Source organism: Novosphingobium sp. Chol11 (assembly GCF_900218065.1).
GTDB lineage: Bacteria > Pseudomonadota > Alphaproteobacteria > Sphingomonadales > Sphingomonadaceae > Sphingobium > Sphingobium agri.
The window spans coordinates 1-112,502 of sequence record NZ_OBMU01000005.1; the positions used below are offsets into that span (position 1 = coordinate 1).

The 112,502-nt window shown below is 64.6% G+C and carries 108 protein-coding genes and 1 pseudogene; 54 read left to right on the forward strand and 55 right to left on the reverse strand.

Annotated features, from left to right (window positions below):
* The 5 genes from NCHOL11_RS17075 to NCHOL11_RS17095 all read left to right on the forward strand — a co-directional run.
* On the forward strand, positions 1–704 hold a 704-nt coding region (locus NCHOL11_RS17075), incomplete at its 5' end, for a TolC family protein (RefSeq protein ID WP_141397912.1).
* Complete coding sequence (locus NCHOL11_RS17080; RefSeq protein ID WP_007406384.1) at positions 701–2,191, forward strand: efflux RND transporter periplasmic adaptor subunit; 1,491 nt, start codon at positions 701–703, stop codon at positions 2,189–2,191. The genes NCHOL11_RS17075 and NCHOL11_RS17080, both read left to right, overlap by 4 nt.
* Entirely contained in the window at positions 2,188–5,331 is a 3,144-nt protein-coding gene (locus NCHOL11_RS17085; protein ID WP_007406408.1) for an efflux RND transporter permease subunit, read from the forward strand. The genes NCHOL11_RS17080 and NCHOL11_RS17085 overlap by 4 nt, the downstream gene beginning before the upstream one ends.
* Entirely contained in the window at positions 5,328–5,732 is a 405-nt protein-coding gene (locus tag NCHOL11_RS17090) for a copper-binding protein (RefSeq protein ID WP_007406376.1), read from the forward strand. Before NCHOL11_RS17085 ends, NCHOL11_RS17090 begins: the two co-directional genes overlap by 4 nt.
* Positions 5,733–5,980: 248 nt before the next feature.
* Positions 5,981–7,276, forward strand: coding sequence for a hypothetical protein (locus NCHOL11_RS17095; RefSeq protein WP_013039108.1), 1,296 nt, complete (start codon positions 5,981–5,983; stop codon positions 7,274–7,276).
* Between the two features lie 66 nt (positions 7,277–7,342).
* Here NCHOL11_RS17095 and NCHOL11_RS17100 read toward each other — a convergent pair whose 3' ends face one another.
* The gene (locus tag NCHOL11_RS17100; protein WP_007686150.1) at positions 7,343–7,873 is read right to left on the reverse strand and encodes a GNAT family N-acetyltransferase; all 531 of its coding nucleotides are present in this window, start codon (positions 7,871–7,873) and stop codon (positions 7,343–7,345) included.
* Positions 7,870–8,490 carry a recombinase family protein gene (locus tag NCHOL11_RS17105; RefSeq protein ID WP_008832583.1) on the reverse strand — a complete coding sequence of 207 codons (621 nt, stop codon included), beginning with the start codon at positions 8,488–8,490 and terminating at the stop codon, positions 7,870–7,872. The genes NCHOL11_RS17100 and NCHOL11_RS17105 overlap by 4 nt, the downstream gene beginning before the upstream one ends.
* Before the next feature lie 125 nt (positions 8,491–8,615).
* On the opposite strand from NCHOL11_RS17105, the gene NCHOL11_RS17110 reads away from it, so the two are divergent.
* Positions 8,616–11,507, forward strand: a complete 2,892-nt coding sequence (locus NCHOL11_RS17110) for a Tn3 family transposase (protein WP_097093800.1) — start codon at positions 8,616–8,618, stop codon at positions 11,505–11,507.
* Between the two features lie 196 nt (positions 11,508–11,703).
* Here NCHOL11_RS17110 and NCHOL11_RS17115 read toward each other — a convergent pair whose 3' ends face one another.
* From NCHOL11_RS17115 to NCHOL11_RS17175, 13 genes are all read right to left on the reverse strand, one after another.
* Positions 11,704–12,453 (reverse strand): HAD-IIB family hydrolase, encoded by a 750-nt coding sequence (locus tag NCHOL11_RS17115; RefSeq protein WP_004212890.1) that lies wholly within the window; start codon positions 12,451–12,453, stop codon positions 11,704–11,706.
* Positions 12,450–14,951 (reverse strand): heavy metal translocating P-type ATPase, encoded by a 2,502-nt coding sequence (locus NCHOL11_RS17120; protein ID WP_004212886.1) that lies wholly within the window; start codon positions 14,949–14,951, stop codon positions 12,450–12,452. Before NCHOL11_RS17120 ends, NCHOL11_RS17115 begins: the two co-directional genes overlap by 4 nt.
* A complete protein-coding gene (locus tag NCHOL11_RS17125) occupies positions 14,948–15,556 on the reverse strand; it encodes a cation transporter (protein ID WP_004212885.1) in 609 nt (202 codons plus the stop codon). Before NCHOL11_RS17125 ends, NCHOL11_RS17120 begins: the two co-directional genes overlap by 4 nt.
* The gene (locus tag NCHOL11_RS17130; RefSeq protein WP_004212882.1) at positions 15,553–16,239 is read right to left on the reverse strand and encodes a ZIP family metal transporter; all 687 of its coding nucleotides are present in this window, start codon (positions 16,237–16,239) and stop codon (positions 15,553–15,555) included. Before NCHOL11_RS17130 ends, NCHOL11_RS17125 begins: the two co-directional genes overlap by 4 nt.
* A gap of 3 nt (positions 16,240–16,242) precedes the next feature.
* On the reverse strand, positions 16,243–16,656 hold the full coding sequence (locus NCHOL11_RS17135; RefSeq protein ID WP_004212881.1) for a hypothetical protein: 414 nt from the start codon (positions 16,654–16,656) through the stop codon (positions 16,243–16,245).
* Positions 16,657–16,703: 47 nt separating this feature from the next.
* Positions 16,704–17,081 carry a hypothetical protein gene (locus tag NCHOL11_RS17140; protein WP_009824022.1) on the reverse strand — a complete coding sequence of 126 codons (378 nt, stop codon included), beginning with the start codon at positions 17,079–17,081 and terminating at the stop codon, positions 16,704–16,706.
* The gene (locus NCHOL11_RS17145; protein WP_013849881.1) at positions 17,078–17,566 is read right to left on the reverse strand and encodes an SRPBCC domain-containing protein; all 489 of its coding nucleotides are present in this window, start codon (positions 17,564–17,566) and stop codon (positions 17,078–17,080) included. Before NCHOL11_RS17145 ends, NCHOL11_RS17140 begins: the two co-directional genes overlap by 4 nt.
* Before the next feature lie 53 nt (positions 17,567–17,619).
* Entirely contained in the window at positions 17,620–20,865 is a 3,246-nt protein-coding gene (locus tag NCHOL11_RS17150; RefSeq protein WP_004212878.1) for an efflux RND transporter permease subunit, read from the reverse strand.
* A 3-nt stretch (positions 20,866–20,868) separates the two neighbouring features.
* On the reverse strand, positions 20,869–22,047 hold the full coding sequence (locus tag NCHOL11_RS17155; RefSeq protein WP_004212877.1) for an efflux RND transporter periplasmic adaptor subunit: 1,179 nt from the start codon (positions 22,045–22,047) through the stop codon (positions 20,869–20,871).
* The gene (locus NCHOL11_RS17160) at positions 22,047–23,324 is read right to left on the reverse strand and encodes a TolC family protein (protein WP_097093801.1); all 1,278 of its coding nucleotides are present in this window, start codon (positions 23,322–23,324) and stop codon (positions 22,047–22,049) included. The genes NCHOL11_RS17155 and NCHOL11_RS17160 overlap by 1 nt, the downstream gene beginning before the upstream one ends.
* Positions 23,325–23,384: 60 nt before the next feature.
* The gene (locus NCHOL11_RS17165) at positions 23,385–23,681 is read right to left on the reverse strand and encodes a hypothetical protein (protein WP_007406840.1); all 297 of its coding nucleotides are present in this window, start codon (positions 23,679–23,681) and stop codon (positions 23,385–23,387) included.
* A 73-nt stretch (positions 23,682–23,754) separates the two neighbouring features.
* Positions 23,755–25,722 (reverse strand): cytochrome c/FTR1 family iron permease, encoded by a 1,968-nt coding sequence (locus NCHOL11_RS17170; protein WP_097093802.1) that lies wholly within the window; start codon positions 25,720–25,722, stop codon positions 23,755–23,757.
* Entirely contained in the window at positions 25,722–26,348 is a 627-nt protein-coding gene (locus tag NCHOL11_RS17175; RefSeq protein WP_004212870.1) for a cation transporter, read from the reverse strand. The genes NCHOL11_RS17170 and NCHOL11_RS17175 overlap by 1 nt, the downstream gene beginning before the upstream one ends.
* Before the next feature lie 78 nt (positions 26,349–26,426).
* Here NCHOL11_RS17175 and NCHOL11_RS17180 point away from each other — a divergent pair, with 78 nt between their 5' ends.
* Positions 26,427–26,843 (forward strand): MerR family transcriptional regulator, encoded by a 417-nt coding sequence (locus NCHOL11_RS17180; protein ID WP_004212867.1) that lies wholly within the window; start codon positions 26,427–26,429, stop codon positions 26,841–26,843.
* On the opposite strand, the gene NCHOL11_RS17185 is transcribed toward NCHOL11_RS17180, so the two are convergent.
* Together NCHOL11_RS17185 and NCHOL11_RS17190 are read right to left on the reverse strand one after the other, a co-directional pair.
* Entirely contained in the window at positions 26,837–28,039 is a 1,203-nt protein-coding gene (locus tag NCHOL11_RS17185) for an aspartyl protease family protein (protein WP_013039112.1), read from the reverse strand. The genes NCHOL11_RS17180 and NCHOL11_RS17185 overlap by 7 nt on opposite strands.
* A gap of 289 nt (positions 28,040–28,328) precedes the next feature.
* Positions 28,329–28,901, reverse strand: a complete 573-nt coding sequence (locus NCHOL11_RS17190) for a recombinase family protein (RefSeq protein ID WP_009824027.1) — start codon at positions 28,899–28,901, stop codon at positions 28,329–28,331.
* Between the two features lie 191 nt (positions 28,902–29,092).
* Between NCHOL11_RS17190 and NCHOL11_RS17195 the strand changes: the two genes are divergently transcribed.
* Together NCHOL11_RS17195 and NCHOL11_RS17200 are read left to right on the forward strand one after the other, a co-directional pair.
* Positions 29,093–30,493 (forward strand): Mu transposase C-terminal domain-containing protein, encoded by a 1,401-nt coding sequence (locus tag NCHOL11_RS17195; protein ID WP_004212864.1) that lies wholly within the window; start codon positions 29,093–29,095, stop codon positions 30,491–30,493.
* The gene (locus NCHOL11_RS17200; RefSeq protein ID WP_009824028.1) at positions 30,420–31,298 is read left to right on the forward strand and encodes an AAA family ATPase; all 879 of its coding nucleotides are present in this window, start codon (positions 30,420–30,422) and stop codon (positions 31,296–31,298) included. Before NCHOL11_RS17195 ends, NCHOL11_RS17200 begins: the two co-directional genes overlap by 74 nt.
* Before the next feature lie 314 nt (positions 31,299–31,612).
* On the opposite strand, the gene NCHOL11_RS17205 is transcribed toward NCHOL11_RS17200, so the two are convergent.
* Entirely contained in the window at positions 31,613–32,851 is a 1,239-nt protein-coding gene (locus NCHOL11_RS17205) for a site-specific integrase (protein WP_013039113.1), read from the reverse strand.
* Positions 32,852–32,997: 146 nt separating this feature from the next.
* Between NCHOL11_RS17205 and NCHOL11_RS17210 the strand changes: the two genes are divergently transcribed.
* The 3 genes from NCHOL11_RS17210 (at position 32,998) to NCHOL11_RS17220 (ending at position 35,342) form a co-directional block, all read left to right on the forward strand.
* Positions 32,998–34,164 carry a hypothetical protein gene (locus NCHOL11_RS17210; RefSeq protein ID WP_007686500.1) on the forward strand — a complete coding sequence of 389 codons (1,167 nt, stop codon included), beginning with the start codon at positions 32,998–33,000 and terminating at the stop codon, positions 34,162–34,164.
* A gap of 96 nt (positions 34,165–34,260) precedes the next feature.
* Positions 34,261–34,659 (forward strand): MbcA/ParS/Xre antitoxin family protein, encoded by a 399-nt coding sequence (locus tag NCHOL11_RS17215; RefSeq protein ID WP_007686501.1) that lies wholly within the window; start codon positions 34,261–34,263, stop codon positions 34,657–34,659.
* Positions 34,659–35,342: an RES family NAD+ phosphorylase gene (locus NCHOL11_RS17220; RefSeq protein WP_013041559.1), complete on the forward strand. Its 684-nt coding sequence runs from the start codon at positions 34,659–34,661 to the stop codon at positions 35,340–35,342. The genes NCHOL11_RS17215 and NCHOL11_RS17220 overlap by 1 nt, the downstream gene beginning before the upstream one ends.
* A gap of 44 nt (positions 35,343–35,386) precedes the next feature.
* Here the strand turns inward: NCHOL11_RS17220 and NCHOL11_RS17225 are convergent, their stop codons facing one another.
* The 5 genes from NCHOL11_RS17225 to NCHOL11_RS18110 form a co-directional block, all read right to left on the reverse strand.
* On the reverse strand, positions 35,387–35,737 hold the full coding sequence (locus NCHOL11_RS17225; protein WP_007688086.1) for a hypothetical protein: 351 nt from the start codon (positions 35,735–35,737) through the stop codon (positions 35,387–35,389).
* Between the two features lie 64 nt (positions 35,738–35,801).
* Complete coding sequence (locus NCHOL11_RS17230) at positions 35,802–36,815, reverse strand: ParB/RepB/Spo0J family partition protein (RefSeq protein ID WP_013849890.1); 1,014 nt, start codon at positions 36,813–36,815, stop codon at positions 35,802–35,804.
* A 47-nt stretch (positions 36,816–36,862) separates the two neighbouring features.
* The gene (locus NCHOL11_RS17235; protein WP_007688084.1) at positions 36,863–38,065 is read right to left on the reverse strand and encodes an AAA family ATPase; all 1,203 of its coding nucleotides are present in this window, start codon (positions 38,063–38,065) and stop codon (positions 36,863–36,865) included.
* Between the two features lie 195 nt (positions 38,066–38,260).
* A complete protein-coding gene (locus NCHOL11_RS17240) occupies positions 38,261–39,349 on the reverse strand; it encodes a replication initiation protein (RefSeq protein ID WP_007688083.1) in 1,089 nt (362 codons plus the stop codon).
* A gap of 386 nt (positions 39,350–39,735) precedes the next feature.
* Positions 39,736–39,936: a hypothetical protein gene (locus NCHOL11_RS18110; RefSeq protein WP_013041755.1), complete on the reverse strand. Its 201-nt coding sequence runs from the start codon at positions 39,934–39,936 to the stop codon at positions 39,736–39,738.
* Positions 39,937–40,015: 79 nt separating this feature from the next.
* Here NCHOL11_RS18110 and NCHOL11_RS17250 point away from each other — a divergent pair, with 79 nt between their 5' ends.
* From NCHOL11_RS17250 to NCHOL11_RS17315, 14 genes are all read left to right on the forward strand, one after another.
* Complete coding sequence (locus NCHOL11_RS17250) at positions 40,016–40,342, forward strand: single-stranded DNA-binding protein (protein ID WP_007688082.1); 327 nt, start codon at positions 40,016–40,018, stop codon at positions 40,340–40,342.
* Between the two features lie 61 nt (positions 40,343–40,403).
* Positions 40,404–41,270, forward strand: a complete 867-nt coding sequence (locus tag NCHOL11_RS17255; protein WP_097093803.1) for a DUF7146 domain-containing protein — start codon at positions 40,404–40,406, stop codon at positions 41,268–41,270.
* Between the two features lie 66 nt (positions 41,271–41,336).
* On the forward strand, positions 41,337–45,536 hold the full coding sequence (locus NCHOL11_RS17260; RefSeq protein ID WP_013041753.1) for a strawberry notch-like NTP hydrolase domain-containing protein: 4,200 nt from the start codon (positions 41,337–41,339) through the stop codon (positions 45,534–45,536).
* A 111-nt stretch (positions 45,537–45,647) separates the two neighbouring features.
* Positions 45,648–47,660 (forward strand): ParB/RepB/Spo0J family partition protein, encoded by a 2,013-nt coding sequence (locus tag NCHOL11_RS17265; protein WP_007688079.1) that lies wholly within the window; start codon positions 45,648–45,650, stop codon positions 47,658–47,660.
* Positions 47,661–47,752: 92 nt separating this feature from the next.
* Positions 47,753–48,676 carry an ArdC family protein gene (locus NCHOL11_RS17270; protein ID WP_007688077.1) on the forward strand — a complete coding sequence of 308 codons (924 nt, stop codon included), beginning with the start codon at positions 47,753–47,755 and terminating at the stop codon, positions 48,674–48,676.
* 52 nt (positions 48,677–48,728) lie between these two features.
* The gene (locus NCHOL11_RS17275) at positions 48,729–49,067 is read left to right on the forward strand and encodes an ArsR/SmtB family transcription factor (RefSeq protein ID WP_013849891.1); all 339 of its coding nucleotides are present in this window, start codon (positions 48,729–48,731) and stop codon (positions 49,065–49,067) included.
* Positions 49,068–49,079: 12 nt separating this feature from the next.
* On the forward strand, positions 49,080–49,616 hold the full coding sequence (locus NCHOL11_RS17280) for an arsenate reductase ArsC (protein ID WP_007688074.1): 537 nt from the start codon (positions 49,080–49,082) through the stop codon (positions 49,614–49,616).
* The gene (gene arsC / locus NCHOL11_RS17285) at positions 49,613–50,053 is read left to right on the forward strand and encodes an arsenate reductase (glutaredoxin) (RefSeq protein WP_007688073.1); all 441 of its coding nucleotides are present in this window, start codon (positions 49,613–49,615) and stop codon (positions 50,051–50,053) included. The genes NCHOL11_RS17280 and arsC overlap by 4 nt, the downstream gene beginning before the upstream one ends.
* Positions 50,050–51,117, forward strand: coding sequence for an ACR3 family arsenite efflux transporter (gene arsB / locus NCHOL11_RS17290; protein ID WP_007688072.1), 1,068 nt, complete (start codon positions 50,050–50,052; stop codon positions 51,115–51,117). Before arsC ends, arsB begins: the two co-directional genes overlap by 4 nt.
* Positions 51,114–51,545, forward strand: coding sequence for an arsenic resistance N-acetyltransferase ArsN2 (gene arsN2, locus NCHOL11_RS17295; RefSeq protein WP_007688071.1), 432 nt, complete (start codon positions 51,114–51,116; stop codon positions 51,543–51,545). Before arsB ends, arsN2 begins: the two co-directional genes overlap by 4 nt.
* On the forward strand, positions 51,545–52,285 hold the full coding sequence (gene arsH / locus NCHOL11_RS17300) for an arsenical resistance protein ArsH (protein ID WP_007688070.1): 741 nt from the start codon (positions 51,545–51,547) through the stop codon (positions 52,283–52,285). Before arsN2 ends, arsH begins: the two co-directional genes overlap by 1 nt.
* A 347-nt stretch (positions 52,286–52,632) precedes the next feature.
* Positions 52,633–53,574, forward strand: a complete 942-nt coding sequence (locus NCHOL11_RS17305) for a DUF2493 domain-containing protein (protein WP_007688069.1) — start codon at positions 52,633–52,635, stop codon at positions 53,572–53,574.
* 112 nt (positions 53,575–53,686) lie between these two features.
* Positions 53,687–54,355, forward strand: a complete 669-nt coding sequence (locus NCHOL11_RS17310) for a hypothetical protein (protein WP_007688068.1) — start codon at positions 53,687–53,689, stop codon at positions 54,353–54,355.
* 407 nt (positions 54,356–54,762) lie between these two features.
* On the forward strand, positions 54,763–55,170 hold the full coding sequence (locus NCHOL11_RS17315) for a single-stranded DNA-binding protein (RefSeq protein ID WP_007688067.1): 408 nt from the start codon (positions 54,763–54,765) through the stop codon (positions 55,168–55,170).
* Between the two features lie 75 nt (positions 55,171–55,245).
* On the opposite strand, the gene NCHOL11_RS17320 is transcribed toward NCHOL11_RS17315, so the two are convergent.
* Positions 55,246–55,680, reverse strand: coding sequence for a thermonuclease family protein (locus NCHOL11_RS17320; protein WP_007688066.1), 435 nt, complete (start codon positions 55,678–55,680; stop codon positions 55,246–55,248).
* A 305-nt stretch (positions 55,681–55,985) separates the two neighbouring features.
* Between NCHOL11_RS17320 and NCHOL11_RS17325 the strand changes: the two genes are divergently transcribed.
* Both NCHOL11_RS17325 and NCHOL11_RS17330 read left to right on the forward strand, forming a co-directional pair.
* On the forward strand, positions 55,986–56,150 hold the full coding sequence (locus tag NCHOL11_RS17325; protein ID WP_007688065.1) for a hypothetical protein: 165 nt from the start codon (positions 55,986–55,988) through the stop codon (positions 56,148–56,150).
* 107 nt (positions 56,151–56,257) lie between these two features.
* Positions 56,258–56,779 (forward strand): hypothetical protein, encoded by a 522-nt coding sequence (locus tag NCHOL11_RS17330; RefSeq protein WP_031295760.1) that lies wholly within the window; start codon positions 56,258–56,260, stop codon positions 56,777–56,779.
* Positions 56,780–56,917: 138 nt separating this feature from the next.
* Here NCHOL11_RS17330 and NCHOL11_RS18290 read toward each other — a convergent pair whose 3' ends face one another.
* Positions 56,918–57,268: a hypothetical protein gene (locus NCHOL11_RS18290; RefSeq protein ID WP_066564291.1), complete on the reverse strand. Its 351-nt coding sequence runs from the start codon at positions 57,266–57,268 to the stop codon at positions 56,918–56,920.
* 259 nt (positions 57,269–57,527) lie between these two features.
* Between NCHOL11_RS18290 and NCHOL11_RS17340 the strand changes: the two genes are divergently transcribed.
* The 10 genes from NCHOL11_RS17340 (at position 57,528) to NCHOL11_RS17375 (ending at position 64,178) form a co-directional block, all read left to right on the forward strand.
* On the forward strand, positions 57,528–57,920 hold the full coding sequence (locus tag NCHOL11_RS17340) for a DUF3768 domain-containing protein (RefSeq protein ID WP_007688057.1): 393 nt from the start codon (positions 57,528–57,530) through the stop codon (positions 57,918–57,920).
* 191 nt (positions 57,921–58,111) lie between these two features.
* Positions 58,112–58,288: a hypothetical protein gene (locus tag NCHOL11_RS18295; protein ID WP_007688055.1), complete on the forward strand. Its 177-nt coding sequence runs from the start codon at positions 58,112–58,114 to the stop codon at positions 58,286–58,288.
* A gap of 12 nt (positions 58,289–58,300) precedes the next feature.
* A complete protein-coding gene (locus tag NCHOL11_RS17345) occupies positions 58,301–59,065 on the forward strand; it encodes a ParA family protein (protein WP_007688046.1) in 765 nt (254 codons plus the stop codon).
* Positions 59,065–60,012, forward strand: coding sequence for a ParB/RepB/Spo0J family partition protein (locus tag NCHOL11_RS17350; protein WP_007688045.1), 948 nt, complete (start codon positions 59,065–59,067; stop codon positions 60,010–60,012). Before NCHOL11_RS17345 ends, NCHOL11_RS17350 begins: the two co-directional genes overlap by 1 nt.
* A gap of 206 nt (positions 60,013–60,218) precedes the next feature.
* Positions 60,219–60,779, forward strand: coding sequence for a plasmid mobilization protein (locus tag NCHOL11_RS17355; protein ID WP_007688044.1), 561 nt, complete (start codon positions 60,219–60,221; stop codon positions 60,777–60,779).
* The gene (locus tag NCHOL11_RS17360) at positions 60,772–61,893 is read left to right on the forward strand and encodes a relaxase/mobilization nuclease domain-containing protein (RefSeq protein WP_007688043.1); all 1,122 of its coding nucleotides are present in this window, start codon (positions 60,772–60,774) and stop codon (positions 61,891–61,893) included. Before NCHOL11_RS17355 ends, NCHOL11_RS17360 begins: the two co-directional genes overlap by 8 nt.
* 168 nt (positions 61,894–62,061) lie before the next feature.
* Positions 62,062–62,670, forward strand: a complete 609-nt coding sequence (locus tag NCHOL11_RS17365; RefSeq protein ID WP_007688042.1) for a DUF6088 family protein — start codon at positions 62,062–62,064, stop codon at positions 62,668–62,670.
* Positions 62,663–63,316 carry a nucleotidyl transferase AbiEii/AbiGii toxin family protein gene (locus NCHOL11_RS18710; protein ID WP_255254901.1) on the forward strand — a complete coding sequence of 218 codons (654 nt, stop codon included), beginning with the start codon at positions 62,663–62,665 and terminating at the stop codon, positions 63,314–63,316. The genes NCHOL11_RS17365 and NCHOL11_RS18710 overlap by 8 nt, the downstream gene beginning before the upstream one ends.
* A complete protein-coding gene (locus NCHOL11_RS18715; protein WP_009823951.1) occupies positions 63,313–63,711 on the forward strand; it encodes a nucleotidyl transferase AbiEii/AbiGii toxin family protein in 399 nt (132 codons plus the stop codon). Before NCHOL11_RS18710 ends, NCHOL11_RS18715 begins: the two co-directional genes overlap by 4 nt.
* A gap of 263 nt (positions 63,712–63,974) precedes the next feature.
* A complete protein-coding gene (locus tag NCHOL11_RS17375) occupies positions 63,975–64,178 on the forward strand; it encodes a hypothetical protein (protein WP_007683427.1) in 204 nt (67 codons plus the stop codon).
* 48 nt (positions 64,179–64,226) lie between these two features.
* Here the strand turns inward: NCHOL11_RS17375 and NCHOL11_RS18115 are convergent, their stop codons facing one another.
* From NCHOL11_RS18115 to NCHOL11_RS17400, 6 genes are all read right to left on the reverse strand, one after another.
* A complete protein-coding gene (locus tag NCHOL11_RS18115; RefSeq protein WP_129965683.1) occupies positions 64,227–64,439 on the reverse strand; it encodes a hypothetical protein in 213 nt (70 codons plus the stop codon).
* 70 nt (positions 64,440–64,509) lie between these two features.
* Positions 64,510–66,282 (reverse strand): UvrD-helicase domain-containing protein, encoded by a 1,773-nt coding sequence (locus NCHOL11_RS17380; RefSeq protein ID WP_014072624.1) that lies wholly within the window; start codon positions 66,280–66,282, stop codon positions 64,510–64,512.
* Positions 66,275–68,341, reverse strand: a complete 2,067-nt coding sequence (locus NCHOL11_RS17385; RefSeq protein ID WP_007683423.1) for an ATP-dependent nuclease — start codon at positions 68,339–68,341, stop codon at positions 66,275–66,277. The genes NCHOL11_RS17380 and NCHOL11_RS17385 overlap by 8 nt, the downstream gene beginning before the upstream one ends.
* Positions 68,342–68,500: 159 nt before the next feature.
* On the reverse strand, positions 68,501–71,941 hold the full coding sequence (locus NCHOL11_RS17390) for an ATP-binding protein (RefSeq protein ID WP_097093804.1): 3,441 nt from the start codon (positions 71,939–71,941) through the stop codon (positions 68,501–68,503).
* A gap of 2 nt (positions 71,942–71,943) precedes the next feature.
* Complete coding sequence (locus NCHOL11_RS17395; RefSeq protein WP_007683419.1) at positions 71,944–73,197, reverse strand: metallophosphoesterase family protein; 1,254 nt, start codon at positions 73,195–73,197, stop codon at positions 71,944–71,946.
* Between the two features lie 91 nt (positions 73,198–73,288).
* Positions 73,289–76,759, reverse strand: coding sequence for a class I SAM-dependent DNA methyltransferase (locus NCHOL11_RS17400; protein ID WP_007683417.1), 3,471 nt, complete (start codon positions 76,757–76,759; stop codon positions 73,289–73,291).
* A 196-nt stretch (positions 76,760–76,955) separates the two neighbouring features.
* Here NCHOL11_RS17400 and NCHOL11_RS18720 point away from each other — a divergent pair, with 196 nt between their 5' ends.
* Entirely contained in the window at positions 76,956–77,147 is a 192-nt protein-coding gene (locus tag NCHOL11_RS18720) for a hypothetical protein (RefSeq protein ID WP_156405541.1), read from the forward strand.
* A gap of 132 nt (positions 77,148–77,279) precedes the next feature.
* Here NCHOL11_RS18720 and NCHOL11_RS18725 read toward each other — a convergent pair.
* The 18 genes and pseudogenes from NCHOL11_RS18725 to NCHOL11_RS17490 form a co-directional block, all read right to left on the reverse strand.
* Positions 77,280–77,723, reverse strand: a pseudogene (locus NCHOL11_RS18725) (LPD7 domain-containing protein); the annotation flags it as partial.
* Complete coding sequence (locus tag NCHOL11_RS17410) at positions 77,713–79,677, reverse strand: type IV secretory system conjugative DNA transfer family protein (RefSeq protein ID WP_007683415.1); 1,965 nt, start codon at positions 79,675–79,677, stop codon at positions 77,713–77,715. The gene NCHOL11_RS17410 and the pseudogene NCHOL11_RS18725, both read right to left, overlap by 11 nt.
* On the reverse strand, positions 79,661–80,665 hold the full coding sequence (gene virB11, locus NCHOL11_RS17415) for a P-type DNA transfer ATPase VirB11 (RefSeq protein ID WP_007683413.1): 1,005 nt from the start codon (positions 80,663–80,665) through the stop codon (positions 79,661–79,663). The genes NCHOL11_RS17410 and virB11 overlap by 17 nt, the downstream gene beginning before the upstream one ends.
* Positions 80,666–80,668: 3 nt before the next feature.
* A complete protein-coding gene (gene virB10, locus NCHOL11_RS17420) occupies positions 80,669–81,886 on the reverse strand; it encodes a type IV secretion system protein VirB10 (RefSeq protein WP_014072617.1) in 1,218 nt (405 codons plus the stop codon).
* 3 nt (positions 81,887–81,889) lie between these two features.
* The gene (gene virB9, locus NCHOL11_RS17425; protein WP_007683410.1) at positions 81,890–82,747 is read right to left on the reverse strand and encodes a P-type conjugative transfer protein VirB9; all 858 of its coding nucleotides are present in this window, start codon (positions 82,745–82,747) and stop codon (positions 81,890–81,892) included.
* Complete coding sequence (locus NCHOL11_RS17430) at positions 82,744–83,442, reverse strand: virB8 family protein (protein ID WP_007683408.1); 699 nt, start codon at positions 83,440–83,442, stop codon at positions 82,744–82,746. The genes virB9 and NCHOL11_RS17430 overlap by 4 nt, the downstream gene beginning before the upstream one ends.
* Positions 83,443–83,778: 336 nt before the next feature.
* The gene (locus NCHOL11_RS17440) at positions 83,779–84,723 is read right to left on the reverse strand and encodes a type IV secretion system protein (protein WP_007683405.1); all 945 of its coding nucleotides are present in this window, start codon (positions 84,721–84,723) and stop codon (positions 83,779–83,781) included.
* 21 nt (positions 84,724–84,744) lie between these two features.
* Positions 84,745–84,963 (reverse strand): EexN family lipoprotein, encoded by a 219-nt coding sequence (locus NCHOL11_RS18855; RefSeq protein WP_150132838.1) that lies wholly within the window; start codon positions 84,961–84,963, stop codon positions 84,745–84,747.
* Positions 84,960–85,673: a type IV secretion system protein gene (locus NCHOL11_RS17445; protein WP_007683402.1), complete on the reverse strand. Its 714-nt coding sequence runs from the start codon at positions 85,671–85,673 to the stop codon at positions 84,960–84,962. Before NCHOL11_RS17445 ends, NCHOL11_RS18855 begins: the two co-directional genes overlap by 4 nt.
* A gap of 3 nt (positions 85,674–85,676) precedes the next feature.
* The gene (locus tag NCHOL11_RS17450) at positions 85,677–88,088 is read right to left on the reverse strand and encodes a VirB4 family type IV secretion/conjugal transfer ATPase (RefSeq protein ID WP_009823961.1); all 2,412 of its coding nucleotides are present in this window, start codon (positions 88,086–88,088) and stop codon (positions 85,677–85,679) included.
* Positions 88,081–88,431 carry a type IV secretion system protein VirB3 gene (locus NCHOL11_RS17455; RefSeq protein WP_009823962.1) on the reverse strand — a complete coding sequence of 117 codons (351 nt, stop codon included), beginning with the start codon at positions 88,429–88,431 and terminating at the stop codon, positions 88,081–88,083. The genes NCHOL11_RS17450 and NCHOL11_RS17455 overlap by 8 nt, the downstream gene beginning before the upstream one ends.
* A complete protein-coding gene (locus NCHOL11_RS17460; RefSeq protein WP_009823963.1) occupies positions 88,428–88,766 on the reverse strand; it encodes a TrbC/VirB2 family protein in 339 nt (112 codons plus the stop codon). The genes NCHOL11_RS17455 and NCHOL11_RS17460 overlap by 4 nt, the downstream gene beginning before the upstream one ends.
* Complete coding sequence (locus tag NCHOL11_RS17465; RefSeq protein WP_056383899.1) at positions 88,763–89,428, reverse strand: lytic transglycosylase domain-containing protein; 666 nt, start codon at positions 89,426–89,428, stop codon at positions 88,763–88,765. Before NCHOL11_RS17465 ends, NCHOL11_RS17460 begins: the two co-directional genes overlap by 4 nt.
* Complete coding sequence (locus NCHOL11_RS17470) at positions 89,425–89,763, reverse strand: hypothetical protein (RefSeq protein WP_097093805.1); 339 nt, start codon at positions 89,761–89,763, stop codon at positions 89,425–89,427. Before NCHOL11_RS17470 ends, NCHOL11_RS17465 begins: the two co-directional genes overlap by 4 nt.
* A gap of 63 nt (positions 89,764–89,826) precedes the next feature.
* The gene (locus NCHOL11_RS17475) at positions 89,827–90,759 is read right to left on the reverse strand and encodes a phytanoyl-CoA dioxygenase family protein (protein WP_007683389.1); all 933 of its coding nucleotides are present in this window, start codon (positions 90,757–90,759) and stop codon (positions 89,827–89,829) included.
* 11 nt (positions 90,760–90,770) lie between these two features.
* The gene (locus NCHOL11_RS17480) at positions 90,771–91,382 is read right to left on the reverse strand and encodes an acyl-homoserine-lactone synthase (protein WP_007683387.1); all 612 of its coding nucleotides are present in this window, start codon (positions 91,380–91,382) and stop codon (positions 90,771–90,773) included.
* A 74-nt stretch (positions 91,383–91,456) separates the two neighbouring features.
* On the reverse strand, positions 91,457–92,203 hold the full coding sequence (locus NCHOL11_RS17485) for a LuxR family transcriptional regulator (protein WP_007683385.1): 747 nt from the start codon (positions 92,201–92,203) through the stop codon (positions 91,457–91,459).
* Between the two features lie 13 nt (positions 92,204–92,216).
* On the reverse strand, positions 92,217–92,978 hold the full coding sequence (locus NCHOL11_RS17490) for a LuxR family transcriptional regulator (protein WP_097093806.1): 762 nt from the start codon (positions 92,976–92,978) through the stop codon (positions 92,217–92,219).
* 221 nt (positions 92,979–93,199) lie between these two features.
* Between NCHOL11_RS17490 and NCHOL11_RS17495 the strand changes: the two genes are divergently transcribed.
* Complete coding sequence (locus NCHOL11_RS17495; protein WP_013039076.1) at positions 93,200–93,769, forward strand: hypothetical protein; 570 nt, start codon at positions 93,200–93,202, stop codon at positions 93,767–93,769.
* Here the strand turns inward: NCHOL11_RS17495 and NCHOL11_RS17500 are convergent.
* Complete coding sequence (locus tag NCHOL11_RS17500; protein ID WP_007683381.1) at positions 93,704–94,558, reverse strand: methyltransferase family protein; 855 nt, start codon at positions 94,556–94,558, stop codon at positions 93,704–93,706. The genes NCHOL11_RS17495 and NCHOL11_RS17500 overlap by 66 nt on opposite strands.
* The gene (locus NCHOL11_RS17505) at positions 94,555–94,818 is read right to left on the reverse strand and encodes a DUF2933 domain-containing protein (RefSeq protein WP_007683380.1); all 264 of its coding nucleotides are present in this window, start codon (positions 94,816–94,818) and stop codon (positions 94,555–94,557) included. Before NCHOL11_RS17505 ends, NCHOL11_RS17500 begins: the two co-directional genes overlap by 4 nt.
* 252 nt (positions 94,819–95,070) lie before the next feature.
* Between NCHOL11_RS17505 and NCHOL11_RS17510 the strand changes: the two genes are divergently transcribed.
* The 5 genes from NCHOL11_RS17510 to NCHOL11_RS17530 all read left to right on the forward strand — a co-directional run bounded on the left by NCHOL11_RS17510 (position 95,071) and on the right by NCHOL11_RS17530 (position 100,157).
* Positions 95,071–96,519: an MBL fold/beta-CASP domain-containing RNA metallo-hydrolase gene (locus tag NCHOL11_RS17510; RefSeq protein WP_013849921.1), complete on the forward strand. Its 1,449-nt coding sequence runs from the start codon at positions 95,071–95,073 to the stop codon at positions 96,517–96,519.
* A complete protein-coding gene (locus NCHOL11_RS17515) occupies positions 96,516–98,054 on the forward strand; it encodes a thymidine phosphorylase family protein (protein WP_007683378.1) in 1,539 nt (512 codons plus the stop codon). Before NCHOL11_RS17510 ends, NCHOL11_RS17515 begins: the two co-directional genes overlap by 4 nt.
* Positions 98,051–98,959: a ribose-phosphate pyrophosphokinase gene (locus NCHOL11_RS17520; RefSeq protein WP_009823969.1), complete on the forward strand. Its 909-nt coding sequence runs from the start codon at positions 98,051–98,053 to the stop codon at positions 98,957–98,959. The genes NCHOL11_RS17515 and NCHOL11_RS17520 overlap by 4 nt, the downstream gene beginning before the upstream one ends.
* A gap of 122 nt (positions 98,960–99,081) precedes the next feature.
* A complete protein-coding gene (locus NCHOL11_RS17525; RefSeq protein WP_313443268.1) occupies positions 99,082–99,258 on the forward strand; it encodes a hypothetical protein in 177 nt (58 codons plus the stop codon).
* A gap of 263 nt (positions 99,259–99,521) precedes the next feature.
* On the forward strand, positions 99,522–100,157 hold the full coding sequence (locus tag NCHOL11_RS17530) for a response regulator transcription factor (RefSeq protein ID WP_007683376.1): 636 nt from the start codon (positions 99,522–99,524) through the stop codon (positions 100,155–100,157).
* A gap of 26 nt (positions 100,158–100,183) precedes the next feature.
* Here the strand turns inward: NCHOL11_RS17530 and cueR are convergent, their stop codons facing one another.
* From cueR to copC, 4 genes are all read right to left on the reverse strand, one after another.
* On the reverse strand, positions 100,184–100,582 hold the full coding sequence (gene cueR, locus NCHOL11_RS17535) for a Cu(I)-responsive transcriptional regulator (RefSeq protein WP_004212744.1): 399 nt from the start codon (positions 100,580–100,582) through the stop codon (positions 100,184–100,186).
* Positions 100,579–102,936, reverse strand: coding sequence for a heavy metal translocating P-type ATPase (locus NCHOL11_RS17540; protein WP_007683374.1), 2,358 nt, complete (start codon positions 102,934–102,936; stop codon positions 100,579–100,581). The genes cueR and NCHOL11_RS17540 overlap by 4 nt, the downstream gene beginning before the upstream one ends.
* 394 nt (positions 102,937–103,330) lie before the next feature.
* Complete coding sequence (gene copD, locus NCHOL11_RS17550; protein WP_007683373.1) at positions 103,331–104,275, reverse strand: copper homeostasis membrane protein CopD; 945 nt, start codon at positions 104,273–104,275, stop codon at positions 103,331–103,333.
* A gap of 4 nt (positions 104,276–104,279) precedes the next feature.
* The gene (copC, locus tag NCHOL11_RS17555; RefSeq protein ID WP_007683372.1) at positions 104,280–104,657 is read right to left on the reverse strand and encodes a copper homeostasis periplasmic binding protein CopC; all 378 of its coding nucleotides are present in this window, start codon (positions 104,655–104,657) and stop codon (positions 104,280–104,282) included.
* Between the two features lie 133 nt (positions 104,658–104,790).
* Between copC and NCHOL11_RS17560 the strand changes: the two genes are divergently transcribed.
* The 9 genes from NCHOL11_RS17560 to NCHOL11_RS17600 all read left to right on the forward strand — a co-directional run bounded on the left by NCHOL11_RS17560 (position 104,791) and on the right by NCHOL11_RS17600 (position 112,466).
* The gene (locus NCHOL11_RS17560) at positions 104,791–105,063 is read left to right on the forward strand and encodes a hypothetical protein (protein ID WP_007683370.1); all 273 of its coding nucleotides are present in this window, start codon (positions 104,791–104,793) and stop codon (positions 105,061–105,063) included.
* On the forward strand, positions 105,063–105,503 hold the full coding sequence (locus tag NCHOL11_RS17565; RefSeq protein WP_007683368.1) for a periplasmic heavy metal sensor: 441 nt from the start codon (positions 105,063–105,065) through the stop codon (positions 105,501–105,503). The genes NCHOL11_RS17560 and NCHOL11_RS17565 overlap by 1 nt, the downstream gene beginning before the upstream one ends.
* Positions 105,500–106,066 (forward strand): RNA polymerase sigma factor, encoded by a 567-nt coding sequence (locus NCHOL11_RS17570; RefSeq protein WP_007683367.1) that lies wholly within the window; start codon positions 105,500–105,502, stop codon positions 106,064–106,066. The genes NCHOL11_RS17565 and NCHOL11_RS17570 overlap by 4 nt, the downstream gene beginning before the upstream one ends.
* A gap of 66 nt (positions 106,067–106,132) precedes the next feature.
* Positions 106,133–108,058 (forward strand): copper resistance system multicopper oxidase, encoded by a 1,926-nt coding sequence (locus NCHOL11_RS17575; RefSeq protein WP_007683365.1) that lies wholly within the window; start codon positions 106,133–106,135, stop codon positions 108,056–108,058.
* Positions 108,058–109,206: a copper resistance protein B gene (locus NCHOL11_RS17580; RefSeq protein ID WP_007683363.1), complete on the forward strand. Its 1,149-nt coding sequence runs from the start codon at positions 108,058–108,060 to the stop codon at positions 109,204–109,206. Before NCHOL11_RS17575 ends, NCHOL11_RS17580 begins: the two co-directional genes overlap by 1 nt.
* A gap of 90 nt (positions 109,207–109,296) precedes the next feature.
* On the forward strand, positions 109,297–109,770 hold the full coding sequence (locus tag NCHOL11_RS17585) for a DUF305 domain-containing protein (protein WP_007683361.1): 474 nt from the start codon (positions 109,297–109,299) through the stop codon (positions 109,768–109,770).
* A 58-nt stretch (positions 109,771–109,828) separates the two neighbouring features.
* Positions 109,829–111,364, forward strand: coding sequence for a two-component system sensor histidine kinase NtrB (locus tag NCHOL11_RS17590; RefSeq protein ID WP_007683359.1), 1,536 nt, complete (start codon positions 109,829–109,831; stop codon positions 111,362–111,364).
* Positions 111,354–111,977, forward strand: coding sequence for a response regulator transcription factor (locus tag NCHOL11_RS17595; RefSeq protein ID WP_007683357.1), 624 nt, complete (start codon positions 111,354–111,356; stop codon positions 111,975–111,977). Before NCHOL11_RS17590 ends, NCHOL11_RS17595 begins: the two co-directional genes overlap by 11 nt.
* 81 nt (positions 111,978–112,058) lie before the next feature.
* A complete protein-coding gene (locus NCHOL11_RS17600) occupies positions 112,059–112,466 on the forward strand; it encodes a response regulator (protein ID WP_007683354.1) in 408 nt (135 codons plus the stop codon).
* Positions 112,467–112,502: the final 36 nt, after the last annotated feature.

Sequence of the window (112,502 nt, forward strand, 5' to 3'; positions counted from 1 at the left end):
CGCTCGAGCCCGACCAGCTCCGCGCCGCCATCGCCGATCGCCGCGCCGAGATGGCTGCGGTGGTGGCGCAGGCGCGGGCCCGGCTCGCGCGCTATACCGGCGACCCCGACCCGCAGGCGACGGGCGACCCGCCGATGCTCGATGTCGATCCGATCCGGCTGCGGGCCGGGATCGATGCGCTTCCCGCCCTGCGCGCGCAGGACGCGCGGATCGCAGTCGCCGAAGCGGACGTGCGTCTCGCGCGCGCCGACAAGCGCCCCGACTGGAAGGTCGGCGTCACCTATGGCCGGCGCGATCCCATGTACGGCGACATGGCCTCGGTCGGCGTGTCGATCGACCTGCCGCTGTTCGCCGGCAAGCGCCAGAACCCCAGGATCGCTGCAAGCGAGAGCCTTGCGCAAGGGGGTCGGTTCGACCGCGAGGCGATCCGCCGCGAGCTGGTGGCGCAGCTCGACGCCGATCTCGCAGACCATGCCATGCATCTCTCCCGGTTGCGCAATGCCCGCGAGACGCTGGTGCCACTCGCCAGGCACCGCGCCGAGCTCGACCGCGACAGCTATGGCGCCGGCAAGCTCGACCTTGGCGCCGCGCTGCTCACGACGCTCGGGCTCGCGGAGGCCGAGGTCGAGGCGCTCAACCGCGAAGCCGACGTCGCGCGCGACGCGGTCCGCATCACTATCACCTATGGGGAGGAGCGGCCATGACGCTCGATAAATCCGCGCTGCGCTGGGGCGCATCGATCCTGGCTGTCGCGCTGCTGGCCGGCGGCACAGGCTATTGGGCTGGCCATCGCCAGGCACCGCAATCGGAGGCGACCACGCCCGCCGGGGCAGGCAAAGTCCTTTACTGGTACGATCCGATGTTCCCCAACCAGAAGTTCGACAAGCCCGGCAAGTCGCCCTTCATGGATATGCAGCTCGTGCCGCGATACGCGGACGGAGGAAGCGCCGGCGCGGCCCCCACGGTCGCCGTCGATCCCGCCGCGCGGCAGAGCCTGGGATTGCGGGTCGTCGCGGCGAAGATGGGCAGCCTTGCCTCGGCCCTCGAGGTCACCGGCACGATCGACTTCAACCAGCGCGACGTCGCCGTCATCCAGGCGCGTTCGGGCGGGTTCGTGAGCCGCGTCTATGCGCGAGCGCCCGGGGACGTGGTCCGCGCCGGCGCGCCGATCGCGGACCTGCTCCTGCCCGAATGGGGCGGCGCGCAGACCGAATATCTGAGCGTCAGGCGGCTCGGCAAGCCCGACCTCACCGCGGCCGCGCGCCAGCGACTGCGGCTGATGGGCATGTCCGACGGCCTCATCGCCAGCGTCGAGCGGAGCGGACGCCCGAACGGCGTGGTGACGATCACGACGCCGATCTCGGGCACGATCCAGACGCTCGACGCCCGTGCCGGCGTGACGCTCGCCATGGGCCAGACGCTCGCCCAGGTAAGCGGGCTCGGCACCGTCTGGCTCAATGCCGCGGTGCCCGAAGCGCGCGCGGGCGATGTCCGGGTCGGCCAGAATGCCAGCACCACGCTGGCGGGCTTCCCCGGCGAGCGCTTCGCCGGCCGGGTGATCGCGATCCTGCCGACCACGCAGGCCGACAGCCGCACGCTCACCGTGCGGATCGAGCTGCCCAACCGGGACGGCCGGTTGCGGCCGGGCATGTTCGCCAGCGTCGCGCTTGGCGGCGATGCCAAGCCGGCGCTGCTGGTGCCGAGCGAAGCGGTGATCCGCACGGGCAGGCGCACGCTCGTCATGCTGGCCGCAGGCGACGGGCGCTATCATCCCGCCGAGGTCCGCATCGGCCGCGAGGCAGGCGGCGAGACCGAGATCCTTGCCGGCCTGTCGCCCGGCGAGAACGTCGTCGTCTCGGGGCAGTTCCTGATCGATTCCGAGGCGAGCCTGTCGGGAATCGAGGCGCGGCCGATCGGCGGCGGTGCGGCATCGGCGACCATCGCCGCGCCGGCGTCGAAAGCCACGCTGTACGAGACGACGGGCAAGATCGAGCGGATCACGGCCAATTCGGTGACGCTCAGCCACGAGCCCGTTCCCGCGCTCGACTGGCCGGCGATGACGATGACCTTCGCGCTCGCCAATCCGGGCATCGCGCGCGGCTTCAAGGCGGGTGACCGGGTCCGGTTCGGGTTCGACCGGCCCCCGGCGGGACCGACGCTGCGGCATATGGCGAAGGTGGCGGGCCAGTGATCGCCCATCTCATCCGCTGGTCGGTGAGGAACCGCTTCTTCGTCGTGCTCGGCATGCTCGCGCTGGTCGGCGCGGGCCTGTGGGCGGTGCGCTCGACCCCGATCGACGCGCTGCCCGATCTTTCCGACGTGCAGGTCGTGATCCGCACTTCCTATCCGGGTCAGGCGCCGCAGATCGTCGAGAACCAGATCACCTATCCGCTCACCACCACCATGCTGTCGGTGCCCGGCGCCAAGACGGTGCGCGGCTATAGCTTCTTCGGCGACAGCTTCGTCTATGTGATCTTCGAGGACGGCACCGATCTCTACTGGGCGCGCAGCCGCGTGCTCGAATATCTCAACCAGGTCCAGGGTCGGTTGCCGGCCAGCGCCCGCAGCGCGCTCGGGCCGGACGCGACCGGGGTCGGCTGGGTCTATGAATATGCGCTGGTCGACCGCACCGGCCGGCACGATCTCTCGCAGCTTCGCGGGTTGCAGGACTGGTTCCTGCGCTACGAGCTGAAGACCGTGACCGGCGTGGCCGAAGTCGCCAGCATCGGCGGCATGGTCAAGCAGTACCAGGTGCTGCTCGATCCGGTGAAGCTCGCGGCCTACGGCGTAACCCACGCCCAGGCAGTGCAGGCGATCAGCCAAGCCAATCAGGAAGCCGGCGGCTCGGTGCTGGAAATGGCCGAGGCCGAATATATGGTCCGCGCCTCGGGCTATCTGAAAACGCTCGACGATTTCCGGGCAATCCCGCTCAAGACTGCGGCGGGCGGCGTGCCCGTCCGGCTCGGCGATGTCGCCACGATCCAGGTCGGCCCCGAGATGCGGCGCGGCATCGCCGAACTGAACGGCGAAGGCGAGGTCGCCGGCGGCGTCGTTATTCTTCGGTCAGGCAAGAACGCCCGTGAGACCATCGCGGCGGTCAAGGACAAGCTCGCCGATCTCAGGAAAAGCCTGCCGCCGGGCGTCGAGGTGGTCACGGTCTATGACCGCTCGCAGCTGATCGATCGCGCGGTCGAGAACCTCACCCGCAAGCTGGTCGAGGAGTTCATCGTCGTCGCATTGGTCTGCGCCCTGTTCCTCTGGCACGTCCGCTCGGCGCTGGTCGCGATCCTGACCTTGCCGCTCGGTGTGCTGGCCGCGTTCGTCGTAATGCGGTTCCAGGGGGTGAACGCCAACATCATGTCGCTGGGCGGCATCGCCATCGCCATCGGCGCGATGGTGGATGCGGCGGTCGTCATGATCGAGAACGCCCACAAGAGGATCGAACGCTGGGAGCAGGATCACCCGGACAGACATCTCGATGGCGAGATGCGCTGGATCGTCGTCACCGAGGCGGCGGCCGAGGTCGGGCCGGCGCTGTTCTTCAGCCTGCTGATCATCACGCTGTCGTTCATTCCGGTCTTCACCCTGGAGGCGCAGGAAGGCCGGCTGTTCGCGCCGCTCGCCTTCACCAAGACCTATGCGATGGGCGCGGCCGCGATCCTGTCGGTGACCCTGGTGCCGATCCTGATGGGCTGGCTGATCCGGGGCCGCATTCCGGCCGAGCAGGCCAATCCGGTCAATCGCTGGCTCACCAATATCTACCGGCCCGCGATCGACTGGACGATGAAGCGGCCCAAGGCAGTGCTGCTGATCGCGGCTCTGGTGTTCGCCACCACGGCCTGGCCGCTCAGCCGGCTCGGCGGCGAGTTCATGCCCAATCTCGACGAGGGCGACCTGCTCTACATGCCCTCGGCGCTGCCGGGCCTCTCGGCCGCCAAGGCGAGTGAGCTGCTCCAGCAGACCGACCGCCTGATCAAGACCGTGCCCGAAGTCGAAAGCGTGTTCGGCAAGGCCGGCCGCGCCGAGACCGCGACCGATCCCGCGCCGCTCGAAATGTTCGAGACGACGATCCAATTCAAGCCCCGCGACCAGTGGCGGTCGGGCATGACGCCCGAACGCCTTGTCGACGAGCTCGATCGCCGGGTGAAGCTTCCGGGTCTCGCCAATATCTGGGTGCCGCCGATCCGCAACCGCATCGACATGCTCGCGACGGGCATCAAGAGCCCGATCGGGGTCAAGGTGTCGGGCAGTGACCTCGCCGAGCTCGACCGCATCGCGCATGATGTCGAGACCGTGGCCAGGAGCGTGCCCGGCGTCAGCTCGGCGCTCGCCGAGCGGCTGACCGGCGGACGCTATGTCGATGTCGACATAGACCGCGCCGCCGCCGCGCGGTTCGGGCTCAACATCGCCGACGTCCAGGCCATCGTCTCCGGCGCGATCGGCGGCGAGACGATCGGCGAGACGGTCGAGGGCCTCGCCCGCTATCCGATCAGCGTGCGCTATCCGCGCGAATTGCGCGACAGCCTCGAAAGGCTGCGGGCGCTACCGATCCTGACGCCCGCGGGCCAGCAGATCACCTTGGGCACCGTGGCAAACGTCTCGATCGCCGAGGGACCGCCGATGCTCAAGACCGAGAATGCCCGGCCTTCGACCTGGGTCTACGTCGATGTGCGCGGGCGCGATCTTGCCTCGGTGGTCGGCGATCTGCAGCGTGCGGTGGCGAAACAGGTCAGGCTCTCGCCTGGGGTCAGCATCGCTTACTCTGGCCAGTTCGAATATCTCGAGCGCGCGGTCGACCGCTTGAAGCTGGTCGTGCCCGCGACGCTGCTGATCATCTTCGTGCTGCTCTACCTCATCTTCGGCCGCTTCGACGAGGCGGCGCTGATCATGGGGACGCTGCCGTTTGCGCTGACCGGCGGCATCTGGACGCTTTATCTGCTGGGGTTCAACCAGTCGATCGCCACCGGGGTCGGGTTCATCGCGCTCGCCGGCGTCTCCGCCGAGTTCGGGGTGGTGATGCTGATCTATCTCAAGAACGCGCTGGCCGAGCGCGGCGCACATCCGGACGCTGCCGAGGTCGAGGCCGCCGTGCGCGAAGGCGCGCTGCTGCGCGTCCGTCCCAAGGCGATGACGGTGGCGGTGATCCTGGCCGGCCTGCTGCCGATCCTGCTGGGATCAGGCGCGGGTTCGGAGGTCATGAGCCGGATTGCCGCGCCGATGATCGGCGGCATGCTGACCGCGCCCTTGCTCTCAATGTTCGTCCTGCCCGCCGCCTACCTGCTGTTGCGCCGGCCCAAGACCGATCCCATCCCTCAACCCGTTTCATCATGAAGGAGAAGACGATGAACCATGCACGACTGACCATTGCCCTCGGCCTCGCCGCCCTGACTGCCGCGTGCGGCAAGAAGGCGGAGGCCCCCGTTGCGACTGAGACCAACGAGGCGGCGCCCGCCGCGACCATGAGCGGCGACATGGGCAACATGTCGATGGCGCCTGACGCGAACGCCGCGATCAAGGCCAAGGGCCATGGCACCGTCACCGCGATCGACAAGGCGGCAGGCACGATCACGCTCGATCATGGTCCGATCCCGGAGGCCAAGTGGCCCGCGATGACGATGGCGTTCAAGGCCGCGCCGTCGATCACCGATGCGGTCAAGGTCGGCGACAAGGTCGATTTCGACCTCTCGCTCAAGGGCAGCGATGGCGAGGTCACCGCGATCGCAAAGCAGTGATCCGCTAAGTTCGACCGGAAAAAGCTGGTTGCGGCGCCGCTCCCGGGCGGCGACGCCCGTGCCGGCCGTCTGCCTGGCTGTGCGCCCGGTCGACGGTTGCGACCGGCAACGCCCAATGCCAGCGGCGTTTCCCTGCGCGATCACCGACAATTTGAGCACGCTTCGCGGATCGCACATTGAACGTGCAAGCCGCCCTTGCTCGCGATAGCCTGAACGGCAAGGAGCCCAGTTTAGATGACCCAGCCAGTATGACCTTGTTACCCGCGACACATCATGATCTCGTGAGCGAGCTTGTCCGTCGTTGGCGAGACGATCCCGGCGCCACCTATCGCTCCTGGTTTCTGTGGGACGAACGGCTGAAAAACTTCCGCTCCATCCGTCGCGGGCTGCAGCAGGTGGTCGCAGAAATCGAAAGTGGGCGGTTCGGCGTCGCCTATCGCGGCTCGTCACTGGAAACGGTTGTCCACTCGATCGCCGAACAGCGGCAGATCTTCAAGGGCGCCGACCATGCCTGGCTGTGGAAGCCCAAGCTGCGCATTCCAGACATCTACGAAAGCCCGGACAACCAGCGGGCGTTCGGTCGCCTGCTCGACAATTGCTCGTGCTGCGATACCGCCGAGGAGATCATCAGCCACATCCGCAGCATAGACGCGCTCAAGATCAAGGGGCTGGGGCCGGCGGCGGCCAACCTGCTCTATTTCCTTCACCCGACGCTGGTGCCGCCCTTCAATACCGCGATCGTCAAGGGCTACAATGCCGTCACCGGCGCCAAGGTGAAGCTCGGGTCATGGGATCATTTTCTCGCCATGCGCGCCGGCATCCTCGACCTCAACGACCGTTACCGCGAGTTGCTCTCCAACGATCTCGGCGCGATCGGCGGACTGTTGTTCGACATTGGCTCGGGCCGCTATCCCGCGCCACCGCTGGAGGATGACGCAACGGCGGCCGACGACTGGCTCGGCAGATTGGAACATGCCAGAGCGGAGGCAAGCCGGCTCGACAAGACAGCCGCCGCGCAGGGCGAAACCGATCGCACGCACGCCGAAATCCAGGCCTGGCTGCGCGACCTCGGCCATGCCCTCGGTTACGATGTGTGGATCGCCGCCAATGACCGCGGTCGACTTCACGCTGGCTGCCCGCTTGGACAGGGATGCCTCGAGCGCCTTCCAGACGCCATTGCGACCTCTCCCGGAGCGGACTCGATCCGCCTCATCGACGTGTTGTGGCTGGCGAAGGGTGGCGACGGCGTCGCCGCCGCGTTCGAGGTTGAACATTCGACCTCGATCTACTCGGGGATCGTGCGCATGCTCGATCTGGCGCTGTCGGGGAGCGATCTGCACGCTGCCGCCGGGCTATTCCTGGTCGCACCGAATGCGCGCGAGCAGGACGTTCGCGCGCAACTCCGTCGCCCGGCTTTCAGCCGTATTGCCGATCTCGACTTCGCCTATCTGCCCTATGGCGAGCTGGAGAGAAACAGGGACGCGATCGCTCGTTTTGGAACGGGATTGAAGGCCATCAAGGCGATCTCAAGCCCCCTTCCCTGAAAGGGGGCGTTTGCGGGAGGGGGCGGAATCCTACGCCAAGCTCGCCCAGATAGCCGGCGCGAGATCTTACTTGTTGCTGCCTTCTACGGTCGCGCCAGAAAGGCGACGGCTCAGTTCTATCCGGCGATGGCTACGCATTTTGAAGGTGTCTGGCCCAACGCGCCGATACTCAATGAAGCCGAGAGAACGCCAAAATCGCTCTGCCGCTTCATTCGCTTCCAGCACGGCCAACCGAATCTCTGTGGCACCTCTCGCAGCGGCCCAGCTTTCGACCGTCGAGTAAATTGAGCGTCCGACGCCACGACCACGCTGTGCGGCATCTACGATCATGAAGCCGAGATACCATGTGCCATCACGCGGATAATCGCGGAGGATGGCCGCAATTGCATATAGGCCGCCAGGCCCCTTCCATCCCAGGACAGCTTGATTGTGGGCGCTCTTTTCGGGCGGCACATCGGAGAAAAGCTCGCGAGCATCGTCCAGCGTGGGCGCGGCCCCGTCCTGCAACAGGAAATAGTCGCTGCAACGGTTGTACAGGTCTGCAACGTCTGCGGCGTCCGCTTGGGTAAGTTTGATCGGGGCTCCCGTCATCATCATCGCGTTTTGGCAGCAAGCACGCGCTGACCGTAATCCCGGAGTTCCCCGTTGGGACCGACATAGCGGTAGAGAGTGACGCGCTCGATCCCGAGTTCCTTGCAGAGGTCGGAAACGGACGTGTCGCGTTGGGCCATAGCAGCCTGAGCGAGCCGCACCTGGGCCTTGGAGAGGGCGAACTTGCGGCCACCCTTGCGTCCCCGCGCGCGGGCAGCGGCCAGGCCAGCCATGGTGCGCTCGCGGATCATATCCCGCTCAAACTCCGCCAGTGTGGCAAAAATGCCGAACACCATCCGGCCCGATGGCGTCGTGGTGTCGATCTGCGCGCCCTTGCCGGTGAGCACCCGCAGACCGATACCGCGATCCGACAGATTCTGCACCGTGCTGACCAGGTGGGTGAGCGTTCGGCCGAGCCGGTCGAGCTTCCAAACGATGAGGACATCGCCGTCGCGCAACGATTTCAGGCAGGCGGCAAGACCGGGGCGATCATCACGGCTACCGGATGCACGATCATCATAGATATTGCCTGGCTCGACACCGGCAGCGCGAAGGGCATCGTGCTGCAGGTCGAGCGACTGCGAGCCGTCGGCTTTGGACACGCGGGCGTAGCCGATCAGCATGGATCACAAACGAAGGTTTGAGGCGGTGACGAACATGAGCACATAAGATTGGGCTATTGTGTATCTTAACCAGCATCTCAATCAAGCTATCTCAAACCGTAGCTCGGAAAGAATAAGGAGCATGTATGCCGCGTCGCGTGACCCTGACCGATCGACAGCGCGAGGCGCTGCTTCACTTGCCGGTCGATCAAGGTGAGCTGCTGCGGCACTATACCCTCAGCGATGAGGATCTCGGGCATATCCGCCAGCGCCGGCGCGCCCACAATCGTTTTGGCTTCGCGCTGCAACTGTGCGTCCTGCGCTACCCGGGCCGGGTGCTCGCTCCTGGCGAGTTGATCCCGGCGCAGGTATCGGATTTCATCGCGGCCCAGCTCGGCCTGACCAGCGACGATCTACTCCTCTATGCCGCGCGCGAGGAGACCCGGCACGAGCATCTGGCGGACCTTCGCCGAATCTACGGCTATCGCTCCTTTTCGGGGCGGGGCGCACGGGATTTGCGCGAATGGATCGCTCGGGAAGCCGAGGCGGCGACATCGAATGAGGATCTTGCCCGTCGCTTCGTTGCGGAGTGTCGCCACACCCGCACGATCCTTCCCGGCTCCTCGACGATCGAGCGCCTTTGCGCCGATGCGCTGGTTGAGGCCGAGCGCCGGATCGAGGATCTTATCGCCCATCGCATCACGCCAACCCTGAGCGAGAATTTGGCTCACCTGTTGGAGGATACGGTGGATGGTCGCGTCACGCGCTTCGTATGGCTGCGACAGTTCGAGGTTGGCGCAAATTCAGCAGCCGCTAACCGGCTGATGGATCGACTGGAATATCTTCAAAGGTTCGATCTTCCGGCGGATTTGCTGGACGGCGTGCCGGCGCATCGTGTGACCCGGCTTCGCCGGCAGGGCGAGCGCTATTACGCCGACGGCATGCGTGATCTGCCCGAAGACAGGCGGCTTGCGATCCTCGCTGTCTGCACCCTGGAATGGCGGTCATCGCTGGCCGATGTCATCGTGGAGACCCACGATCGCATCGTAGGCCGTCTCTATCGGGCCTCCGAACGCCTTTGCAACACCAGGATCGCCGACGAAAAGGCGGCCGTTCGGGACACGCTGAAGTCCTTTGCCGAAATCGGTGGTGCTTTGCTTGGAGCGCAGGACGATGGCACGGCCCTGGACGGGATAATCGCCACCGGGCCTGGCTGGGAACGGTTCAGAACCCTTGTCGCCACGGCCTCCGCGCTGACCAACGTGCTCGCGGCCGACCCGCTCAGCCGTGTGCTGGACGGCTATCACCGTTTCCGCCTCTACGCGCCCAGGATGCTGCGCCTGCTCGACATGCAGGCGGCGCCGATCGCCACGCCTCTTCTGGCGGCCGTTGCGATGCTGCGTAACGGGATCAAGGTCGATCCGCCGGTGGATTTTCTACGTCCCAACTCGAAATGGCATCGTCATCTTTGCGCTGAGCCCAGCGGCGACCACCGGCTTTGGGAAATCGCGGTGCTGTTCCACATCCGCGACGCCTTCCGGTCCGGTGACATATGGTTGGCGGGATCGCGCCGCTATGGCGACCTCAAGCAGCTTCTGGTCCCGCCACAGGCGATAGAGCAGACCGCGCGGCTCGCCGTGCCGCTGCGACCCGGCGAATGGCTGGCCGAGCGCAGGGCTCGACTGGATACACGGCTGAAGGAGTTTGGCCGCGCGGCGCGAACCGGCACGATCCCAGGCGGCATCATCGAGAACGGCAAGCTGCACATCGACCAGCTGAGGGCCGACACGCCCGAAGGGGCCGAGGATCTCGTGCTCGATCTCTATCAACAGCTCCCGCCCGCGAGGATCACCGATCTGTTGCTGGAAGTCGATGAGCGAACCGGATTTTCCGAGGCGTTCACGCATCTGCGCACCGGCGCGCCCTGCAGCGACCGGATCGGCCTGATGAACGTGTTGCTGGCGGAAGGCGTCAATCTCGGTTTGCGCAAGATGGCGGCGGCGACCAACACGCACAGCTTCTGGGAATTGCTGCGGATCGCGCGCTGGCATGTCGAAGGCAGCGCCTATGATCGGGCGCTCGCCATGATCGTGGAGGCCCACGCCGCCCTGCCCATGGCCGCCTTCTGGGGACAAGGGCAATCGGCATCCAGCGACGGGCAGTTCTTCCTTGCTACCGAGCAGGGCGAGGCGATGAATCTGATCAACGCGAAATATGGCAACGTCCCGGGCCTCAAGGGATACAGCCATGTGTCCGATCAATATGCGCCGTTCGCAACCCAGGTGATCCCGGCAACGGTCAGCGAGGCTCCCTATATCCTGGACGGGCTGCTCATGAATGACGCGGGCCGCCGCGTTCGCCAGCATTTTGCCGACACGGGCGGCTTCACCGATCATGTGTTCGCCGCCTGCGCCTTGCTCGGCTACAGGTTCGCCCCCCGTATCCGCGATCTCCCTCAGAAAAGACTCTATGCCTTCACGCCCAACGCGACGCCGGCCAATGTGCGAGCGCTGGTCGGAGGTAAGATCAATGAACCGCTCATCGAGCGCAACTGGCCCGACATCCTGCGCATCATGGCGACGATCGCAGCGGGGATCGTCGCCCCCAGCCAGATTCTTCGCAAGCTCGCCTCTTACCCGCGCCAGAATGAGCTGGCCCTCGCATTGCGAGAGGTGGGCCGCATCGAGCGAACCCTGTTCATGATCGACTGGATTCTTGATGCCGGCCTCCAGCGCCAGGCTCAGATCGGCCTCAACAAGGGTGAGGCCCACCACGCCCTAAAGCGCGCCATCAGCTTCCACCGCCGAGGTGAAATCCGGGATCGATCCGGCGAAGGCCAGCACTATCGCATCGCCGGAATGAACCTGCTCGCCGCCATCATCATATTCTGGAACACCATGAAGCTCGGCGAGGTCGTCAATACCCGGGCCGCCAGCGGTACCCATATCGCGCCTGATCTACTCGCCCACGTCTCGCCGTTGGGATGGGAACACATCAATCTAACCGGGGAATATCGCTGGCCCAAATCCTTAGCGTAGGATTCCGCCCCCTCCCGCAAACGCCCCCTACGATTGAGAAGCGCGGCGGAATCTCTTAGATTGATCGCTGGAGGCTTTGTTCGCGGAGACGCGCACATTGCCTTCTTTTCGTTTTAGGAAGCGCTGCCCTAAGCGACAGAAGCCAGAGCTTTGACAATGCGGCATTCCGCGATGGAGCCGACCATGTATCTTGATCCTATCGGTGCAGACACGCGATGATGGCGGTCACGACGGCGGTGGTTTCCGCGACGTCGCGCACCCTCACTGTGTCGAGGCCGATTTCAGCAGCGGGATAGTCATTCCCACCGGGGAATATCGCATCCCCAATGAACAGCATCCCGTCGAGCGGGACACCGCTCTCGGCACTCAGGCGCTTCAGGCCATAGCCCTTGTCGATCCCTGCTCTGGTCACGTCGATCGATGTCGTGCCACCGAGATTGATCGAGAGCTCCGGCAGCTTCGCGCGCAACGTGGCCTGCAACGCGGTCCTCTTCTTTCGGTCAGGATCCCACGCTTCCTTTTCCTTCAGCGGCGCTGCCTGCCCCAGGCCCGAAAAGGTGATCTGGCTGCCCCGGTCCTCGATCCGTTCGCCCCAGATACGTTCGTCGGCGAGACCGGCATCGGTCAGCGCCTGATCGAAGGCCGTGCGGATCTTCGCCTTCTCCGCGTCGTCGAACAGTTCGGCATAGACCGCGCGCCAAGCGCCATTGATGAACCGATAGAGTTTCGTGCCTGTGGTCGGCATCAACCAGAGACGGTCGAGCGCGACGCCGGCAGGAAGGCGCGAGGCGATCTGCTTTTCGAACTGCGGCCAGTCCCCGCCCGAGATCACCGCCACATCCGTGATGGCGAGCAATCGGGCGAGGATTGCGGCCATATCCTCCGATAACGGCCGCTTGCTCTCGGCAAGCGTGCCGTCGAGGTCGAAGGCGATCAGCCACTTCATGCCGCCTTCCCTGCCGGATCGCGGTAGGCGAGCAGCCTGAGCGCATTGATGACGACGAGCAGCGTCGATCCCTCATGAACCGCCACCGCTGGCCCAATGCCGAGGCCGAGGATGGTAGCAGGCACCAGGAAGGCGACGACACCCAGGCTGACGAAGACGTTCTGCCGGATGATTCCACGGGTATGGCGGCTAAGACCGACTGCGAATGGCAGGTGCGCCAGATCGTCGGCCATCAGCGCCACGTCGGCTGTCTCCAGCGCAACGTCCGACCCCGCCGCGCCCATCGCGATGCCGACCGTGGCGCTTGCCATCGCCGGCGCATCGTTCACGCCGTCGCCCACCATCGCGACCTTGTCTTCGCCGGCGAGCTTCTTGATCGCGGCAACCTTGTCTTCGGGCATGAGGTCGCCCCACGCTTCGTCGATCCCGACTTCGTCGGCGATCGCTTCGGCGACTTTCTGGTGATCGCCGGAGATCATTATCATCCGCGACACGCCCATCTCGTGCAGCCGACGCAACGCGGTCTTGGCAGCTTCGCGAGGCGTGTCCATCAGGCCGATCGCGCCCAGGTCGCGGTCCCCCTTGCGGACCACCATTGTCGTGCGGCCGTTCTCGCGCAGCTTCGCGATTGCGTCCTGCGCGCCCTGCCCCAGCGCCGGAATGCCCTCACTTCCGAACATCTCGGCCTTGCCGATCCACACCGTCTCGCCATCCACGCTCGCGGTGACGCCCCGACCGGTCAGGCTCTTGAGGTCGCCGGCAGTCGGCACGGCACGATCGTTCAGACGTTCGCGGCCGTCCTTGACGATCGCTTGGGCCAGGGGATGGTCGCTCAACGCTTCGACGGCGACAGCCAGCGCCAGCAACTCGCCTTCATCGGCGCCATCGACGGGCACGACATCAGTGATGCGCGGACGACCTTCGGTCAGCGTGCCCGTCTTGTCGAAAGCGATCGCTTTGAGCGACCCGAGGTTTTCGAGCGGTGCACCGCCCTTCACGAGCACGCCGCCCCGCGCTGCACGGGCAACGCCCGACAGGACCGCGCTCGGCGTTGCGATCGCGAGCGCGCACGGGCTTGCCGCCACCAGCACCGCCATCGCGCGATAGAAGCTGTCGCGGAACGGCTCGTCGACGACCACCCATGCGAACAGCAGGAGCACTGACAGGACCAGGACGGCGGGCACGAAGATCCGTTCGAACCGGTCGGTGAAGCGCTGCGTCGGCGACTTCTGCGTCTCCGCTTCGCTCACCATCTTCACGACCTTGGCAAGCGCGCTTTCATTGGAACGGCGTGTCACCTCGATCTCGATCGCGCCGCCGCCGTTGATCGTACCAGCAAAAACCCGGCTTTCCGCGTCGACTGCATCGGGCTTGGCGCGTGCCGCTGCGGCATCTGCGACCGGCACCTTGTCGACCGGGATGCTTTCACCCGTGACCGGGGCCTGGTTGATCGCGCTGGTGCCCTTGATGACGAAGCCGTCGGCAGGCAGGCGCTCGTTCGGGCGGACGATGGCAATGTCCCCGACGACCATCTGCTCGACCGGGATTTCGCTGGTCTGCCCGCCGCGTCGCACGGTCGCGGTTTCGGGCGCGAGCTTCGCCAGCGCCTCGATCGCCTTCTTGGCGCGGCCCATTGCATAATGCTCAAGCGCATGGCCGAGGCTGAACAGGAACAGCAGCAGCGCACCTTCGGCCCATGCGCCCAGCGCAGCGGCGCCGGCCGCAGCGACCAACATCAGCGTGTCGATCTCGAACTTCTTCATCCGGAGGTTGTCGATCGCCTCGCGCAGCGTGAAGAATCCGCCGAAGAAATAGGCTGCGATATAGCAGGCGGTCGGCAGCCATTCGGGCGCGCCAGCGACCAGCCTCTCGATCGCGTAGCCGATCCCCAGCAGCGCGCCACAGGCGAGCGCGAAGATCAGCTCGGTATTGGGGCCGAGAAATTCGGCGTGGCTATGGTCGTGGCCATCGCCGGGGCCGTGCTTCTCTTCGCCCGCGCCGTGGCCCCCGGGGCCGTGGTCGTGGCCGGCATGTTCATCGGCAGCGACCCGCTTGCCCACCCTCACCTTCAGCTTGCGAAGCGCAGCGCGCACCTCCTCTTCGGTGGTTTCGCGGCGATCATATTCGACCCGGACAGACCCGCTGGTGCTGGCGCTTGCCTGGACCACGCCGGGCAAGGCGCACAGCGCATCGCTGACCGTGCGCGCCCGACGTTCGTGGTTGATCCCCGTCACCTGCCAGATCGCATGGCCGTAGCGCTCGGTGATTTCGGCACCTGCGGCGCGCACCATTTCGCGCAACCGTGGCAGCGGCAGCTTGGCGGCATCGAAATGGATGCACAGCGCCGCTGGCGTGTTGCCGTCGAGACAGATCACATGCGCCCGCTCGACACCTTCGCGCTTTGACAGGGTTGATACGAGACGGTCCAGGCAGGCATCGGCCGCGTCAGGAAGGTCCGGCAACAACACTGGAATGTCGAGTTCGAGCTTGTCGTTCATGACGACCTCCTTTCGCTTTTCTTGGTTTCGGCGCGCGCGTCGCGCAGGATTTCGACACCGCCCTTGATGGCGATGATGGCGGTGGCGAAGCCGACCAGCAGGTCCGGCCAATTGGTACCCAACCACAGCACCAGCACGCCGGCGATCAGGATGCCGCCGTTGGAAATGAAGTCGTTGAAGCTGAAGGTGGTTGCGGCCCGGAGATTGACGTCCGGATCCTTGAGGCGCTGGAGCAGCCGCAGGCAGAGGTAATTCACGACGCCGGCGATCGCGGACATGACCATCATGGTAGGTCCGATGGGCTCGCTGCCCTGCACGTAGCGCCGTCCGACATCGATCAAGATGCCGCCCGCGAAGATCAGCAGCATGACGCCCGAAGCGACCGCGGCGCGTGTCTTCCATGTCTGGCCCCGGGTGAGCGCCACAAGGCTCAGCGCATACACAGCCGTATCGGACAGGTTGTCGACGCCGTTGGCGATCAGCGCGCTCGAGTCCGCGAAGAAGCCGGAAACGAAGAAGCCCGCAGCGATCGCCGCGTTCAGCAGCAGGACGATCCACAGTGTGCGGCGCTCCTGCCCGCCATTGTTGTCGTTGCCCGGGATCATCCCATCATCTCCTCAAGTGTCAGCAGGGCCAGGAAGCCGACGAAAAACATCGAGCTGATGAGCGGGGTGTCGGGTTTCTCGTGCGCCTCGACCAGCAACTCCTCCGTGACGAGGTAGAGCAGCGCCATCAGCCCGAAGCTGAGGAAGCCGGCGATCATCACCGGCGACAGCGCGGCGACCGGCACGGCAGCGAGCGCGCCGATCGGCAGCAGCAGGGCCAATGCCGAGACGATCACGATGATGCGCAAGCGCGAGCGATAGGTTTCCGCCAGCTCGTCGGTCAGCGTCAGTCCCAGAAATAACACTTCCAGAGTGAGCGCGATCGTCAGCAGGAGACCTGCCTTCTCGCCCGCCACGAAAGCGAGGCCGAGCACCAGGCCGTCGACCAGAATGTCGATGCCGATCGCGGCGAGTAGCGCCATCGGCCCCTTGAAGCGGGCCTCAAGAGCCTTGAGCCCCAGCATGGTCGCGACGCCCGCCGCCCCGCCGATCAACGTCGCGCTGGGCGATGCCTCATGCTTGACCTGCGGCAGGATTTCGGTCGCTGCCGCCGCGAACACGACGCCGGCAGCGAGATGCTGTAGGCCCGCCACGAGGCCAGGTTTCAACTTGGTGCGGCTCGCGACAATCGCGCCGAGCACGACCGCCAGCACAGGCGCAAGCGTATAGAGCAGTGCCTGCATTTCCTAGGACTCCTCCGGGGTTCGGTGGCAGACGCGGATCTTCCCGCGTCGCGTGAACGCGATCGATCCGCCCGCCACGACAGCCCGCGAATGGTCGCCGCGAAACTCGTCACCGGTTCGCTGCGCGCGCAGGATCTCGGTCCTGCCCTTCGGCAGCCAGGTGACGGCCATTTTCAAGCCGTCATCGATGAAGTCGACATCGGCGCGTGTGCCGTCGTCGCAGTACATGATGCGCTGCGCGATTAGTTTCGACGTCAGATGCTTTTCATGCGCCGGCTCGGTAGGCTGGGTCGGCGCTGGATTACACGCCCCTATAACCGCCCCGGAGACGAGAACGACGCCGAGGCGCGCGATCGCCAGACCGGCCCGATTCAGGCCGCACAAGGTTGTCACATTTGAAATCGACGTGTCAGACATCGGTCTCTTCCGACGAAGCGCCCTGTGGCGTTCGAAGGCAGGGCAGTTCATCGCGTGCCTTCCTGCTCGCAGATCCGGGTACGGCCATCGCCTTCCACGATGGTGAGCTGCGACCCCTTGAAGGTCGCGGTGGCTGTTTCGCCGACATATTGCAGGCCCTGCGCTGGCGCGGTCAGCATCATCGGCGGTCCCCCGTTGGAGCGCCGCAAATCGATCTGCAGGCCGTTGTCCTTGTAATCGACGAACAGCGGTTCCCCGTCGGAACAGCGATATCTATGCCGCCCCATTTCCCCGGTCGCCACGGCGCTGTCGGACGAATGGATCTGCTGCTCCGTTGGCGGGGCTGGCGGCTTTCTTTCCGAGCACGCCGCGAGCCCGACAACGAGGATGACGGCGGGCAGCACCCGCTTACAGTGCATCATCATCGCGCCTTCCTCCTGCAGCGGAAGGGGACGCGCTGACGATTGATAGCCCGGGCAGGCTGACCTACCCGCCAGCGGAGATAGGTTGCGAGGCGATCGTCAGATTCGACCATCAGGGATCGCAGGCGGCGCAACATCATCGCCGCGAACGGCAGGGAGAGCGCCCCGCGCAGCGTGCAGCTATGCGTTAGCCTGGTGCCGCCATCGTCCCCCGCCAGCTCGTACCGCTCTTCGAGCGTGAACAGATAGGGGATGCCGCAGGACCAAGCGAAGGCGTGCGGTTTATCGAATCGATCAATCCGTGCTGGCGTCCGAATTGGCCGGGTGATGCCCTGGATCGCAAAGGTGCATTCTGTGTCGCCGAGCCGGGACGGATCATCGAGAAATACGAGCGGACTCCACGCCCGGCGATGATCCGGATCGGTGAGTGCCGACCAGATGCGCAGTGGCCCGCCGTGAAGCATCGAGCTGGTTATGGTGCGAGGCATATCCCCATCTCCCAGAGATGGGCGGGGCGATCGCGGATCGCCCCGCCCATCCATCAGGCCAAGTTGTTCACGAAGGTCTGACCGTGGTCGTCCCCTTCATGCTCCTCATTGTAGTGCTCGGGTTTCTCGATCACTTTCTGCCCGAACCGGGCATAGAGTGTCGGCAGCACGAACAGCGTAAGAAGCGTCGCCGAGATCAGACCGCCGATGACGACCGTCGCCAAAGGCTTTTGAACCTCTGCGCCGGCGCCTTCGCCCAGCGCCATCGGCACGAAGCCGAGGCTGGCGACTAGCGCGGTCATGATGACGGGTCGCAGACGCTGCATCGCGCCAACATGCGCGGCTTCCTCGCGGCTCATCCCTGATCGGATCAGATCTTGGATCGAGCTGACCATGACGAGGCCGTTGAGGACCGCGATGCCCGAGAGGGCGATGAAGCCCACTGCCGCCGAGATCGAGAAGTCCATGCCCCGCAGGAACAGCAACAGGACGCCGCCCACCAGCGCGAAAGGCACGCCGGTGAACACGATCGCGGCGTCGCGGACCGATCCCAACGCCCCGTAGAGGAGCAGCAGGATCAAAATGAAGCAAGCCGGAATGACCAGCTTCAGCCGTTCGCTTGCCGATTGGAGGTTCTCGAACTGGCCGCCCCATTCGAGATAGGTGCCGGCAGGCAGCCGGAGTTGGCTGCCGATCGCCGCCTGCGCATCCGCCACGACGGATCCGACGTCGCGGCCACGCACGTTGGCTTGCACCACCACGCGCCGCTTGCCGTTCTCGCGGCTGATCTGGTTCGGACCATCGACCACCTTGATCTCGGCGACGCTGGACAGCGGTACATAGCCGCCGCCTGCCACCGGCACCTGCACCTGTTGGAGCAGGCCGATGTCGGCACGCTGCGCCTCCGACAGGCGGATCACCACGGGGAAGCGACGGTCGCCCTCGAAGATCTGGCCCGATGTTCGCCCGCCGATCGTCGCAGTCACGGTGTCCTGCACATCCTGAGCCGTAACGCCCAACCGCGCCATCGCGTCGCGGTTGACGCGAATGTCGAGCATGGGAAGACCGGTCGTCTGCTCCACCTTCACGTCCGCTGCGCCTTGCGTTCTGCGCAGCACCGCCGCGATTTGCTCGGCCGTCCGGTTCATCTGGTTGAAGTCGTCCCCGAACACCTTCACCGCGATGTCGCCGCGCACGCCGGCGATCAGCTCGTTGAAGCGCATCTGGATGGGCTGGGTGATCTCGTAGGCATTTCCCGGAATCTTCGCGAGATTACCCTCGATCCGGCTGACCAGCTCCTCCTTGGGAAGCTCAGGATCCGGCCAATCCTTGCGCGGCTTCAGGATGACGAACATGTCGGTCGCGTTCGGCGGCATCGGGTCGGCCGCCAGCTCGGCGGTGCCCGTCTTGGAATAGACGAATTGCACCTCCGGCTGCTTCGACATCATCCGCTCGATCGGCACCTGCATCGCCTGGCTCTGCTGGACCGACGTTGCCGGAATGCGGAGCGACTGGATCAGCAAATCGCCTTCGTCGAGCTGCGGCAGGAACACCGAGCCGAGCGTAGTGAAAGCAAGCGCCGCCACCACAAGGCTTCCCACACCCGCACCGATCGTCAGCGTCGGGCGCTTCATGGCCCGGTCGAGACCGGGTTCGTAGCGCTTCTTCAGCCACGTGATGATGCGGCCGTCCTTCTCCTCGACCTTCTTCGACAGCCAGATCGCAATCATCGCCGGCACGAAGGTGAGAGAGAGGATGAAGGCGAAGGCGAGCGCGATGATGACGGTCAGCGCCATCGGTCCGAACGTTTTACCCTCCACGCCGGTCAGCGTGAGCAGCGGTACGTAGACGAGGATGATGATTGCCTGCCCGTACACAGAGGGACGGATCATCTCACGCGCAGCGGCTGCCACGGTCGCGAGCCGTTCCTTGACGCTGAGCAATCGGCCTTCATGATGCTGTTGCTCGGCAAGCCGGCGCAGCGCGTTTTCGACAATGATGACGGCGCCGTCGACGATCAGACCGAAGTCCAAAGCCCCAAGGCTCATCAGATTGGCCGAGACCCCAGCGCGCAGCATACCAAAGCCTGTCAGCATCATGGTGATCGGGATGACCAACGCCGCGATCAGGGCCGCACGGAAGTTGCCGAGCAGCAGGAAGAGCACGACGATGACCAGCACCGCGCCTTCGGACAGGTTTTTCGCGACCGTCTTGATCGTCGAATTGACCAGCTCGGTGCGGTTCAGCACCGGCTGAATTACGACGTCAGGAGGCAGCGAAGCGTTGATCGTCTTCAGTTTCTCAGCGACCGCGGTCGACACGATGCGGCTGTTCTCGCCGATCCGCATGATCGCCGTGCCGACGACGACTTCGGTACCGTTCTCCGATGCCGAACCCATGCGGATCGCCTGACCCGTCTTCACAGTCGCAACTTGTTCGACCGTGATCGGCACGCCGTTACGTGTCGCGATCACGGTCCTGGCCAACTCGCTGGCATTGCGAACGAGCGCATCCGAGCGAACAGCCAGACCTTCGCCATTGCGATTGACGAAGCCACCGCCGACGCTGGTGTTATTGCGCTCCAGCGCATTTCCCAGGTCCGTCAGCGTGATGCCGAGCGAGGCCAGCTTCTGCACGTCGGGCACGACGAGGAACTGCTTGGCGTAACCGCCAATCGAGTCGACACCGGCGAGGCCCGGTGTGGTCTTCAGAAGCGGCGTCACGATCCAGTCCTGCGCGGTGCGCAGGTAGGTCGCCTTGTCCTCTTCGGTCGTCAGTCGCTCGCCCTCTGGCGTGATGTAGCTGCCATCGGGCTGTTGGCCCGGTTCACCGGGCTTGTGCTTGTCGTCCTCGCGATGATCGAGACGAACGGTGTACATGTACACCTCGCCCAGGCCTGTCGCGATCGGACCCATTTCAGGGTTCACGCCGTCGGGCAGATTCTCTTGCACGCCCCGCAGACGCTCGCCCACCTGCTGGCGGGCGAAATAGATGTCCGTCGCGTCCGAAAAGACCGCCGTGATCTGCGCGAAGCCGTTGCGGCTCAACGAGCGCGTATATTCCAGGCCGGGGGTGCCGGCGAGCGCGGTTTCGATTGGAAACGACACCTGCTTCTCGACCAGCTCGGGCGAGAGGGCAGGCGCGCGGACGTTGATCTGGACCTGATTGTTGGTGATGTCCGGCACCGCGTCGATCGGTAGCCGGTAGAGGGAAAAGGCGCCGATGGCGGCGACGATGACGGTGAGGAGCAGGACTAGCCAGCGCTTCTCGACCGCCCAGGTTACGATACGGGCGATCATGGCTTAATCCTCGTGGCTCGCTTCGCCCTTGCCGATCTCGGCCTTGAGCGTGAAACTTCCGGTGGTGGCGATCTGTTCGTTGCCGGTCAGGCCCGACCGGACGATCACCGTGTCGCCCGACGCATCGCCGAGCTGGACCGGGGTCGCCTTGAAGCCGGTGGGCGTGCGCACGAACACGACCGACTTGCCCTCGAAACTCTGGACCGCCGTCGTCGGCACGCGGACCGCCCCGCTCCCGCCGCTGCCCGTGAGCTGCACGGCTGCCGTCACAGGCTCGCCGACCCGCCATTCGCCACCGCGATTGTCGAGGGTGGCGAGCGCAGGCACGAGCCGCGTCTGCGGATCAAGCGCCGGCGACACGAAGGTCACGCGGGCGGTCGCCTGACGGCCTGCCGCCTTCACCAGCACCGTATTGCCGGGACGCACCCGGCCCGCATCCTCGGGCTTGAGATTAAGCGCGATCGACACCTGGCTCAGGTTGGCGATGCGATAGAGTTCGGCATCCGCCGCGACCGTTTGTCCCAGCGTCACGGGGCGCGCAATGATCTGGCCCGAGATCGGCGCGGCAATGCCGAGCCGGTTGAGCCCGCCGCCGCCGACACCCGCCGCCGAAACCATGCTCTGCGCCTGCGTCAGGGCGATCCGCGCCTCCGTCGCCGCTGTGCGGGCGGCGATCAGATCCTGTTCAGGGGAGACTCTCTGCGCGAACAGCCGCTGTTCGCGCGCGAGGTTCGAATTAGCGAGCTGAAGCCGCGCCCGCGCCGCCTCGACCTCGCCCTTGATCTGCGCCGCCTCGCGGCTTTCGATGACCGCAATGGTCTGGCCGCGTCCGACCGATTGGCCGAGGTTACGGGTGAGCGCGACCACGCGTCCCGCAATTGCGGCCGAGACGACCTGCGTTCCCTGTGGGTCGCCCTCGATGATCGCGGGCAGCTCGATCGTCCCGGCCCCGCCGATGATCGGCCGTCCGACCTGGACGCCCGCTGTGGCGATCTGGTCGGCACCCAATGTGACGACGCCTTCACCGGCATGACCGCCTTCAGCACCGCCCTTTTCCGTGCCCGCTGCCGTCTCATTGGCAGCTGCGCCTTCGGCAGTTGCCTCGTTTCCGCCATCCTTGCCGCCGCAGGCAGCCAAGAGCAGGGCGAGCGACGCCGCGCCCGCGAGATAAAAGCTCTTCATCACTGATTCCCCCCATTGGGCGCACGAGCGGTCAGTCGCTCCACTTGCGCGCGGGCATTCTGGTAATTGGCAAGCGCGTCGATCGCGGCGACCCGCGTTTCGGCGAGCGTGCGTTCAGCATCGAGCAATTCGAGCTGGCCGAACTTGCCCTCGCGATAGCCGATCCGCGCGATGCGGGCGGCCTCCTGTGCAGCCGCCAGCGCCGGCCCCGACGCCGCACGAGCCGTCGTTGCGGCATTGGCCGCCTGCGCCTGCGCGTCCGTGATCGCCTGTTCGATGTCGAGCGCGGTCACGCGGCGCTGCGCATCCGCCTGGGTCCGCTGCGCGGTCGCCTGCGCAATCGCGGCGCGACCATTGTTGAACACCGGGATCGGGATCGACACGCTGAACACCGCCGCCATGTCGTTGGTCGCTTCCAGGCGGCGGATCGACGGCCCGACGTTCAGGTCAGGCACGCGATTGGCGCGCGCGAGCCGCACGCCGGCTTCGGCAATGGAGAAATCCGCGTTGGCTGCCGCCAGCGCGAGTGTGCCGGTCGTGTTGACCGGTGCCAACGGCCCATAGACGTTCACATCGGGAAGGCGATCGAGCAGCGTGTCATCGAGCAGGCCGTCGATCGGCCGTCCGATCCGACGCGCCAGATTGGCGCGGGCCGCCTCGGCCAAGCGAAGCTGCCGCTCCACATTGGCGTCGGCATTGATACGCGCGACATCCGCGCGCTGTTGCTCGAGTGGCGATGCCCGCCCTGCCTGCACGCGAACGCTCGCGGCCCGCAGCGCATCGCTGGCGATCCGGGCCTGATCGCGGGCTGTCATTACCCGGCGATCGGCCGCGACCGCTTCGGCATAGAGCTGCGTTACCTGAAGCCGGACATCCGCCGCGATGATCGCGGCCTGGATCTCGGCCCGGGACAATTGCGCATTGGCGACCGCGACGCGGGCGCCGCGCTTGCCGCCTAGCTCGATCGGGATCGCAAAGCCGACCGTGGTTTCCGCGCTGCGGACCCCCCGATACGGCCCGGAGCCGATGACATTCTCGACTTGGCCTTGAACCACCGGATTGGGCCGCAAGCCGGCGACTGTGCGACCTGCACGGGCCGCGTCGATTCCAGCTGTCGCCGCTTCCGCAGCAGGGGCCGAACCGCCCGCTGCACTGACCGCTTGGTCAAGCGTGTAGACCGGCGCATCCTGCGCAACAGGCGCGGACGGTCCGACCTGCGCCTGCGCCATCGTGGCGCAAGACGCTGCGGCCAGCATGGCCGCGAGGATACGATTCATGAAAATAGGACTCCTGACGATGATCGACAGGGGCGCGCCAACGCACGCCCAAATCGGACGTCAGGCTTGGGGGGGCCTCAAATGGACCATGCCGGTGCGGCCGTCGAGCGACGCAGAGGCGGAGATTGTCGGCTTGGGCACTGTGAGGACGGGGGTATATTCCATCGTCGTGCGCGCAGGCGCGCCGACGTCGTGTCCGTGACAATAATTGTGATGATGCGGGACATTCTTGTCCGAGTCCGATGGCACCTGATCGATGTCACCGGCGGTATGGACCGTGAACTCAACGCCCGCGATGCTTCCCCCCGCCAGATCGGCGGCATGGGCCATGCCGGAGAAGCTGGTCAGGACCAGCATCAGGCATGTCAGGAAAGGCAAAAAGGCTCGCACTAGCTTGCCTCTATCACGGAAGGGTTTTCATGTCATTGCACTAATTCGAACCAAGGGTCACTGAGCCGGAACCCGAGCGGGATCGGTCGCGCCCGTTCCAGGCGAACCCGACCGCAATGGCGACCGCCATCAGGAGTTGCGCCAGCACCGATTGCCAAGTGGGAAACACGCCGAGCATCGACAGCCGTGGCACGTCCGCGAGCGGTGCGATGTTGATAAGGCCGGCTTCCTGGAGCGCGGCGACGCCTTTACCCGCCAGCACGACGGTCAGGACCGCCATGAGCCAGGAGCTATAGCGGAAGAACTGCGCGATCGGCAGCTTGCGACTGTAGCGAAGCATGGCCCAAGCGATCAGGCTGAGCAGTCCAATCGCCGACCCGGCCCCCGCGAGAAGCATCCCGTTGTCACCTTGCGCCGAAAGCGCGGCATAGAACAGGATCGTCTCGAAGACCTCGCGATAAACTACGACGAACGCCAGCCCGAACAGGAACCAGCCCGACCCGCCCGAGAGCGCCCGCGACATCTTCTCGCGAATATAGCGCTGCCACTGATCGGCCTGCGCCTTGCCGTGCATCCAAATCCCGACCGAGAGCAGCACGACCGCGGCGAACAGCGAGCCAAACCCTTCCGTCAGCTCCCGGCTCGCACCGCTGATCCCGATCGCATAGGTGGCGACCGCCCAGGTGATCCCGCCCGCGATGATCGCGCTGACCCAGCCGCCATGCACGTACCGCAGCGCCTCGCCGCGCTCGGCTTTACGCAGGAACGCGATCATGGCGACAACGATGAGCAGGGCTTCGAGCCCTTCACGCAGCAGGATCGTGAACGCGCCCAGGAACGTGGACGCTTCGGTGGCGGCATCAGGCGCGAGCGCCGCTTCCGCATCGTCGAAAAGGCCGCCCAGTACTGCGACCTTCTCCGCGAGATCATCGGGCGACGCGCCCCGGTCGATCGAGGCGCGGAACTCCCCCATCGCGCCCTCGATTCGACCCATCAGCGTCGCGTCGCGCGCGGTGAGTGTTGGCTCGATCGGCTCGAACCCATCGAGATAGGCCGACAGCGCCAGCTCTTTCGCCATGCGCGCATCGCCGCGCCGCGCAGCCGCCACGCTTTCGGCGAGTTTGGCGCGGGCGACCGCGAGCGAGCCGGGAGCCTGTTGTATCACCTGTTCGGGATGACGACGCAGGAACGCGAGCACTGGGTCAGCCTTGGCGTCGCCGATCGCCGCGCCGAGCGCGGCCGGGGTGAGCGCGACCAGGGTTTTCAGGTCCGGAATGCGCCGGCGAAGGGTCGGGTCGGATTTCCAAAGCCGCTCGCCTTCGCGCGCCTGCGCATCCGTGAAGGCGAAGCTCCCGGCTCGGAATGCTAACGCCCAGCGCTGATCGTTGGGCAGATCGGCGAAGCTCTGCATCGCGGTCCCGTCGATGCCTTGCGTCACCACCTGATAGAGCGCGAACACGCTGCGCTGGCGCGCGCGCTCGGCATCGGTGAAAGCAATCGGGGGCGTAGCGAGCTTGGCGGCGTCAGGGCCACGGCCGTTGCCCGTCATCCCGTGGCAGGACGCGCAGGATTGTCGGAACAGTGCATCGCTGGAGACGAGGTTCGGAGCCTTATCGGGCGCGAGCGGCACCGGGTAGGCGCGCAACAGATCGGCCGCGAGCCCGTGCGCCAATGTTGCCACCTGTTCAGTCGGTCCCTTTTCCGCGATCACCGCCTGGAGGTTGGCAGCCCGCTGGATGAGGGCTTGACGCTCCGGCTTCGCCGGCAGGCCCTGAAGCCGTGTCGAGACCGACGCGGCGAACTCCGTCATCTCGGCATATTCCGACGTGCTCTTGATCCGACCGTTGGCGACCGCGCCGCCATAATCGACGGCCATATAGTCGAGCAGCCGCCATGCGGTTTGCACGTCGCCGGGTTCGGCGATTGCCGCAGCAGGGATCAGCAGCCCCGCGAGCGCGGAGAGCAGCCGCAACGAGAGCATTGCCCGGATCAACGCGAGCAGACGCACTACCGCTCTCCCAATTCGCGCCGAGCGCCAGTGACGATTTCATAAGCGGAGTGGAGGAACAGGAGGGCGATGAGGCCGGCGACGGCGAGGTCCGGCCAGGCGCTTCCTGTCCACGCCACCAGACCGGCCGCGGCGATCACCGCCACGTTGGCGAGCGCGTCGTTGCGGCTGAACAGCCAGATCGCGCGAACATTGGCGTCCCCTTCCCGGAAACGCGCAAGCACCAAGGCGGACACGACATTGATCGCGAGCGCGACAACGCCGATTGTGCCCATCAGTTCGGCATCGGGCGCGGTTGCGTTCAGGGCGCGCCAAATCGCGAAACCGATTACGCCCACGCCAAGCGCACCGAGAAACAACCCCTGCGTCAGCGCGACCTTTGCCCTCGCCCGTGCGGACCAGGCAAGCGCGAGAAGACCGATAAGGCTGATCGACCCGTCCCCGAGAAAATCGAGGGAATCCGCTTTCAGCGCTTGGCTATCGGCGATGAACCCGCCGAACAGCTCGGCGACTCCGAAGCCGAGGTTGAGCACCACGACGGTCAGCAGCGCACGGCGATAGGCCGGATCGGTTTGCGCGCGCGCGGGCTCCCCGTGGCACCCGCAGCTTTCGGTAGAAGCATTCATGCGGCCTTCCTTACCACCTCCAGTCGCTGTAGAAGCAAGCGAAATGTGCGACACGTTCGCATAAGCAAGGATGGCATGATGAAGCCGGTGATGATTGGGCAGCTCGCCAGCGAGACCTCGACGAAGGTGACGACGATCCGCTTTTATGAGTCGATCGGGTTGCTCCGATCCGCCCCTCGCACGGCGTCGGGTCGCAGAACCTACGATGCCAGTGACATTGAGCGTTTGCACTTCATCCGCAACGGTCGCCGGCTTGGCTTCTCCGTCGACGAGATCCGTTCGTTGATGGGGCTGGCGCAGAACCCGGACCAGGATTGTGGTGCCGCCTCAGCTATCGCTGCTCAGCACCTCAAGGATGTGGAGGAGAGACTGGCGCAACTCGCGGTGTTGCGGGATGAGTTGGCAATGCTCAGCCAGAGCTGCACCAAGGCGCGCATGGCCGATTGTCGGATCATGAAGGCGATCGGCAAAGGCCACCCTCAAGCCGATCAATAATAATCGGCCAGCCTGAGCTCGCGCACATCACCCGAGGCCATCGTCAGCTTTACGAGGGTGCCAGCAGGCCGGGAGCGCACTTGCCAGAGCTCCCCACGCGTATAGTTCGCATCGATCGAATGGCCGTTCACCGCCACGATCCGGTCGCCGACCGCCCAGCCAGCCTTTTCCGCGGGACTGTTCGCCGCCACATGAACAACGGTGAGCGCCGTTGGTGAGGCTGCGAGGCCAAGGCCGCTACGGTCCTTCAGCATCGGCAGGCGACGACGAGGACCGAGTGGCCGGAGCCACACGAATCCGGCGGTCACGTCGAACACCACGTCGAATTGAGCGATCAGCGGTAGGCCGACATTGCCAACCGTGCTGGTGGAGAGCCAAGCTCTCATCCCGAGTGTGGGGACGTTCGAGACGCCAAGCCCTTCGATGTTGATGTTCTGGATCGTGAAAGCATCGTTGATACGCACACCATCGACGCCGCCGATCGCCGCGGTCGAGACGAGCTTCCCGTTCAACAGCCCTTGATCGCGGGCATAGGCCGACGAGAGCATCAGCGCGGCCGAGCTGCCAAGATCGATCATCAAGGGCACGGGAGGCAAACCCGAGACGGAAGCTCGAATGAACAGCTCCTGCTTGGCACCGCGCCCGAGCGCGACAGCGCGCCAGTCGGGACCGGCGAGAAACGTGCCTGACTTGACGACCGCCATACGCCTTTTCGCGAAATCGAGCGCGATGCAGCTACCCGTGAACATATCGGCACCGAGGAGGATATCGATCGGTCGTCCGAAGGCCGCCGACACTGAACTCAGATCACCAACGACGGCAAAGGGTAAGCGACGGGTTTCGCGGGCGAGCTGTACGTCGATGTCGCGGACCAGCAGCACCGGGGCCTTGGCGCTCAGCCCGCTAATCATGCGCCGCTCACCATCGTTCAAGCCGAGCTTCGCCGCGAGCGCCGTGCTCATGATCGACGCGCCGCTGCCACTGTCGAGCACCGCCCGCACCGGCACTCCGCGCACTTGTGCCGAAACAAGGAGGGTATCACCCGTGCCGACTTCCAGCGGCTCCCATTCGAGGTGAGCCGCACCGAAGTTCCACGAGCCCGCAGACCGGGAAGTCTGTCGCGCGAGCGTTGGAGAACCGAGCACCAAGCCGGTTCCACAGGCCACCAGCCGCGCCACTAATGAGCGTCGAGACATACCGATTGCTTCAACACGGGCCGTCAAAAAGCCACCTCCAGCCCCCCGTCCGCAGGAGAGCAAATTGCGGTTACATGCTCCAGCCACTGGAGGAGCAAGTGCTTTTGGTGCGCCCGAAAATCCTCAGAAGCGCTTGGAGAACTTTAGATGAAGGATGGTGCAGACCGCTTAGATGCCTTCCCGATAACGAACGGTTCCGGGGGACGCTGGGCCGATCGGGACCGCGAACGGTGTAAACGCTCGCGCTAAGTGGCGGCATTCTGATCGCGCTATTTGTCGGCGAGCGTCGCTACGCGGCTACCGGCTTGGTCTCGGCCGATCGCACATAGGCGTAGAGTTTTGGCTTGGAGATGCCGAGCATCGAGCAAATCTTGGCGATCGGCATCGTGTTCTCGTGGTAGAGCCTGACGGGCAGGTCGCGCTTGTCCTTGCCGAGTGCGGCCGGCCGGCCACCCTTCTTGCCGCGAGCGCGGGCTGCGGTGAGACCGGCCTGGGTCCGCTCGCGGATCAGGTTGCGCTCGAACTCCGCCAATGCCCCGAACAGGTGGAAGGTAAGCTTGCCCGACGTGGTGGTCGTGTCGATCGCCTCGTGCAGGCTCAGCAGCCCGACCTTTTCCTCGTCGAGGTAGGTCATCCATCCGATCAGATCACGGAGCGAGCGGCCGAGCCTGTCGAGGCGCCAGACCACCAGTGTGTCGCCGGCGCGAAGCAGCTCCTTCACCTTTTCCAATCCAGGGCGAGCGGCAGTCGCCCCGGAGGCCTTGTCGGTGATGACCTTCTCGCAGCCGGCAGCCTTCAGCGCATCACGCTGGAGGTCCAGGTTCTGCTCGGCGGTCGATACGCGGGCGTAACCGATTTTCATGCGTAGGGCCGGTGGCGCCCCGATCGGGCGCGGTTTGGGAAGAAAGTCGTCATCGGCAGGTCTATGTTGCCCTAGTTTTCTTTACCGGGTAGATTTACGTCGAACAGGCCGGTTTGGCAACGCGAGCGGACTCGCATGGCGATGGGCAGGCAAATCTCCGTTTTCCTTACCTGCGACACGGACCGTCGGCGGTGACGCATCCGGCGCTTGTCCCGCCGCTGGCGATCGAGCGCTACCGCGTCCTTGAACCGCACCTCGCCGATGGCATCCCGCTCGCGGACCTCGCCCGCACCGGCACGCTGAGCGAGCGGACGTTGCAGCGCTGGCTCGGGCGCTACCGTGCCGAAGGACTTGCCGGTCTCGCGCGTCTGCCGCGCAACGATCGGGGCAGGCTGCACCTGCCGGAACATCTGGTCGAACTGACCCGCACTCTCGCCACCAAGCGCCCGCGACCCCCGGTCGCCGCCATTCACCGAAAGGTGCAGGAACTCGCCATCGCGCATGGACACCGAACCCCCAGCTATGCGGCCGTCGCGCGTGTCGTCAGGGCGATACCGGCAAGCCAGATCGCCGCAGCCTCCGATCCGGCCGTCTACCGCGACCAGCACGAGCTAGTGCATCGGCGCGAAGCCGCGACCTCGAACGAGATGTGGCAGGCCGATCATACCGTTCTCGACATTCTCGTGCTCGATGATGCCGGAACCCCGGTGCGTCCTTGGCTGACCGTCATCGTTGACGATCACAGCCGAGCCATCGCCGGTTACTTCCTCAGCCTCGATGCCCCCAGTGCCCTCAACACGGCGCTCGCCTTGCGGCAGGCGATCTGGCGCAAGCCCAATCCCGAATGGATCGTCAGCGGCATTCCCGAACAGCTTTACGTCGACAACGGCTCGGATTTCATCTCCGAGCATATCGAGCAGGCGTGCATCGCCCTCAAAATCCGCCTCATCCATTCGCTGCCGGGGCGTCCTCGCGGGCGCGGCAAGATCGAGCGGCTGTTCCGCACCATCAACGACATGTTCCTGCCCGACCTGCCCGGCCACCTGATCGCGGGCAAGCCGCTGTCGGCGCCAGTGCTCACGCTCGACGAGCTGCGCGCCCGCTTCGAGGCGTTCGTGTGCGGCGTCTATCATCGTCGCCCGCATGGCAGCACCGGCGAACCGCCGATCACGCGCTGGCAGAAGGGCGGGTTCCTGCCCGCAATGCCCGACAGCCTTGAACAGCTCGACATGCTGCTCGTGCACGTGCCCAAGCCCCGTAAAGTGCTGCGCGACGGCATCCGTCTGATGGGCAGGCGCTATGTCGAACCCACGCTCGCGGCCTTCGTCGGCGAGCAGGTCGAGGCGGTCTATGACCCCCGCGACCTGACCGAGATCCACGTCTACCACCAGGGCCGGTTCGTCTGCCGTGCGCTCAGCTCCGAGCACGCTGGGCACCCGTCGTTGCGCGCGATCCAGCGCGCCCGGCGCGGCGCGAAGGAGCGCGACAAGCAGGTGCCTGCCCCCACGGAGACCTTCGATGGCGACCAAGAGGATACGGCTTCCCGGCCCACCACCTACCGAGGGCTCCGGCTCTACGCCGCTGACGATTGAGTTCCTGGTCGAGCAGCCGTTCCTGGCGACCCGCGAACATGCCCGGTTCGTCGAGTTTGCCGAAGCCTGCGCGCACTACCGCTATATCGGCGTGTGTCATGGCCGGCCGGGCGTCGGAAAGACGCGATCGGCGCGCGAGTTTTCCAGCTTCCCCGACCTGGGGGAATATGCCGCGCTCCGTCCCATTGCCGCGCTCCTTGGCGAAAAGGTCGCTCGCTGCCGCGCCGTCTTCTACACCGTGTCGGTCAGCAACACGCCCAAGACGATCGACGCGGTGTTGGGCCTCAACCTCATTAAGCTGGGCTATGCCCGGCTGACGGTCGCGGGCGGCTCGCAGGACGAAATCACCCATGACGCCGCCCGCATCGCCTGCCCCCTCGTCATCGTCGACGAGGCCGACCGCCTGACCATAAAGTCGCTCGAACATCTCCGCGACATGGCCGATCGCCACGGCTTCGGGCTGATCCTGATGGGTATGCCGGGCTTGGAGAAGCGCCTCGCCCGCTATGCCCAGCTCTACTCGCGGATCGGCTTCGTCCACGAGTTCAAACCGCTTACCGAGACCGAAATGCGGCTGCTGCTCGCGACCCACGCCGGCGATTTCGGGATCAGCTTCGACCCGGCCCAACTCGACGCGATCGAAGCGCAGGCAGCCGTGATCCGCATCACGCGCGGCAACTTCCGGCTCATGGAGCGCCTGTTCGCGCAGATGCGGCGGATCATGACCCTCAACCGCGTCGAGGAGGTCACCGCTGACATCGTTCAGGCCGCGCGCGATTGCCTCGTCATCGGACCCGGCAACTGACAAATAGCGCGATCAGAACGCCGCCATTTAGCGCGAGCGTTTACACAGGATAAGATCCATACCGTTTCCGGAACCACTTTCTTGTTTCCTCTTCGAAATTGGACTGTGCTGATGAGTTTGAGCGATGGTGGCTTCGCTCATACACTACGCGCTACCAGGCCCCTGCCCGTTTCTTAGGCTTAACGTTGTAGCTCAAGACCCCGGGGGCTCAGCCTCCCTTCTCCGGTTCTTGCCGCTGCGCAAATCCCTCGATCTACCTGCCGCCGTCGTGTGGTCGCACGGCATCATCCAAAGACCTATTTAGGCCGTCATGACTAGCCAATCTTCGCCATAAGGCGCCCCGCCGCCCCCTGCTCTGCCGCGAGATTGCGATTATAAGCGAGCGGCATCCGCGGCGACTTCCACCGCAGCGCGTCCATGATGCCGGCCAAATCCTCCCCGCTGGCGAACAGGTCCTGATTGAGCCCGATCCGCGTCGAGTGCGCACTGATCCCCTTCAGCAACCGCGCCAGATCGTCCGCCGTCAAATCGGGCAGCGCGCCACGGTCGAACGCGCGGCCGATGATCGACCGAAAGATTGGTCCGATCGAGCCCGGGTGCAGCGCCACGGTGCCGATGTCATATTCGACGCGCGCCTTCACCGCCGGCTTGGACAGCGTCTTGCGCAGATCCCACGTCTCCCGGCCCGAGATGCTGTCGATCGGCCGACCGCGCACGGCTGCCCGCGCCTTGTAGCGCCGCACCTGCACCCGCCGGAACAGCGGCCCTGTCGTGATCCCCGCCGCTTCGGTCCACGCCGCGATCGCCGCGACGGTGCGCGGGCTGAGGTAGGCGGTCGCCCCCTCCCCGTCTTGATCGCCCTTATGACGCAGAATCTGCAGCAGCCGCGCTTCGGGATCGATCGCCTCCTCAATATGCTCAATGGCGACCGCCACCAGTTCGGAGGCGCGCAGCCCGGTGTCATAAGCGGCCGATAGCAGCGCCCGATCACGCAGCCCCGGCAGATCCTCGCCACAACTCTCGAGCAGCGCGCGGATGTTGAGCCCCCGCGCCTTGTCGCGCTCGACGTCGCGCACCGGGCCCTTGAACCGCAGCGGCCGCGCCTGCTTCTGCGCAGCCCCCTTCTCGCGGCGCACCGTCTGGAGCCGCAGCTTCACCAGCGGCGCCGGCGTCGGATCCTTGAGCTCGAGCAGCTGGTGGATCTTGGCGATCGACGCCTTGTAGCGGGATAGCGAGGCCGGCCGGCTCCCCTTCCCGGCCCGCGCGTCGAGATAATCGGCCACGGTCTCGGGCGTGGCCGGCAGCGCGATCCGGTTGTTGCGCCTACACCACGCATCGAACGCCTCGACGTCGGACTTGAGCGCACGGATGCTATGGGGCGATGAAGCGGCCTGATAGGCGGCGATCAGGCCCTCGTTGACGGTGATGCGCTCGCCGGCGCGCATCTGCACGATCGTCCACGCAAGGTCGGCCGGCGCCCTGACGGCCGGCAGGACAGCCTCAGGCGGCGCTACGGGGATTTCTGGCCCTTCCCGGGCGGTTTCGGTGCTCACGACGCGCCTCGCTCCTCAGCCGCGCTTGTAGCCCACCTTATAAAGAACGGTCAAATCTGCTTATGTGATAAGTGCAGTTATCACATGTTCGTTCACCAACCACCTGAGTAGTTGTGCAGTGTTTTTGCATTCACTACACATCCGGCATGGAGCGCTTCCATCCCCTCGCCGCCGACACCGACGTCCCACCCGAGGAGCTCGCCCTCGCGCAAGGCGAATGCGCGCTGGCGCTCGGCCGGCTCGACGGGCTCCTCGCCAGCCTCACCGATATCGAAAAACGGCTGTTCTGCGTAGGGCTGCTGCGGGAGGTGTTGCTTTCATCCCTGGCGCAAGCGGGATTTGCGGACGCCGAACACCGGTTCAACGCCTGGTTCGCCGGGCTCGACCGCGGCCCCCAAGAGACACCCCTCACCGGCTGCTCCGCCTATGCCGTGGTCCGCGCCCTGCTCGGCGAACTCAGCCGTCATCCGTGGGAACCGCTCGCCGATGCCGCGCAGACCATCGCTCTGGCCGCTCGCTTCGGGGCCGACCGCCCGATGCAAGCCGAAGACGCGCTGGCGGAGGAAGCGATCGGCAGGGCGATCACGCTAATGAAACAGGCCGGCGCGGATGACGAGACCCCCCTGCCCTTCGCGGGTCTGGCCCGCCTGCACGCGCTGCTGCGCGCCGATCCGCGGTTCGCGCCGCTGGAGCGCGCGGTGCAAATCCGTTCGTTTGGGAACCGCGCGGTGGCGATCGAGCAGGCCGCCACGCGCACCCCGCTCTGGGCGGTCGATGCCGCGCTGGGGCGGCTGCTGACCGCGTCCGGCGCGTGGGCCCGCGCCCTCCCCTGCCCCGGCGCGGTGACGGCGCAAACGCTGCAGCCGCAGCTCTGGCCGGGCGAACGCGCCATGCTGGCGGCCCGCAGCCTCCAGCGCAGCGTGACCCGGCTTGCCGAGCTGGTCGCGCAAGCGCGGCGGCGCGCGGTGCTGATGCGCGAGCAGTTGGGGCACCTGCGCTCGAGCGCGCGGGCACCGCAGGTGTGGATCCTGCTCGCTGGTTTTGCGCCACTCGGGCTCGATCAGATCACCTGGGCGTTCGGGATCAGTCGGCGCGGCACCTATGCGATCGGCGACGCCCTTGTGGCGGCGCGCATGGCACGGCGGGAGACGGTCAAGGGGAAGGCCCTGCTGGTCGTCGAAGAACCGGGAAGGGATGGGCAGCCGGCGTCTTTGGACCAGGCTACCGCCCTCCCCCATGCGGCTCTTGCCGAGTTCGACGCGGCGATGGGTGAGATCGACCGGCTGCTCGCCGGCAGTTCTGGCCATCCCTGACGCGGCATCGCGCGCATTCGGCGTGTATGAAAACTGATCTCTTCTTGACGTTATGTACAGATATCATACATAGACAGAGAAAGAAGGAGATGGCCAATGGCCACAACTGCCCATTCCGGCGTCCCCGCCAAAGCGCCCAGCCGCAAGGATCTGAGCGGTCCGGCGCTGCGCACCTTTTTCCGCATTGCCGACGCCTGGGACCTCAAGGAAGCCGAGCAGATGAAGCTTCTCGGGCTCGACAGCCGCTCGACCTTCCAGACCTGGAAGCGCGGCGCGGTCGCGGCGATTCCCAAGGATGCGCTGGAGCGCATCTCCTATGTCATGGGGATCTACAAGGGGCTGAAGATGCTCCTGCCCCGTACCGCCAACGAATGGGTACGCAAACCCAATGAGGCGCCGCTGTTCGCCGGACGCCCGGCGATCGAGCGGATGGCCTCGGGCAATGTCGCCGATCTCTACGTGGTGCGTCAATATATCGACGCGCAGCGCGGCTGATGGATGCCATTGCGACGACGCAAGTGCGGTGGCAACCGTGCTACCGGATCGTCGCAAGCCGGTTCCCGCCCATATCGCTGTTTGAGGATGTCGCGGATCCGGCCGACCTGGAAGCGGTCTATGCGATCGAGGCGATGACCAACGACCGGCTTCGCGACGAGGTCGGGGACCTCGCCCTCGTCCCACCGGAGGACCGCGTATCGGGACCCGGAACATCGGCGATCATGGCAGCGTTCACCCACCTAAATCCCGATGGCAGCCGGTTCTGTGACGGCAGTTTCGGGCTGTTCTACGCTGCCAGCACCATCGAGACTGCGGTTGCCGAGACGCGCCATCACCGAACCCGCTTCATGGCGTACACCCACGAACCGGCGCAGGAACTCGACATGCGCGTCTACGCGGTCGACCTGGACGCCATGCTCCACGATATTCGCGGCCTGCGCGATGAACGCCCTGCCCTCTACGCCCCGGACAGCTATGCCGCCGGCCAGGCGCTTGGCCGGCACCTGCGTGAGCAAGGTTCGGATGGCATCGTGTACCAAAGCGTGCGCGACGCCGACGGCGAGTGCGCCGCGGTGTTCCGCCCTCGCCTACTCGCCAACAGCCGACAGGAGCGGCACCTGTGCTACGTTTGGGATGGCCGGGCGATTGTCACCGTCTACGAGAAGAAGACATTCGCCTAAAGGTCCTGCGGACAAGCTAACCTTTCGGCCTTGAGTGACGCCTGTCAGGAATAGACCCCGGCAGCCATACGATCGAGATCTTCCATGACGATATCGATATCGCCATTCGCAACCAATTCCGCGGCCGTTTTCCCAACTCCAGAAATGGGTTGATGCTTGAACCAGATAACCGCCTTGCCTTCTTCGCCTGCAAGTTCTGCCGCTCGCGTTATAACTCGGGCTATTTCCTCCAGTTTAATCTGCACGGTCGGGGCGGAGGGATACAGAGTCATGGCCTTAGGATCCAGGCGAGCAACGCGAGCCAAATGCGCCATGGAGAAGCGCAGGCGCTCCGCCAGACGACGGGGCGAGATGATCTCATTCTCGCGAATGTCATCCTGGAAGGCTGCAGTCATAGGGCAGTCCATATTCAACATGTGAAGACAAAACTCTCACGTCTCAGAACCGCTGAAGATTGTCCTAGCTCCAATGCTGATCGAGCAGCGCTTTCAACGCGGCCTCCGCTTCAGCCCGCGTACCACCGGCATGCGGGAGCAAGGTAAGTTTGAGACCCTTACGATCCACCGCCTCCACTTTCAGCAATGGTTTCCCCCCTTCGGACACGATCGTTTCCGGCTTTCCTGACTTCTTGGGGGATCCTGACCTCTTGGGGGGATCGGCGGCCAGAGCGAGCGCGCGTATGATATCGGGGACCGGCATCGGTGCTGCGCGATCGGACTGCACCTGAGCGAGACGTCCCGCCTCGGCGAACACACGCTGCCGCCGATCCTCCGGTTTCAAGAGAGGCTTGATCGCGGTGACATGCTTGATCCTGAGATCCTGCGGAAGGGCGAAGGCCGCCATCAGTTCCGCCGGCAGCCGGGCAAGGTCGAGATAGCGGCTGAGCCAGCTTTCCGTGACATTGATCCGCTCGGCCATCACCTTCTGGCGCCCCTCATAATAGGCGTCGAGCGCGCGCAGATAGTCGCGCGCGCGCTCCAGATCGGTGAGATCGTCGCGCGCCCGATTCTCGAGGTCAGCGAGACGGAAGGCCTCCTCGTCGGTAAGGCTACGGATATCGACGAGAAAGCGGAAATCCGGATAGTTGTGGGCGCGCAGCCAACTGATCGTCCAATGCCGGCGCGCGCCGCAAATCACCTCGAAATCGAAGGCAGGATCGTCCTTCACGCGGCGAACGATGGCGGGCATTTCTTGCTTGCCCTGCGCCTTGATGCTCTCGATGAGGTCGGCGCACCGCTCCTCATTGAGGAGCGCATATTCGCGGTTATGCCCCGCCCACATTCGGCAGCGCGCGGGATCGACAAGCTCATGGGTGCGCGAGACGACGCTGCCCGTCGCCAATTCGGCAAGCCGGCTTTCCCGGCCCGCCAGCACGCTCGCACCGATGCCAGGGCGCCGCGCCGCTGGGGCTTGCGCCCCCGGGTCGATTCCGGCGACCAGATCAGCCGCGAAGTTGGCGTTCTTCTTGCTCATCATCCACCCCTTCTACCCGGAATTGCACCGGTGCAATTTTGCTCGCATCAGGCGAGTCCCTCCTTGCGAAGCCGCGTCAAATGGCTCGGCCACATCGACCGAATGTCGACCTCAATTTCACTGTTCACGCCATCAAGATAGGCAAGGCAGCGGTTGCGCACCGTCGAACTGGTGACCGGGCCGTCCAGCTCGTAGACGGTCATCAGCCGCGCCGTTGCATTGTCGATTTCGGCCGAATCCTTGAGCGGCGTACGGACGATCGCGTGACCGAAAAGGGTCCGCATCAGGTTCAGCAGTTCCTTCTGCATCGACTTATTCTCATCGACCTTGGACGCCACAAAGCGCAGGAACTGCAGCGACGGCGCCAAGCCGCGATCGGCCAGCGTCTCTATGGTCTCATCGAGCATGGCGAGGAAGGCCGCCGTCGACGAGAAGTCCATCACCGTCGGCGGAACCGGCACCACCAGCGCATTGGCCGCGCGCAGCACCGAAAGCGAGATCGCGCCGAGCGCCGGAGGCGGATCGAGAACCACCACATCGAACCGATCGGCAATGCTCGCGATGCCTTGCGCCATGCGGTCGATCAGGTTCCCCTGCCCCCGCGCCATGCGCGCTGCGATTTCATATTCCGACTGGAACAGCCGCAGATTGGCCGGAACAAGCTCGAGGCCGTCGAAGTGGGTCTTGCGCAGGGCATAGTCGAGCGACTCCATGTCGTCGTGCCGCAGGAATGGATAGAGCGTGTCCTCCTCGGTCAGGTCGAGGTCGGGCACATAGCCGAATAGCGTGGTTGCCGACGCTTGGCTGTCGCAATCGATGAGAGCCACCCGGTAGCCCTTGATCGCGAGATATTGGGCCAGGTGCACCGAAAGAGTCGATTTCCCCACCCCGCCCTTGAAGTTCTGCACCGCGATAACGCAGCAGGGATCGGTTGCGGCCCGCCAGGGCCGGGTGCCGAACAGTCCGCGCATGTCGTTGAGCTGCGCCAGGGTATAGCCGACACGCCGATTATTCTCGGTTCGCGGAGGCGGCGGCAAGCGGCCGTCCTTCTCGGCCTCGCGAATGGCCGCCGCGGTTCGGCCGACCAGTTCCGCGGCCTTGCCAATCGGGAACGTCGGCTCGCGCCGCTCGTCCGCCCGGGCACTCCGCGCGGAGTCGCGGAGCCGCTCGAGGACAGAGCTGGTCCGTTGTGCGAGCGTCGAGACGGACAGCAGGTCCTGCGTGCCCTCAATGTCGAGTGATGCAGCCAAGAGAGGCCCCCTTGCGAAACTAGAGGGGGCATAGCTCAATTTGCACTTTTAGGTCAATCGAAGGCTGATTTTCGCAAGTCGGCCCAGCCCGAAGCGCGAAACTTGCCCAATCTGCGCCGCAGACCTTTTGCGCCCCCTCGCAACCTGACCCCTTGGGGGCAGTTCACCCCGAAATTGCACCGGTGCAATTTCGGCTCAGGGGCGCCCGCGTCGTGCCAGGAAACTCTCGCAGAAGCCGGTCCAGGATGCGATCAGCTTGGCGCCCTTGAGCTTCGCCAGCCTTTCGCCCATCTGCGCGCGATAGGCATCGGCAATGAGATCGATGTCCCAACCGCCGCCAGCCGAACGGCCGATGGCCGCGAGCGTGTCCGAGCCAAAGCGGATCGTGCCGTTCGGGAAGGTGACCTCCCCTGCCCCAGCCTTATCCTTTGACACCAAGGCCGCCACCGCCGCCTGTGTGACAGCCTCGACGGCAACGGTCTCCACCTCGTCCTCGCGCCGCGCCTTTCTGCCCGCAGAGTGCCGACCGATCTCATCCACGGTCGCGATTTGGGCCGGAGCATCCTTGGGCTCAAAGCGGAATTCGATTTCGGTGACAGTTCTGCCCTGGCGGATCTCCCGCCACTCCACGCGAAAATGGGCGAGCTGGTCGATTTCGGCCTTCGCCTTTTCGAGAACTTTGCGGCGCAGCTGCGCGAAATCCTTGTAGACGTCCGGCGCGATGCCGAGCAGCGCACGCAGCGCCGTCATGTCGCCCTTCCAGAGCGACTGGCGCCTATGCAGCCTCAGCGCCCCGATCTCGTACAGCTTGAGCGCATAGGTTGATCGGAAGCCGAGCACCGCCTGGCGGTTCAGGACCGCATAGGTCTCCGATTCCTGGATCAGCTTTCGGGCTTCGGGCGTGAACTCCCACTCGATCCACCCAGCGTCCGCGCCCTCTTCGTCTTCCGCTTCTTCGCGCGACGACGAGATAAGCGAAAAGCGCAGCGTCGCCTTCTTGCCGCGCCAGGACTTGTCGTCGACCGCGAAAAGCGTGCGGTGCAATTCCTCAAGCATATCCGAGATGCGCTCATTGCCCTTGTGGCCGCGGCGAATGTCCGCCTTTCGCATCTTGTGCGGGCGGTCCTCCCAGGCATCACCGCCCGCGGTCAAAATCATCAGCGCAAGCAAACGCGAAGCAGTCAGGCTAAGCGACTGGCCTTTGACGAACTTGACCTCGACGATGCTGCCGGGCTTGGCGAACTCGTCACCGCCCTTTGCCTGCAGGGCGGCAGCCACCCGCATCGCCCGTCCCGGAGAAGCGTCATCGCCGGTGGGGGAGGGCGTTACAGCGTGATCTAGGGCTTGCTCGTCATCCATGCCATGAAGTCTGCGCCGATTCGTCCAGCGTGGGAGAAAATCTGCCTGACCTGTCCTTACGCGTCAAGTCAGGGCAGGATAGACACCGGATTCGGCCCCCAAGAGGTCAGGATGGAACTTCGCTCCGAAGCAGCAAACCATGAGGAAGTGCGGCGAGTCGCGTTTCCAAGCGCCCGGACCCGCGCAAACGGCAGCGCGGACGCCGAAGAAAGTCCCTGACGAACGCTATGGCGAGCGAATCACTCCAGCAGGAAGCTGTCCCCCATACGGTCAGGAAGGCCCCAGCAGGTCAGGTTGCATCCCCCGATCGGTCAGGGAAGCGCCCCCGGAAGGGCAGGCAAAATCCCCCGTCCGGTCAGGATAAGCTTGCTCAAACCCGCAGAAATGCTGTGCTTTCGGCCTCCTGAATCTGAATCCTTTTGAATCGGAAAAGCTTCCGCTGCGAGCAGCGGCGTTTTGATTCTTTTTATTTTGAGAAAGAGATCGGCGTCGCGCCTGATGCAATCGTTCAATCCCCCCGCCTGGAGGGATACGCGAAGTTAGCCGCCTACGATAGGCTGCCGGCCAAATGACCTTGCGCATGGAGGGTGCATGATCAACTTCGCCAAGTTCGAGATCATCGGCCGGATCGGGGAAATCGACGCGCGGCCGAAAGTCACCCTGCTGTCGGTCTGCGCGAATTATCGCCGCAAGGGTGACGATAACGAATGGCAGGAAGACAGCCACTGGAACCGCGTGAGCGTCTTCAGCGAAGGCCAGCGAAAACATATCGCCGACCGGGCTCAAGTCGGGGATCTCGTGCGCATAGCCGGACGGCTCAAGGACAACTCCTATGAACGCGACGGCGCGACGCACTACACAACCGATCGCATCGTCGAGGAATTCGGGATCCTGGCACCCAAAGGCATGCCGGGGTGAAATATCGGGGAGGGGAGGGCGCAATCAGCAGCGGCGCTCCACCACTTCCGAGGATTAGTCGATGCCCATAGCTGCTCCCCATCGCGCCAAAGCCATTGTCGAAGCCCTGGGTGGGATCTGGCGCGGTACGCGCGGCGAATGCCGGTGCCCGGCACATAACGATCATGGTCCCAGCCTGTCGGTACGCCTGGGCGAGCGGGCGATCCTGTTCCACTGCTTTGCCGGCTGCGACACGCGCGATGTTCTGGCTGCTTTGCGCCGGCGCAAACTTCACGATGCGGAGCCGCTCACAATGCCGCGCCCGAAGGCGGCCGCGGACCATCGCGCTCTTGCACTTCGCCTATGGAAGGCGAGCCAGCCCATCGCCGGATCTCCAGCGGCCGATTATCTGGCGGCGCGCGGTCTGCCGCCTCCCTATCCGCGTTGCCTGCGCTACAGCCCGCGCACCATCGTCGGGGCCGGTGAGCGCCGCCGGTTCTTTCCGGCGATGATCGCCGCGGTCGAGAATGATCTGGGGGTTGTCGCCGTCCAGCGGACCTGCCTCGATCTCGCCGACATCCTGCACAAACCCATGCCAAAGCCGAAGATTGCCCTTGGCCTTCTCGGCGACGCGGCCATTCGTCTGGCGCCGGCCGGCGAGGAGCTTGGCCTTGCCGAAGGCATCGAGGACGCCCTTTCAGCAATGGCCTGGTTCGGAACGCCCACCTGGGCGCTGGGCGGGGTCGAACGCCTTGGGCTTGTCGCCATCCCCGAACGGGTCAAGCGTATCATCGTCTATGGCGATCGCGGTGCCGCCGCTGCCGCCATGCTCAAAAAAGCCCGCCCCCATCTCACAGCCAATGGACGCGAACTGGTGCTCCGGCTGCCGGAACGGCACGCGGACTGGAATGATGCTTGGCGTGTCCGCCGGGCCGCCGAGGCGGCCTGAAAGGGGAGGGAGCCTTCCGGCTGATGACCTGGCGCTGATGCCAGGTGTCAGACCTGGAGATGCCCCATGGCCACACACCCCCTCGCGCTCACGCTGCCGCTCGATGATCCCGCCCGTACCGCTGCTCAAGGCATAGCCGACCGGCTGTCCGAAGGATGTCCGGTTGCACGTAACGACCTCCTTGCCGAAATGACCTCCGCTTTCGGTGGCTCGAGCGCCGATGGCCTGTGGTCATTGCGCGACGCCTACGATGTGCTCGAACTCGCGCAGGTCCTCCATCTGAAGAACGCGACGCTCCCGGCAGATGCGAATGCGCGGCTCGCCCAGCTGATCGCTATGACGGCGGCGCTTCCCACGCAAAGCGTGCGTAGCGAAACGCAGATCGCGTTCCAGCAATTCTCGACACCGGCGCCGATCGGCTTCCTTGCCGCCAAGGCAGCCGCGATCACGGCACACGATATCGTGCTCGAGCCCTCGGCCGGGACCGGCCTCCTGGCCGTACACGCCCATCTCGCCGGCGCGCGCCTCCTTCTCAATGATATCGATGCCTGGCGCACGCGTTTGCTGCGTCACGCCTTTCCCGAAGGCAGGCTGAGCACGCATGATGGCGAACTGATCGACGATATGCTCGATCCGCAACTGGTGCCGAGCGTCGTGCTCCTCAATCCGCCCTTCTCGCGAAGCCAGGGGCGCGCGCGCGATCGCCATGCCGCGCTTCGCCATTTGCGCTCCGCGCTGTTGCGGCTTGCTCCAGGCGGGCGCTGCGCCGTTATTCTCCCCGACCGCATCGAGACGGAGGACGCGGATTGGCTGCACGCCACTGCGGGCGCGCATGCCCGGCTGCATCTCGACCTGCCGCCCGATGCCTATGCCAAGCACGGCACCGGCCAGGCAGTCCAGCTCATACTCCTCGAAAAGGACGGGGCAGGGGGCTCGGTCCCGCGCCAGACCTGCACGACGCTCGGCGCTGCGCTTGCGGCCATCGATGCGATGGCGACCCCATGCGCGCCGCAGCCGCAGCCGATCTCCCGCCCCAGCGGATTGTTCCGGGGCCTCACGCGGCGGACCCGCCCCGTCTGCTCGCGTGCGGCGGTGACCCTGCCCACGACCCGCGCGGTCGCCTATCACCGTCTCGACGCGCCCGCACCCGCGGGCGAACCGCAAGGGATTTACCTGCCCTATCGGCCGAGCCGTCTGCTGATTGCCGATGCTCGTGAGCACCCAAGCGCGCTGGTCGAATCGCAGGCAATGGGATCGATTGCCGCACCCCCGGTCGCTTATGAACCCGTGCTGCCGGCCAGGATCCTGGACGACGGCCTGCTCTCGGACGCGCAGCTCGAAACGCTGATCTACGCTGGCGCGGCGTTCGAGCGCGATCTTCCCGGGCGGTTCATATCCAGCGAGGAGGGTCTTTCGCTGTCGCCGGCAGAGGCCGGTAACGCCTATCGGACCGGCTTTTTCCTTGGCGATGGCACGGGCGCCGGCAAGGGGCGGCAGGTGGCAGGCGTCATCCTCGACCAGTGGTTGCGTGGCAACCGCCGCCACCTCTGGATATCCAAGAGCGAGACGCTGGTCGAAGACGCTCGCCGGGACTGGTCGGCGCTTGGCGGCTTGCCGCTCGACATCCAGCATCTCAACCAGTGGAAGCTCGGCACCCCGATCGCGCTGGGCGATGGGATCCTCTTCCTGACCTATGCCACCCTGCGCTCCAACCGCGGCGACAGGGGCACGCGGCTGCGCCAGCTGATCGAATGGATGGGTGAGGATTTCAGCGGCGTCATCGTTTTCGACGAGGCGCATGAAATGGCCGGGGTGGCCGGCGGCGAGGGCCGGTTCGGCGCCACGAAAGGGTCCGAGCAGGGCATTGCCGGCGTCCGCCTGCAAAATCTCGCTCCGCGCGCCCGGATTCTCTACGCCTCGGCGACGGGCGCCTCGGATGTCAACAATCTTGCCTATGCGACACGCCTCGGATTGTGGGGACCGCAGACGGCCTTCGCCGACCGGCGGGCCTTCGTGGAATCCCTGCGCCGAGGCGGCATCGCGGCGATGGAGTTGATCGCCCGCGACCTCAAAGCGCAGGGCCTCTATGCCGCGCGGGCGCTCAGCTTCGCCGGCGTCGAATATGACATCCTCGAGCATCGGCTCAGCGAAGAACAGATCGCCGTCTACAATGCCTATGCCGATGCCTGGGCGATCATTCACAACAATCTGCAGGCCGCGCTCGCCGCCACGCGCGTCACCGACGGCTTCAGCGGTGCCACCTATAATAGCGGCGCGAAGGCCGCGGCATTGTCGATCTTCGAATCGACCAAGCAACGCTTCTTCGGCCAGATCCTGCTGTCGATGAAGCTGCCCTCGCTGATCCCGGCGATCGCCGCCGATCTCGCGCGCGGCGACTGCGCCGTCGTCCAGCTCGTGTCGACCTCGGAAGCGATGCTCGATCGTGCCCTTGCCGACCTGTCCCCCGAGGAGCGCGCCTGGCTCGATATCGAGCTGTCCCCGCGCGAATTCCTGGTCGATTATCTGACCGCGGCCTTTCCCGTGCGCCAGATGCGCACCTATACCGACGATAGCGGCACGGTGCGCTCGGAACCGATGATCGACGAGGCCGGGCAGCCCGTGCTGTGCCGGGAAGCGATGGCCATGCGCGACCAGCTCCTCGAGCAACTCTGTGCGCTGCCGGTCGTCGGCTCGGCGCTCGATCACATAATCGGGCATTTCGGGACGGAGGCTGTGGCCGAGGTGACGGGCCGCAGCCGGCGGATCGTCGTCGATGCCGACGGCCGTCAGCGGATCGAACGGCGCAGCGCGCGCACGAACCTCGCGGAGACCGACATCTTCATGCGCGGCGAAAAGCGCATCCTGATCTTCTCCGACGCCGGCGGCACGGGGCGGAGTTACCACGCCAGCCTCGACGCGCCCAATCAGAGCCGCCGCATTCACTATCTCCTCGAGCCCGGTTGGCGCGCGGACGCGGCGATCCAGGGGCTGGGCCGCACGCACCGCACCCACCAAGCCTGCCCGCCCTTGTTTCGGCCCGTTTCCACCGATTGCCGTGGCGAACGGCGGTTCATCTCGACCATCGCCCGGCGCCTCGACAGCCTGGGCGCGCTGACCCGTGGCCAACGCCAGACCGGCGGGCAGGGACTTTTCGACCCCCGCGACAATCTGGAGTCCGACTTCGCGCGGGAATCGCTCGACCAGTGGTTTCGCCTGCTGTTCCAGGCAAAACTCCAATCGGTCCACTTCGATCAGTTCCAGGCGCTCACCGGTTTGAACCTGGCCGGGGAGGGCGGGGGGCTCACCGAGACCTTGCCCACGATCCAGCGGTGGTTGAACCGCATCCTGGCGCTGCGCATCGACCTGCAGAACGCGATCTTCGACGAATATCTCGGCTTGATCGAAGCACGGGTGGAAAAGGCACGCGAGGCCGGCACCCTCGATCTTGGCGTCGAAACGATCGCGGCCGACCGTATTTCGATCCTCGACCGGACGGTGATCCGGCGCGATCCCGTGAGCGGCGCCGAAACCGAGATCCTGCGTATCGAAACCGAGGAGCGATATCGGCCGCTGACCCTGGAGCGAGCGCATTGGCTTCTGGCCGACCCGGAAGCGCGCGGGTTGATCAACCCGCGTTCCGGCAAGGCCGCCATTTGCCGGCCGACCTTCTCGCTGACGGACGAAGAGGGGCGGACCGTGCGCCGCTATGAGCTGGTGCGGCCGACGCGCACCGAACGGCACCGGCAGGACCTCTTCGCCGAAACCCATTGGACCGACGTGGACCGGGCGAGCTTCGACGAAGCCTGGCAGGCCGAATGCGACGCAATGGCGGCGCAGACGCGCACGCAGATCATCTATCTGGTCACTGGCCTGCTGCTTCCGGTGTGGGGCAAGCTGCCCGACGATCATGTCCAGGTCTGGCGGCTGACGAGCGATGACGGCCAGTCGCTTCTCGGGCGTCTTATTCCGGCGCCGCTGGTTGAGCGGATTGCCAGCGCATTCGGCATCGCGGCCCATGTCGAGATCGACCTCGGCGCGCGGGTCGAGCACGTCCGCACCTCGGGCGAGATCATGCCGATCGGAGCGCTGCGGCTGAAGCGCGCCTTGGTCGCCGGCGATCAACGCCTCGAATTGCTGGACTGGAAGCCCGAGGCGCTGCCGCATCTCAAGGCGGCGGGCTGCTTCACCGAGATCATCCAGCACCGCACGCGGCTGTTCGTTCCCCCGAGCCGCGCCCTCGAGATCCTCGCCAGGATCACGGACTGACCCGCGGCCGCGCCAAGCGACCGAAGAGAGGGGAGGGGGCCTTCGGCCGGGTAGGCCTGAGTGGCTCAAGCCGGCCGACGAGGTCGGCGCAACCCTCGAAGGAGACAACCGATGATCCAGTCCGTGAAGGTCAAGAACCTCTCGCTCTCGAAGGACAATGTCCGCAAATCCAATCGCGATGCCGACCTCGACAGCCTCGCCGACAATATCGCCGCGCATGGCCTGTTGCAGAATCTCGTGGTCACGCCGCTCAAGAAGGCAGGACATTTCACCGTCAAGGCGGGTGGCCGCCGCTTGCGGGCGCTCCAGCGGCTGATCGATTCAGGTCGGCTTGCCGGGGACCATGAGGTTCAGGTGCTGGTGCTCGAGGATGATGCTGGATCGGCCGAAGCGAGCCTTGCCGAGAATTTCCACCGCGTCGCGATGAACCCGGCGGATGAGTGCTCGGCTTTCAAGCACTTCCTCGACAAGGGCGCGAGTGCCGAGGATGTGGCGAAACGTTTCGGCGTCACGACCCGCTTCGTTGAGCAGCGGGTACGGCTTGCCGAACTGGCTCCTCTCGTATTCGCGGCGCTGGCGGCGGGCGAGATCACGCTGGGGGTCGCCCAGGCTTATGCCGTCACGCCCGACGTCGATCGCCAGGCGCGCGTGTTCGAGAGCATGAGCCGGTCCTATTATGGCGACAATCCCGACAATATCCGCCGTGCGCTCCTCAACGGAACGGTCAAGGCGACCGACGCCAAGGCACGGTTCGTCGGCCGCGAGGCCTATGTCGGCGCGGGCGGCCGGATCGAGCGCGACCTGTTCGGTGAAGATGTGGACGAGAGCTGGATCGACGTGGAGCTCATCGAGCAGCTGGCCGCCCAGAAGCTTGAAGCGGCCGCGGAAGCGCTCGCTGCCGAACAGAAGCTGGCGTTCGTGACGCCGGTTCTCGCGACGCATGTGCCCTATGATACGGAGTGCCAGCTCCACGAATATCATCCGCCGCTGCGCGAATTGAGCGGGGACGAGCAGGAGCGCGTCGATAGTCTCTCGGATGAGGGCGACGCGCTCATCCGCGAACTTGAGACCGAACTCGAGGACGGCACGCCCGAGGCCGAGGCGGCTTCGGCGCGTCTCGCCGACATCGAGCGGGAACTCGATACGATCGAGGCGTCGCGCACGATGGTCGATGATGCGATCAAGGACCAGCTGGGCACCTTCATCTATCTGGCGCCCGATGGCAGTCCGCGGGTGCACAGCCGCATGTTCAGCGAGCGCGCCATCCGGCAGGCGGGCGAGGATGCAGAACCCGAAGCACCGTCCGGCAAGGTCGCGGCCTCCCGGCTCAGCGCGACGCTGGTTGACGAACTCGCGACCCAGCGCCGGCAGATCCTGGCAGCCCATGTCGCCTCGGATGCCGGGTTCGCGCTCGATCTCACGATATTCCTGATGGCGCACCGGACGGTGTTCGCCAGCAGCTATGTCCGGGACCACGCGACGTTGCAGGCCGCCGCCGCGAGCTTCCCGATCGTCAGCTTCCGCGATGAAGGTAGCGCGGCGAGCAATGTCCTGACCGAACAGCGCCAGGCGCTCGATGTGAGCTGGGCAGGCGGGAACACGCTGTCGTCCCGCTTCGATGCCTTCCGGCAACTGGATGAACAGGCGCGCGCCGATTGGCTCGCCCATGTCATGGCGCAGACGCTGGAGCCGACACTCAACGTCGACGATGGCGGGCGCCGCAACGGCTTCCACGATCATCTCGGACGGCTGCTCGACATTGATGTCGCGCAATGGTGGCGGCCCGATGCCCAGAACTTTTTCGGGCGGGTGAAGAAGGACGTCATGCTCGAAGCGCTCGACGAGATCGGCGGGCCGGTGCTGCGCGGCCGATACAAGGACGCCAAGAAGGGTGACCTTGCCAATGCCTGCGCTGCGCTCTGTTCGGGGCAGGGCATCGTCGAGGCCGAAGTCCGGGAAAAGGCGCTCTCCTGGCTGCCCGACGAGATGCGGTTCGGCGCGATCGAAAAGCCCGAAAGCTTCCGGAGCTATTCCGCTTTCCTCAGCGATGAAGACGACAGCGACGGCGGGGCAGGGGAGATCGCCCCCGATGGCGATGCTGGCGACTTCGAACAGGCCGCCTGAGGCGAACGCCTAACGGCGGGCGGCGCTTTCGTGTCGCCCGCCGCCCTTCATCGGCGGCGCTGAGACAGCCGCTCTTTCGCGGAGTATCCACCATGACCCAATCATCGGGCCGGCCCTCGCCGGCCGAGACCATCACGCGCGCCATCATCGACCGGCTCGAGGCCGGTGTGCGTCCCTGGGTACGGCCCTGGCGATCATGCGCCGCGCAAGGGCGCCCGCTGCGCGCCAATGGCGAGCCCTATCGCGGCATGAACACCTTTTGGCTATGGCTGGCCGCCGAGCAGTGCGGCTATCGGTCCCGCTACTGGATGACCTATCGGCAAGCACAAAGCCTCGGCGGGCAGGTCCGTGCCGGTGAGCAGTCGCAATTTGCGATCTTCTACAAAGCCTATTCGAAGAAGGTCGATTCCTACGAACGTCCGGGTGAGCTCGTCGATGAGCAGCGCCGGGTCATGCGGTCCTATGCGGTCTTCAATGCCGATCAGATCGATACACTGCCGGGCGATTTCTATCCCGAAGCCCTCTCCCTCGTCCCGCCGGGCGACCGGCTCGGTCCGCGGGCGGAGCGCTTCGTCGATCGGCTGCCCGCGCGGCTGCGATGCGGCGGCGATCGTGCTTATTATGATCTGCGCGCGGACGTCATCACCATGCCGCCGGTCGAGCAATTCGACACGCGCGCCGCCTGGGCAGCCACCATTGCGCATGAGGCCGGCCACTGGACAGGCCATCCAGCCCGGCTTGCCCGATCGTTCGGGAAGCGCTTCGGCGATCAGGCATATGCGTTCGAGGAGTTGGTCGCCGAACTGACAGCAGCGCTGGTTGGCGCCGATGTGGGTCTCCCAACCACCCATCTCGACGACCACGCGGCTTATATCGGATCCTGGCTCGCCATTTTGCGCAAGGATAATCGCGCATTGCTGACGGCGGCTGCGCGAGCCGAGGAAGCCGCCGGGTTTCTGCTGCGGGCAACCGATCTCGCTTGCGAGGATGATCTGGACGAGCAGGCGGCTGCTTGATCTCGCCATGTCGCCGATTGCACTATATCCATATATCCGCTATCGTGGATATATGGATAACGAATCTGTCATCGTCGCGTTGGGCGCGCTTGCCCAAGCCACGCGCCTCGACGCCTTCCGCCTTCTGGTGCGTCACGAACCCGAAGGCCTTCCCGCCGGCGAGGTCGCCAAGGCGCTGGATGTCCCGCAGAACACGATGTCGGTGCATTTGGCGACCCTGGCGCGTGCCGGCCTGGTCACATCCGAGCGGCGCAGCCGGATCATCAACTACCGCGCCGATCTCGATGCGCTACGCTCCGTGATGCTGTTCCTCGTCAAGGACTGCTGTGGTGGCCGGGCCGAGCTCTGCCATCCACTTGCGGATGAACTGCTTGCCTGTCGTGCTGCCTGAAAGGACATCAACATGACGGATCGCCTGTTGAACGTACTGTTTCTTTGCACGGGCAATTCCGCCCGTTCCATCATGGCCGAGGCGATCCTCAGCCGTGAGGGGCTAGGCCGTTTCAAATCGTTCAGCGCCGGCAGCCAGCCCAAGGGCGAGGTCCATCCGTTCACCATTCATCTCTTGGAGAAGCTGAACTACGACGCAAGCCGGTTCCGCTCGAAGAGCTGGGAAGAGTTTTCCGGCCCCGATGCGCCGTCCTTGGATTTCGTGTTCACCGTTTGCGACAATGCCGCCAATGAGCTTTGCCCGGTTTGGCCGGGGCAGCCGCTGACCGCCAATTGGGGGGTGCCCGATCCGGCCGCTATCGAGGACAGCGAAACGGTGCAGCACGCGGCCTTCTTCGATACTTACAGGATGCTGTTCAATCGCATCTCGCTGTTCACCAACCTGCCGTTCGAAGGCCTCGACAAGATGAGTCTACAGAACCGGCTGAACCGGATCGGCAAGGAACAGGGCCGCGCCGACCTCCCAAGCGAAAAGGCACCCAGCGCATGAGCAATGCCGCAATCGATATCGTCATCTATCACAATCCCGAGTGTGGGACGTCGCGCAACACGCTGGCGATGATCCGCAACGCCGGGATCGAGCCGCATGTGATCGAATATCTCAAGACGCCGCCCAACCGCCCGCGCCTGGTTTCGCTCATCGCCCGCATGGGCATCAGCGCACGCCAGTTGCTCCGCGAGAAGGGCACGCCCTTCGCCGAGCTGGGTCTTGCCGATCCGACGCTCAGCGATGACCAGCTCATTGATGCGATGATCGAACATCCGATCCTCATCAACCGGCCAATCGTTGTGTCGCCGCTCGGCGTGAAACTCTGCCGTCCATCGGAAGAGGTGCTCGATCTTCTCCCGTCCGCCCAGCGCGGGGCTTTCACCAAGGAAGATGGCGAGCAGGTCATCGACGCCGCCGGCAAGAGGATCGGGGCGTGAACGCGACCGTTGCGGCACGACCCAAGCCGGCGATCAACAGCTTCGAACGCTATTTGAGCGTCTGGGTGGCGCTCTGCATCGCTGTCGGCATCGCGCTCGGCTATTCGCTGCCGAATCTGTTCGCAGCCATCGCATCGGCTGAGATCGCGCGCGTGAACCTGGTCGTGGCTGTGCTGATCTGGCTGATGATCGTCCCCATGCTGCTCAAGATCGACCTCGGCGCGTTGGGGTCGGTTCGCCAACACTGGAAGGGCGTCGGCGTCACCCTCTTCATCAACTGGGCGGTGAAGCCCTTTTCAATGGCGCTGCTCGGCACGCTGTTCCTGGGATGGCTCTTCCGGCCGCTGCTGCCGCAGGGCGAGATCAACGCCTATATCGCCGGGCTCATCCTGCTCGCCGCCGCCCCCTGCACGGCGATGGTGTTCGTCTGGTCGAACCTGTGCGACGGCGAGCCGACCTATACGCTGAGCCAGGTGGCGCTCAACGACGTGATCATGGTCTTCGCCTTCGCACCGCTGGTCGGACTGCTGCTCGGGGTCGCCTCGATCACAGTGCCCTGGGACACGCTGCTCATCTCGGTCCTGCTCTATATCGTCGTGCCCGTCATCGTCGCGCAGATCATTCGTCGGGCGTTGCTATCGTCAGGCGGGCAGCCGGCGCTCGATCGGCTGCTGGCAACGCTTGGGCCGGTGTCGCTGGTTGCGCTGCTGACGACGCTCGTCCTCCTGTTCGGCTTCCAGGGCCCGGCGATCCTGGCTCATCCGCTGGTCATCGCACTGATTGCCATTCCCATCCTCATCCAGGTCTACTTCAATGCGGGCCTGGCCTATTGGCTCAGCCGGCGCTTCGGCGTGGCCTGGTGCGTCGCCGCTCCGGCCGCGCTGATCGGCGCGTCCAATTTCTTCGAGCTCGCGGTTGCAGCCGCGATCAGCCTGTTCGGCCTCAATTCCGGGGCCGCGCTCGCGACCGTGGTGGGCGTGCTGGTCGAGGTGCCGGTAATGCTGTCTGTCGTCAGCATCGTCAAGAAGACGCGGCCCTGGTACGAGCAACGCGTTCCTGCATGATCGCTACACTGCTGGATTCCAGGTCGCTTTCCGACCTGATGGCGGAGCTGAGCGCGGCGGGTCTGCCTGCCAGTGATCTCGCCGAGGCGGGACGCCGCTTCTTTCGGTTCGAGGATGATGTTGGCCTTGTCGGCTATGGCGGGATCGAAGGCGACGGCTCCGACCGCCTGCTGCGCTCGCTGGTCGTGAAGGCCGATCGGCGCGGATGCGGATTGGGCGGTGCCATTCTCACGGCAGTCGAACGCGCTGCAGCTGATGAGGGCGCGACTAGCCTGTACCTGCTCACCACGACCGCCGAGCCTTTCTTTCGCCGTCACGGCTATGAAACAGCCGAACGGACCGACGTTCCTGCCGTCATCGCGCAATCGGCCGAGTTCCGATCGCTATGCCCGGCGAGCGCCGCCCTTTTGTACAAATGGATTGCCTGATGTCGCGTCTTCGTATCCTTCCCGAACCCGATCACATGCCCGCGCTGGACCGTGCAATGATCCGGCCCGATCTCGCCGCCGGGCTCGGCGCGCTTGAGCCGAAACCTCGCATCCTCCTCCTCTACGGCTCGCTGCGCGAGCGGTCGTTCAGTCGCTTCGCGGTCGAGGAAGCGGCCCGGCTGCTCATCCTCTTCGGCGCCGAAGTGCGGATCTTCGATCCGGCCGATCTCCCGCTCCCCGACCAGATCAAGGACGATGATCACCCGGCGGTGCATGAGCTTCGCGAGCATGCGCTTTGGTCCGAGGGCATGGTCTGGTGCAGTCCCGAACGGCACGGCCAGATCACCGGCATCATGAAAGCGCAGATCGACCATTTGCCGCTCGAATTCGGCGGCATGCGTCCGACCCAGGGCCGGACCCTGGCCGTCATGCAGGTTTCGGGCGGATCGCAGTCGTTCAACGCGGTCAACACGTTGCGGCTGCTCGGGCGGTGGATGCGCATGTTCACCATCCCCAACCAGTCGAGCATTGCTATGGCGTTCAAGGAGTTCGACGAGGACGGCCGTCTCAGTGCCTCAAGCTATTATGACCGGATCGTCGACGTCATGGAGGAGCTGGTGCGCTTCACGGTGCTGACACGTCGCCATGCCGATCAACTCGTGGACCGCTATTCGGAACGCAAGGCGGCAGCCGCCAAGCGCGACGCGGCCCAAGATCTGGCCTCACGGTCGAAGGCCTGACGGCCGGGCTCTTCCGATGCGACGCGCTTTCATGCCGTCCTGTGCGTATCGGGAGATCGGGTTGCGGGTGCCCTTCTTAAGGTCCTCTGCGTCATGAATGCCTGACGCGACAGGGCCTTCGCGCCTTTCGCCAGAGGATGCGGCACATGGGCCATCGCGCTGGCGGCGGCAACCCGAACGCTCCGGCCGTGTTGGCGCGCCGAGGCGCGCCTGCCCGCACCACCCGGACCTTATCGGGTTCCCCTTGGGCGTTGCCCGGCGGTGCCGCCGCCGCTTTTTCGATGGCCCGGAGGGTGCGCATCCGGCGGGAAGGCCGCCGGCCCTGCGACACGGAAAGGCAATCCCTCATGACCAGCTCCCTTTCAGCAGTGCTCCAAGCACTCGAACTCGGCCATCTCGACCTGATGGGCGACCAACGCTCGATGGAAGCGCCGCCGCCGGCCGAAGCGCTCGAACAGACCGTCAGCGCCATCTGGAGCGATCTCTTCGCGCTCTTCCCCTTCACCGCGCTCGAACGCGACATCGAGGATCTGGGCTGGGGCTTCGTCAATCTCTTCCACCGCGCGGCCGCCAAGAAGCATCAGCTGATCGACCGCCTGACCGACGAGATCCGGCTCCTGCTCGCCGAGCAGGACGGATCGGAGATCGCGACCGCTGATCTCGAGGACAAGATCGATCTCGCCCGCAAGGTCGAGCAGTCCGCCCAGGCCTATGAGGGGATGCGCGACACCGCGGCGCGCCACTATCTGCATGAGACCGGCCGCTCCTGGGTGCCCGCGACCGGCAACCGCATCTCGCTCGGCACGACCGCTGCGATCGTCGATGGCCGGGCCTATTTGCAGGCGCGGCGCGAGCGGGTGCGCGATGCCAATATGGTCCATGGCACGCCCGTGGTCTTCGCCGGCGGGCGCCTTCGCTTCGCCAGCGACGACGAGGCCAAGCAGTTTGCCGACAATCTGCTGCGGACCCTCAAGGCCGTGCGCGAACGTGTGGGCGACATGTATCTCGTCCATGGCGGCGACATGAAGGGCATCGAGCGTCTTGCAGCATCCTGGGCCGAGCAGAACGGCATCCAGCAGCTGCGGTTCGGCCTTGATCGCAAGCTTGGCGATCGTGCCGGCTTCCGGCGCAACGAGCAGATGCTCTCGGTCAAGCCGCGCTACGTCATTGCCTTCCAGGGCAACGGCGTCACCGAAAGGCTGGTGGTCGAGGCCAAGGCGCGCGGCATCCATGTCGTCGATCGCCGCGGACCGCTCGGAACGCCGCCGGCGGCTTTATCTCGCGGCTGACCGCCGTGCCGGCCGCTTCGGCGGCCGGCTTTTCTCAATCTCGCGGATTCCGGTGCCGGAGGGGAGGGGGCGGGGCGGATGCGTCCCTTGTTCCCTTCGGAGGTTCCGCATCATGTTCATGCCCGATCGCGCCAGTGCGTGCGCGCTCCTTGCCTTCCGCGCCGCGCATGGCCGCCACTGGAAGGCGAAGCTGCTGTCCTTATGGTCGACAGGCCGCGATGTGGACGAAGCCGATGGCGCTTACTTACGGCATCTTCGCAACCAGGCCGGTCCCTCCTGGCTCCGCCAGCTGACGCCGCGCCGCTGGCGCGCGATCGAAAGATTGGCGGCGCCCGGCGATCCGGTGCTTGCAGCCGTGTTTCTCGATCGAGCGCGCGAATTTCATCGCGGCGCGCAGATTGGCGCGCCTATTGCGCTTGCGCCGGCACTGCACTTGCTCGCGATCTCCTGCGAACTGGGTTTGAAGGCGCATCTTTTGGGTCATGGCTGGACGGACGATGCGCTGGCCCGCGATATCCGTCATGACCTTGTCCGCGCCCTCGACGAGGCGCGGCAGCTAGGCCTGCCGGCGCCCGGTCGTCCGCTGGCCGATTTCATCAAGAGCCTCGGCCCGGCCTATGCCGTGCATCGGATCGACGCGCTGGTGGCAGGTGGCTATGCCTGCGACATCGGCGCCGTGCTTTGCGAGACCGGGCAGCTCCTCGATGCCGTGGCGGCCTGCCTGAGGCCAGCCACGCCAGGCGCCGCCACCTTGCGTACCTCCTCTTCCCCCTCCGCGTGATCGTGCAACGGACGTCGTGTCGAGCCCGCGAGTGGCCATGCGAAGGATCTACAATCCCGTCCTGCGGCTCAAGGGACGGGCAGATAAGGCACGGGCGTAAGGTCCGCGAGATGCCGGACCGGCGTGCTCGGCAAAGCCGGCAATATCGGCGGTTTCGCTGGGTGGGCTCCGGTCATGGCCCAAGCGACGCACCGTCCTTCTCCTCATCTGACCCCTAAGCCGGCCGTCCGGCCCATCCAACCCGCAAGCCATCGGGCCGAGTTGCCGTGTGCCACGGCTGCCCGCACCACCCCTTGTCTCGGGGTTCCCCGGCGCTGCGCTGCCGGTGGATGGGCCGTCCTGTCCGCCTTGGCCGGGGATCAGTCGAAGGGACGGTCCCTTGGACCCACATCGAAGGAACTCAGGCCATGCAGAACCTCGTCATCCTCGCCGGCAATGTCGGTGGCACGCCGGAAACCCGCACCACCCAGGGCGGCACCCGCATTACCCATTTCAGCCTCGCCACCTCGCGCCCGAAGCGCGACAGCAACGGCAAGATCCTGCGCGACGACAACAATCGCCGCCTCGAGGACACCGAATGGCACCGGATCACCTGCTTCAACGGCGTCGGCAAGACGGTCGAGCAATATGTCGACAAGGGTATGAAGGTCATGGTCCGGGGCCGTATCCACTACACCCGCTGGACCGACAGCGAGAATATCGAACGCTACGGCGTCGAGATCATCGCCGACGAGGTGACCTTCCTCACCCGCGCCAAGTCCAACGAGAATAGCGGCGGCGGCAACGAGCCCGAAGACGATGAAATCCCCTTCTGAGCTCGGACAGGGCGGCCCGGCGGCATCGCCGCCGGGCCTCTTATCCTGTTCAGGCGCGGCATGGTCCCAAGCGGATCAGCGGGATCGGCATCGCCCCTTGGCATAGCGCTCCCAGCGCAGCACGGTGCCGGTCGCAATCATCGCGCAGCTGAGATCGCCGATGCCGGGCGCGTTGCACCAGGCGCCGGTCCGGTTGCCCTTGGCTTCGCCGGTCGAGACGCAGCGCATGGTGGGGCCAGCCACGCGAATATGCCCGGTGGATGTCTGGCCGCGCGGTCCGCCAAGCAGGCGCACCAACGCATCGCGGGCGGCCGGGCCACTTGCTCTCGGACAGGGCTGGCCGGGGCGGCAGCTGTTGTCGATCTCGCGCGCGGCAATGCCGGCGAGCCGCACATGGGCGCCCTCGCGGCACCAGATCGGGCCATCGCCATCCCAGACGCGCGTCGGTGTGCAGGCGAAGGTCTGATCATTGGGGACCACGGCGGCGGCAAGCAGGAGCGGGAACAGCATCCGGCGGGGCTAACCGACAAGCGGCGGCCTGTCATCCGGACCCGTTGGATGGAGCGGCAGGCAGGGCAAGGGGTGGGGCGCGACATCGGCGGGGACCTGGCCTCCTGGCCGGCGGGTTCGCCCGCTCTCAATCGGCGCGATCCTTGGTCCACCCGGTGACCTTTTGCGATCAACCCGCAAGGGGTCCGGTCGCTTCGCTACGGCTTTTTGGGCCTCCAGCCAAAAAAGTGATCGCGGCCACCGGCCGGACACATCGGGCGCCTGTCGAGCGGGACGAACCCGCCGGCGCGCAAAGGAGCCTCGACATGTTCACCGACATCGCAATCGCTCGCCGCCACGCCTTCAGCCTCTCGCGCAGCCTCATGATGGTCACCTTCGTCATCGCGATCGGGCAGCATTACGGGGTTATCACCGCCGAAGACGCCGACGGCAGCGTCGCCATCGTCACCGAATTCGATCCCTTTGCCTGACGGCTCGACCGGGAGCCGCTCGGCTCCCGGTTATTCCCCGCGCTTCGCTCGCGGCTTGCGCCGAAGACGAGAACCGATTGTTCAGATGCCGCGACTATGCTGCGATAATGACGATTGAGGCTGCGATAGCGAATGCCGGCGATGATGCCCTGTGGGCGCGCGTCACCCAGGAGGTGAACGCCTGGCGCGGTGCCTGTCTGCAATGCTTCGCCGCGGTGGAGGTGGCCGTTACCGAGACTTTGCTGCATCTGAGCGCTCAGCCGGGACGAGGACAGTCGGTGAAGCTACGGCATTTGGTCGGGCAACGGCTCGATGACCTTGCTGCACTCGTCAATGAGGGCGGCCCCTTTTCCGTGGAGGGAAAGGGTGTCGCGAGCCTGCTGGCGGAATTTCGGCACCAGGAAGGGCTGCGCACGATGCTCGCCCATGGCCAGGCGAAGCTGACAGTCGAACGGACCAGTCGATGGGCCGCCATCTTTCGTGTGATCGCGATCCGGGCACGGCAGGCTGATCGTTCGACGCTCGTGATCGAAGAGAACGAGGCGGCGGAGAGGCTTCAGCAGCTCCGTAAGGTATCGCAGAAATTGTGTTCTGCACTTGGCAATCTGCGACGGGCGGTTGCCGTCTGAAAGTCGGATTTCTCTGCATCTATGCGCTGAGAATGGCGGCTCCGGCGCGGCCGGACCGGGCTCTAGGCTTCGCCCTGAGCCTTGTGCCAAGTCTCAGCCCATTCGGGTGACGATCCCTGCCGTGACTGCTCGCACTTCTCAACCCTGCGCGCAAACTATGGCCCGGCCGGTCGCGCCGCGCGCTGGAGGGCAGTTGGCCAGGCCCGCACGCAGGTGCTCATCGTGCAGCAATATGTGCCAGGGACGGTCATGGCCCCGCGCCGCGAGATAATAGGCCGCGCCGTCGCAGCCGACCATGCGGCATCGGGCCTGCCGGTCGATGAGGCTGGCGCCTGCTCCATGGAGCCCGATCAGGGCATCGACATCCTCGCGCATCAACGCACCGCAGCGGCGGCATTGCGATCGGACGAGGATCTGGCGCAGCCGCATCGCCTGGAGTGACGCGGTCCAGGCCGGGGCAAGGCGGAAGAGAGTGGCGCTGCTCGTCATGATGGGCGGAGGATAGCGCCGGGCTCTCCGCGGAGCCAGAGAATCAGGACACCGCGATCATCTCTTCGCGATCCCGCCCGCCAAGACCTTCCTCCTGTCGGCTTGCCTGGCCGGCGCGCGCGCCCGCGCAAGCCCGCTTTGCGGGCTTCTCCACTGCCGTTGCGACCCTGCCGGTGCGCGGCCGCGCTCTGCCGCCGGCCCTTGGCACGCCTGTCGGAAGGCCCCGGCGGGCGGGGCCGGACAGATCAGGAGCGTTCTCATGTCCCAATCCTCCCCGAATGCGATGAGCCAGGCCGAGCGGATCGCCCGCGTCGCCGAACTCAATGACGCGCTTCGCCGGTCCATCCATAGCCCGGGCCGCAACCAGATCGTGATGACTGCGGGCGTTGCGGCGCTGATCGGCGACGTCGCCCTGTTCCGCGGCTTTCGCCGCCGCGCGGAGATCCTCCGGATCGTGCGCGACTATGACAGCTTCACGCCCGACAACGATCCGATCGACGAGCATGATTTCGGCCGCTTCGAGTTCGAGGATGCGATCCTCTACTGGAAGATCGACTATTACGATCTCGAGCTCGCCTATGGCTCGCCGGATGCCGCGAACCCCGAGGTCACGACGCGCGTGCTCACTATCCTGCTGGCCGACGAATATTGATCCGGCGCAGCCATCCCCCCGACCGGGGGGATGGCCCGCATAGTCTGCTTGAGCAGACTATGCGGGCAACGGACGCCGCATCCGCAAATGCGGGAGGGGAGGGCGCGGGTCCGAGATGTCGCGCGATTGCGCGTGGCCGGCGCCAGTGGCGCCGTTCGCTTGCCCGTTCACTGGCTCCAAGGAGACTTATCATGGCCGCATATTTCGCCGCGCATCCCGATCACGCGTTTCTCTTCGCGTTCGGCTGCTTCGCCCTCACCGTCTATCTGTTCCGCTATGCCGGTCCCGGCATTGGGGGTGGCGGCGACTGGTCCTCGCGCGATCATTATGAGCGCAACCTGCGCGATGGTCCTGACGACTATTGCTGAGGTGCCGCGGTCATGAAGACGATCGTCGTCAGCCTGCTCAAGGGCGGGGTCGGCAAGACCTTCCTCGCCAGTCATCTCGCCTGGTATCTTGCTGAACCGCCTGAGCGCCGCGTCGCCTTCGTCGATCTCGACCCGCAGGGCAGCTCGACGCGGCGCCTGGGCGCCGAGCGGCAAGGCGGATTTTCCGCCGACCTGTTCGATCCTGCCGCTGCCCTGTGCGCCGACGGGCAGGCCGGGCTAACCGTGCTCGGTGCCGATCCCCGTCTCCAGATGGTCAAGGCGGCGCAGGATGTGCGCGACTTCATCGGCCGCTTCCCGGCGCTCCGCCCGCATTTCGACTATTGCGTTATCGATACCGGTCCCAAGTGGGACGAGCTCACCTTGAGCGCGATGGCGGTCGCCGATGCCGTGATCGCGCCGGTGCAGGTTGCCGAGGATTCGGTCGAATGCGCCAAGATGCTGCTGACCGCGCTGCGCAAGGCCGAGGCCGCGCGCGCCGGCCGCAAGATCGCTTTCCTCGGGCTCCTCCCCTCGATGGTCAATCCGTTCGACCGGCGCGAGATGGAGAATGCGGTGAAGCTGGCGCATGCGGTCGGCGAGAAGCTCATGTTCCCGGCCTTCATCAAGGCGCGGCCGACCTACAAGCATGCCGCGGAAAATCATCGTCCGGTATGGCAGGAGACCGGCAGCGGCGCCAAGGCGGCGGCCGAGGAGATCCGCGCGGTGCTCGCCGAGATCGAGGGGCGCATGACAAGCCAGGAGGTCGCGGCCGCCTGATGGGCAAGTTCGACGAGCGCATCGAGGAGTTCGGACTTCTTGTCGGCGACCATGAACGGGCGCGCCGGGTCGAGGATATCGAACTTGCGCGCATCCTGCCCGACCCCGGCAATCCCCGGCGCAGCTTCGACGATGACGCGCTCGCCGAGCTGGCCGCCTCGATCGCGTCGCGCGGCGTGCTGCAGCCGATCACGGTTACGCCGCCCGACGCGAACGGCATGCACCGGATACGTCTGGGCGAGCGCCGCTTCCGCGCATCGCAGCTGGCGGGCCTTGCCACGATCCCCGCGATCGTCGTGCCGGTCGGCGAGGGAGTGCAACTGCTGGCCGACCAGATCGTCGAGAACGACCAGCGCGCCAATCTGTCGTCGGTCGAGCTCGCCCATGCGATCGCCCGGATGCTGAAGGGCGGGATGAACCAGGTCGAGATCGCGGCGGCACTCGGCCGATCCAAGCAGTTCGTCTCGCTCTATGCCGCCTATGGCGACATGCCGGCCTATCTCAAGGCGGCCCTGCCGTTTGCGCCTATTCGCCTTCTCTATGATCTGCACCGGACGGCGAGGGACTACCCTGCCGAGGTCGAGGCCTATGTCGCCAGCTGGGGCGACGCCGGCGCAACGCTCGCCGCAGGATCGCGCTTCATCGCCGAACTCAAGCAGACGCACCCGGCGCCGGTCCCTCCGCGGGCGCCTGTGGCACAGCCATTGGCCCCCACCGACCGCGATCCGGTTCGATCGGGCCTCACGGACAAACCCTCCGCGCCGATCCGATCTCCTAGACTACCGGTCTTGGTCGACGGCTTCCCTGCGTGGCTCCCGCTGGCGCCTTTGGTCACGGTGATTTTCGAGGATGGCCGCGAGCGTGAAGTCGCTGCCTCGTCGATCGGTCCGACCGGCGAGAGAAGCGAGGCCTTGCCAACAACTGACCCGCCTCCTCCGCGTTCGTAGTTTATCTTGCACGATGGTTTGGGCCGTACCCTTCGGGGTGCGGCCCTTTTCGTGTCGATGGGCGGGGGCAGCGCCGAAGGCGCCGCCCCTTGCTGCGGACGATCGGTGTTCGAGAGGGGTTCGCTGGCCGAAGAACAATAGTCTGCCCAAGCAGACTATAAGATGAGTTGAGTAAAGGTAAGGGCCGGATAGGCTTGGCGCCGGGGATGTATGACAATAGCGTTGGGGACATGCCCGTCCTCACCTTTCGGCTCGACGATGATGTCGCCCAGCGTTTCGCCGCGCTCGCGGCGGTATCGGGCGGCCGCTCGGCGCTGCTGCGCCGCTTGATCGGTGACGCCTTGGCCATGGAGGCGGGGGAGGGGCATCAGGCGCCGCGCGCCCGCCAGCGCGCAACCTGCCGGGTCGAGGTTCGGCTGATCCCGGAAGAGATCGCCGCGCTCGACCGCGCGGCGGATGTGCTGGGGATGAAGCGTACCGACTGGATCACCACGTTGCTGGCGCGGCGCTTGCGCGCAAACGCGCCCTTGCCGCGCGAGGAGCGGGCGGCCGTCGCGCAGGCGTGGCGCGAGCTCAATCGGATCGGGATCAACCTCAACCAGGCGACCCGCGCGCTCAACGCCTCGGTGATGGTCGAATCCGGCCTCGACGTCGCGCGGGAAGCGGCCAGGGTCGCAAGCTTTAGGTCCGAGATCGTCGATGCGCTCGCCGGTCTCGGGGCCGCGCTCAAGGGCGATCTTCGCTACTGGGACATGGCCGATGCGTGAGGAGGAGGGGGTTCTCCCGCTTCCCAGCCTGATGGAGGCCTGGCGGCCGCCGGCAGGCGGCAAGCGGACCCTGCGCGGCGCCTATGTTCGGATCAAACCGGGCGGAAGCGGGGGCGGGGCCGCCCGGCCGATGTCGATGGGCCAGGCCGAGGCGCGCGCCAAGCTCGAGCGGATCGTGCGCAAGGCGCCCGAGGTGATGGTGAAGGTCTCCGGCAAGCAATATGGCGCTCATCATGTCGCCGAGCATTTCGGCTATGTGGCGCGCCACGGGAAGCTCGCCGTCCGATCGAGCGAGGGCGAGATTATCACCGAGCCGGATCGGCTCAAGGCGATCGCTCAGGACTGGGCGATGCTCGACGAGGCCATGAACGAACATGGCCGGGAACGGCCGACGTCGATGTCGCTGGTGCTGTCGATGCCCGGGGGATCGACCGACGCCGAGACGCTCCATGATGCGGCGCAGGCATTCGCGCGAATCCTGTTCGAGGGGAACCATGCCTATATGCTGGCGCTCCATACCGACACCGATCATCCCCACGTCCATCTGACGGTGGCGACCGAAGGGGCGGACGGAACCCGCTTCAATCCGCGCAAGGCGGATCTCCATCATATGCGTGAGACCTTCGCGCATGAGCTGCGCGCGCGCGGTGTCGCGGCGGAAGCGACACCCCGGCGGGCGCGCGGTCATGTCCAGAAGCGCGTGCGGTCAGCCGCGCTCCATCTCGATGCCCGGCTTGGGGCCGAGGGGCGCAGGCTCAATCTCGCGCAGCTCAACGAACTGCGGGCGCAAAGCTTCGTGCGTGCGGCCGACCAGGAGCGCCGGCCGGAAGATGTCATGGCGCTGGCGCGCCAGAAGCAGATCCGCGGCGCCTATGCCGAGGCCGCCGTCGCGCTCGCCGCCACCGGAAAACCGGAAGATCGGGCCTTGGGGCAGGAAATCGCCGGCTTTCTGGCGGCGATGCCGCCGGCGGTGTCGCGGCGGCTCGCGCGCGCACGGGAGATACTGCAATCCGAACGGCCGCCGCAGGAGCGCCGAAACGAGCCGGAGGGCGTTTCGCCGCCCACAGGTGCGGACGAGGGGCGGCCACCGCCTCACCGGGATCGGGAACGATGATGGCCGGCGCTCCCGCGGGCGGCTTGCCTACCTTGCCTGTGTGGCCTTGGCATCCTATCTGGATGCGATGCCAAAATATCTTGGAAAATAGCGAATTTAGGCGCTGATACGCGCTTCTAGCTTGTTAGAAAAAAGCGTGCTATTATCTAACAGATAGGAGCACAGCCAGTGTCTGCGGTAGCCGATCGGATCATGAAGCGCGTGCGCGGCAAGGGCCGCGGCTGGGTGTTCACGCCCAAGAGCTTCGTCGACTTCGGGACGCGTGGGTCGGTCGACATGGCGCTGTCGCGCCTCGTGACCGCCGGCGACATCCGGCGCATCGGCCGGGGTCTTTATGACTATCCGCGCCAGCATGACAAGCTCGGTGCGCTCAGTCCCGATCCCGCCAATGTCGCCAAGGCCCTCTCGACGCAGAGCGGGGACAAGCTCGCACCGTCGGGCGCGGCGGCGGCGAACAGGCTCGGGCTATCGACCCAGGTTCCCGCCCGGGCCAGCTATGCCACGACCGGCCGCACCCGGGTCAGGCAAGCGGGCGGGCGCAGCCTGACGCTCAAGCACAGCCGCGCACCGGTGCTCGACAATGCGCCGGACTCGGTCAACGCGGTCGTGCAGGCGCTCGCGCATCTGGGGAAGGACAATATCGATAGCGACAAGATCCGGCACTTCGCCGCCCGCCTCGATGATCGCGACATGCGGATGCTCGCCCAGGCCAGGGCCGAGATGCCCGGATGGATGGGCGACGTCGTCTTAAAGATCGGCGCCGCCCGCAATGGATGAGTTCGCACGCAGACCAGCCGAGGATCGGCGCGCCTTTATCGATGAAGCGGCGGCGCGGCGGGATCTGACGCCGATCATCATCGAGAAGGATTTCTGGGTCTGCTGGACGCTACGCCGCCTCGTCATGTGTCCCGACCTCGCCGGTCACATGACCTTCAAGGGCGGGACCTCGCTGTCGAAAGCCTATGGGATCATCGCGCGCTTCTCCGAAGATATCGACCTCACCATCAGCCGCGCGGCGCCGCTGCTCAGCGAAGTCGCCTCGCCGATGGACAGCGACATTACCGGCAAGGAGCGCGAGCGCCGGACCAAGGCGCTCAAGGCGGCGGCACAGGCTTATGTCGCCACGGTCGCCATGCCGATCCTGGCGCGCGAAATCGAAGTCGCTCTCGGCACGGCCGAGGGCTGGAGCCTGGCGCTCGATTCCGACGACAAGGACCAGCAGACGCTGCTCTTCGTCTATCCGCGCACCTCGGGTTACGGGCTCGCCTATGGCGAGAATTACGGCGGCGCGGATGAAAGCGGTTACATCAAGCCGCGCATCAAGCTGGAATTTGGCGCCCGCGGCGACACGGAACCGTTCGCGCTTCGACCGATCTTGCCTATCTGGCCGAAGACTTTCCCGAGGAACTGCCGGATCCGGTGACCGAGGTGCCGACGCTGGCCGTTGCGCGGACCTTCTGGGAAAAGGTCACGATCCTTCATGCGCTCCATCATAACGGCAAGCTGCGCGAGGGCATGTCGCGCCATTATTATGACGTGCTGATGCTCGACCAGGCGGGCATCACGAACGAGGCGATGGGGCGGATCGATCTGCTCGAGCAGGTCGTGCACAACAAGAGCCTGATGTTCGCGGACAGGTCGGCCTCCTATGACACCGCCGTGGTTGGAACGCTGCGCCTGTCGCCCGATGGCGCGACTTGGGAGAAGCTTGAGCGGGACTATGGCGCGATGTCGGAGATGTTCATGGCCGCGCCGCCGAAATTCGAGGCGTTGATGAAGGGTCTGGCGGCGATCGAGGGGACGATCAACGGGCGTTGATGCCGGAGACCGCGAATGAGCAAGTAATCTAAGTATTTGAAATAGAACGATAAAAGACTGATAATATTTCTTATGTTAAATCAGTGCCAGCATCGCACAAGCGAGTGGCGGCTCACGCACCGAAGTCTGGCGTCAAAAGCCGAAGGCGCACCGAAAAGCTGCTCGGGCTGCCGAAACCCGACAGGTTGGCAACCAGCTGGGTTTCGTGCCTGCACAAAGATGGGCTAAATGCGGGACCAATGGAATCGAGCGAGGGAACTTGCATGATCACCGCCAAGCACATCCCTTGGGAGCCGATCGGCACTTTGCCGGAAGACCGGAAAGACGGCCGTCGCTTGCTGCTCTGGGAGGTTGACCTCCCTGTGATCGGGCGATGGGATAGCGACCGTGAGGGCTGGGAAAATCCCGAAAGCATGCATATCCTGGAAGAAGTCATCTACTGGGCCGACATCACCCCACCCGTGTGATGAGTGGATAGGAAGGGGTTACTTATCGGTATCCGCAGTTCGACTGATTCAATAGTGCGCCAGCGTCCGGCCGATGCCGATCCGTCTGAACGGCGGCTTGGTCTTAAAGATATCGATGAGATCGAAAGCGCCGAGCGCGAAAGCCGCGATGTCGTTGCCGGCCTTCAGGACGATGAGCTCGCCGGCATTGTGTCTCTTCGCGATCATGCTGTTGTTGGGATGAGAGGTGCTGTCTCCCGCGGCGGCTCCGCTTCGAGCCAAGAGAAAATCTGGCTAAGATCGTGGTCCGTTTAGGCAGCGATCGTCACCATCGGTGGTGCCTCTCCCTTGGTCATGGCGCGGCCCCGCCCGCGGGATCTGCTGGAAGCGGGATCACATTGGCCTCGCCGAACAAAGCTGTCACCTTCGCCATCGCGAGCTCGCTTAGAATCTGGGTGAACAACAGCGCCAATCGGCGCTTCGGTCTGGAGCACGCGACGTAGAACAGGTTGCGATTGCTCTCGAAGGATTCGACCTTGTCTGCCGGGGGGCCTGGGTCGAGCCGTTCCAGCATCTGCGCGAAATTATACTTGTTCCAGCCACGGCCGACGATGACGAGCACGTTCTCGAACTCCGCACCCTTCACGCCGTGCTTGGTGGCGAAGGGCGTGTGACCATCGATGAACGCATCCACCGCCATCAGCTCGGTGTAGGCGACGTCCCGTAGCCTTCGCAGCTGGGCGATCCTCCGAGACTCGCCTTCGACCGGTTCGGGTCCGGCGTCGGCCAAGCGTTGCTCGCGGTCCAGCACCGCCTCGGGCAGATGCATGTGAGCCTGGCCTTTGATGAGGTCGATGACGGCGCCGATCGTGCCGGTCGCTCGCAATTGGATAAGCTGTTCGAGAGACTGCGTCCATGCGACCTTGTCGTGATGCCGACGGATGCACGGCCTGCCGGCGCCTAGGCTCTCAAACATCTCGCCATAGCGCTTCGCCTGAAAGGCCGCGCATGCTGGCTCGAGCTGGTCGGCCAGAAATTTGATGTGGGGGTCTTCTTTCTTGAGCCAGGCATCGTTGAACTGGCCATAAATGCTCTGGATGGTCGGATAGCCCTGTTCCTTCGCCAGCACGCTGTGGCTGAGCATCAGGATCTTGGTGCGTTCGACGGCAAAGTCCCAGCCCTCATCCGACAATCGCTGCTTCAGGTGATCGAGATAGGCGCGTGCCGCCTCGGGGCTCGTGTCGCCAGTCCAGTGACCACCGCCCTGGCCCGTTCGGCGCTGGCCCGGCCATGCATTCGTGTGAAAGATTCGAGCCTCACCCGGCGCATCCGGGTCGCTGGGGATCTGTTCGAGATCGGGTCGCATGCGATTGAGCACCGCGACGATGGGTTCGGCGGATCGGAAATTGGCGTTTTTGTCGATCACCTCGAGTGCTGCGTGCTCGACCGCACCGCATCCCTCACCGTAGATCTTCTGCCAATGGTCGCCGAACAGGCCAATGATAGGCCCCGTACCCGTACCTAGGAAATGCTGCTTTAGAGCCTCTACGAAGCCCGCATCGGTGTCCTGATATTCGTCAATCAGCAGCACGGGATAGCGCTTCGCTAGCACTAAGCGAAACTTGGGCCGTGCCAGCAGCTCCGTCATCAGCGTCAGCACGTCTTCGTGCTTCAATGACACCTCGTCTGGCGTCACCCGGGGATAGCCGAGGTCGTAATTGACCTTCCTCGCGCCTAGCCCCCCCACCCCGGCATCGGCGAGACGTTCTCCCCATCCCGGCAAGTCAGGCACGATCGCGCGGAGCTGGGGCTGAAAGTCCTGCAATACTGACCAACAAAATCCGTGAATGGTCTCCGGCCGAACCGCCGGGTGGGCCTGAACGCGCGCGATAATCTCATCCTTCGCCACGTTCGTGAACGTGATGCAACCAATCTGTTGGCGCTTACGCACAAGTTCCGTACCGCGAAGTTCGATCAGGCGGCGCAGCGCCTTTTCTAGGGAATATGTCTTGCCTGCGCCCGCGCCTGCCTCGAGCCGGAAGCTTTGTCCGGCATCGAAGCACGCATAGACACGCTCAAGTGCAAGGCGGCCGGCCGCGTCGGCGGCGGTCTCTTCGTCAGCCATCGACCTGGGCCCCATCAGCCGCGTCAATCACTTCGGCGACCAACTCGGCGGCGATCGCGTCTGGCCCGAGGGTCGGCGCTGGATTGCCTTGGGCAAGCCACCGCAACCCTTCGCCGATGTAGCGCGGCGTCCGCCACTCGGTGTTTACGATCGCATGTTCAAGCGCAAAGCTGGACTTTTTCTGTTCGGCCGCATGCTCATAGGCGAGCGTCGCCTGGTCGCCCTCGCCGAGATCGAAGAGTTCTGGATTGGCGAGGATGAAGGCATCCTCAAAGCTGCGAGCACATGGACCGCCATCCTGCTCGGGGATCTGATAGGCGAGCCGTCGTCCGCCGTCGGTCTTCTCCTCGGTCGACTTGTCGAGCAGCTGGGCTGGGCTCACGTCGGGCTCGTACCAGCTTTTGATACAGGCATTGCTGGTGAATGTGCCCTCGGCCACACGAACCGCCACGCGCTTGTTCTTGGCCCCGGGCGCAACGGAATCGATATCGGTGATGATCAGCGTGCGCAACTCGAGGAACGCCAGCAGGCCGAAGAAGCGATGGGCGTAGGCGCCGCCGACCTCCATGACAGTGAGGTACTGACTGCTTAGTTGCGGCTCGCCTTGCGCGGCAGCGTCGGTCTTGCGGATCATCGCCGGAAGGAGAAGGCGTTCAGCGGTTCCTTCGATCAGCACCGCCTTGTCCGCAAAGAAAAGGTCGCAGCGGGATAGCGTGAGATATTGATGAAGAAAATTGCGATCCTCTTCCGGCGCGCCGCCCATACCCTGCCGGAGATCCTTCACAACTGAGCGCCGGAGGCCCGGGCCGTCGGTAACCGACAGAAAATAGCGGAGGCTCTCGAAGCGGGCTTCGTTCGCCATGTGGGGCGAGTGGGTGGTGACGACGAACTGGACCGGCCACGGACGGTCGGCGTTCAATTGGGCGACGAACGCGTTGGCGATGTACTCCAGCTGGCGTATGAACACCTCCTGCATCTGGGGATGCAGATGCGCCTCGGGCTCCTCGATAAAGATTAGATGCACGCCGGCCGCTGTTGGCGTTCCCTGGAACTCGCGGAAGAAGCGCAGGAGCTGTAGTAGCATGTAAACGAGGTTGCGCGCGCCGAGGCCATTGTAGGTTTCGGGCAGGGTTACGCCGTTCACGCCCCGGTAGCGCAGGCGCGTGTGGTTGCTGAGCAGCTTGTCGACGTCGAAGCTGGTCTCTGTCACCAATCCCGGGTCTACAAGGCCAGGATATCCAAACAGGTCGAACGTGGGCAGCAGTGAGGTCAGCTTGGCGTTAAAACCGATATGCAGATCGCCCTGGATCTGATCGACCGCCTCCTTGAGCTGCTCGGCGGTGCTGCGTCGCGTTGGATCCAGTTCGTCCGTCAATGCCGATTGGAAGAGCACCTCGACCACCTTGCCGAGCACGTCGCGCTCGCGGAATGTATCGTCATCCAGCCCGCGCTGGGCATTGATGAAGCCGCCGCCGACGAGCGCGGACAGGATCTTTGGTTCCAGTGTCTTCCGGTTGGTCGGGTCGTTCGGATCGACCGCTTCCAGCGATCCGGCATAGGCCGAGGCAATGCGATTTCCGAGTTCGCGGTAGAGCCGGGCGCGGTCCGCCTCCGGATCTTCGAGCGGCTCCGTTAAATCAACGAACAACGCCTGTAGCGCATTGGCCTTCGGCGCGAACCGGAACTCCAGCCGGGCCTCGTGGCAATCGGGATTCAAGTCGATGATGCACTCGCTAAGCGGCCCAAGATCGGCCGCATCGACGTCATAGCCGATATCGAGCACGAGCTTGATTGCTGGCAACTGTCCGAGCGTCTCGGACGAATCTTGCTGCGCGCGGAAAGACACAAGCGATGTCCAAAAGCATTCGTGACACCCGAGCGAAAAATCTTCGAGGCGGAAACTCAGGGCGCGATCGGACAGCAAGCGCCGGAACAGCTCGGCGATCGACGTCTTGCCGCTGTTGTTGCGGCCAACGATGAGCGTCGTCTGTTCTTCGAAACCGATCTCCACGTCGCGGAGGAGCCTGAAGTTTTCAATCTTAGCTCGGTTGATGCGCATTTTCCCCCCTATTTTGGCGCTATATAACCCGGGCGATGAACCCTAGCGTCAGCGCGCCCGACGCCATCGGCTTGGGCGCCGATCACCTGGACGTCCGCACGGCGGAACCAAGGATCGGTCCCGAAGATGATCATGGCGCTGTCCTCTAGCCGCATCGCGTCAAGCGAGCTCGCACTTCGAGTGGAGGTCGTCACCGACAACGGACTTGGCAATCTCGACAAGGTGGGGATGGTGCGTGAAGAACAGGACCTGCGTGGAACAGGCCACCTCGGCGAGCACCCTGAACCCCGCTTCGGCGCGCTCGTCGTCGAAGTTCACGAACAAGTCATCGGCGAGAAACGGCAGGTTGACCCCAGCCTTCACCGATTGCTCCAGCGCCGCCAGCCTAAGGGCGAGGAAGAGCTGGTCGGTGGTGCCCTCGCTCATGGCGCCCACCTCCACCATTGTGCGTCGATCGTCCCTCAGGCCCAGCAGCCGCGGGACGCTTCCGTCGGCGTCCACTCGTAGCGCGGCATAGCGGCCGGCGGTCAGAATCGAGAACAAATCGCCGGCGCGCAACAGCAACGGATCTTGATGTCTTTCGCGGTATTTCTCGATCGCCCACTTCAACGTCAGCGCCTGAGCACGCTTCAGGATGTACTGTTCGGCAAGGACTTCAAGCTCGGCCTTCGCCTGTTCCGCGTCCGATGCCGCGTCCACCGCGGCTGTCCCGCCCGCGTCGAGGGCGGTGAAAGCAGATCTGGCGTGGCCATGCGCCGTAGCCGCTGCGGCCACCTCGTCGTTCAATTCCCCCAACCGTGCATCCAGCGACGAGACGTGGCTCGCGATTTGGTCAGGATTAGAAGCGGCGACTGCGGCGACGAGTTCGTCCAGCGTGAAGCCGTCCCCTTCCTCGACGATCCTGCGTTCTATGGCGGCCCGCTCCACCGTCAGCCGGCGCTTCGCGCGCGACCGTTCGATCGCTTCCGATAATTCCGCGCGATCCGTCGATTTGGTTTCAGCGAGCGCGGGGGCCAGCGCCGCGTCGGCCGTGGCGAGCTTCGCCGAAGCCTCCTCGAACTGATCCGCGCGGCGGCGCGCTTCCTCATCCAGCGAATCGATCAGCGTGGCGGCCGACTTGGCCGCCGTGAGGCAATTCCTTAGAGCGCCAAGCCGCGTCGCCGTGTCGCCCGCGGGAACGTTGGAGCCATCGGACAACTTCTCTACCCGCTCCATGTGATTGCTGGCGTCCCTGCGGATCGTCTCGACCCTCCTGCGCAGGTCTGCCTCTGCCGCGATGGCGCCACGAAGATCATCGAGTAGTTCCAGAACCGCACCGCAAGTGACGATGTCCAGCTGCAGACCGGCTTCGTCCATTACTTCTCGCCAGGAGGTGACGTTCGACGCGTCCTCATCGTCGAGGCGCTGGTGCCGCCGGTCGAGGGCGGAGGCCTCCGCGGCGATCTGGTCCAACTGTTCTGCGGCAAGACGGCGCTGTTGCGTAAAATCCTCGTATTCAGCCCGCTTCCGCTCGGCTGCCGCGAGTACCGGCGTTAACGGTCCGCCGGCGTCCGCAACCTCCAACGCCTGCGCCAGCGCGGCCCGGCACCGGTCACGCCGTCCGACAATGGAAGCGAGATCGGCCCGCAACGTCAAGCCATCGCGATGGGCCTCGACCGCCGCGTCCCGCGCCGACCGCCAGGTTAGGAAACGGGTGGGCTCGAGGGCTGGCAGGCCGGCCGCGGTCAATCGCGCCGCCCATGCCTCCGCTGCTTCTCCATAACGCTTGCGGGCATCTTCAATCCGGCCCTGCGCTTGTTTGGCCTGAAGATCGTGCGACGCCTTGGACCGCTCGAGCACGGAGAGGCGGCTCGACTCCTCGGCCAGCGAAAAACGGAGGACCATCTTCTCGTCCACACGGGACACGCTTGTCTCGTAGTCGGCTACGGCCGCTTCTGGAGACCCGAGTGGGGTCCCCGCAAGGACATTCTCACGGATGGGTTGCCAGCAGTCCTGGCGGCTCAAACGGACCGATGCGATCTCGTCCTCGGACACGACGGTGCCGGTCGCGAGTTGGCCAATCTCCAGCGCAACCTTCTCGGCCTCTTCGGTCCAGTGCCGGAGCTGCTCCTCTTCACGGCGAACTTGGCCGAGAATTTCGGCCAGTTCGCTACGTGCGGACTCGATCTCCTCGTCGCCCACCTCGGGTAGCACCAGCAGCTCGTCGATTCCGCCCGTCCACGGCGAAAGGCGGGTGAGCAGGGCGGGCAGCGACGATGCCAACGCTTCGACCCTAAGGCCGGCTCCTTCGCAACGAGCGTCGGCATCCGATCCGAGCGCGCGTGCGGCGTCGACCGCATCAATGAGCGCCTCGGAAGCCGCGGCGGCCGATGCACCATCGAGCCGGTCCTGCGCGCGCTTCCTTCGGTCGTCGAGATCGTTCCGGCTCTCGGCGATCTGCCTTCTCGCGGCGGCGTTCTCGCCGTGAGTCCGGGAGAGGTCGCGCAACTTTGCCGCCAAAGCGCGTGAAGGTGTGGCGTCCGCGTTGGGTCCCGCTTCGGCCCTCAAACGGCGAGTCAGCGCCTCCGCGACGACGAGCTCCGCCTCGCGCCGGACTAGATCCTGCGCGGCCTTCGCGACGGCGCCCCCGTCCGCGATGAGCTGGTCGATCTCGTCCGCCTTTTCCAAAAGGGTCGGATCGGCCTCGATTTTGTCCCGACGGTTTTCCGCGTCAGCCTTTAGCTGCTCTGCGGTCGACCTCTGGCGCTGGGCCTCCTCGGCCTCGCGGATCACGCGTTCCGCCTCGTCCTCGCGTTGCACACTGAGATCAACGATGGTTTCGTAGCCGAGCAGGGTCTCGGTCTGCTCGTCGCGCAGCCGTACGAGCGGGGCGAGCCGCCTTACGCGGTCTGCAGCCCTCAGCTCCGTTTGGACCACGTCGCGGGCGTCTCGAGCCAGATTGAGTGCGGCCTGTGCCTCCAGCATCGCGTTCCGTGCGTCAGACCAGGACTTGGGCTTGAGAGCTGCGTCTCGGATCGTCTTGGTGGCTTCGGCGAGCTGGCGGTGCGCGAAGGTAAAGCTGCGTCGCTGGGACGTCGTAGGCGCCCAGATGGCATCGGCCTCGCCTTCGAGCTTCTTGAGCTCGTCGGCGACGCCGGTGAGGCCAGAACCCGCGGCGAACAACGTGCGGCCGAGGTCGTTCTTGGCTTCTACCATTGCCTTGCCTCCCGAGCGCAGGGCATCCTGGTCGAGACTGAAGGAGAGGCTGAAGGTTTCGCGGGTCTGCCCTTTCAGCATCGAGGCAAGGGGAGCCTCGTCGATCGCTGCGTCATTCGTGTCAAGCAGCGTGCCGGCCGTACCCTTTTTCCGGCGGCACGCGAACGTCCGACTACCGTCCTCCAGTACCGCACCGACCCTGAGGAGGATGTAATCGAACATGAAGTTGTACGGCGACCGCTGGGGGAATCCGAAAAGGAGGTCTGACACCGCCGCCAGCGAGGTCGTCTTGCCGGCTTCGTTCGCCCCATAGATGATGTGGAGGTCGGGGTCGCCGGACCGAAAGTTTAGCTCGCAGTCCGCGAAGCGGCCGTAACGTTCGAGGGAAAGGCGGGAGAAACGCATTGTCAGGCTTCCGGCGTCAGGCGCGACCGCAACGCCGTTGATGCGGTGCCGAGGATTCCTGCCCAGTCGCCCTGTGCCGCTAACAGACGCAATTCACCGTCCTCCGACTCACCGAGCGCGCTCTTCGCCAGAACCATGAAGCGCTCCAGATCCGCCTCAATCGCCGCCGCTAGTCCGAGGTCCGAGGAGCCCTCGCCGATCAATTCATCGAGATCCTCGCCGAGCACGGCGTGTTGTTCCGTGGTCGGCTCCGACACCAGTACCTTCACCTTCTCGACATGAAGGTCTGGCGAGATCGACGTGGCGATGGCGCGCACGTCGTCCCGAATGGCCCCAGCCTTGTCGATGAGCGCGCCTGCGCCTGCGAGCTCGCCCCTCAGGCTCACGCGGACGATCATTGGCCGACCGGAGCCATCGGCGCCGTGGATGCGCGTCAGTTCGGCGCGGATCAGGTCCGGGAGGCCGCCCGGCGATGAGCCGGCGCAATCGATGTCGAGGCGGATCCAGCGCACAACGTCCAGATCGATGCGATCAATGGACGAAACCTCGCCATCCACCACCGTCACGATGACTGCACCCTTTGCGCCCGCCTCGCGTATAGTGCGGCCCTGCACGTTGCCTGGAAAGACGACATAGGGGTTGTCGTTGACGATTTCGAACTCGTGCACATGGCCGAGTGCCCAGTAGTCGTAGCCCTTCCCGCGTAAATCTTCGACGCCACAGGGCGCGTATTTGGCGTGCCCCGGCCGCCCCGCCAAGGCGGTGTGGAGTACGCCGATGTTGAACGAGTTCGCTTCTGCGGCCGGATAGGAGAGGACGAGGTTGTCGGTGACGGCCGGCGTGGAAAAGCTCTGGCCGTGCAGCGCCACAGCGAGGTTCGGCAGCCTGTGGGTTTCGGGACGCCTCGGTCCGAATTGGCGAACGTTTGGCGGCCAAGTCAACGTCCGCGAGATCGCCGAGGCGGCGTCGTGGTTGCCGGCAATAATGAACGCTGGAATGCCGGCCTGATCGAGACGGCCCATGGCCCGGGCAAAGTAGAGTCCCGTCCCCATATCGCGCCAGTCGCCATCGAATAGATCGCCGGCGATGACGACAAAGTCCACCGCCTCGTCGATCGCGCATTGGATGAGGTTGTCAAACGCGGATCGCGTGGCCGACCGGATCTCCTCGACGGGAAGTCCATCGTACCGCGATAGGCCATGCAATGGACTGTCCAAATGGATGTCCGCAGCATGCAGGAAGCGGAAACTCGACACGGTGATGTTCCCCCCTGGCAGTCAGTGCCTACCGTTTATGAAGATAAGAGCGGCAAATGGAGACGTTGGCCATTTGCCGAAGCGCAGCTTCTCAGGCCGCATAGCGGCCGTCCTCAAGCTTTCGTACCATCCCCATTCCTGCAAGCGCATCAAGCACTGGCGCGACTGTAGAGGCGCGTTTCCCTTTGAATGCACGGGCAACATCTTTGGGCGCCAATGGTTTGGCGGACCGCGCCACGACGCTTGCGACGGCAACCACTTGTTCTGGAAGGGCGCTTGGCCAATCCCGCTCCACCTTCTTTGCCTTGGTGCCTCTGCGAAGTTGCAGGACGACTTGGGCCGGCTTCTTTCGGAGGGATTTCGCCTGGAAAGAGGGCCGAACCCACCGGATCTGCCCCGCACGCTCCTCCTCGGCTCGCTCGTCATTCAAAGCAACAAGCCTGACCAGCATTTCCTCATGTTCCAAGTCGCGCGGCCAACCGTATGCTTCAGCGACAGCCTCATCTATCTGTTGGTGATAATGGCGGATGAGCGAGACTTCGCCGCGTTCGGCGATGGACCGGTATTTGGGATCAAGAACTCCACCCTTGGCATCTCGCATACGGGCGAGCGTGGTATAAAGTGCTGTCAGGGTCAGATCCGAATGGCGCGCTAGAACCTTCCGGCGCAACCTGTCCAATTTGCGCGCTGCAATCCGAATCCTCTGCTCCAGTTCCGGCACGCTCGGCGGAAAGGGAAACGGATCAAAACAGGTTTCATTTTGATAACGCGGATCGTCGCCCGACCCCATCCGCCCGCCCGCACGAAGCGCCCACACGGTGTGCGCTGTGCTCGAGACCACGCCGAGAACATAGGGGTCGTCGGACGCAATCGCTATAACTGAGCCATCCACGAGACGGCCCGCACTGGGAATAAACTTGAAGAACCTCTCCGTAGCTGTTTCGCTGGTGACGATGTAGCGCCGGAGACCGCTGATGGCTGCACGAAGCCTCGGTCGAGGTTCTGCGAAGCGCCACCAATTGAGGCGGTACTGCTCCCTGTCGTTTTCATCGCGCTCTGGCTTCACATGATCGAACAGGTAGCGGTGCACGCCAGGGAAGCGATCATGCAACTCGTCCTCAGTCTCGATGTCGAAGAAGTCGAGAGCGTAAGTGTTACTTTGAGACTCAGTCACATCCGTGCCGGCCACAACCAGCGGCATTCGTTCCGGCGGCACGCCATCGGCGATGAAGCGGGCTCGCTGCTCGGTATTGATTTTGAATCCGTCACCGGACATTTTCACACCCATACGACAGATGTTGCCGTTGGCTCTGAGTGAGGTGGCGCCGGCGACGTTGGCGCCGGTAGTCAGATCGATGTTAATCGGCGCAACTTGCTCCTCAAACTCGAGCAGTGTTTCACCTTTTTTGCGCTTCTCCAGTGAAACGCTCGACAGCCGTCCTGCGCCTTGTCCGGCAGCAGCCGCAGTCATCGCGATCCGCACCGCAGCGGTTGTTTCCTGATCGTGCCACGGATGGTTCGGAATCGCGAAGGTCAGGTAGAGTTTGCCACCGCGCTCAGGATCGAGATAGCGGCTAAGCACCGAGCGATTACTCGATTGGGCAATAGTCTTCGTCGTGATGAGACCAAATCCTCGAACAGAGCCATTCGCTACCTGCTCGGCACTTCGTGCCCACCAATAGGTCACGAAATCGATCTCGCCAGAAAGGTCGCCGTACACGCTCCGGAGCGTATCGACGTAGGGCGACCCGAGGCGCTTGCGCATTCGGCGGCATCCGATGAAGGGCGGGTTCCCGATGATGAAGTCTGCCTCCGGCCAGACTTGCCGCCGCGGATTGACGTACCGATATACCGTTAGCCGACCGGAGTGATCGGGAACGGGTCGCCCGGTCACTGGATGCGGCTTCATCGACGTACCATCCCAGATCGTCTTTGGCTCGCCGTTCTCCATCTCAGGAAGCTTCTCGTCCCAATCAAGCAGGGCATCGGCTGGGATGATCGTTCTGACATCACGCAAAACGGGGGGCTCGGGCATCCGATCTTCTCCGTTCACACGAAAATGCCATTGAAGATAGCCAATCCAGAGCACGAGTTGAGCGATCTGTGCAGCCCGAGGATTGATTTCGAGGCCATGGAAGTTGGCAGGAGTAATCGTGTGGCTGCCGAGCTCAAGAAGATAGCGCTCATCGCCGAGTGCTTCGAGCAATTCGAGCACCTCTCCTTCCAACTCCTTAAGTCGCGCAAGCGCGACATAAAGGAAATTGCCCGTTCCGCAGGCCGGGTCTAGAATGACGATGTTTGCGAGCTTGGTGTGAAAGCGTTCGACCTCAAGACGCGCGGTCTCCTTGTCGCCTGCTTCCGCAGCCAAGGTTGCTGCGGTTCGCGCACCTTCCCAATCAGCGCGCAGGGGTTCCATTACGGTGGGGCCGACCAGTCGCTCTACATAGGCGCGCGGAGTGAAATGCGCGCCAAGCTTGGCGCGTTCTTTGGCATTCAGCGCACGCTCAAGCAAGGTTCCGAAAATTGCTGGCTCGACCTGGCGCCAGTCCGATGCCGCTGCGTCGATGAGGACGTTGATCTCACGCTGATCAAGCGCCAGCGCACTGGCATCCTTAAAGAGGTATCCATTGAACTGACGCACAACCTCCCCTGCCTCACCAAGGCCAAACGCAAGGCCACCGGTATCCATCGCCTCCCATAGCTGACTGAGTTGGGGGGCCAGGAGTTCGGGGCGATCGCGGACTTTTTTCAAGAGCGCGCTGAAACTCGCCTTCGGAATAAGACCAGTGTCCTCCGCGAACATGGTAAAGAGGAGACGCATAAGGAAGGCCGCCACGCGATCCGGGTCCTGCTCTCGAGCTTCGATACCCTGGGCTAGAACAGCCAGATGATCCGCAATTTTTCGCGTAACCCGTGCCGCCTCGGCCGAGGGGTCGAGCGACATTGGCATGGTCCAAATTGCCGCCAGGCGCTCCCGGACTGTCTTGTCGCGCAGTTCATCGAGGGTAATTCGATACCGACGACGGTCGGGAAATGGCGCATAGCCTTTCCCGTTGCGTTGAAAGTCCGCATAGACGTCGATGCAATATCCAACGTCGCTGACCAGCAGGAAAGGTGGCCAGCCATGTGAGCGGGGCAAATTCTTAGCGTAGCCCTCCGCTTGACTTGCAGCTCGCTGCATAGCGCCGGTCCATGCAGCGGTGTCTCGACGAGCCATGCCGCGCTTGAAGCGGTCCTCCGCAGTCTGGCCAAAGAAGTCGCGAAGCGAGTAACCTTGACCAGCGTCGACTGCCGCCAGGTCGGCACTGCTACCTTGCTTAGCCTCTAAGATGAAACTGCCACGCTTATAGCAATCAATCCAGCCGTTGGATGTAGCGCCATCAATCTCGGTTTTGATGACATGACGTTCGAAGACGTAATCATTCTGCGCTGTGTCACTTAGCGTTGGCCGCGGGGCCTCTACGCCGAGCAGTTGACACAGATCGGTTAGAAACAATTGTGTGTTGGCTCGCTCGTTGCCACCTGCGGGTGCCCACTTCGCAATAAAATCTTCGACGTCCACAGGCCCCCCTTGCTCTGAGTCTTTTGGGGCTCAGGACGATGAGGATCAAGCTATTCCGTGCGAGCGGTTTCAGTCGCGCCTATCGACTGCGAGATCGCTGGATAGGTGGGTGAACCTTAGACGATTCCTGTCGGCCGGACGCGACTTTGACAGGCCCCCGTTCCCGTGTATCCCTGACCGTGGCAGGACGAATTTGATGACCCTGTTCGACGTGGTTTCGCAGTTTCGTGGTCGCGACCTTCATAACACGCGAGATCGCTTCGGGATTGTCGAACAATGCGGTTCGCACGACCGCCTCGATCACTCGCAACTGACTTTGCGCGGCTCGCTCGTTTCTGTCTCCGGGCGCCTCAGGTCGGGATCGCGTCGGTCGCTCGCGAGCCTGTGACTGACCTCGGCCGGACTCCAGGCTGATTGATGGAACGGCAGCCGGCGCAATACTGTTGCGGCTCTTGTCTCGCCGTAGCCGATCCAATTCTTGTAGGTCGCGTTCGTTCGGCCGATATCCTCGTACTTCCAATCCTTGGCGACTGGCCTCGAGCCATGCTGCCCGGCGGAAGGCTTCGCTGCCAGTAAGATGAACATTCGACCATCCGCGATGCCGGGCGATGGCGACGAGATCACGCACGACCTCCTCACTCTCGCTCGAGGTGACAAGACGCCGCCCTTGGTCCCGAAATGCAGGCTCTTTTGCCTGCGCCGTCGTGAAGTAGGCCGGTTCGCCCGACCATTTGCCGGTCGACGAAAAGTAGCGCTTTCGCAGGGGCTCCGGTATGTCGCCGGCAGAAATTGATCGGGGCTCGACCCCTGCCCCCTCCTTGCCTTTGTTAGGGGTGCCGGGATCCTTGGGAATGTCGTCCCGCGTGTCTTTCCCAGAACGCGGTGCGGACTGACCTTCACCGATTGAAATGGCATTGGCGCGCTTCCTGGCGCCCCGCGAATTCTCGGACTTCTCAGCGGACATGGGCTGTCCTTTCCTGGATAATAGATGTGGATGGCTGCCCGACCGATGGCAAAAGTGCCCGCTCGACCATCGCCGACACGAACGCGATCGCGGCGGCCTCGTCGCCCGGGGGCGGCAGTTCGGCCAGGTCGCCCAGAACCAGCATGTCATCCGTGATCTTGGCCGCACCTGCCAGCTCGGCGTCGGTCATTTCCCGCATCACAATTTCCTCCTGTATGGTCTCGCCCGAGCTTGTCGCCGGCTGCTGTGGGGCGCCGCTCAGACCGGGTGTACCAGCGCCCTGCCGCGCTGAAGCCGGCGTAGGTGGGGAAAGCATTGCCGCGATTGGACGGGCGGACGGCACAGGCGGAGCAACCACCCGCCGAGTGAAGCGCGGCATCCGGTAATAGGCGATCTTGCGCCCTCGAATTGGGGGGATGCCGGCGCGAAGGAGCAGGAGCTCGTTCTTCGGCAGCTGCATGAGCTCTTGCGGTAGCAGGAGCGCGCGGCGCTGATCAGATTCCGAGATGCTCCGGTTCGCCAGTAGCCCGTGGATGGTACGGCTGCGGGATTTCACGTTCATCGTGAAAAAGCCGAGCCGTTCGGAAAGTTCGTTCGCGACCTTCAGCTCCTTAGGCGTGAAGACAACCTCGAGGCCGCAATTGGCGATGATCTCGTCGGTGACATCGGGACCGTAGATTGCGCGAAGCTGGGATCGGCTCTGAATGACCGGAACCAGGCGCAGGCCATAGCCGGCGACGTAGGAGAAGCCGCTCGCAATCACCGAGGCTTTGCCGAGCCTGGCGAACTCGTCGAGCAGGACCAGGACCGGGACATTGCTAGCGCCCTCAGGAAGGTCGCGGGTGTTGAGATCCACGAGTTGCTGCAGGAACAGACTGTAGATCGGCGCGATGCGGTCGATATTGTCAGGCGACACGCCAAGGTAAATCGACATGCGCCGACGCCGCACCTCGCGCAGGTCGAAGTCGCTCTCCGAGGTGGCGGTATCCACCATGGGGTTGAGCCAGAGATTGAGCCGTGCGGTGATGGTCTGCTTGATCCCGGAAAAGGTGTTGTCCGAGGCCGAGGTGAAATCTTGGATCGCGGACACGCAAGCTTGGCTGAGGCGCTGGCCCACCCTGCGAGCTTCCTGAAGCGCTGCGGGAAGGTCGCTCTTGGGATCCCCGCTCGTGAGGCGGCGGTATATCTCGCCGATGGTGAAGGGCAGGCCCGGGTTGGATGCGACCAGGGCGCCGACGCCGACAAAGGCCGCTCGCGCGGCCTCCGCCCAGAAGGGATCGGATCGCTCGGGCGCGGGGAACAGCATGCCCGCGATCTTCTGCAGCTCGTTGATGACTTCGGTGTCATCAGTCCGCCTGATGTGCGCCAGGGGGTTGTACCGCGCCGTCCGCCCCTCCGCGTCGAGCGGATCGAACAGATGCACGGCTTGGCCGGCCCGTGCCCGATAGCCGGCGCTTGCGCCCCAGTTCTCCCGCTTCACGTCGAGCACGATCACCGAATCTGGCCAGGTCAGCAGATTGGGAATGACGACGCCCACGCCCTTGCCCGCTCGCGTGGGCGCCTCGAGCAGAACATGCTCGCTCCCGCCGAATATCAGGAAACGTCCAGCCTTGCGGCCGACAACGATGCCGGCAGCGTCGCGAAGGCCCTCCCGCCGGATCTCGCCTTCGCGCGCAAACCGGGCGGTGCCGTGCAATGCCGGCCCGCGGCGCAGAATCCCGATTGCGAGGAGCCCGACCACAACAGCGCCCGCCAGAGCCCCGCGCTTTAGCCAAAGAATAAGCAGCGGGTCCGCCCGATAGTACCACAACCATGCGGGCAAGGCCGTGATGTCGGTGTTCGGGCCGATCTGGCCCATCCCAAAGAGGGCAACTGGCACGGCGATGGCGCAGCACAATAAGGTGCCGCCGGCAACGGACAGGCCGATGATCCAGAAGTTACGCTGCACCGGCATCGCCCACCTTCGGGTGGAAGTAGACCTCTTCGACCTCAAAGCGACCGCCATGGCGCCGGGTCTGGACGACCACATCGATGAGCATTCGCAAAAGTCCGCGGATATCATCGCGCGCGAGATCGCGGCCGCCCTCGGATTCCTTGACGAGCAATGTCAGCTGCTCGAAGGCGCCCGCCGCAGAGCCAGCATGGACGGTGGTGATCGACCCAGGGTGCCCCGAGTTGACGTTGCGCAGGTAGAAGAAGGCGGTGCCGTCGCGCAGCTCCTGCAGCAGGATCCGGTCCGGGCGCATGCGCAGCGCGCTCTCGAGCAGCTGCTTGGGACCGACCTTCGCACGGCCCTGCCCTTCGCCCGAATAGACCATGTGAACGACATTGCGATGGGGCACGATGAGTTCGCGCGTGTCCTCGATCGTAAGCAGCCGCTCGTCGGGCGGGATGAGCTGGATAAGCGCTTTCGCCAAGGTCGTCTTGCCGGACCCGGTCGCCCCGCTGACCAGGATATTCTTGCGCGCGGCGACCGCGACCTTGAAAAAGGCTGGCCAGTCGCCCGCGTCGCGAAGTGCCACCAACTCGGCGTCGGTTTCGGTAAGGTCCCGGGCGCTCGCGCGCGTCGTGTCAAAGAGGCCAGCGCGTGCGAGCTGGTCGATCGGCAGGGTTACGGTCGAGGGCTTGCGTATCGTAAAGGACGGGCAGCCGCTCGGCGTCACCGACGGGATCACGATCTGGCAGCGCTCGCCGCCTGGGAGGACGGTCGAACAGATCGGCGTCTGCCCATCGATGTCCTGGTGCGTGAAGCTTGCCGCGGCGACGGCGAGCGTTCCAAGCCACTCGCTGTCCAGTTCAGGCAACTCATGCCATCGCCACCCCTGCCGGTCCTCGATCCCCGCCTCGCCCGGGCGGTTGATGACGAGCTCGGTTACATCATCCGGCTCCAGCAACGGAAGAAGCGGTTCGAGATAATGGCGGAGGACGGCGGTATCGCGCATGGCTTACCGCCGCAGCTCCAGATTGTAGACATCGGCGAAGTTGAAGTCCTTGGCGACGAAGATACCGACCTCCTCGCCCTGGTTCTTTTTCAGCACCGGCCGGATGTTGATGTTGTTCTGGAGCGCGATCGCGGCCCCTTCGCTCGGCGCACGCGTGACATTGTTGAAATTGCCGTTGCCGCTCGATGCGGCCTGCCCGGCAATATAGGCGGCGTCATCGACGAGCGAGAGTAGGAGCGCGCCGCCGAACCGTGCCCAGAAGAAGCTGTCGACCGCTCCGGCGAGCCCGGCGCGGCCGAGCGCGTCTGACCCAGGCGAGGCAAGGTCGATGCGGACGCCTTGTGGCGTCACCGCCCGGGTCCAAAGCACAAAGAGGCGGTTCTGCCCCTGTTGGATGCCCCCGCGATACTCGCCGAGTACGCGCGTGCCCTTTTCCATGAGCACGACCCGGCCATTCTCGGAATACACGTCCCGTGGAATCAGGCAGGACGTGTATCCAGGCTGTGCGGAATTGATGGCCGTCTGAAGGGTGCAGGGAATCAATGTCCCCGCAGTGATCAGAAAATTGCGATTGGGGAGCATCGAGGCTCGCGCTTCGCCTACGGCTGAGCTTTGTCGCAGCAAGTCCAGCGCATTGGGCGCACCGCCCTCCGTACTCCCTGGCGTTCCTGAATTTTCGGTCGGTTGCGCGCTCGAGGCCGCCGCCGGGCCTTGCGAGGTCTCTCCACCGAGATCGCGCCCGCCATAGGCGATGAGTGTCGACCGTCGCGCCTGGTCGGCCAGGTTCGGCCGGGCGCCTGACGGGCCGGGCGCTGCACCGGGCTGCATGGCAGGGACGATCTGACCGTCGGGGCCAGGAACCCCGGCTGCGGGATTGAGCACCGGTGCGTTGGGATCGTTCCCGCCTGCGCCGAGCGGTCTCGGCTGCGGCGCGACCGCCGCGTAATCGACGGTTTCCCGGGCCACGATATCGCGCCGCTCTTGGGCCGCCCCGCCCGGTGCAGTGAGGTCACGATTGGAGGCCTGTTGGCTCGTTCCGGAATTAACCCACAGGATGCCGAGTACCATCGCCGTGCCGGCAAAGATGAGGGCGGTATTACGCTTGGAAGGCGTCATCCCCCCGATCGGCTCGATACCGCGCTCGTGCAGGATCTCGTCTTTTTCTGGCGTGAGATCGGCGCTCGGCAGAGGGCGCGAAACGGAGGATGGATCTTCAACCATGGCTCATTCCTGCGGATGTGTGATGGTGCGCTCGACATGGGGCGACCCGGTGTTCGTCCCATGATCGACCCCATAGGGTTCTGGCGCCTGATTATAGATGCACAGCACCTCGCCGCCCCGCCGAAGGCGCAGCTGACGCGCCACCAGATGGACGACGACGAATTCGTCACGGACGTCGAAGGGAACCAGCGTCTCAGACCCGTCTGGTCGCACCAGATATATAGCCGGCACCTCGCGGTTCGCTGGGAAACGCAACACCGTGAACTGCCCGTTATCGGAGACCTCCGACGGCTGAAGCTCGCTGGAGCCCTGCACCTTGTAGTTCATGTTGCGAGGCCCTTCGACGACCCCATGATCGAGAGCGCCGCGAACGGCCCGGCTCTCCAGGGCAGCCGCCTGCATGGCAATCTGCGCGGCCCTGAGACGCGCGGCGCGGTCTGCATCGTCCCTGGGATATCGGAACCGCACCTGAAAATAGGCTTGGCCGTTGCGGCCCGTGATCGGACCGCTGCGAGCGGTCAACTCGAACGCATAGCTGCGCAATTCGCCTCCGCGCGACGTGGTGACGATGAGATTGGTCGGTCCGGCACGCTCACGCGGCTTGAGGAACAGGATGTGCCCGGCGACGGCGACCTCCCAAGATACGGTGTCGCCCAGCGCGACGTGCTGGATCGTCTCATCGTCGCTCAGGACAATCTGTGTTGCGGTCCGGAACGTGCCGACGATCCGATAGACCTCGGTCTCTTCATATTCGACGAACTTGACGCGCGGGTCGGACGGACCACCTCGCGGAACTTCGACCGCGTGCGCCGCCGTTACAGGCACCAGCGCGCAAATGATGGCGGCGGAGAGCGCCCTCATCGGATCACCTCCGGATCGGCACGATAGTTTTCGACCTGGAATCCCAGCGGGTTCCGGTAGCGATCGCCTTCCGCCATGGGCGCGTTGGCGTAGGCGAACGTGATCGTGGCGATCCAATCGCTGTTCTGGATGTCGGTCTCGGTCTGGACTGTCCGCGTGAACCGGACATTGGCGACGCGATCGTTGATGAAGGCGATGTTGCGCACGCGCGCCTGCACAACTGCGTTCTTGCCCCAGACATTTTGGGGACTGGCACCATTGTTGCTACTGTAGAAGCGCGCCCAGCGCTGCTGTTCGGTCGGCTGCGAGAGGATCGTCACGAACCGAAAATTTTCTTCGGCCGCTGCCGGGATCCAGCTTTCGCGGGTTCTCACATACTGGGCGAGGAAGTATTTGGTGACCGCCTCATCGTAGCGCATCGGCCGCTGCGTGAGCGCGGTCTGGACATCCACCGCGCCGGTGGTCTGGTTGACGCGAATAACATAGGGCACGACAGTCTTGAGAGGCGTCAGAGCCGCAACTGCGAAGATCGAGGCCGCGGCCAGGAGTGAGGCGATGGCCGCGATGCTCCAAGCGATGCGGGTCGAGCGCAGCGCGTTCCGGATCCTGTCCTGATCCCAGCTTCGTGCGTCCCGGAAATAGCGCTGCAGCCCCGATGCCGGCACCGCCTCCGAGCGGTCATCAGCAGCTCGCATAATGCGGTCCCCTTGGTGCGAACGATACTTTGTCTCCGGAAGATGACGCGGAAGGCACGGCGGGCGGTGGGGGTGGATCGCCGTCTCTTGGATGCGATAGCGGCGGTATGGGCGGCGCAGCTCTCGGCGCCGTGGTCGCAGGCACAGGTGAGCCCGGTAAGACGCTTCCATAGATGTTCACGTCGCGCAGGTGATGGCCATTGCAAACCGCGAGCTTCTTTGGACCGGATGCACAGCCGACGACGCCGAGCGCAGCCAGAACAACGCCCAGGCAGGTGACGCTACGGCGGAAGCTAGGCGCGAATATTGGTGAAGAAAAAGCCATGAGATGCCTCGCTACGCCGCTTCGATGGTGCCGCCGCGGTGAGCGGCGCGCTCCAAGTTGCGGCTGTTGCGCATGACGCGACGCTGTCGGAAGGGAGATGCCATCGTGCCCCAGGCCGTTCCGGCGAAGGCACCCACGCCGGCAGCGGCTCCCCCGGCTATTCCCGTTGCAATGGCTGGAGCCTGGAAGAAGAAGATCGTGCCCAAAAATATGTACGCTGCAAACAGGACAGCACCGAAAGCCGTATCCACGACGCCTTCAGATGCTGCTGTTGCAGCCGCTCCGAGGTCTGTGATCAGGGTCGTGATGGCTATGATTACAGCAAGGAGAACGATATAGTTGAATACTTGCCCCAGCCAGCCGTGGAAAAAACGCCTCGTTGGCTCGAAGAGAGCTAGAGCGATGAAGATGGGGCCAAGTGCGATAATGATCGCCAACGCAACTTTGGCAAATATAGTAATAGCAAATCCAACCGCTGCCGAGAGCCCAGCTAATGCCTTCAGCCCCAGGCTCAGCGCATAGAGGACCAGTTTATATGGGTTAATGTCGCTGTACGTTGCGGCTTCAGTCTCTATCCGTGCAACTATAGCATCACTTTGAGTGTAATAGTCGTCGAAGGCCTCTCCTACTGTGTCGATCGTCTTACCGGCGAGAGCTTGGGAGATCGCATCGGGCATTCCGTGGAAGAGCGGCGTCGTGATCCAATCGGAATAGGCGACCGTCGTCGCAGCAACATACAGCAGACAGAGCTTCACCATCCGATAGAATAGCTCACCCCATGGTTCGCTGATGATGCCCCGCATCACCATGTAGCCGAACAGGGCGATGTAGATAACCAGCCCGACAGCGAGCGGACCACGGACAACCTCTACGACGTTTTGGAGACGCTCGTTGAGGAAAAGATCAAGCTTCCCATCAACGTTCGCGTAAAGTGAATTGAACATGTCCGTGGCCATGCGAAGCTCCAAGGCGCTGGATTATTTCGAAAGCGACCGCATCTTGTTGTCGAGAATCCGGAGGCTTTCAGCGTTGGAACACTCCTGTTCGTTGGGATGTGATCCGTCGGCACAGGCCTTGACGAGTCCTCTGAGCTCTTCCGGGTGAGAGGTTAGATAGTCCTTCCCGCGCGGTGCCCGCTCGCATCCTGCGAGCATTCCCGCTGCGGCAAACCCAAGCAGCAAAGCTCTCGCGGTCATTGCGACAAGCTTTCTAGCTTCGTCGCCAGTATCGCTTCGCTTTCGCGCTGTGATCGCAACTGGACGTCTGCTTCTTGCCGCATTCGCAGCGCCTGCAATTGCAAGGCGTCGTTCTGGATATGGGCATTCTCGACCCCTACCCTCGCCTGGATATCCATGACCTGCTTGGCGTCCGAAGCCGTATCCAGCGAGGTTCTCAGTTCTTCGAGCCCGGCGGTACGCTGGGCCGACACGCCATAGGCCGCCTCCGCGATCGCGGCATCGCGCGCTGCGAGGTCGCCGTTCCGCAAGAGGTTGTCGCGGGAAGCGCGCTCATACGCCGACGCACCTGGTCGCAATTCCGGCAAAGCGATACGGTTGGCGTCCCGGATACGGGTCGCGGAGCTCCCGAGCGAGCCCAGGCTGGCATTGTCCGACGACATCAGCCGGCTGATGTCACGGGCCTCCCGCGGCAGAAGGTGGCGCATGGCATCGGTGGAAAGAGATGATGCGATGCCGTTGACGTCGGTGACCTGGTTGAAGCTGCCATAGAGCTGCTTCGCTTCTGCGATCTGCTCCTTCCCCTGATCGATCATCGACAGGGTGTTCTTCACCGTGGCCAGCGCCTGCAGATAGCCGGAGCTGTCGTAGACGGGGATACCTTGCGCGACTGCAGGCCCCGCCATTCCAAGGGCGATGGCGCCAAGTGCTGCGTATATGCCCTTACCCATAGCTCATCCTTTCCTGATCGATGCAGACCGACGCTGCTGGTGAAAAAGAGGCAGCCATTTCGCCGGGTCGTCGCCGACATCAGCGCGAATGGCATCGAGGAGTGTCACGGTTTCCGTGGTGCCCGAGAGCACCGCGAGCTCGTCGGAGAGGCCGCCCAGGTCCAGTTCCACCACGATCGAGTCATGACCCTGCTTGATGAGGAAGCGGCGAGATTCCGGGTTCAGGTCGTGACGGACGAGCTTGAATTCCGCCTGGGTCAGGCCCAGCCCGTCGATATAATCCGTTTCACGCCCATAGGGGTTTGGCAGCAGGATCTTGGTCGCGACCTGCTCTATGATACTGTGCGAGATATCCGAGCGCAGCGCATCGGCCGGGCTCTGCGTGCCGAAAACCAGGAAGGCGTTCTGCTTGCGGTAGGTCTTCAGGCCATCCTGGGCAAAGGCGCGGAAAGCGTCATCGCCCAGCGCCTTCCAGAACTCATCGATGTCGATCACCAGTCGGCGGCCATCCAGAAGGCCGTCGATGCGATGGAACATGTACATCATGATCGGCGTGCGAACTTCCGGATTGTCGAGGAAGTCGGTCATGTCGAAGCCGAGGAACGGCGCATCGAGCGACAAAGCATCGATCTCGTTGTCGAACACCCAACCCAGCGATCCGCCTCGCGACCATTTCTCAAGCCGAGCGCCGATGCCTTCCGGATCGCGCTGGCCGAGCAGCTGGCGCAGGGCCAGAATGGATCGGTTCTCCGGCGCGAGCCGCCCGAGCGACGCCAAGCCTTCGTCGATCATGCGCTCCTGGGTGACGCCCAGCGTGCTGCCGGGCGGCGTCACCAGCTGCCGGATCAGACGACCGAGAAAGACGAGGTTGCGCGGCCCATATTCGAGCGCCCGCAGCGGCGCGAAGCCGGTTGGCTCCCCGTTCTTCAGCGTCAGATAGATCCCGCCAGCAGACCGCACGTAGATCTCGGCGCCGCGATCCTTGTCGATGAAGATCTGCTGCGCGCCCGTCTTCTCGAGCTGCGCCATCAGGAAGTTCTGAACGACCGTTTTGCCCGCGCCCGAGGGACCGATGATGAGCGTGTGGCCGAGATCCCCGACATGGAAGTTGAAATAGTAGGGCGATTGCGCGGCCGTTTTCATCAGCGCGATCGCCGGACCCCAATGATTTCCGCTCGGCCGGCCCGCGGGATAGGTATGAAAAGGCGCCAATGCGGCGAAATTCCGCGATGTGATTGCCGCCGGCCGCGCCCGCCACGCGAAATTTCCGGGAAGCTGAGCCCAGAAGGCCGCCTCGAGCGCCGGCCCTTCCCTCGCTGATACCAGGCCAGCATCCGCGAGCGCGGCCCGCGCGGCCGACAGATTATCGGCGAGTCGCCTCTGGCTCTCGGCAAACACCCCAAGCGAGAAGTGATGTTCGCCAAGGACGAACCGATTGCTTTGAAGATCGTCGGCGGCGTCTTCAAGGTCGAGCGCCTGGCTTGCTGCCGCGTCCTCGGTCGAAGCCATCTGGTTCTGCCGGCGCCGCAGCCTTTCGGCCGCGCGCGCCTTCCCCATGAAGGTGAAGGATTGCGACACGACGAACGAGAAATCCTGGCCGAGCAGAGCGTTCATCTGACCGGGACGGGTGAGCGCGGGATATTCCCGGATGCCGAAAATGCCCAGCCAGCGGCTCGCATCATGGGCGCGGATCTCGACCGTCTCGCGTCCGAAGATCACCCGCTCGCCGTAGAGTGCGGATCCAAGATGGCCTCGGACCAGCGGCACCTTGGCCTTTGCGCCCATCATGACCTGCTCGAGCACTTCGAGCGGCCTGGAGAATAGGAGGCCATTTTGCTCATAGAGGCCGAGCCGCGCGGGGCTGCACCGCCGGAGGAGCTTTTCGATATCGCGCGCCTTCTCCTCGAAGCGGGCCAGTTCGTCGGGGTCGACCTCCTCATCGGCCGCCCTGGCTTTGGCGATGCGCTTGAGGAGAAGCCCGGTCCGATCGGCCGAGCCGACCGCCGGTCGCATGATCAGCGTCAGATAATGCTCGTTGACGAACATGCGCTTGGCAGTCACCCGCGCGCGATATTTTTCGTCCAGATCGGCCGCGAAGTCCGAGCGGAATTGGCCTTCGGGATAGTCATCGACCGGGCGGCGAACGATGTGGGTCCAGAGCGCGAGCCGATCGTCGGCAATGTTGCGCCAGGTGCCGTTGAGCTTCTCGTGCCAGTCATTGAGGTGGATCGGATCCGCGGTCTCGAACGCAAGCCCTTCAAGGCGGAACATCATCATGAGGTCGCCGCTATCGAGCGCGATCACCTCCGATGTCACGTGGCGCGCATAGGGCAGATAGCGACCCGGCTCGGCCTCTTGCCGCAATATGCGCCACGGCGTCTTGCGCGGCGGGAGCTGGGCAGCCGCGCTAGCCACGCGCAAAGCCCTTGCGTTTCAGCCCCGCGACCGGGAGCGGCGAATAGGAACTGCCGCCCCACCAGACGCGGTTCCGGCTTCGCGCCTTGGTCATGGTCCAGAGCCACAGCAGCCGGAAGGCGTTGGCATCGTGCCGCACGATGAGCCGTGCGACGGCGAGACAGGCGCCTCCGATGGCGCCGGCATAGAGCGGGTTGCCGCTGACGATCAAAGTGAGACAGGCGGCAAGCGCGATCGGCAACGAGGCTTCGAGCGGCACGCCGAGCCACATCGTCGGGCGCGTGACCGCCAGAAACAACGTCTCCTCGCGCAGCCGCTCGTCCAGGGCGGCGCTCTCCTTCACGCGCCACCCGTGATGGTGTCGACGATCCACTGCGCACTGAAGACGATGAAGATGCCAACGATGACCGTCACCAGAAGGCCGAGGCTGGCGCGCCCGGTGAAAAACATGAACCCGACGATCACGACCGCGATCACCGCGATGGTCTTGGCGAAAGTCCCGGTGAGCCAGGTCTTGATGTTCTCCGCCATCGACGTGATGCCGTCAGCCCCCTGCGCGTGTGCAGGATCGCTCAGCAGCATCGAGACAAGCAGCGCCAATGCCATCACGCCGATGACGCGCAGAAGAAGTCGCGCCCATTGGCGCCGTCCGCCCTGATGGGCGGTGATTGCTGTCATGGATGCTGTCCTTTCTGAGATGCGGCCCCGTCGCCAAACACCATGAGCGAGGCCTGGCTCGCCCTCGCCGCTGTGTTCCACCCGGCTGCGGCCGGTGGCGAAACAGGGGTGTCGGGTGGCGGAGCGAAGGCCGGAGCCGCTGGGGCAACGACCGAGTTTCTGGTCGCCGGCGCCGTACTCCGGATCAACGGAATGACGGCTGACGCACTGGCATAGACCCTGGCGACATAGCCGTTGCGAAAGCCGCGCCGCCGGTCGCCGGTATTGTACAGCGAAAGGGCGGTCGCGATCGCATGATCCCGGCTCGGGGCAAGGCGCGCGACCGCCTGGTAGTTGGTCGCGATGACGCGGGCGGCGGCGGCCAAATTGGAGCAGGGTTCGAACGCATTTTCGACCGAAAGCCCCAGCCAGCCGAGATTGGCGCTGTTAATCTGTCCCAGGCCGAGATCGATGTTGTAGCCTCGACCAATCAGGCTGCGCGCCGCAGCGATTGCCTGCGCCTTGGTCGCGGGCTTTGGCGCGCGCACGCCGGGACTATTGACCCCGATTGCGAGACTGTTGAACCGGCTCTCCGTGTGGACGATCGAAATGAGCGTCTCAGGCGCCACCGTCGGTGCGCAAGCTCCTGCAAGCGAAAGAAGGGTGGCGACATCGAGGATCATCGGCGGCCGCCGTTCAAACGCTCGATGCCGGCCAGCGAGAAGGTCTGGCTGCGGCCGTCGTTGAACGTGATGACCACCCGGCGGCGAGTTGTGGAATCGCGATCATAGACCTTCGTGCGGGCGACGCCGCCGCTACAGCCGGGAAAGGCGCCGCCGGTGGCCAAGCGTTGCCATAGCTTGGTCATCGGCGACACGCATTGCGCGTATTGGGTCGCGCCACCGGGATTGGAAAGACACAGGAGAACCTGGCAGCCCAGGTCATTCGCCGCTGCCGGTGCGCTTGGAAGGGCTGTGGCGAGGGCGAGCATCGCCATGCCGAATATTGCACGTTGCATCGGGTCTTCCCCCGCGAGAGACAGCTCCCGCGTCGGGAAATGCCGTCAGCTATCCGTTGGATTTCACCTCTCTTTTGTTCCGACCGCGCTCGATTTCGGCAATCCCCCTAGCCGGGGGGGGAGTTGATCGGTTTGCTGCCGCAGGAATTCGGACAGAGCGCCTTCCTGGTCGGGCCGGAGAGCATCGATTGCGGCGAGATGGTCTGGCGGATCGCCGCCGAGCAGGATGGACGGGCACTGCCCGTCATAATTGCCGAGATTGGGGCGGTGCTGCTGGTAGCCGACCAGCGCGGCAAGCTCGGGATAGAATGCGCTGGCCACCTCGGGCGGATAGGTCAGCCACTGGTTCTCATAGGGCTTCAGCCAGCCGAGGCAGTAGCTGACGATGATGCCTCGGCGCACCGCGTTTGAACGATTCGCGCCGGCGCCATGGAGGGTCGATCCCAGGAATATGATCGCCGATCCCGGATCCGCTTCGATGGCGACCGGCTCCGCGCCGTCGTCGCCCTGCCCGCCATTGTGGCTCCCCGGCCAGACCAGCGTCGCCCCATTTTCGGCCTTGAACGGCGAAATCGGCCACATGACGTTGACGAGATATTCGAGCTCGCCGGTCGGACCGCGCCACATGTCCTGATCCCGGTGCGGAAATTGCGCTGGCGCCCCCGGGTGCAGCTCGAGCGCTTGCGTGAGGTTGAGCTGGACCGTGTCGCACCAGGGCTCGAGGATAGCGTGGACGAGGCGCATGACGGCAGGGTTTTGGACAAGACTTTCAACCGTCGGCGCGCGCTTCAGCAGGCCACCGAAGCGTTTTGTCCGAGGGCCGTAGAATCCGCCCTGGCAGAAAGGCGTGGCGGCAAAACGCGGATGGAGGGATCGATTGATCTCCTCGATGCGTGACCGAGACTCGACATCCCGCAGGATGCAGAAGCCGTGCTGCCGCAGATTTTCGTCGGCTTTGGTCGCGGCGGAGACGCCGCGCCGTGCGATCGTGGCCATGATCGCCCTCCTCATGCTGCGGCGGGAAGATCGGCAAGGCCGACAGGGCGGAAAATGCCGCTCGCGCGCAGCTGCTCGCGCGTTCGGTCGTCCACATCGATTTGCAAGGCGACGAGACTTCGCCCTTGCTCGGACGTGGGAAGACCCAATGGTCGGCAAGTCCAGCCGAAACCCAGGATCTGCTGGAACCACGGCCACTCGGCGACCCCGGTGAAGCTGTGGATCTGGTTGGCGAGGGCATATTCGACGAGCGCGGTGACCAGCTGATTGCGCAGCTCGAGACGCTCCCGGGCGCGCAATTTTCGCGCAAGGCAAAAGCGGGTGATTTCCAGGATAGCACTGCCGCGCGGCGGCGCTTCCTCGCAAAGATCCGGGAAGATCGTGCCGAGAATATGCTCGTGCGTGGTCGGCAGAAGCCGTGCGGAGGCCCGGTGTTCCCCGTCGTCCCCGGTAACAACGATGTAGACGGCGCGATCATTGTCGAACTGATCGATCTCGTAGCGACCGGCGATGACCGGAACGTCCCAGCGAAGAAGATCGACGAAGACCCGCTTGCGCTCCTCGAACATGGAGCGAAACAGGCGGTGTTCCATGGCTTGCGAAAAGCCGGTCCCGATGTGCATGACAGCCTCCTTTTGGTGAGGCCTGTCAGTCGATCAGAGGCGGCTTTTTTGCGTTATCCCCAGTTCTGGGGAGATCATCGGCCGAACACATCGGCAAAGCTGATTTGCCCTTCGAACAAGGCGCGAATGGCGAGGAGGGTGCGCTTGGTGACGCCATAGCGGTCGCGCGCATCCTTCACATGCTGGATCACCGTTTCCTGGCCGATGCCGAGGATCTGGCTGATCTCCCAATCGGTCTTGCCCCGCGCGACCAGCGCCACGCATTCGGCCTGCCTTTCGGTCAGGCTCGGGCATTCGGATTGCGGCGCGTGGATCCGGGAAATCTTGCGTGCCGCTTCGAACGCGAAGCTGCCGACGAGCTGCACGAACGGCAGCTGCCGATGGTCGAGCATCTCGCCCGCCGCCATCGCGAAGGAACAGGATCCATTGAGCTCGCCAGGAATATGGGCCGGAACGGTGAAGCCGTCGCCCAGCCCGGCCTCGTAGGCTTCTGCCAGGATCGAGCGATCGGCGGCCGTCAGAGAGATGATCGACTGAACCGCCGACCAGGCAAAGCCCACATTGGTGCGATGGCTGGCGCGGTGGATCGGGTCGCTCGCATAGAGGCGTCTCGCCTGGAAGCGCTCCACCCAGTCTTGCGGATAGTCGACGATGTGGACCGAGCGAACCGCAGGCTTCAGGTCGACATGATGGACCAGGGCATAGTGCCGAAAGCCCATGGCCTTCGTGATTTCGGCCATCAGGTCAGACAAGGCCGTAGCGTCCTTGATCGCGCCAGCGACAGCGCAGAAATCCTGAACTTGCCCAAGCCCGATCATCATATGGCCGGCGAGATCAGAGCAGCGCTTCCATGTTGAGATGACCATCGCGAACCGCGCGCAGCATCAGCTGCGTGCGTCGTCGCACGCCATAACGCCTGCGGGCCGATTCAACATATTCGTGCACGGTATCGCGGCTGAGGCCGAGGATCTGGCCGATCTCCCAGTCGCTTTTGCCTTGCGCGACGAGCGCGATGCATTCGACCTGGCGAGGACTGAGAGGGACGCAGGCCAATGGCCCTGCCCTTTCGCCAAGCAGCTCGCGCGCCCGATCATAAGCGACCGAGCCGAGCAGACGGGCGGTCAGAACCTCTTCTGCACTCAGCGGCTCGTCGCGTGATCGGGCCGCAGTGAAGATCGCCTCGGGCTCGCCCGGGGTCCGGATCGGCAAACTGTAGCCCGATGCAAGGTCATGATCCCGGGCGCGGTCAAGGATGCCTCGCTGGCGCGGCGTGAGCTCCAGCACGTCGCCGACACGGTCCCAGGCCAGTCCAGAGGGCGTACGTGCGCAGGCCGCATGGATGGGATCTTCGAGATAATGGCGCTCTTCGAGCACTTCCTCGAGCCAGGCCGACGGATAGGTTGTGAGGAACAGGCTTTGCTCGTCGCCGCGCCGAAGGTCGATATTGTGAAGCAGCGTGAACCAGCGGAAGCCAAGATCGCGCACGGCGGCATCGATCGTGCCATGCAGATCGCCAAGGGTTTCAGCACGCTGACAGTCCGTCGCAAAGCGCGTGAGATCATCAAGGCGGCCGCAGTCTTTTATCCTGTTCGCCATAGGCGACGGAAGCTCGTTCGCGAGGAGACGGCTCGTCCACACCTAAGCGGCGAGCGCCATGATTATCAGGATGAGTTGAGAACGATTCGCAACAATCTACGATTAGAATGGATCGCCTATGACACTTTATCCGCCGGCAAAGTGTCATAGCTGACAACCCGTCTGTGGCCGCCGATTTGGGATTCACATTGATCCTGCTTTGTGCTTGATTCCATCATGTTATGTTTCATGCAGGCAAGCCTCTTGAACCCTCCATTGGCTGTGATGTCGCGGCCGTGCTCGAGACGCTGGCGACCGTATCGAGCCGGCCCCGTTATGCCTTCATGCTGCTCAACCTGATCGCCCAGGTGGCGGGGCCAGATGGAAGCGCCGGTCCCTGGGTCAGGCGGAACGATGGGCTCGTTTCCCTGCGCGATTGGCTATGCGACGCATTGACCCCGATGGCCCAGCGTGGTCCGCGCAGCATTACGCTGGCCGAGCGGGTCGAGAGCGACCTCGCTAGAAACGGACTGCTCCCCGGCGATCCGGAGAAAAGGCGCGGCGTGATCGCGGAGGAAATGCGGGCACGCATTCGCACAGCCGGCAAGAGTAATCTCAGTCGCGCCGTTTCCGAACTGGTGAATGCAGGCCTGCTCCGCCGACATTATCAGGGCTATCGCGTCGACCATCGGAACCGTGGCGGCCAGCGCCACGCCGTCTATACCTTGATCGGCGATGCTCTGCGTCTAGTGCCGGGCATCAGCTCCACACCGAATCTGCCCGTGCAAGGCGAACTTGCCCTCCCAAGATGATTGCGCAGTCGAACCGGGATTGCTGCAGTAGTGTGCTGTGAGGTCGGGTAACGATGTCCGAATAATAAGGCCAGTCAGAACGTCAGCATTGACCTTGCCGGCAATTACATCAGCCATTCCCGTCAAGGATCGCCATGGCCTTCTTCGACGCGAATGGATTGTCAGATTCGGAATGAAGCCGGGCACGCGAGCCATATAATCGCGGTAAACCTCGCCGAAGTTGGCTAGCGCCTCCTTTTCCTCATGCCGAGCCAGCCGAATATACATCACGACGAGCACCGGAAACATAGCAAGGGTCAAAAGGGTCGGCCATTGTAGCAAAAAGCCGAGCATGACGAGAATGAAGCCGACATATTGCGGGTGCCGGATCCGGGCATAAATCCCAGTAAGGGCCAATTGGTGTTTGCGCTGACTCAAGTGAAGGGCCGTCCATGCAACCGAGATCAGCCAGTAACCCACGCCGATCAGCACAAAGCTGGCGATGTGGAATGGACCGTAATGGGGATTAACTCGCCAGCCGAACATCATCTCCAGGAGATGTCCAGCATCGTGGCTCCACCAGTCGACAGCGGGGAAATACGACTGGAGCCACCCCGAAAGCACGAAGATCGTGAGCGGGAAGCCATACATTTCCGCGAAGAGCGCTATGATGAAAGCGCTGAACGCCCCCAAACTGCGCCAGTCTCGTTTAGTTGCCGGCTTGAAGAAGCTGAACGCAAAGAGGATGAAAACGGCGGCGTTAACCAGCGCGAGCCCCCACAGACCATAGCCATAGTCGGCGTGCGTCATCGCGACTCTCCTTCGATGCGGCCGTTGGGATTGGCCGGTAAGCCGGCGGGTGCCTGACCGGGCTCATGGCCATGCTGATGCCCACCATGGCCGCGGTGCATGAACAGGTGCATGAGCGGGCAGGCGAGCAGGATGAGATAGGGCAGCACACCCAGGAAGTGCGCGGTATGCTCGGTGAGGAGGAAGAAGCTAGCGACGAGCAGGAAGCCGATCAGAACGATCTTGCCGCGCTTGCGCATGCGATGGTCATGTTCGCCCATATGCCGTCCTCTTCTGGTCAACGTCCGGGCAGCATAGGCTCGAGTCCAAGGAGCAAGGTATAAGTAGAGACCGAAGTCCCCCGGGCATCGCGCAGGCATGGGTAAGGCGATCGATGGGATCGGCCATCGGCGTTCGGGCGACGCAGCTGTCGGGGAGCAGCAGTCGTGCTGCGGATTTTGCGTATAGGCGTGCGGCGTCCGCGAACCAATGCTGCGCTCACGAACATAATCGTGAGAGGCAGGCCCGCGTCCATGCAAAAGAGAAAGAAACGGCACCATTCCCGCGTGACCATCTTCGAGCGTGAAGCAAGGATCGATCTGGCCAAGCGCCCGGCCGATGGTCTCGGCGTTGCCTTTCTCGGCGCATCGGGAACGGTCACAGGGTCGCGTTATCTGGTGGACGATGGTGAAACTCAGATCGTGGTCGATTCCGGCCTGTTTCAGGGACCCAGGGATCTGCGCCGCCTTAATTGGGCATCGATCCCACCCGAAGTCGCGGATGTCGGCCAGGTGCTGCTGACCCACGCCCATCTCGATCACTCGGGCGCACTACCGCGCATGGCGCGCCTGGGCTGGGACGGGACCGTCCTTGCCACGCGGGCGACCGCGGCCCTGTGCGAGCTCCTTCTTCCCGACAGCGGCCATCTGCAGGAAAAGGATGCGGAGTTCGCCAACCAGCACGGCTTCTCCAGGCACCAGCCGGCGCTGCCCCTCTACACCCAGGCCGACGCGCGTCTGGCATTGCAGCTCTTCCGCCCGATCGAGTTCGGAGCGTGGCATGCAGTCACGGACGGCATCAGGGTGCGCTACCATCGCGCCGGCCACATCCTCGGCGCGGCGTCGATCGAGATCGACTGGAAGGGGCGGACAATCCTCTTCTCAGGCGATATCGGCCGTTACGGCGATGCGGTGATGAAGGATCCCGAGCCGCCCGCGCGCGCCGACTATGTCCTGGTGGAATCGACCTATGGCGATCGGCGCCACGAGCAGGTCGATCCGACAAAGACGCTTGGAGATCATGTCGAGCGATGCGTCGAGAGAGGCGGGACGGTGGTGATCCCGGCCTTCGCCGTGGGACGGGTTCAGTCGCTTCTCTATCATTTCTCGCGTCTGCGCGCGCAGGGACGCCTCCGCGACATCCCGATCTTCCTCGACAGCCCGATGGCGATCAACGCGAGCGGGCTGATGTGCGATTTCATGGACGAGCATCGCCTGGCTCGCGCCGAGTGCGAAGCGGCGTGCAGCGTCGCGCACTATGTGCGCGAAGTGGAGGAATCCAAGGAACTCACCGCCAACCCCACCCCCAAGGTCATCATCTCGGCCAGTGGAATGGCAACGGGCGGCCGCGTGCTCCACCATCTCAAGCGCTTCGCGCCGGATGGGAAGAACCTCATCCTCTTCTCGGGCTTCCAGGCGGCGGGCACCCGCGGCGCCGCCATGATCGGCGGCGCCCGGACGATCAAGATCCACGGCGAGTATATCCCGGTCGAAGCCGAGGTCGCCAACCTGACGATGCTCTCGGCGCATGCCGACAGCGACGAACTCATGCGCTGGCTCGGGTCGCTGCACGAGGCCCCGCGCCACGTCTATGTCACCCATGGCGAGCCGACCGGCGCCCAGGTCCTGGCGAAGCGTGTCTCGGAGGAACTGGGTTGGGCATGCAGCGTACCGGCGCTGGGTAGCTGGGGCATGCTCGCGTGAAGCCCGGGATCATCGAGGACGCCGAAGCAGAGCCTGTCGCGACGACGCTGCGGGCACGCCGCATCGGCCTGTCGGCTGCCGGAAGCGATCTGATCGCGGTCATGCGCCACGACTGTCCCGTCTGCCGCTCGGAAGGTCTTGCGTCCCGCGCGCAGGTCGCGCTGCGCGCCGGCGGGCGGGAAATCGTCGTCTCGCTGCTGCACAGCTCCGCGGAGACTCCAGCGCCCGGCGAGATCGGCCTCTCCGAATCCGCATGGCAGCGGCTCGGCGTCAGCGATGGCGATCCGGTCGAGATCGCGCACGCCCAGCCTCTCGCCTCGCTCGCCGAAGTGCGTCGGCGCATCTATGGCAATCGTCTCAGTGACGGGGCTTTTTCAGCGATCATCACCGACATCGCCGAGCGACGCTATAGCGATGTCCATCTCTCGGCGTTCGTCACGGCCTGCTCAGCGGTCCCGCTCGATACGGACGAAACGATCAGCCTGACCAGGGCGATGGTCGATGTCGGCGAGCGATTGCAGTGGCCCGGAACGGTCATCGTCGACAAGCATAGCGTCGGTGGCTTGCCGGGCAATCGCACCACGCCGATCATCGTCTCGATCATGGCCGCGGAGGGCCTGATCATGCCCAAGACATCGTCGCGGGCGATCACCTCACCGGCCGGCACGGCGGACACGATGGAGGTGCTGGCACCTGTCGACCTCGACGTTTCCGCAATCCGCAAGGTGGTCGAGCGCGAAGGCGGCTGCATCGCCTGGGGCGGCGCCGTCAACCTCAGCCCTGCCGACGATGTGATCATCGGCGTGGAACGGGTGCTCGATATCGATGCCGTCGGGCAGATGGTCGCCTCGGTGCTGTCCAAGAAAATCGCGGCCGGTGCGACCCATCTGGTCATCGACATCCCGGTCGGGCCGACCGCCAAGGTACGCGGCGCCGATGCCGCCGACACGCTCGAGCGGGCGCTGAGCTCTGTCGCCCAAGCCTTCGGGCTTCGCACGCGCGTGATGCGCGGCCCCGGCGCCGAGCCGATCGGACGGGGCATCGGTCCGGCGCTCGAGGCGCAGGATATCCTTGCCGTGCTCCAGGGGCAGCCGGGCGCCGAGGATCTCGCCCACCGGGCCTGCGAGCTGGCGGGAGGACTGCTTGAGCTCGCGGACGCAGCCCCGGCCCGCGAAGGTTATGCGCGTGCGCGGGCGTGCCTCGAAAGCGGCCGGGCCTGGGCCAAGTTCCAACGTATCTGCGAAGCGCAGGGCGGCATGCGGGCTCCACCGGTCGCCCGGTTCCAACAGGATATGATCGCTCCCTATAGCGGCCGCCTGGTGAGTATCGACAATCGCAAGCTCGCGACGGTCGCGAAGCTTGCCGGCGCGCCGATGGCCAAGGCCGCCGGCGTCGCGCTGCAGTGTCGGCTGAACCAGATGGTGGATGCCGGGGCTCCCTTGTGTAGCATTCATGCCGAGAGCCCGGGCGAGCTCGACTATGCGGCGGCCTATGCGGTGAGCGACGGGCCGATCTTCGGGATTGAAGCGCTATGAACCGTCCCGTGCTGTTCGCGCTGTCTGGCAGCGAGGCCCTGGCACAGCCGCTATCCGCCGCGCTCGATGCAGAGGTCGGCACGATCGAGCATCGTCAGTTTCCTGACGGGGAAACCTATCTCAGGGTCGGAAACGACGTCAGCGACCGCGAGGTCATCCTGCTGTCCAGTCTCGATCATCCGGACGCCAAGCTGTTGCCGCTGCTGTTCGCAGCCGACACCGCGCGCGATCTTGGCGCTCGCAGGATCGGGCTCGTCGCCCCTTACCTCGCTTACATGCGCCAGGACATACGCTTCCATGCCGGCGAGGCGGTGACGTCGCGAACCTTTGCTGCGATCCTGTCTCGCCATCTCGACTGGCTGGTGACGGTCGATCCGCATCTCCATCGCTACCATGAATTGTCGGAAATCTACCGCATCCCAACCCAGGTTGTTCATGCCGCGCCGTTTTTGGCCTCGTGGATCAAGCGCAATGTCGCTCGCCCGCTGATCATCGGTCCGGACCTGGAAAGCGAACAGTGGGTCTCGCAGGTGGCGGCCGATGCCGATGCTCCGTTTCTCGTGTGCGAGAAAATCCGATCCGGCGACCGTCACGTCACCATCTCGATTCCGAATGCCCCAGCGTTTCTCGATCGCCAGCCGGTGCTGGTCGACGATATCGCCTCATCCGGTCGGACCCTCACCGAGGCGGCGCGCCAACTGGTCGGCATGGGGTTCGCGCGACCGGATTGCGTGGTCGTGCATCCGCTTTTTGCCGGCGATGCAGCGCAGGTTCTGGGTGGGCTTGTCGAAAGGATCGTCAGCACGAACGCGGTTGCACATGCGTCGAATGATATAGACGTCATGCCAGCGATCGCGGAGGCCGTTCGCCACCGGATTGAATGGCGTGCTGCGCGTCAGTTCTAAGACGGAAATGAACGCCCGGCAAACGCTGTGCGCGTCCTCATCCATTGACCCTAAACGAGTCCGAACCAATCTCCTGAGATCTCCCTTTCGGAGAAAATCGCGGCAGGGAAGGAGGATATGTCGTGTCGCACACACGCTCGTTCATCGATCCCCTCGACGTTGCTGGGCACCTGAAGCTTGAGCCCGAAGTAAAGCGCGCCACCCTGCTATCCTGGGCGTCCGATCGCGCAGCCGTCAAGGGCCAACCCGCCCCCCTCGCCCGCCGGGCGCCAGTAACCCGCTGCCGGTCGACGATGTGATGGAAGCGTAGCGATGGCTCGATCGCGCCGAGGGCGGCGCGGGCAACTCGCATGCATCGTCCGGAGCAGAGACCCGGCAATGAGCCGCAGCGACCGCGGCATTGGTGTGAGCGGAGTAGCCGAACCCTCACAGTTTCGCTGTCCTTCGCCGTTTTGCCTCGCCAAATTTTTACTCTTGACCTGGGACCATAGTCCAACGTGCAGAGAAGTATCCCTTGAAGCGCTGCCCTCGCGGCACTGCGTATTGATCGATCTCGGGGGCTATGGGGAACAAGCGCGTCGTGCATATCGTCGATGACGAAGAGACAATACGAAAAGCACTAAGTTTCACGTTGCGGACCGCAGGGTTTGCCGTAGAAGCCTACGCTTCGGGGCCGGAGTTTCTGTTGAGCGCAGAGGACGCCGAGAAAGGCTGCGTGGTTCTCGACATGCACATGCCCGACATGGACGGCCTGCAGGTTCAGGCGGAGCTGACGCGACGCGGTATCGACATGCCCGTCGTGGTGCTGACGGGCAATGGCGATCCTACGCTCGCCGTACAGGCGATGAAGGCGGGCGCTGCCGACTTTCTCGCCAAACCGGTCGAGAAGGCCGCATTGCTCGGCGCGATCGACCGCGGCTTCAGCTGGCTTGAGAGTATAGCCCGTCGTGCCTCCGAACAGGCCGACGCTCTTTCGAAAGCCGCGAGACTGACGCAGCGCGAACGGGCCGTTCTGAGAGGAATTTCGCGAGGCTATCCAAATAGCCTTATCGCAGATGAACTCGGCGTCACGTCGCGCACGGTCGAGCTGCATCGGGCCAGTCTGATGATCAAACTCAACGCGCAAAGCCTGCCCGACCTGTTGCGGATCGCTTTCGCCGTCGACCTGCACGAATCGACCGAAAACGGGCACCCCTAAAATTCTCGGCCGTGCGATGCCGGATGCTATGCGGATCGGGCCGCGGCCAGTTCGGCGATGATCGGACAATCCGGCCGCTCGTCGCCTTGGCAGCGCTCAGCCAGGTCGATTAGCGTGTCGCGCAGCGCCGTCAACGCCTCGGCTTTGCGCTGAAACTCATCGGCGCGGGCAAGGGCAAGCCGCTTCACCTCCGCGCTGGCACGGCCGGTATTGGCCCAAAGGCTGAGCAACGTGCGGATCTCCTCGATCGGGAAGCCGAGATCGCGGGCATTGGCGATAAACCGGAGGCGATGGAGGTCGCGCTCGCCATAGTCACGATAGCCAGCACCCCGACGCGCCGGCGCCGGGATGAGGCCGATCTTTTCATAATGGCGGATCATCCGCTCAGAGACGCCGCTCTGCCGTGACGTCTCGCCGATGTTCACAGTGCTTTCCGGTTGAGGCGCAGCGCGTTGGTGACCACGCTCACCGAAGAGAGCGCCATCGCCGCCGCCGCGATAATGGGCGAGAGCAGAATACCGAACAGCGGATAGAGCGCACCCGCCGCTACGGGCACGCCCGCGACATTGTAGATGAAGGCGAAGACGAGATTCTGGCGGATGTTCGACATGGTCGCTTGGCTGAGCCGCCGCGCCCGGACGATGCCAGTCAGGTCGCCCTTGAGCAGCGTGACGCCAGCGCTCTCGATCGCGACGTCGGTGCCGGAACCCATGGCGATGCCGACGTCGGCGGCGGCCAACGCGGGGGCGTCGTTGACACCGTCGCCGGCCATGGCGACGACCCGCCCCTCGCGCTTGAACCTGGCGACCACGGCGCTCTTCTGATCGGGCAGCACCTCGGCTTCGACCTCGTCGATGCCCAGGCGTCGGGCGACCGCTTCCGCGGTCGTGCGGTTGTCGCCGGTCAGCATGACCACGCGAATGCCCTCCGCCTTGAGCGCGGCGAGCGCTTCTGGTGTCGTGGCCTTCACCGGATCGGCGATCGCGAAGGCGCCGCCGACTGTGCCGTCGACCCCGATGAAGATCGCGGTGGCGCCATCCCGGCGCAGCGCGTCGGCCTGGCTGGCGAGCGCATCGGTCGCAACCCCTTCGTCGGCAAGGAACTGCGCATTGCCGAGGACGATGCGCCGCCCTTCGACCGTGCCGAGCGCGCCGCGCCCGGTCGGCGAGTCGAAGTCGATGACGTCGCTCGTGACGATGCCGCGATCCTTCGCGGCCTCGACGATTGCCAACGCGAGCGGATGCTCGGACGCCCGCTCGACCGAGGCGGCAAGACGCAGCAGCTCGGCTTCGTCGAAGCCGGGCGCCGGCACGACCTGGGTGACGGCAGGCCGGCCTTCGGTCAGCGTGCCTGTCTTGTCGACGACGAGAGTGTCGACCTTCTCCATATGCTCGAGTGCTTCGGCATTTTTGATGAGGACACCGAGCCCGGCGCCGCGGCCGACCCCGACCATGATCGACATCGGCGTTGCCAGCCCCAGTGCGCAGGGACAGGCGATGATCAGCACGGCGACCGCCGCCACCAGCCCATAGGCGAAGCGCGGCTCGGGACCCCAGATGCCCCAGGCGATGAACGCGACGGCCGCGACCGCGATGACCACGGGCACAAACCAGCCCGACACCTGATCGGCCATGCGCTGGATCGGCGCGCGCGAGCGCTGCGCCTCAGCGACCATCTGGACGATGCGTGCGAGCATGGTATCGCGGCCGACCTTGTCGGCGACGATCACCAGCGCACCGGTCTGGTTGAGCGTGCCGCCGATCACTGTGTCGGCCTTTGCCTTGGTGACGGGCATGGATTCGCCGGTGACCATCGACTCGTCGAGCGAGGAGCGGCCGTCCTCGACTACGCCGTCGACCGGCACCTTCTCGCCCGGCCGCACCCGCAGGCGGTCGCCCACCGCAACCAGATCAAGGCTGATTTCCTCTTCGTTCCCATCAGAACCGATCCGGCGCGCGGTCTTTGGTGCAAGGTTGAGCAGCGCCTTGATCGCGCCCGAGGTGCGTTCCCGCGCGCGCAGTTCGAGCATCTGGCCGAGCAGCACGAGGACGGTGATCACCGCGGCCGCCTCGAAATAGACGGCAACCATGCCGTCCTCGCCGCGGAAGGCCGGCGGGAACAGCTGAGGCGCGAGCGTCGCGATGACGCTGTAGATCCAGGCGACCCCGGTCCCCATCGCGATCAGGGTGAACATGTTGAAGTTGCGGGTCTTGAGCGAGGCCCAGCCACGCTCGAAGAACGGCCAGCCCGCCCACAGCACGACGGGTGTCGCCAGCACGAACTGGATCCATACCGAGATAGACATCGGCACGAGGCGATGGATCGCGGGAAAGACATGCGCGCCCATCTCGAGGATCAGCACCGGGAGAGCCAGCACGAGGCCGACCCAGAAGCGCCGCGTGAAATCGACTAGCTCGTGGCTGGGGCCGCTGTCGGCGGTCACGGTCGCGGGTTCGAGCGCCATGCCGCAGATCGGACAGGACCCGGGATGGTCCTGGCGGATCTCGGGATGCATCGGGCAGGTCCAGATCGTGCCTTCGGGCGCCGCGACCGGCGGCGTCGGCGGGCCGAGATAGCGCTCGGGATCGGCGATGAATTTGGTCCGGCAGCCCGCGCTGCAGAAATGATAGCTTTCACCGCTATGCTCGGCGTGATGCGCCGTGGTCGCCGGGTCGACGGTCATGCCGCAGACCGGGTCCTTGACGCCGGTCGCCGCTTTAGCGGTGCCGTGGCCGCCGCAGCAACCGCCGCCATGCGCCGCTCCATGTGTCTCGTTCATCGCCTCGCTCCTTTCGACGCCTGACGATCTAGGGTCTGACACCGTGTCAGGGTCAATACGTAATCGCCTAAGTGGCCAAATCGGCGGGCCCGTTCGCTTGGCCGCCATCAGGCCGGGGAGCACGCCGTCGGCATTGGGCTGGGTATCGTCGATGCCATCGAGCCGCTGCACGGTCAGGCGGAAGGCGAGCCGCATGAGACCCGTGCTGGCGGCCATAATCGGCGATTACCAGGCGCCAATCCGGGCGCAGCATGGCAAGCATGGCGGCACGCCACCGCTTCTCCCGCGCCCACAGGCGGATCGCGCGATCATAGTCTTTCGTCGATCCAGTCCCGCGCGGCGGGGTGTACGATTGCATTGGCTTCTCCCAACGCGAGGCGTTCGAAACGATAAACTACATCGACATGGGTGGCGACAGTGTCCCCAGCCAGGCGACCAGCCCGAGAATGACGATCGCAAGACCGCCTTCGACGACGAGGCTCGCGCGCAGCAGCGCCTGCGCCCGTGGCGCGTCCTCTTCCTCGATCGCCTGCGCAAGTGCCGGGGTCAGGCGATAACGGTTGAGCGCGGCCAGGCCCAGCATGCCGGCGAAGAGCAGCAGCTTGGCGATGAGCAGCAGGCCGTAGGTCGACTGCCCGAGAGACGCGATGTTGCCCGGGCCGACCAGGAACCAGCCGTTCACCGTCCCGGTCAGGATCAGCAGGGCGACGATGATCGTGCCGACGAAGGAGAAGCCCCGCAGCGCTTCCTCGGCGAGCATGACCCGGTCCATGTCTTCAGTGGCGAGATCATCGGTTGCGAGCCTGGTAAGAACCAGCGCAAGGAATGCGGCAAGCGCGCCGACCCAGGCGCCCGCGGCGAGCAGATGGATGAGATCGGCCCCCAGTTGCAGCCAGCCCGCCTCGCCTTCGCCGGCCGCGCCATGCCCGCTCCAGGCGAGGGTCGCGAGTGCGACCGCGCCTGCCAGAGTGGAGGCGATGAAGGCAGGACGGGATTGCCGGCGATAGAAGGGGATGGAGAGCAGAAGAACGAGGAGCGCGACGAGGCGCGCCTTCAGCGCCGTTCCCATGGACGTGCCGTTGAACAGCTCTGCGACCATGGAAAGATCAGGCTGGGTGAGCGGCAGCCCGGTCATGGCCGCTGCCTGCAACGCGAACCCCAGCGCCGACAGCAGGAGGGCGAGACAGGCGAGACCGGCCACCATTGCTACCATCGGCAGATGCCGCTGTACCATCCGGCCGCCGCCGGGCGCATAGAGCGCGAACAGCGGCAGGCCGAACAACAGGCCGAGATCGACGTAGAGCGCCCAGCGGACGGCGACGAGTGCCACGTCGTTCATGGCGTCACTTGACGGTAAAGGCGAGATTGCCCTGGATGCGGTGCGTGTCGGTCGAGACGACGTGCCAGGCGACCTGATAGCTGCCCGCCATGAGCGGCTTGGCGAGCGTCAGCACGAGCGTCTTGTCGCCTTCGACGGACGTCTTGAAGCCGGTTACCGCCATGCGGTGGTTGGGCATGCCGGGCATGCCGGTCATCACGATCTCGGCGCCCGACAGCTTCGGCATCAGACCTTCACTGAAGGTGAGCGTTATACGCGACGGCGCCGAGACGCTGGCGTTCGCGGCGGGCGTCGAGGACACAAGCTTGGGATGCGCGTAGGCCGGAGCAGAAACACTCAGGCCGACGGCGGCGATAACTGCGAGAGGCGAAAAGAAACGCATTGGAACATTCTCCTGTAGATCCCATGAGACAATACGCAGCCCGAGCCCCCACCCCTCGCAATTATTCTTTTCAATCTACAGCAAGGGTTCCTGGACCATCGTGCGTATTGATGGATGAAGACGGAGAAGCACCATGGATGAACTTGACCACCTGCTCTCGCGGTTGCGCGATGCGCCTCTCGATCCCAGGCTCGGCGGCCTGGAAAGCCGGGTCATGGCGGAAATAGCGCGCATCCGGGCCATACCAAGCCTTGGCGCTATGACGTTCGGCATCGCGGCCGCAACCGCGCTGTTCATCGGAATTGCCGGCTCGGCAGTTTCGACACGGTCTGCTGATGCCAAACCGCTATCGCCCTTCGATGCTCGGCTCGCGCTTGCGCCCTCGACGCTGCTGAGCTCGCAGTGATGCGCGACCGCCGCCGGCTCCTGCTCCTCGTCCTGGTGACCTTCGCCGCGGCGATCGCTGGCGTTGTCATTGGCCGCGTCTATGTGGTTCCAGTGCGCCCGGTCGAAAATGAGCTGCACGAGCTGCTCCATCGCGATCTGAAGCTGAATTCAGCGCAACACAGCCGACTCGAGACAATCGAGAAGAACTACGCGATCCGGCGTCAAGCGCTGGAGGCCGAATTGCGCGCCGACAATGCGCGTCTCGCGGAAGCGATCGAAGCGGAGCATGGCTATGGCCCGCAAGTCGCAACTGCGGTGGATCGCTCGCACCAGGCCATGGGCGCGCTGCAGAAAGAAACACTTGAGCATATCTTCGCGATGCGGGCCGTGCTGCGCCCGGATCAGACGGACAAATTCGACGACGCCGTGGTGAAAGCGCTGACGGCCAAATCCGAATGACCGCGTGCCTCCCCGACTGCTCGGACGGGGAGCTCGCGGCTCTGGCGCTTGGAGGCCGGCAAGCGGCCTATGGCGAGCTGGTCCGCCGGCATCAAGGTTGGGTTCACCGGCTCGTGCGCAGCCATGTCGGATCTATGGATGAGGCATTGGATGTCACCCAGGCGAGCTTCGTCGCGGCCTTTGCCGCACTCAACCGCTATGACGTAACCCGACCCTTCCAGGTCTGGATGTCCCGGATTGTCATCAACAAATGCCATGACTGGCGGCGTCGGCGAGCGGTTCGAAATTTCTTTGCCCTAGCCCTACCGCTCGGCGAGGCGGACGGCGTCGCCGACGACGCACCGCTGCCCGATCAGGCGATCGGGGCCGAACAGCAGCTCGCGCAAGCAATGAAAGCGATTGCTGCCCTGCCGTCTTCCCTCAAGGACACGCTTATTTTGCGTACGATCGACGAGAAATCGGAAGCTGAAACCGCCGAAATTCTCGGGATCAGCCAGAAGGCGGTCGAAACGCGCCTCTATCGAGCTAGGGCACGCCTTTCGGAAATATTAAAGAAAGTTTGAGGGGGATGAGGCCATGCTGCGTATTCCCAATAGGTACGCCCTCTTTCTTAAAGCTGAGACAACCGAATGATTTCTGCTCTCGACCGCCGCCAGTTCCTCCGCGGCGCGGCCCTCGCCGGCGGCGGCGCAGCATTGTCAGCCTGGCTGCCGGCCTGGGCGCAGACGATCTCGCCGGGGATGCGACCGACGCTGCCGACCGTGTCGGGCGAAGACATTACGCTCACCATCGCCCGGCAGTCGATGACCATCGACGGGCGCAAGTTCCGGGCAATCGGCCTCAACGGCACGGTCCCCGCCCCGCTGATCCGGCTGCGCGAGGGCCAGCGCGTGCGGCTCAACGTCATCAATCAGCTGGAGGAGGACAGCTCGATCCACTGGCACGGGCTGATCCTGCCGGCCAATATGGACGGTGTGCCGGGCGTGTCTTTTCCGGGCATCAAGCCGGGCTCGAACTACCTCTACCAGTTCTCCGTCGTGCAAAGCGGCACCTACTGGTACCACAGCCATTCAGGCCTGCAGGAACAGGAAGGCCATTACGGCCCGATCATCATCGATCCCGCCGGTGCCGATCCGGTCGCCTATGACCGCGAGCATGTCATCGTGCTCGCCGATCACAGCGCGCTCTCGCCGCAGGCGATCTTCCGGCGCCTCAAGGTCAACCCCGGCCATTTCAATTTCCAGCGCCAGACCCTGGCCGGGCTCCTGTCGGGCAAGGATCAGCCGCTCAAGGACCGGCTCGACTGGGGCCAGATGCGGATGGACCCGGCCGACATCTCCGATGTGACCGGATCCACCTACACCTATCTCGTCAACGGCCATGGTCCGATGGACAACTGGACCGCGCTCTTCACCCCGGGCGAACGGGTGCGGCTGCGGGTCATCAATGCGTCGGCGATGACCACCTTCAACGTCCGCATCCCCGGCCTGCCGCTGACCATCGTCCAGGCCGACGGGCAGAATGTGGTGCCGGTCACCGTCGACGAGTTCCAGGTTGGTGTTGCCGAGACCTACGACGTCGTTGTCAGCCCAGGCGATGACAAGGCCTACACCCTTGTCGGCGAGGCGATCGACCGCTCGGGCATGGCGCGTGCCACGCTCGCGCCGCGCGCCGGCATGGCCGGCGAGGTTCCCCCCTTACGCAAACGGCCGCTCGCCGACATGAAGGACATGGGCATGGACATGTCCTCGATGCCGGGCATGGAAGGCATGGACATGTCGGGCGGCGCTATGCGGGGCGTCGATCCGACGGCCGAGAAGAACGCGTCCGCGCGCCTCGCGACCGGCGCGGCGGCAGCGATGGCGACCATGGACAATAGCGCCATGGCAGGCATGGATCATTCGGGGATGGATCATTCCGCGATGAGCGGGATGGACCACGGCGCGATGGGCGCCGATGGCCAGATGGCGGGCATGGACCATGGCGGGCACGCGATGGGGTCGATGAAGATGCGAGACTTCTCGAACGCGCCGCAGGTGAAGCGCGACCCGAGCGTCCAGACCATCTCGCCGATGCCCGTCGACCGCACCGGCGAGCCCGGCCAGGGCCTCGCCGACGTCGGCCACAAGGTGCTTGTCTACAGGGACCTGATGGCGCTCGATCGCAATCCGGACGTGCGCGCGCCGAGCCGCAGCATCGACATTCACCTCACCGGCAACATGGAGCGGTTCATGTGGTCGTTCGACGGCGAAAAAATGTCGGACCATCACGAGCCGATCCCCTTCATCGAAGGCGAGCGGGTGCGCGTCAATCTCATCAACGACACGATGATGGGGCATCCGATCCATATTCACGGGCATTTTTTCGAGCTGGTGACGGGGCATGGCGATCATGCGCCACGCAAGCATACGGTAATCGTCCAGCCCGGCGGCAAGGTGACCTGGGACTTCACCGCCGACGCGGTCGGCGACTGGGCCTTCCACTGTCATCTCCTCTACCACATGCATGCCGGGATGATGCGGGTCGTGAGCGTCCGTCCGAAGGGAGACGCGTAATGACCCGCATCCTCACGCCGCTGGTGAGCGCGATCGCCCTTTTCGCTGCCGCGCCCGCCTTTGCCCAGGATCATTCAATGCACGGCATGCCCGGCATGGCGCCGCCGGGCGAGGTGCCGCCGGCGCAGGAGAAGAAGAAGGACAAGGCCGCCGCCAGGCCGCGCGCTCAGACACCAGCGCCAGACGCCACCTCGGCGATGGACCATTCGCAGCACCAGGCCAGTCCTGCGCCGCAGGGAGATGCGGCCGGTCAGCCGCAACCCGCGTCTCCCGCGATGCCGGACATGCCGGGCATGGACCACTCCCAGCATCAGGACGGCGCGATGCCGGACATGCCCGGGATGGACCATTCGCAGCATGGCCAGACCGCCATGCCCGGCATGCAAATGACCGGCACGGCGCTTCCGGCCGGCAATGCGCCCCCGCCGCCTCCCCCCAGCGACCACTTCGCCGATCGTGATTTTCCCGGCGCCGAGATGGCGCGCTCACGCGACATCATGATGAAGGACAGCGGCGGCAACAATTTCGGGCAGGTGCTGCTCAACCTGTTCGAGTATCAAGCGCATAGCGGTCGCGATGGCTATCGCTGGGATGGCGAAGGCTTTTACGGCGGCGATATCAACCGGCTCTGGCTCAAGAGCGAGGGCGAAGGCGAGTTCGGCCGCGGCATCGACAGCGCGGAGGTGCAGGTGCTCTATAGCCGGGCCATCGACCCCTATTTCAATCTTCAGGGCGGTATCCGCCAGGACTTCGGCCGCGGGCCCGACCGCACTTACGCGACGGTCGGCGTCGAGGGCCTGGCTCCCGGCATGTTCGAAGTCGAAGGCGCGCTGTTCCTCTCGACCAAGGGCGATGTTCTGGGCCGGGTCGAGGGCTATTACGACCAGCGCATTACCCAGCGCCTGATCTTGCAGCCGCGCGCCGAGGTCAATTTCGCCGCGCAGGATATTCCGGAGAACGACATCGGTTCGGGGCTGGTCAACATAGAGCTCGGCGCGCGCCTGCGCTATGAGTTCAGCCGCCAGTTCGCACCCTATATCGGCGTCTCTTATCTGCGCAAAGCCGGCGACACGGCGCGGCTGTCGAGGCTTGCCGGCGAGGACGTCCATGCCACCAGCTTCGTCGCCGGCATCCGCTTCTGGTTCTAGCATCGGGACGGCTGATGGCGGGGGCGAACAGGAGAGCGGGGCGTTACACTGAGACCCAGGTCGGCCTGCGCCGAACGAAGGAGATACGCCATGGATCATTCGTCCCACATGAGCACACGGAAGATGGGCGCCTATTGGAGCCTGGCCTTCCAGACCGTCATCAGCGGCGTCATCATGTATCTGGTGATGTTCGTCATGATCGACGGGCTCGACAGCTTCTACAACAACCTCAACATGCTCTACATGACGCTGATGATGGTCTCACCGATGGTGGTGCTCATGATCCTCGCCATGCGGCACATGTTCCCGTCGAAGGCCGCCAACATCGCGCTGATCGCCGCGTCGCTGGTCGCCTTCTTGGGCAGCTTCGCGTTCATCCGCACGCAGACCACGATCGGCGACACGGCCTTTCTGCGCTCGATGATCCCACACCACTCCGGCGCGATCCTGATGTGCCAGGAAGCAAAGCTGAGCGATCCCGAAGTCATCCGGCTTTGCGAATCGATCAAGCGCTCGCAGCGGCAGGAAATCGACGAGATGAAGGCCATACTCGCGCGGCGCTGAGTGGCACGGTCCGGCTACGCCCGGATACGTGCGCCCGGCCGGGCGTGTGAGCCGGCCGATGGTCTACACGAGGCGCGGGCCCGACGAGATTGCCAGGGAGGTGGCGCGGCTTGCGCCGCTGTTCCTGCGACAGGCTGGCGGCCACGTCCTGACGCTGCTCGATCCTTCCGGGATGGTGCTGAGCTATAATGAAGAAGGCGAGCGTGCCGAATGCTGGCCGCTCGATCGCGTCCTGGGACAGCCCCACGACCTGTTCTACCCGCCCGACGAGATTGCGGCGGGGCGTCCAGGCGCAGACCTGGCGGCCGCCCTTCACGAGGGCACGCTGGAGCGCGAAGCGTGGCGGGTCTGCGAGAACGGCGCGGAATATCTGGCGCGCCTGACGATCACCGCACTGTTCGAAGGCGACACACATCGCGGCTTCGCCTGCATCAGCCGCGATGTCACCGACGAGGCGGCGGTCCGCGCATCGATCGAGACCCGCGAGCAGCATCTGCAATCGATTCTGGCGACGGTGCCGGATGCGATGATCATCATCGACGAGACCGGCGCCATCACGTCGTTCAGCGCAGCGGCACAACGCCTGTTCGGCTACAGCGAAGCCGAGCTCGTCGGCCGCAACGTCTCCTGCCTTATGCCCCAGCCCGATCGCGACCGTCACGACGAATATCTCGCGCATTATCTGCAGACCGGCGAGCGCCGGATCATCGGCCTCGGTCGCGTCGTGGTCGGCCAGCGCCGCGACGGCTCAACCTTCCCGATGCAGCTGTCGGTCGGCGAGGCCGGTGAAGACGGGCAGCGGTTGTTCACCGGCTTTATCCGGGATCTCACCGCCAAGGAGCAGGATGAGCTCAGGCTCAAGGAACTGCAGGCAGAGCTGGTCCATGTCTCTCGGCTGAGCGCGATGGGCACGATGGCCTCGACGCTCGCGCATGAGCTCAACCAGCCGCTTGCCGCGGTCGCGCTCTATCTCGAGACGATCCGCGACATGCTCGACGAGCGGGACGACGAACCCTTCGTGTCGCTACGGTCGGTGATGGATGATGCGGCACAGGAAACGCTGCGGGCCGGCCATATCGTCCGGCGCCTGCGCGATTTCGTCGCCCGCGGCGAGGTCGACAAGAGCCTCCACGAGCTGCCGCAGGTCATCGCCGAGGCGAGCCAGCTCGCGCTGGTCGGTGCACGCGAGCGCGGCATCCGCAGCTTCTTTGCGGTCGATCCCGCCGCGACGCTGGTCCTCGTCGACAGGGTGCAGATCCAGCAGGTGCTGGTCAACCTGATGCGCAATGCCATCGAGGCGATGGCGGAGTGTCCGGTTCGCGACCTCAAGGTGGCGACCAGGTTGCGCCCTGACGGGCTGATCGAGGTGACCGTGGAGGATACCGGTCCCGGCATCGCGGACGGAATCCGCGAGCAGCTCTTCACGGCGTTCAACTCGACAAAGGCCGACGGCATGGGCCTCGGCCTCTCGATCTGCCGGACCATCATCGAAGCGCATGGCGGCCGTATCTGGATGGAGCGCCCCGACCGCGGCGGCACCCGCTTTCATTTTACCTTGATCCATGCGCGGGCGGAGGAGGAACATGGGGGATAGACGCGTCATCCATCTGGTCGACGACGAGGAGAGCATCCGCAAGGCGGCGAGCTTTGCGCTCAAGACCGCGGGCTACGACGTCGTGACCTATGCCTCGGGCGTGGAGTTTCTCAAGGAGGCGAAGTCGGCGGCCGTCGGCTGCGTCATCCTTGACGTGCGCATGCCCGAGATGGACGGTCTCGAGGTTCAGGCCGCCATGGCAGCACGCGGGGTCAACATGCCGGTCATCGTCCTGACCGGCCATGGCGACGTGTCGGTTGCGGTGCAGGCCATGAAAGGCGGCGCGGTCGACTTTCTCGAGAAGCCCTTCGAGAAAGCGGCCCTGCTCGGCGCCGTCAGCCGCGCGTTCGCGCGTCTCGACGATGTCGACTTTCGCACTCTGGAAACCTCTGAAGCCGGCGTGCGGGTCGCTGCACTGACGCCCCGGGAGCGTGAAGTGCTGGAAGGGCTGGCGAACGGCCTGCCCAATAAGACGATCGCCTATGACCTGGGCTGTTCATCGCGAACGGTCGAGGTCCATCGCGCGAGCCTGATGGCCAAGCTCGAGGTCCGCAATTTGTCCGAAGCCCTGCGGATCGCCTTTGCCGCGGGCATGGGCCGCAAGCCGAAGTGACTGCGACCTCTACGTAGCGACGGGACGAGGCGCGATATGCGATCGATGGTGCAATCGTCACACGGGTGTCCGCTTCTCGCAATGCCATCGGTCCGTTCCACTCAGCATGATGGCAGATACACCATCCTCGTCTCCGACGACGATCCCGGCGTGCGGCGTGGCCTCCAGCTGCTGCTGAGATCGCGCGGCTATGCCGTGTGGGGATATACGACCGGCCACGCGCTGTTGGCCGACCCCCGCGCGAAGGAGGCAGACTGCGTCATCCTCGACTATCGCATGCCCGACATCGACGGATTCGCGATGCTGCGTCACCTTCGCGAGATCGGATGGTCGGGACGCGCCATCATGATCTCAGGCTTTCACGACACGCTGCTGGCCTGGCGGGCCGCCGAGGCGGGCTTCGATCACGTTCTCGCAAAGCCTTTGATCGGCAGGGCTTTGCTCGATGCGTTGGACCGGCACCGCGCCGAGGTTCTGCGAAAGCATTGAGTTATGGCGGCCGGCCCCCGGCAGCCTCAGCCCGGC

Coding starts and splice junctions, on each gene's coding strand:
- NCHOL11_RS17080 (WP_007406384.1), top strand. CDS start 701: ATGACGCTCGATAAATCCGCGCTGCGCTGGGGCGCATCGATCCTGGCT.
- NCHOL11_RS17090 (WP_007406376.1), top strand. CDS start 5,328: ATGAAGGAGAAGACGATGAACCATGCACGACTGACCATTGCCCTCGGC.
- NCHOL11_RS17095 (WP_013039108.1), top strand. CDS start 5,981: ATGACCTTGTTACCCGCGACACATCATGATCTCGTGAGCGAGCTTGTC.
- NCHOL11_RS17100 (WP_007686150.1), bottom strand. CDS start 7,873: ATGATGATGACGGGAGCCCCGATCAAACTTACCCAAGCGGACGCCGCA.
- NCHOL11_RS17105 (WP_008832583.1), bottom strand. CDS start 8,490: ATGCTGATCGGCTACGCCCGCGTGTCCAAAGCCGACGGCTCGCAGTCG.
- NCHOL11_RS17110 (WP_097093800.1), top strand. CDS start 8,616: ATGCCGCGTCGCGTGACCCTGACCGATCGACAGCGCGAGGCGCTGCTT.
- NCHOL11_RS17115 (WP_004212890.1), bottom strand. CDS start 12,453: ATGAAGTGGCTGATCGCCTTCGACCTCGACGGCACGCTTGCCGAGAGC.
- NCHOL11_RS17120 (WP_004212886.1), bottom strand. CDS start 14,951: ATGAACGACAAGCTCGAACTCGACATTCCAGTGTTGTTGCCGGACCTT.
- NCHOL11_RS17125 (WP_004212885.1), bottom strand. CDS start 15,556: ATGATCCCGGGCAACGACAACAATGGCGGGCAGGAGCGCCGCACACTG.
- NCHOL11_RS17130 (WP_004212882.1), bottom strand. CDS start 16,239: ATGCAGGCACTGCTCTATACGCTTGCGCCTGTGCTGGCGGTCGTGCTC.
- NCHOL11_RS17135 (WP_004212881.1), bottom strand. CDS start 16,656: ATGTCTGACACGTCGATTTCAAATGTGACAACCTTGTGCGGCCTGAAT.
- NCHOL11_RS17140 (WP_009824022.1), bottom strand. CDS start 17,081: ATGATGATGCACTGTAAGCGGGTGCTGCCCGCCGTCATCCTCGTTGTC.
- NCHOL11_RS17145 (WP_013849881.1), bottom strand. CDS start 17,566: ATGCCTCGCACCATAACCAGCTCGATGCTTCACGGCGGGCCACTGCGC.
- NCHOL11_RS17150 (WP_004212878.1), bottom strand. CDS start 20,865: ATGATCGCCCGTATCGTAACCTGGGCGGTCGAGAAGCGCTGGCTAGTC.
- NCHOL11_RS17155 (WP_004212877.1), bottom strand. CDS start 22,047: ATGAAGAGCTTTTATCTCGCGGGCGCGGCGTCGCTCGCCCTGCTCTTG.
- NCHOL11_RS17160 (WP_097093801.1), bottom strand. CDS start 23,324: ATGAATCGTATCCTCGCGGCCATGCTGGCCGCAGCGTCTTGCGCCACG.
- NCHOL11_RS17165 (WP_007406840.1), bottom strand. CDS start 23,681: ATGCTGGTCCTGACCAGCTTCTCCGGCATGGCCCATGCCGCCGATCTG.
- NCHOL11_RS17175 (WP_004212870.1), bottom strand. CDS start 26,348: ATGAATGCTTCTACCGAAAGCTGCGGGTGCCACGGGGAGCCCGCGCGC.
- NCHOL11_RS17180 (WP_004212867.1), top strand. CDS start 26,427: ATGAAGCCGGTGATGATTGGGCAGCTCGCCAGCGAGACCTCGACGAAG.
- NCHOL11_RS17185 (WP_013039112.1), bottom strand. CDS start 28,039: ATGTCTCGACGCTCATTAGTGGCGCGGCTGGTGGCCTGTGGAACCGGC.
- NCHOL11_RS17190 (WP_009824027.1), bottom strand. CDS start 28,901: ATGAAAATCGGTTACGCCCGCGTATCGACCGCCGAGCAGAACCTGGAC.
- NCHOL11_RS17200 (WP_009824028.1), top strand. CDS start 30,420: ATGGCGACCAAGAGGATACGGCTTCCCGGCCCACCACCTACCGAGGGC.
- NCHOL11_RS17210 (WP_007686500.1), top strand. CDS start 32,998: ATGGAGCGCTTCCATCCCCTCGCCGCCGACACCGACGTCCCACCCGAG.
- NCHOL11_RS17215 (WP_007686501.1), top strand. CDS start 34,261: ATGGCCACAACTGCCCATTCCGGCGTCCCCGCCAAAGCGCCCAGCCGC.
- NCHOL11_RS17220 (WP_013041559.1), top strand. CDS start 34,659: ATGGATGCCATTGCGACGACGCAAGTGCGGTGGCAACCGTGCTACCGG.
- NCHOL11_RS17225 (WP_007688086.1), bottom strand. CDS start 35,737: ATGACTGCAGCCTTCCAGGATGACATTCGCGAGAATGAGATCATCTCG.
- NCHOL11_RS17230 (WP_013849890.1), bottom strand. CDS start 36,815: ATGAGCAAGAAGAACGCCAACTTCGCGGCTGATCTGGTCGCCGGAATC.
- NCHOL11_RS17240 (WP_007688083.1), bottom strand. CDS start 39,349: ATGCGGGTGGCTGCCGCCCTGCAGGCAAAGGGCGGTGACGAGTTCGCC.
- NCHOL11_RS17250 (WP_007688082.1), top strand. CDS start 40,016: ATGATCAACTTCGCCAAGTTCGAGATCATCGGCCGGATCGGGGAAATC.
- NCHOL11_RS17255 (WP_097093803.1), top strand. CDS start 40,404: ATGCCCATAGCTGCTCCCCATCGCGCCAAAGCCATTGTCGAAGCCCTG.
- NCHOL11_RS17260 (WP_013041753.1), top strand. CDS start 41,337: ATGGCCACACACCCCCTCGCGCTCACGCTGCCGCTCGATGATCCCGCC.
- NCHOL11_RS17265 (WP_007688079.1), top strand. CDS start 45,648: ATGATCCAGTCCGTGAAGGTCAAGAACCTCTCGCTCTCGAAGGACAAT.
- NCHOL11_RS17270 (WP_007688077.1), top strand. CDS start 47,753: ATGACCCAATCATCGGGCCGGCCCTCGCCGGCCGAGACCATCACGCGC.
- NCHOL11_RS17275 (WP_013849891.1), top strand. CDS start 48,729: ATGGATAACGAATCTGTCATCGTCGCGTTGGGCGCGCTTGCCCAAGCC.
- NCHOL11_RS17280 (WP_007688074.1), top strand. CDS start 49,080: ATGACGGATCGCCTGTTGAACGTACTGTTTCTTTGCACGGGCAATTCC.
- arsC (WP_007688073.1), top strand. CDS start 49,613: ATGAGCAATGCCGCAATCGATATCGTCATCTATCACAATCCCGAGTGT.
- arsN2 (WP_007688071.1), top strand. CDS start 51,114: ATGATCGCTACACTGCTGGATTCCAGGTCGCTTTCCGACCTGATGGCG.
- arsH (WP_007688070.1), top strand. CDS start 51,545: ATGTCGCGTCTTCGTATCCTTCCCGAACCCGATCACATGCCCGCGCTG.
- NCHOL11_RS17305 (WP_007688069.1), top strand. CDS start 52,633: ATGACCAGCTCCCTTTCAGCAGTGCTCCAAGCACTCGAACTCGGCCAT.
- NCHOL11_RS17310 (WP_007688068.1), top strand. CDS start 53,687: ATGTTCATGCCCGATCGCGCCAGTGCGTGCGCGCTCCTTGCCTTCCGC.
- NCHOL11_RS17315 (WP_007688067.1), top strand. CDS start 54,763: ATGCAGAACCTCGTCATCCTCGCCGGCAATGTCGGTGGCACGCCGGAA.
- NCHOL11_RS17320 (WP_007688066.1), bottom strand. CDS start 55,680: ATGCTGTTCCCGCTCCTGCTTGCCGCCGCCGTGGTCCCCAATGATCAG.
- NCHOL11_RS17325 (WP_007688065.1), top strand. CDS start 55,986: ATGTTCACCGACATCGCAATCGCTCGCCGCCACGCCTTCAGCCTCTCG.
- NCHOL11_RS17330 (WP_031295760.1), top strand. CDS start 56,258: ATGACGATTGAGGCTGCGATAGCGAATGCCGGCGATGATGCCCTGTGG.
- NCHOL11_RS18290 (WP_066564291.1), bottom strand. CDS start 57,268: ATGACGAGCAGCGCCACTCTCTTCCGCCTTGCCCCGGCCTGGACCGCG.
- NCHOL11_RS17340 (WP_007688057.1), top strand. CDS start 57,528: ATGTCCCAATCCTCCCCGAATGCGATGAGCCAGGCCGAGCGGATCGCC.
- NCHOL11_RS18295 (WP_007688055.1), top strand. CDS start 58,112: ATGGCCGCATATTTCGCCGCGCATCCCGATCACGCGTTTCTCTTCGCG.
- NCHOL11_RS17345 (WP_007688046.1), top strand. CDS start 58,301: ATGAAGACGATCGTCGTCAGCCTGCTCAAGGGCGGGGTCGGCAAGACC.
- NCHOL11_RS17350 (WP_007688045.1), top strand. CDS start 59,065: ATGGGCAAGTTCGACGAGCGCATCGAGGAGTTCGGACTTCTTGTCGGC.
- NCHOL11_RS17355 (WP_007688044.1), top strand. CDS start 60,219: ATGTATGACAATAGCGTTGGGGACATGCCCGTCCTCACCTTTCGGCTC.
- NCHOL11_RS17360 (WP_007688043.1), top strand. CDS start 60,772: ATGCGTGAGGAGGAGGGGGTTCTCCCGCTTCCCAGCCTGATGGAGGCC.
- NCHOL11_RS18710 (WP_255254901.1), top strand. CDS start 62,663: ATGGATGAGTTCGCACGCAGACCAGCCGAGGATCGGCGCGCCTTTATC.
- NCHOL11_RS17375 (WP_007683427.1), top strand. CDS start 63,975: ATGATCACCGCCAAGCACATCCCTTGGGAGCCGATCGGCACTTTGCCG.
- NCHOL11_RS17380 (WP_014072624.1), bottom strand. CDS start 66,282: ATGGCTGACGAAGAGACCGCCGCCGACGCGGCCGGCCGCCTTGCACTT.
- NCHOL11_RS17385 (WP_007683423.1), bottom strand. CDS start 68,341: ATGCGCATCAACCGAGCTAAGATTGAAAACTTCAGGCTCCTCCGCGAC.
- NCHOL11_RS17390 (WP_097093804.1), bottom strand. CDS start 71,941: ATGCGTTTCTCCCGCCTTTCCCTCGAACGTTACGGCCGCTTCGCGGAC.
- NCHOL11_RS18720 (WP_156405541.1), top strand. CDS start 76,956: ATGACCCTGTTCGACGTGGTTTCGCAGTTTCGTGGTCGCGACCTTCAT.
- NCHOL11_RS17410 (WP_007683415.1), bottom strand. CDS start 79,677: ATGCCGGTGCAGCGTAACTTCTGGATCATCGGCCTGTCCGTTGCCGGC.
- virB11 (WP_007683413.1), bottom strand. CDS start 80,665: ATGCGCGATACCGCCGTCCTCCGCCATTATCTCGAACCGCTTCTTCCG.
- virB10 (WP_014072617.1), bottom strand. CDS start 81,886: ATGGTTGAAGATCCATCCTCCGTTTCGCGCCCTCTGCCGAGCGCCGAT.
- virB9 (WP_007683410.1), bottom strand. CDS start 82,747: ATGAGGGCGCTCTCCGCCGCCATCATTTGCGCGCTGGTGCCTGTAACG.
- NCHOL11_RS17430 (WP_007683408.1), bottom strand. CDS start 83,442: ATGCGAGCTGCTGATGACCGCTCGGAGGCGGTGCCGGCATCGGGGCTG.
- NCHOL11_RS17440 (WP_007683405.1), bottom strand. CDS start 84,723: ATGGCCACGGACATGTTCAATTCACTTTACGCGAACGTTGATGGGAAG.
- NCHOL11_RS18855 (WP_150132838.1), bottom strand. CDS start 84,963: ATGACCGCGAGAGCTTTGCTGCTTGGGTTTGCCGCAGCGGGAATGCTC.
- NCHOL11_RS17445 (WP_007683402.1), bottom strand. CDS start 85,673: ATGGGTAAGGGCATATACGCAGCACTTGGCGCCATCGCCCTTGGAATG.
- NCHOL11_RS17460 (WP_009823963.1), bottom strand. CDS start 88,766: ATGACAGCAATCACCGCCCATCAGGGCGGACGGCGCCAATGGGCGCGA.
- NCHOL11_RS17465 (WP_056383899.1), bottom strand. CDS start 89,428: ATGATCCTCGATGTCGCCACCCTTCTTTCGCTTGCAGGAGCTTGCGCA.
- NCHOL11_RS17470 (WP_097093805.1), bottom strand. CDS start 89,763: ATGCAACGTGCAATATTCGGCATGGCGATGCTCGCCCTCGCCACAGCC.
- NCHOL11_RS17475 (WP_007683389.1), bottom strand. CDS start 90,759: ATGGCCACGATCGCACGGCGCGGCGTCTCCGCCGCGACCAAAGCCGAC.
- NCHOL11_RS17480 (WP_007683387.1), bottom strand. CDS start 91,382: ATGCACATCGGGACCGGCTTTTCGCAAGCCATGGAACACCGCCTGTTT.
- NCHOL11_RS17485 (WP_007683385.1), bottom strand. CDS start 92,203: ATGATGATCGGGCTTGGGCAAGTTCAGGATTTCTGCGCTGTCGCTGGC.
- NCHOL11_RS17490 (WP_097093806.1), bottom strand. CDS start 92,978: ATGGCGAACAGGATAAAAGACTGCGGCCGCCTTGATGATCTCACGCGC.
- NCHOL11_RS17495 (WP_013039076.1), top strand. CDS start 93,200: ATGTTTCATGCAGGCAAGCCTCTTGAACCCTCCATTGGCTGTGATGTC.
- NCHOL11_RS17500 (WP_007683381.1), bottom strand. CDS start 94,558: ATGACGCACGCCGACTATGGCTATGGTCTGTGGGGGCTCGCGCTGGTT.
- NCHOL11_RS17505 (WP_007683380.1), bottom strand. CDS start 94,818: ATGGGCGAACATGACCATCGCATGCGCAAGCGCGGCAAGATCGTTCTG.
- NCHOL11_RS17510 (WP_013849921.1), top strand. CDS start 95,071: ATGCAAAAGAGAAAGAAACGGCACCATTCCCGCGTGACCATCTTCGAG.
- NCHOL11_RS17520 (WP_009823969.1), top strand. CDS start 98,051: ATGAACCGTCCCGTGCTGTTCGCGCTGTCTGGCAGCGAGGCCCTGGCA.
- NCHOL11_RS17530 (WP_007683376.1), top strand. CDS start 99,522: ATGGGGAACAAGCGCGTCGTGCATATCGTCGATGACGAAGAGACAATA.
- NCHOL11_RS17540 (WP_007683374.1), bottom strand. CDS start 102,936: ATGAACGAGACACATGGAGCGGCGCATGGCGGCGGTTGCTGCGGCGGC.
- copD (WP_007683373.1), bottom strand. CDS start 104,275: ATGAACGACGTGGCACTCGTCGCCGTCCGCTGGGCGCTCTACGTCGAT.
- copC (WP_007683372.1), bottom strand. CDS start 104,657: ATGCGTTTCTTTTCGCCTCTCGCAGTTATCGCCGCCGTCGGCCTGAGT.
- NCHOL11_RS17560 (WP_007683370.1), top strand. CDS start 104,791: ATGGATGAACTTGACCACCTGCTCTCGCGGTTGCGCGATGCGCCTCTC.
- NCHOL11_RS17565 (WP_007683368.1), top strand. CDS start 105,063: ATGCGCGACCGCCGCCGGCTCCTGCTCCTCGTCCTGGTGACCTTCGCC.
- NCHOL11_RS17570 (WP_007683367.1), top strand. CDS start 105,500: ATGACCGCGTGCCTCCCCGACTGCTCGGACGGGGAGCTCGCGGCTCTG.
- NCHOL11_RS17575 (WP_007683365.1), top strand. CDS start 106,133: ATGATTTCTGCTCTCGACCGCCGCCAGTTCCTCCGCGGCGCGGCCCTC.
- NCHOL11_RS17580 (WP_007683363.1), top strand. CDS start 108,058: ATGACCCGCATCCTCACGCCGCTGGTGAGCGCGATCGCCCTTTTCGCT.
- NCHOL11_RS17585 (WP_007683361.1), top strand. CDS start 109,297: ATGGATCATTCGTCCCACATGAGCACACGGAAGATGGGCGCCTATTGG.
- NCHOL11_RS17590 (WP_007683359.1), top strand. CDS start 109,829: ATGGTCTACACGAGGCGCGGGCCCGACGAGATTGCCAGGGAGGTGGCG.
- NCHOL11_RS17595 (WP_007683357.1), top strand. CDS start 111,354: ATGGGGGATAGACGCGTCATCCATCTGGTCGACGACGAGGAGAGCATC.
- NCHOL11_RS17600 (WP_007683354.1), top strand. CDS start 112,059: ATGCCATCGGTCCGTTCCACTCAGCATGATGGCAGATACACCATCCTC.